At 64.5% G+C, this 109,903-nt stretch carries 115 protein-coding genes, 6 tRNA genes and 1 riboswitch (2 of these 122 running past the window's edge); of the genes, 28 read left to right on the top strand and 93 right to left on the bottom strand.

Going from position 1 to position 109,903, the window contains the following annotated elements:
* Window positions 1-1,402 carry the 3' portion of a TonB-dependent receptor family protein gene (locus tag OOZ63_RS02250; RefSeq protein WP_266003649.1) on the top strand. The gene continues 764 nt to the left of window position 1, outside the view, so the window shows 1,402 of its 2,166 coding nt (coding positions 765-2,166); its start codon lies beyond the left edge, outside the window; its stop codon occupies window positions 1,400-1,402.
* Here OOZ63_RS02250 and OOZ63_RS02245 read toward each other — a convergent pair.
* Window positions 1,320-2,324 carry a LysR substrate-binding domain-containing protein gene (locus tag OOZ63_RS02245; RefSeq protein ID WP_266003648.1) on the bottom strand — a complete coding sequence of 335 codons (1,005 nt, stop codon included), beginning with the start codon at window positions 2,322-2,324 and terminating at the stop codon, window positions 1,320-1,322. The two genes, OOZ63_RS02250 and OOZ63_RS02245, sit on opposite strands and share 83 nt — an antisense overlap.
* A gap of 120 nt (window positions 2,325-2,444) precedes the next feature.
* On the opposite strand from OOZ63_RS02245, the gene OOZ63_RS02240 reads away from it, so the two are divergent.
* From OOZ63_RS02240 to OOZ63_RS02220, 5 genes are read left to right on the top strand one after another with little or no spacing between them, the layout of a single operon-like run.
* Entirely contained in the window at window positions 2,445-3,434 is a 990-nt protein-coding gene (locus OOZ63_RS02240; RefSeq protein WP_266003647.1) for a tripartite tricarboxylate transporter substrate binding protein, read from the top strand.
* A 5-nt stretch (window positions 3,435-3,439) separates the two neighbouring features.
* Window positions 3,440-4,969, top strand: a complete 1,530-nt coding sequence (locus OOZ63_RS02235) for a UxaA family hydrolase (protein ID WP_266003646.1) — start codon at window positions 3,440-3,442, stop codon at window positions 4,967-4,969.
* A 10-nt stretch (window positions 4,970-4,979) separates the two neighbouring features.
* Window positions 4,980-6,461, top strand: coding sequence for an NAD-dependent succinate-semialdehyde dehydrogenase (locus tag OOZ63_RS02230; protein WP_266003645.1), 1,482 nt, complete (start codon window positions 4,980-4,982; stop codon window positions 6,459-6,461).
* A gap of 11 nt (window positions 6,462-6,472) precedes the next feature.
* A complete protein-coding gene (gene hpaI / locus OOZ63_RS02225) occupies window positions 6,473-7,270 on the top strand; it encodes a 4-hydroxy-2-oxoheptanedioate aldolase (RefSeq protein ID WP_266003644.1) in 798 nt (265 codons plus the stop codon).
* 30 nt (window positions 7,271-7,300) lie between these two features.
* Entirely contained in the window at window positions 7,301-8,362 is a 1,062-nt protein-coding gene (locus OOZ63_RS02220; protein WP_266003643.1) for a tartrate dehydrogenase, read from the top strand.
* Window positions 8,363-8,420: 58 nt separating this feature from the next.
* On the opposite strand, the gene OOZ63_RS02215 is transcribed toward OOZ63_RS02220, so the two are convergent.
* The 36 genes from OOZ63_RS02215 to rpsL all read right to left on the bottom strand — a co-directional run bounded on the left by OOZ63_RS02215 (window position 8,421) and on the right by rpsL (window position 28,928).
* Window positions 8,421-8,497 (bottom strand) — tRNA-Met (locus OOZ63_RS02215).
* Window positions 8,498-8,577: 80 nt separating this feature from the next.
* Window positions 8,578-8,654: transfer RNA gene (locus tag OOZ63_RS02210), tRNA-Met, on the bottom strand.
* Window positions 8,655-8,793: 139 nt separating this feature from the next.
* Window positions 8,794-9,183 carry a 50S ribosomal protein L17 gene (rplQ, locus tag OOZ63_RS02205; protein WP_137945218.1) on the bottom strand — a complete coding sequence of 130 codons (390 nt, stop codon included), beginning with the start codon at window positions 9,181-9,183 and terminating at the stop codon, window positions 8,794-8,796.
* Between the two features lie 93 nt (window positions 9,184-9,276).
* Window positions 9,277-10,266, bottom strand: a complete 990-nt coding sequence (locus OOZ63_RS02200) for a DNA-directed RNA polymerase subunit alpha (RefSeq protein ID WP_124448780.1) — start codon at window positions 10,264-10,266, stop codon at window positions 9,277-9,279.
* Window positions 10,267-10,422: 156 nt separating this feature from the next.
* Window positions 10,423-11,046, bottom strand: coding sequence for a 30S ribosomal protein S4 (rpsD, locus tag OOZ63_RS02195; RefSeq protein ID WP_137945219.1), 624 nt, complete (start codon window positions 11,044-11,046; stop codon window positions 10,423-10,425).
* Window positions 11,047-11,255: 209 nt separating this feature from the next.
* The gene (rpsK, locus tag OOZ63_RS02190; protein ID WP_133605042.1) at window positions 11,256-11,660 is read right to left on the bottom strand and encodes a 30S ribosomal protein S11; all 405 of its coding nucleotides are present in this window, start codon (window positions 11,658-11,660) and stop codon (window positions 11,256-11,258) included.
* Window positions 11,661-11,692: 32 nt separating this feature from the next.
* Window positions 11,693-12,058: a 30S ribosomal protein S13 gene (gene rpsM, locus OOZ63_RS02185; protein WP_137945220.1), complete on the bottom strand. Its 366-nt coding sequence runs from the start codon at window positions 12,056-12,058 to the stop codon at window positions 11,693-11,695.
* Between the two features lie 34 nt (window positions 12,059-12,092).
* Window positions 12,093-12,206, bottom strand: coding sequence for a 50S ribosomal protein L36 (gene rpmJ / locus OOZ63_RS02180; RefSeq protein WP_056194202.1), 114 nt, complete (start codon window positions 12,204-12,206; stop codon window positions 12,093-12,095).
* A gap of 59 nt (window positions 12,207-12,265) precedes the next feature.
* Entirely contained in the window at window positions 12,266-12,484 is a 219-nt protein-coding gene (gene infA, locus OOZ63_RS02175) for a translation initiation factor IF-1 (protein ID WP_137945221.1), read from the bottom strand.
* Between the two features lie 43 nt (window positions 12,485-12,527).
* The gene (gene secY, locus OOZ63_RS02170; RefSeq protein ID WP_137945222.1) at window positions 12,528-13,838 is read right to left on the bottom strand and encodes a preprotein translocase subunit SecY; all 1,311 of its coding nucleotides are present in this window, start codon (window positions 13,836-13,838) and stop codon (window positions 12,528-12,530) included.
* 21 nt (window positions 13,839-13,859) lie between these two features.
* Window positions 13,860-14,291, bottom strand: coding sequence for a 50S ribosomal protein L15 (gene rplO / locus OOZ63_RS02165; protein ID WP_137945223.1), 432 nt, complete (start codon window positions 14,289-14,291; stop codon window positions 13,860-13,862).
* Between the two features lie 26 nt (window positions 14,292-14,317).
* Window positions 14,318-14,500, bottom strand: a complete 183-nt coding sequence (rpmD, locus tag OOZ63_RS02160; protein ID WP_137945224.1) for a 50S ribosomal protein L30 — start codon at window positions 14,498-14,500, stop codon at window positions 14,318-14,320.
* A 19-nt stretch (window positions 14,501-14,519) separates the two neighbouring features.
* Entirely contained in the window at window positions 14,520-15,038 is a 519-nt protein-coding gene (rpsE, locus tag OOZ63_RS02155; RefSeq protein WP_137945225.1) for a 30S ribosomal protein S5, read from the bottom strand.
* Between the two features lie 18 nt (window positions 15,039-15,056).
* Entirely contained in the window at window positions 15,057-15,422 is a 366-nt protein-coding gene (gene rplR, locus OOZ63_RS02150) for a 50S ribosomal protein L18 (RefSeq protein WP_262971600.1), read from the bottom strand.
* Window positions 15,423-15,433: 11 nt separating this feature from the next.
* Complete coding sequence (gene rplF / locus OOZ63_RS02145) at window positions 15,434-15,967, bottom strand: 50S ribosomal protein L6 (RefSeq protein WP_266003641.1); 534 nt, start codon at window positions 15,965-15,967, stop codon at window positions 15,434-15,436.
* A 19-nt stretch (window positions 15,968-15,986) separates the two neighbouring features.
* On the bottom strand, window positions 15,987-16,382 hold the full coding sequence (gene rpsH, locus OOZ63_RS02140; RefSeq protein ID WP_137945228.1) for a 30S ribosomal protein S8: 396 nt from the start codon (window positions 16,380-16,382) through the stop codon (window positions 15,987-15,989).
* Window positions 16,383-16,406: 24 nt separating this feature from the next.
* Window positions 16,407-16,712 (bottom strand): 30S ribosomal protein S14, encoded by a 306-nt coding sequence (rpsN, locus tag OOZ63_RS02135; protein ID WP_137945229.1) that lies wholly within the window; start codon window positions 16,710-16,712, stop codon window positions 16,407-16,409.
* Between the two features lie 8 nt (window positions 16,713-16,720).
* A complete protein-coding gene (gene rplE, locus OOZ63_RS02130; protein ID WP_137945230.1) occupies window positions 16,721-17,260 on the bottom strand; it encodes a 50S ribosomal protein L5 in 540 nt (179 codons plus the stop codon).
* A gap of 10 nt (window positions 17,261-17,270) precedes the next feature.
* The gene (gene rplX, locus OOZ63_RS02125; RefSeq protein ID WP_137945231.1) at window positions 17,271-17,588 is read right to left on the bottom strand and encodes a 50S ribosomal protein L24; all 318 of its coding nucleotides are present in this window, start codon (window positions 17,586-17,588) and stop codon (window positions 17,271-17,273) included.
* A gap of 26 nt (window positions 17,589-17,614) precedes the next feature.
* Window positions 17,615-17,983 (bottom strand): 50S ribosomal protein L14, encoded by a 369-nt coding sequence (gene rplN / locus OOZ63_RS02120; RefSeq protein WP_137945232.1) that lies wholly within the window; start codon window positions 17,981-17,983, stop codon window positions 17,615-17,617.
* 280 nt (window positions 17,984-18,263) lie between these two features.
* Complete coding sequence (locus OOZ63_RS02115; protein WP_266003640.1) at window positions 18,264-18,773, bottom strand: peroxiredoxin; 510 nt, start codon at window positions 18,771-18,773, stop codon at window positions 18,264-18,266.
* A gap of 114 nt (window positions 18,774-18,887) precedes the next feature.
* A complete protein-coding gene (gene rpsQ, locus OOZ63_RS02110; RefSeq protein ID WP_137945234.1) occupies window positions 18,888-19,160 on the bottom strand; it encodes a 30S ribosomal protein S17 in 273 nt (90 codons plus the stop codon).
* A complete protein-coding gene (rpmC, locus tag OOZ63_RS02105; RefSeq protein ID WP_137945235.1) occupies window positions 19,157-19,357 on the bottom strand; it encodes a 50S ribosomal protein L29 in 201 nt (66 codons plus the stop codon). The genes rpsQ and rpmC overlap by 4 nt, the downstream gene beginning before the upstream one ends.
* A 14-nt stretch (window positions 19,358-19,371) precedes the next feature.
* On the bottom strand, window positions 19,372-19,788 hold the full coding sequence (gene rplP / locus OOZ63_RS02100; protein ID WP_137945236.1) for a 50S ribosomal protein L16: 417 nt from the start codon (window positions 19,786-19,788) through the stop codon (window positions 19,372-19,374).
* 3 nt (window positions 19,789-19,791) lie between these two features.
* Window positions 19,792-20,646, bottom strand: coding sequence for a 30S ribosomal protein S3 (gene rpsC, locus OOZ63_RS02095; RefSeq protein WP_137945237.1), 855 nt, complete (start codon window positions 20,644-20,646; stop codon window positions 19,792-19,794).
* A 16-nt stretch (window positions 20,647-20,662) separates the two neighbouring features.
* Entirely contained in the window at window positions 20,663-20,992 is a 330-nt protein-coding gene (rplV, locus tag OOZ63_RS02090; protein ID WP_137945238.1) for a 50S ribosomal protein L22, read from the bottom strand.
* A gap of 11 nt (window positions 20,993-21,003) precedes the next feature.
* Window positions 21,004-21,282, bottom strand: coding sequence for a 30S ribosomal protein S19 (gene rpsS, locus OOZ63_RS02085; protein ID WP_133703194.1), 279 nt, complete (start codon window positions 21,280-21,282; stop codon window positions 21,004-21,006).
* A gap of 10 nt (window positions 21,283-21,292) precedes the next feature.
* A complete protein-coding gene (rplB, locus tag OOZ63_RS02080; protein WP_137945239.1) occupies window positions 21,293-22,117 on the bottom strand; it encodes a 50S ribosomal protein L2 in 825 nt (274 codons plus the stop codon).
* On the bottom strand, window positions 22,117-22,434 hold the full coding sequence (rplW, locus tag OOZ63_RS02075; RefSeq protein ID WP_137945240.1) for a 50S ribosomal protein L23: 318 nt from the start codon (window positions 22,432-22,434) through the stop codon (window positions 22,117-22,119). The genes rplB and rplW overlap by 1 nt, the downstream gene beginning before the upstream one ends.
* On the bottom strand, window positions 22,431-23,051 hold the full coding sequence (rplD, locus tag OOZ63_RS02070) for a 50S ribosomal protein L4 (protein ID WP_137945241.1): 621 nt from the start codon (window positions 23,049-23,051) through the stop codon (window positions 22,431-22,433). The genes rplW and rplD overlap by 4 nt, the downstream gene beginning before the upstream one ends.
* The gene (gene rplC, locus OOZ63_RS02065; protein ID WP_262971602.1) at window positions 23,051-23,722 is read right to left on the bottom strand and encodes a 50S ribosomal protein L3; all 672 of its coding nucleotides are present in this window, start codon (window positions 23,720-23,722) and stop codon (window positions 23,051-23,053) included. Before rplC ends, rplD begins: the two co-directional genes overlap by 1 nt.
* 281 nt (window positions 23,723-24,003) lie before the next feature.
* On the bottom strand, window positions 24,004-24,315 hold the full coding sequence (gene rpsJ, locus OOZ63_RS02060) for a 30S ribosomal protein S10 (RefSeq protein WP_056194266.1): 312 nt from the start codon (window positions 24,313-24,315) through the stop codon (window positions 24,004-24,006).
* Window positions 24,316-24,403: 88 nt separating this feature from the next.
* Window positions 24,404-25,594: an elongation factor Tu gene (gene tuf / locus OOZ63_RS02055; RefSeq protein WP_262971603.1), complete on the bottom strand. Its 1,191-nt coding sequence runs from the start codon at window positions 25,592-25,594 to the stop codon at window positions 24,404-24,406.
* Between the two features lie 150 nt (window positions 25,595-25,744).
* On the bottom strand, window positions 25,745-27,847 hold the full coding sequence (gene fusA / locus OOZ63_RS02050; RefSeq protein WP_137945771.1) for an elongation factor G: 2,103 nt from the start codon (window positions 27,845-27,847) through the stop codon (window positions 25,745-25,747).
* Window positions 27,848-27,916: 69 nt separating this feature from the next.
* Window positions 27,917-28,387: a 30S ribosomal protein S7 gene (gene rpsG, locus OOZ63_RS02045; RefSeq protein WP_119046632.1), complete on the bottom strand. Its 471-nt coding sequence runs from the start codon at window positions 28,385-28,387 to the stop codon at window positions 27,917-27,919.
* A 166-nt stretch (window positions 28,388-28,553) separates the two neighbouring features.
* On the bottom strand, window positions 28,554-28,928 hold the full coding sequence (gene rpsL, locus OOZ63_RS02040; protein ID WP_137945770.1) for a 30S ribosomal protein S12: 375 nt from the start codon (window positions 28,926-28,928) through the stop codon (window positions 28,554-28,556).
* A 283-nt stretch (window positions 28,929-29,211) separates the two neighbouring features.
* Here rpsL and OOZ63_RS02035 point away from each other — a divergent pair, with 283 nt between their 5' ends.
* A complete protein-coding gene (locus OOZ63_RS02035; RefSeq protein ID WP_266003636.1) occupies window positions 29,212-29,691 on the top strand; it encodes a putative toxin-antitoxin system toxin component, PIN family in 480 nt (159 codons plus the stop codon).
* 501 nt (window positions 29,692-30,192) lie between these two features.
* Here the strand turns inward: OOZ63_RS02035 and rpoC are convergent.
* From rpoC to OOZ63_RS01970, 13 genes are all read right to left on the bottom strand, one after another.
* On the bottom strand, window positions 30,193-34,413 hold the full coding sequence (gene rpoC, locus OOZ63_RS02030) for a DNA-directed RNA polymerase subunit beta' (protein ID WP_266003635.1): 4,221 nt from the start codon (window positions 34,411-34,413) through the stop codon (window positions 30,193-30,195).
* Window positions 34,414-34,432: 19 nt separating this feature from the next.
* Window positions 34,433-38,554 (bottom strand): DNA-directed RNA polymerase subunit beta, encoded by a 4,122-nt coding sequence (gene rpoB, locus OOZ63_RS02025; protein ID WP_266003634.1) that lies wholly within the window; start codon window positions 38,552-38,554, stop codon window positions 34,433-34,435.
* 335 nt (window positions 38,555-38,889) lie between these two features.
* Window positions 38,890-39,270, bottom strand: coding sequence for a 50S ribosomal protein L7/L12 (rplL, locus tag OOZ63_RS02020; protein WP_266003633.1), 381 nt, complete (start codon window positions 39,268-39,270; stop codon window positions 38,890-38,892).
* Window positions 39,271-39,318: 48 nt separating this feature from the next.
* On the bottom strand, window positions 39,319-39,852 hold the full coding sequence (rplJ, locus tag OOZ63_RS02015) for a 50S ribosomal protein L10 (protein WP_266003631.1): 534 nt from the start codon (window positions 39,850-39,852) through the stop codon (window positions 39,319-39,321).
* A gap of 277 nt (window positions 39,853-40,129) precedes the next feature.
* A complete protein-coding gene (rplA, locus tag OOZ63_RS02010; protein ID WP_137945764.1) occupies window positions 40,130-40,837 on the bottom strand; it encodes a 50S ribosomal protein L1 in 708 nt (235 codons plus the stop codon).
* Window position 40,838: 1 nt separating this feature from the next.
* Window positions 40,839-41,270 (bottom strand): 50S ribosomal protein L11, encoded by a 432-nt coding sequence (gene rplK / locus OOZ63_RS02005; RefSeq protein ID WP_137945763.1) that lies wholly within the window; start codon window positions 41,268-41,270, stop codon window positions 40,839-40,841.
* Between the two features lie 218 nt (window positions 41,271-41,488).
* Window positions 41,489-42,076 carry a transcription termination/antitermination protein NusG gene (gene nusG / locus OOZ63_RS02000; protein ID WP_137945762.1) on the bottom strand — a complete coding sequence of 196 codons (588 nt, stop codon included), beginning with the start codon at window positions 42,074-42,076 and terminating at the stop codon, window positions 41,489-41,491.
* A gap of 17 nt (window positions 42,077-42,093) precedes the next feature.
* The gene (gene secE / locus OOZ63_RS01995) at window positions 42,094-42,477 is read right to left on the bottom strand and encodes a preprotein translocase subunit SecE (RefSeq protein WP_266003630.1); all 384 of its coding nucleotides are present in this window, start codon (window positions 42,475-42,477) and stop codon (window positions 42,094-42,096) included.
* Between the two features lie 150 nt (window positions 42,478-42,627).
* A tRNA-Trp gene (locus OOZ63_RS01990) sits at window positions 42,628-42,703 on the bottom strand.
* 14 nt (window positions 42,704-42,717) lie between these two features.
* Complete coding sequence (gene tuf / locus OOZ63_RS01985; protein WP_262971603.1) at window positions 42,718-43,908, bottom strand: elongation factor Tu; 1,191 nt, start codon at window positions 43,906-43,908, stop codon at window positions 42,718-42,720.
* A gap of 43 nt (window positions 43,909-43,951) precedes the next feature.
* Window positions 43,952-44,026 (bottom strand) — tRNA-Thr (locus tag OOZ63_RS01980).
* An 84-nt stretch (window positions 44,027-44,110) separates the two neighbouring features.
* A tRNA-Gly gene (locus OOZ63_RS01975) sits at window positions 44,111-44,184 on the bottom strand.
* A 93-nt stretch (window positions 44,185-44,277) separates the two neighbouring features.
* A tRNA-Tyr gene (locus OOZ63_RS01970) sits at window positions 44,278-44,363 on the bottom strand.
* 402 nt (window positions 44,364-44,765) lie between these two features.
* Between OOZ63_RS01970 and OOZ63_RS01965 the strand changes: the two genes are divergently transcribed.
* Window positions 44,766-47,411, top strand: a complete 2,646-nt coding sequence (locus OOZ63_RS01965) for a TonB-dependent receptor (protein ID WP_266003629.1) — start codon at window positions 44,766-44,768, stop codon at window positions 47,409-47,411.
* Between the two features lie 128 nt (window positions 47,412-47,539).
* Here the strand turns inward: OOZ63_RS01965 and OOZ63_RS01960 are convergent, their stop codons facing one another.
* The 15 genes from OOZ63_RS01960 to trpE form a co-directional block, all read right to left on the bottom strand.
* Window positions 47,540-48,247 (bottom strand): DUF6445 family protein, encoded by a 708-nt coding sequence (locus OOZ63_RS01960; RefSeq protein WP_266003628.1) that lies wholly within the window; start codon window positions 48,245-48,247, stop codon window positions 47,540-47,542.
* An 81-nt stretch (window positions 48,248-48,328) separates the two neighbouring features.
* Window positions 48,329-49,387, bottom strand: coding sequence for an acyltransferase family protein (locus OOZ63_RS01955; protein ID WP_266003627.1), 1,059 nt, complete (start codon window positions 49,385-49,387; stop codon window positions 48,329-48,331).
* Between the two features lie 19 nt (window positions 49,388-49,406).
* Window positions 49,407-50,330: a glycoside hydrolase family 16 protein gene (locus OOZ63_RS01950; protein ID WP_266003626.1), complete on the bottom strand. Its 924-nt coding sequence runs from the start codon at window positions 50,328-50,330 to the stop codon at window positions 49,407-49,409.
* 15 nt (window positions 50,331-50,345) lie between these two features.
* Window positions 50,346-51,659, bottom strand: coding sequence for an MFS transporter (locus OOZ63_RS01945; RefSeq protein WP_266003625.1), 1,314 nt, complete (start codon window positions 51,657-51,659; stop codon window positions 50,346-50,348).
* Between the two features lie 7 nt (window positions 51,660-51,666).
* On the bottom strand, window positions 51,667-53,142 hold the full coding sequence (nagZ, locus tag OOZ63_RS01940; protein WP_266003624.1) for a beta-N-acetylhexosaminidase: 1,476 nt from the start codon (window positions 53,140-53,142) through the stop codon (window positions 51,667-51,669).
* 10 nt (window positions 53,143-53,152) lie between these two features.
* On the bottom strand, window positions 53,153-54,163 hold the full coding sequence (locus OOZ63_RS01935; protein ID WP_266003623.1) for an SIS domain-containing protein: 1,011 nt from the start codon (window positions 54,161-54,163) through the stop codon (window positions 53,153-53,155).
* The gene (nagA, locus tag OOZ63_RS01930; protein WP_266003622.1) at window positions 54,156-55,289 is read right to left on the bottom strand and encodes an N-acetylglucosamine-6-phosphate deacetylase; all 1,134 of its coding nucleotides are present in this window, start codon (window positions 55,287-55,289) and stop codon (window positions 54,156-54,158) included. Before nagA ends, OOZ63_RS01935 begins: the two co-directional genes overlap by 8 nt.
* 7 nt (window positions 55,290-55,296) lie before the next feature.
* On the bottom strand, window positions 55,297-56,046 hold the full coding sequence (locus tag OOZ63_RS01925) for a GntR family transcriptional regulator (RefSeq protein WP_266003621.1): 750 nt from the start codon (window positions 56,044-56,046) through the stop codon (window positions 55,297-55,299).
* 7 nt (window positions 56,047-56,053) lie between these two features.
* The gene (locus OOZ63_RS01920) at window positions 56,054-56,986 is read right to left on the bottom strand and encodes a BadF/BadG/BcrA/BcrD ATPase family protein (RefSeq protein ID WP_266003620.1); all 933 of its coding nucleotides are present in this window, start codon (window positions 56,984-56,986) and stop codon (window positions 56,054-56,056) included.
* A 120-nt stretch (window positions 56,987-57,106) separates the two neighbouring features.
* On the bottom strand, window positions 57,107-57,799 hold the full coding sequence (locus tag OOZ63_RS01915) for a uracil-DNA glycosylase (RefSeq protein ID WP_266003619.1): 693 nt from the start codon (window positions 57,797-57,799) through the stop codon (window positions 57,107-57,109).
* Complete coding sequence (trpC, locus tag OOZ63_RS01910) at window positions 57,796-58,584, bottom strand: indole-3-glycerol phosphate synthase TrpC (RefSeq protein ID WP_266003618.1); 789 nt, start codon at window positions 58,582-58,584, stop codon at window positions 57,796-57,798. Before trpC ends, OOZ63_RS01915 begins: the two co-directional genes overlap by 4 nt.
* Window positions 58,585-58,603: 19 nt before the next feature.
* Window positions 58,604-59,638, bottom strand: a complete 1,035-nt coding sequence (trpD, locus tag OOZ63_RS01905) for an anthranilate phosphoribosyltransferase (RefSeq protein ID WP_266003617.1) — start codon at window positions 59,636-59,638, stop codon at window positions 58,604-58,606.
* Between the two features lie 20 nt (window positions 59,639-59,658).
* Window positions 59,659-60,741, bottom strand: a complete 1,083-nt coding sequence (gene ltaE / locus OOZ63_RS01900) for a low-specificity L-threonine aldolase (RefSeq protein WP_266003616.1) — start codon at window positions 60,739-60,741, stop codon at window positions 59,659-59,661.
* The gene (locus tag OOZ63_RS01895; protein ID WP_266003615.1) at window positions 60,738-61,322 is read right to left on the bottom strand and encodes an aminodeoxychorismate/anthranilate synthase component II; all 585 of its coding nucleotides are present in this window, start codon (window positions 61,320-61,322) and stop codon (window positions 60,738-60,740) included. Before OOZ63_RS01895 ends, ltaE begins: the two co-directional genes overlap by 4 nt.
* The gene (trpE, locus tag OOZ63_RS01890; protein WP_266003614.1) at window positions 61,323-62,807 is read right to left on the bottom strand and encodes an anthranilate synthase component I; all 1,485 of its coding nucleotides are present in this window, start codon (window positions 62,805-62,807) and stop codon (window positions 61,323-61,325) included.
* Window positions 62,808-63,170: 363 nt separating this feature from the next.
* On the opposite strand from trpE, the gene OOZ63_RS01885 reads away from it, so the two are divergent.
* The gene (locus OOZ63_RS01885; protein ID WP_266003613.1) at window positions 63,171-63,767 is read left to right on the top strand and encodes a chalcone isomerase family protein; all 597 of its coding nucleotides are present in this window, start codon (window positions 63,171-63,173) and stop codon (window positions 63,765-63,767) included.
* Here OOZ63_RS01885 and gph read toward each other — a convergent pair.
* Complete coding sequence (gene gph / locus OOZ63_RS01880) at window positions 63,721-64,413, bottom strand: phosphoglycolate phosphatase (RefSeq protein WP_266003612.1); 693 nt, start codon at window positions 64,411-64,413, stop codon at window positions 63,721-63,723. The genes OOZ63_RS01885 and gph overlap by 47 nt on opposite strands.
* A 105-nt stretch (window positions 64,414-64,518) precedes the next feature.
* Here gph and OOZ63_RS01875 point away from each other — a divergent pair, with 105 nt between their 5' ends.
* Window positions 64,519-65,607 (top strand): carbohydrate kinase, encoded by a 1,089-nt coding sequence (locus OOZ63_RS01875; RefSeq protein ID WP_266003611.1) that lies wholly within the window; start codon window positions 64,519-64,521, stop codon window positions 65,605-65,607.
* Window positions 65,608-65,615: 8 nt separating this feature from the next.
* Window positions 65,616-66,533: a pseudouridine-5'-phosphate glycosidase gene (locus OOZ63_RS01870; RefSeq protein WP_416234673.1), complete on the top strand. Its 918-nt coding sequence runs from the start codon at window positions 65,616-65,618 to the stop codon at window positions 66,531-66,533.
* On the opposite strand, the gene OOZ63_RS01865 is transcribed toward OOZ63_RS01870, so the two are convergent.
* The 7 genes from OOZ63_RS01865 to OOZ63_RS01835 form a co-directional block, all read right to left on the bottom strand.
* A complete protein-coding gene (locus OOZ63_RS01865) occupies window positions 66,534-67,988 on the bottom strand; it encodes a GGDEF domain-containing protein (protein WP_266003610.1) in 1,455 nt (484 codons plus the stop codon).
* 53 nt (window positions 67,989-68,041) lie between these two features.
* The gene (locus OOZ63_RS01860) at window positions 68,042-68,509 is read right to left on the bottom strand and encodes a low molecular weight protein-tyrosine-phosphatase (protein ID WP_266003609.1); all 468 of its coding nucleotides are present in this window, start codon (window positions 68,507-68,509) and stop codon (window positions 68,042-68,044) included.
* Window positions 68,510-68,659: 150 nt separating this feature from the next.
* Window positions 68,660-68,938, bottom strand: coding sequence for a helix-turn-helix domain-containing protein (locus OOZ63_RS01855; RefSeq protein ID WP_266003608.1), 279 nt, complete (start codon window positions 68,936-68,938; stop codon window positions 68,660-68,662).
* Window positions 68,939-69,205: 267 nt separating this feature from the next.
* Window positions 69,206-69,586, bottom strand: a complete 381-nt coding sequence (locus OOZ63_RS01850; protein ID WP_266003607.1) for a hypothetical protein — start codon at window positions 69,584-69,586, stop codon at window positions 69,206-69,208.
* Window positions 69,587-69,617: 31 nt separating this feature from the next.
* On the bottom strand, window positions 69,618-72,818 hold the full coding sequence (locus OOZ63_RS01845) for a winged helix-turn-helix domain-containing protein (RefSeq protein WP_266003606.1): 3,201 nt from the start codon (window positions 72,816-72,818) through the stop codon (window positions 69,618-69,620).
* A gap of 11 nt (window positions 72,819-72,829) precedes the next feature.
* Complete coding sequence (rpe, locus tag OOZ63_RS01840) at window positions 72,830-73,525, bottom strand: ribulose-phosphate 3-epimerase (RefSeq protein ID WP_266003605.1); 696 nt, start codon at window positions 73,523-73,525, stop codon at window positions 72,830-72,832.
* A 33-nt stretch (window positions 73,526-73,558) separates the two neighbouring features.
* Window positions 73,559-74,164: a TetR/AcrR family transcriptional regulator gene (locus OOZ63_RS01835; protein ID WP_266003604.1), complete on the bottom strand. Its 606-nt coding sequence runs from the start codon at window positions 74,162-74,164 to the stop codon at window positions 73,559-73,561.
* A 151-nt stretch (window positions 74,165-74,315) separates the two neighbouring features.
* On the opposite strand from OOZ63_RS01835, the gene OOZ63_RS01830 reads away from it, so the two are divergent.
* From OOZ63_RS01830 to OOZ63_RS01820, 3 genes are read left to right on the top strand one after another with little or no spacing between them, the layout of a single operon-like run.
* Window positions 74,316-75,278, top strand: a complete 963-nt coding sequence (locus OOZ63_RS01830; RefSeq protein ID WP_266003602.1) for a fasciclin domain-containing protein — start codon at window positions 74,316-74,318, stop codon at window positions 75,276-75,278.
* On the top strand, window positions 75,271-76,197 hold the full coding sequence (locus OOZ63_RS01825; protein ID WP_266003601.1) for a fasciclin domain-containing protein: 927 nt from the start codon (window positions 75,271-75,273) through the stop codon (window positions 76,195-76,197). The genes OOZ63_RS01830 and OOZ63_RS01825 overlap by 8 nt, the downstream gene beginning before the upstream one ends.
* Before the next feature lie 46 nt (window positions 76,198-76,243).
* Window positions 76,244-76,696, top strand: a complete 453-nt coding sequence (locus tag OOZ63_RS01820; protein ID WP_266003600.1) for a fasciclin domain-containing protein — start codon at window positions 76,244-76,246, stop codon at window positions 76,694-76,696.
* Window positions 76,697-76,708: 12 nt separating this feature from the next.
* Here OOZ63_RS01820 and OOZ63_RS01815 read toward each other — a convergent pair whose 3' ends face one another.
* Window positions 76,709-77,317 (bottom strand): DNA-3-methyladenine glycosylase I, encoded by a 609-nt coding sequence (locus OOZ63_RS01815; RefSeq protein WP_266003599.1) that lies wholly within the window; start codon window positions 77,315-77,317, stop codon window positions 76,709-76,711.
* Window positions 77,314-78,084: a substrate-binding periplasmic protein gene (locus OOZ63_RS01810; protein WP_266003597.1), complete on the bottom strand. Its 771-nt coding sequence runs from the start codon at window positions 78,082-78,084 to the stop codon at window positions 77,314-77,316. Before OOZ63_RS01810 ends, OOZ63_RS01815 begins: the two co-directional genes overlap by 4 nt.
* A 92-nt stretch (window positions 78,085-78,176) precedes the next feature.
* Here OOZ63_RS01810 and apaG point away from each other — a divergent pair, with 92 nt between their 5' ends.
* The gene (gene apaG / locus OOZ63_RS01805; protein ID WP_266003596.1) at window positions 78,177-78,551 is read left to right on the top strand and encodes a Co2+/Mg2+ efflux protein ApaG; all 375 of its coding nucleotides are present in this window, start codon (window positions 78,177-78,179) and stop codon (window positions 78,549-78,551) included.
* Window positions 78,551-80,563 (top strand): site-specific recombinase, encoded by a 2,013-nt coding sequence (locus OOZ63_RS01800; protein ID WP_266003595.1) that lies wholly within the window; start codon window positions 78,551-78,553, stop codon window positions 80,561-80,563. The genes apaG and OOZ63_RS01800 overlap by 1 nt, the downstream gene beginning before the upstream one ends.
* Here the strand turns inward: OOZ63_RS01800 and OOZ63_RS01795 are convergent.
* Window positions 80,560-80,691 carry a hypothetical protein gene (locus OOZ63_RS01795; protein ID WP_266003594.1) on the bottom strand — a complete coding sequence of 44 codons (132 nt, stop codon included), beginning with the start codon at window positions 80,689-80,691 and terminating at the stop codon, window positions 80,560-80,562. The two genes, OOZ63_RS01800 and OOZ63_RS01795, sit on opposite strands and share 4 nt — an antisense overlap.
* Between OOZ63_RS01795 and OOZ63_RS01790 the strand changes: the two genes are divergently transcribed.
* The 4 genes from OOZ63_RS01790 (at window position 80,690) to OOZ63_RS01775 (ending at window position 82,841) form a co-directional block, all read left to right on the top strand.
* The gene (locus tag OOZ63_RS01790; protein WP_266003593.1) at window positions 80,690-81,850 is read left to right on the top strand and encodes a murein transglycosylase A; all 1,161 of its coding nucleotides are present in this window, start codon (window positions 80,690-80,692) and stop codon (window positions 81,848-81,850) included. The genes OOZ63_RS01795 and OOZ63_RS01790 overlap by 2 nt on opposite strands.
* Window positions 81,851-81,934: 84 nt before the next feature.
* Window positions 81,935-82,177 (top strand): type II toxin-antitoxin system VapB family antitoxin, encoded by a 243-nt coding sequence (locus OOZ63_RS01785; RefSeq protein ID WP_266003592.1) that lies wholly within the window; start codon window positions 81,935-81,937, stop codon window positions 82,175-82,177.
* On the top strand, window positions 82,174-82,575 hold the full coding sequence (locus OOZ63_RS01780; RefSeq protein WP_266003591.1) for a type II toxin-antitoxin system VapC family toxin: 402 nt from the start codon (window positions 82,174-82,176) through the stop codon (window positions 82,573-82,575). Before OOZ63_RS01785 ends, OOZ63_RS01780 begins: the two co-directional genes overlap by 4 nt.
* A gap of 20 nt (window positions 82,576-82,595) precedes the next feature.
* Window positions 82,596-82,841, top strand: a complete 246-nt coding sequence (locus OOZ63_RS01775) for a hypothetical protein (RefSeq protein ID WP_266003590.1) — start codon at window positions 82,596-82,598, stop codon at window positions 82,839-82,841.
* On the opposite strand, the gene OOZ63_RS01770 is transcribed toward OOZ63_RS01775, so the two are convergent.
* The 4 genes from OOZ63_RS01770 to OOZ63_RS01755 all read right to left on the bottom strand — a co-directional run bounded on the left by OOZ63_RS01770 (window position 82,801) and on the right by OOZ63_RS01755 (window position 88,038).
* Window positions 82,801-84,990 (bottom strand): putative bifunctional diguanylate cyclase/phosphodiesterase, encoded by a 2,190-nt coding sequence (locus OOZ63_RS01770; RefSeq protein ID WP_266003589.1) that lies wholly within the window; start codon window positions 84,988-84,990, stop codon window positions 82,801-82,803. The two genes, OOZ63_RS01775 and OOZ63_RS01770, sit on opposite strands and share 41 nt — an antisense overlap.
* Window positions 84,991-85,097: 107 nt before the next feature.
* Window positions 85,098-85,189: riboswitch (cyclic di-GMP riboswitch) on the bottom strand.
* A 45-nt stretch (window positions 85,190-85,234) separates the two neighbouring features.
* Entirely contained in the window at window positions 85,235-86,893 is a 1,659-nt protein-coding gene (locus OOZ63_RS01765) for a GDYXXLXY domain-containing protein (protein ID WP_266003588.1), read from the bottom strand.
* Window positions 86,890-87,858, bottom strand: a complete 969-nt coding sequence (locus tag OOZ63_RS01760; protein WP_266003587.1) for a DUF2157 domain-containing protein — start codon at window positions 87,856-87,858, stop codon at window positions 86,890-86,892. The genes OOZ63_RS01765 and OOZ63_RS01760 overlap by 4 nt, the downstream gene beginning before the upstream one ends.
* A gap of 21 nt (window positions 87,859-87,879) precedes the next feature.
* Entirely contained in the window at window positions 87,880-88,038 is a 159-nt protein-coding gene (locus OOZ63_RS01755; RefSeq protein WP_266003586.1) for a hypothetical protein, read from the bottom strand.
* Window positions 88,039-88,245: 207 nt separating this feature from the next.
* Between OOZ63_RS01755 and sodC the strand changes: the two genes are divergently transcribed.
* The 5 genes from sodC to OOZ63_RS29060 all read left to right on the top strand — a co-directional run bounded on the left by sodC (window position 88,246) and on the right by OOZ63_RS29060 (window position 95,134).
* Window positions 88,246-88,785, top strand: coding sequence for a superoxide dismutase [Cu-Zn] SodC (gene sodC / locus OOZ63_RS01750; protein WP_266003585.1), 540 nt, complete (start codon window positions 88,246-88,248; stop codon window positions 88,783-88,785).
* Window positions 88,786-88,881: 96 nt separating this feature from the next.
* Window positions 88,882-90,936: a M13 family metallopeptidase gene (locus OOZ63_RS01745; RefSeq protein WP_266003584.1), complete on the top strand. Its 2,055-nt coding sequence runs from the start codon at window positions 88,882-88,884 to the stop codon at window positions 90,934-90,936.
* A gap of 60 nt (window positions 90,937-90,996) precedes the next feature.
* Entirely contained in the window at window positions 90,997-92,898 is a 1,902-nt protein-coding gene (locus tag OOZ63_RS01740; RefSeq protein WP_266003583.1) for a B12-binding domain-containing radical SAM protein, read from the top strand.
* Between the two features lie 5 nt (window positions 92,899-92,903).
* Window positions 92,904-93,848, top strand: coding sequence for a class I SAM-dependent methyltransferase (locus OOZ63_RS01735; RefSeq protein WP_266003789.1), 945 nt, complete (start codon window positions 92,904-92,906; stop codon window positions 93,846-93,848).
* A gap of 137 nt (window positions 93,849-93,985) precedes the next feature.
* Window positions 93,986-95,134, top strand: a complete 1,149-nt coding sequence (locus OOZ63_RS29060; protein ID WP_323055717.1) for a DNRLRE domain-containing protein — start codon at window positions 93,986-93,988, stop codon at window positions 95,132-95,134.
* A gap of 14 nt (window positions 95,135-95,148) precedes the next feature.
* Here OOZ63_RS29060 and OOZ63_RS01720 read toward each other — a convergent pair whose 3' ends face one another.
* The 8 genes from OOZ63_RS01720 to OOZ63_RS01685 all read right to left on the bottom strand — a co-directional run bounded on the left by OOZ63_RS01720 (window position 95,149) and on the right by OOZ63_RS01685 (window position 103,007).
* On the bottom strand, window positions 95,149-95,523 hold the full coding sequence (locus tag OOZ63_RS01720; protein ID WP_266003582.1) for a methylglyoxal synthase: 375 nt from the start codon (window positions 95,521-95,523) through the stop codon (window positions 95,149-95,151).
* A gap of 65 nt (window positions 95,524-95,588) precedes the next feature.
* Window positions 95,589-96,257: a glutathione S-transferase family protein gene (locus OOZ63_RS01715; protein WP_266003581.1), complete on the bottom strand. Its 669-nt coding sequence runs from the start codon at window positions 96,255-96,257 to the stop codon at window positions 95,589-95,591.
* Window positions 96,258-96,603: 346 nt separating this feature from the next.
* Entirely contained in the window at window positions 96,604-97,404 is an 801-nt protein-coding gene (locus tag OOZ63_RS01710; RefSeq protein WP_416234672.1) for an ABC transporter ATP-binding protein, read from the bottom strand.
* Complete coding sequence (locus OOZ63_RS01705; protein ID WP_266003579.1) at window positions 97,392-98,249, bottom strand: ABC transporter ATP-binding protein; 858 nt, start codon at window positions 98,247-98,249, stop codon at window positions 97,392-97,394. The genes OOZ63_RS01710 and OOZ63_RS01705 overlap by 13 nt, the downstream gene beginning before the upstream one ends.
* Window positions 98,249-99,163 carry a nickel transporter permease gene (nikC, locus tag OOZ63_RS01700; protein WP_266003578.1) on the bottom strand — a complete coding sequence of 305 codons (915 nt, stop codon included), beginning with the start codon at window positions 99,161-99,163 and terminating at the stop codon, window positions 98,249-98,251. Before nikC ends, OOZ63_RS01705 begins: the two co-directional genes overlap by 1 nt.
* On the bottom strand, window positions 99,160-100,200 hold the full coding sequence (locus tag OOZ63_RS01695) for an ABC transporter permease (RefSeq protein ID WP_266003577.1): 1,041 nt from the start codon (window positions 100,198-100,200) through the stop codon (window positions 99,160-99,162). The genes nikC and OOZ63_RS01695 overlap by 4 nt, the downstream gene beginning before the upstream one ends.
* Window positions 100,200-101,810 (bottom strand): ABC transporter substrate-binding protein, encoded by a 1,611-nt coding sequence (locus OOZ63_RS01690; protein WP_266003576.1) that lies wholly within the window; start codon window positions 101,808-101,810, stop codon window positions 100,200-100,202. Before OOZ63_RS01690 ends, OOZ63_RS01695 begins: the two co-directional genes overlap by 1 nt.
* Window positions 101,811-101,987: 177 nt before the next feature.
* On the bottom strand, window positions 101,988-103,007 hold the full coding sequence (locus tag OOZ63_RS01685) for an NAD(P)/FAD-dependent oxidoreductase (protein WP_266003575.1): 1,020 nt from the start codon (window positions 103,005-103,007) through the stop codon (window positions 101,988-101,990).
* Between the two features lie 66 nt (window positions 103,008-103,073).
* Between OOZ63_RS01685 and OOZ63_RS01680 the strand changes: the two genes are divergently transcribed.
* Both OOZ63_RS01680 and OOZ63_RS01675 read left to right on the top strand, forming a co-directional pair.
* Complete coding sequence (locus OOZ63_RS01680) at window positions 103,074-103,298, top strand: TIGR02450 family Trp-rich protein (protein WP_266003573.1); 225 nt, start codon at window positions 103,074-103,076, stop codon at window positions 103,296-103,298.
* A gap of 5 nt (window positions 103,299-103,303) precedes the next feature.
* Window positions 103,304-103,999 carry an SDR family NAD(P)-dependent oxidoreductase gene (locus OOZ63_RS01675; protein WP_266003787.1) on the top strand — a complete coding sequence of 232 codons (696 nt, stop codon included), beginning with the start codon at window positions 103,304-103,306 and terminating at the stop codon, window positions 103,997-103,999.
* A 9-nt stretch (window positions 104,000-104,008) separates the two neighbouring features.
* Here OOZ63_RS01675 and OOZ63_RS01670 read toward each other — a convergent pair whose 3' ends face one another.
* Window positions 104,009-104,581, bottom strand: a complete 573-nt coding sequence (locus OOZ63_RS01670; RefSeq protein WP_266003572.1) for a cysteine hydrolase family protein — start codon at window positions 104,579-104,581, stop codon at window positions 104,009-104,011.
* Window positions 104,582-104,657: 76 nt separating this feature from the next.
* On the opposite strand from OOZ63_RS01670, the gene OOZ63_RS01665 reads away from it, so the two are divergent.
* Entirely contained in the window at window positions 104,658-106,820 is a 2,163-nt protein-coding gene (locus tag OOZ63_RS01665; protein WP_266003571.1) for a gluconolaconase, read from the top strand.
* Window positions 106,821-106,845: 25 nt separating this feature from the next.
* Here OOZ63_RS01665 and OOZ63_RS01660 read toward each other — a convergent pair whose 3' ends face one another.
* The 4 genes from OOZ63_RS01660 to OOZ63_RS01645 all read right to left on the bottom strand — a co-directional run.
* Complete coding sequence (locus OOZ63_RS01660; RefSeq protein ID WP_266003570.1) at window positions 106,846-107,430, bottom strand: NAD(P)H-dependent oxidoreductase; 585 nt, start codon at window positions 107,428-107,430, stop codon at window positions 106,846-106,848.
* Between the two features lie 45 nt (window positions 107,431-107,475).
* Window positions 107,476-108,723 (bottom strand): glycoside hydrolase family 18 protein, encoded by a 1,248-nt coding sequence (locus OOZ63_RS01655; RefSeq protein ID WP_266003569.1) that lies wholly within the window; start codon window positions 108,721-108,723, stop codon window positions 107,476-107,478.
* Between the two features lie 69 nt (window positions 108,724-108,792).
* Entirely contained in the window at window positions 108,793-109,470 is a 678-nt protein-coding gene (locus OOZ63_RS01650; protein WP_266003567.1) for a hypothetical protein, read from the bottom strand.
* A gap of 18 nt (window positions 109,471-109,488) precedes the next feature.
* Window positions 109,489-109,903, bottom strand: partial view of a Bug family tripartite tricarboxylate transporter substrate binding protein gene (locus OOZ63_RS01645; RefSeq protein WP_266003566.1) — the 3' portion only. Its footprint extends 572 nt past the window's final position; 415 of the gene's 987 nt are visible here — the last part of the coding sequence; its start codon lies beyond the right edge, outside the window; the stop codon is at window positions 109,489-109,491.

Raw genomic sequence — 109,903 nt, 5'->3', positions numbered from 1 at the left:
GCAGCAGACCATAGGCCTGGCCCTGCCACAGGAGGAGGCCGGCGAGCCGGACCGCTACAACACCCGCAAGAGCACCCGCCAGCAACAGCTCGGCGCGAGTTGGCGGCATCGCTTCGTCGATTCCGGTGCACTGCAGCAACTGCTGTTCAGCGCTCATTTCGGGCGCCGCGAAGTAACGCAATGGCAGTCAATACCGGTCGCCACCCAACTGGCCAGCGAGCGCCAGCCCGGTGGCGTGATTGCTTTCGAGCGCGACTACTACGGGGTCGACGGCCGACTGGTCTGGCAATGGACACTGGCCGACGAGCGCCGGGCCCGGCTGGTGTTGGGCGCCAATCTTGACGACAGCAATGAGGACCGGCGCGGTTACGAGAACTTCAGCGCCGGACCGGCCGAGACCCGGCTGCTGGGCGTGACCGGCCGGCTGCGGCGCGACGAACGTAACCGCCTGGGCGGCCGCGATCTCTATGCCCAGGCCGACATCGAGCTGAGCGCGCGCTGGCAGGCCAGCCTGGGCCTGCGCCGCGGCGAAACCGAATTCAAGGCCCGCGACCGCTATGTGCAGGGCGTCAACCCGGACGACTCGGGCAGCCAGCGCTACCGCTACACCAACCCCTTCGCCGCGCTGCAGTGGCGCGCCCTGCCCACGCTCAACACCTATCTGAGCCTGGGCCGCGGGTTCGAGTCGCCGACCCAGGGAGAGCTGGCCTACCGCAACGACGGCCAGGCCGGATTCAACAGCGGCCTGCGGGCCCAAACCAGCCGCCAACTGGAGCTGGGCGCTAAATGGCGGCCGGCGCCCGAGCTGGCTCTGGATGCGGCGCTGTTCCAGGCCAATAGCCGCGACGAAATCGGTGTGGCCAGCAATAGCGGAGGCCGCGCCAGCTTCCGCAATGTCGGCCGCACCCGCCGCGAAGGCGCAGAGCTGGATCTGCGCTGGCAGATCGCACGCGGCTGGCGCAGCCAGTTCGCACTGAGCTGGCTGGACGCGCGCTACCGCGATGGCTTTACGATCTGCGCCGCCGCACCCTGCACCAATCCGACGCTGTACGTCGCGCCGGGCCGGCGCATCGCCGGCACGATTTCGCGCAGTGCCTACGCCGAGCTGGCCTGGGACGCGACGCCCCACACCCAGCTGGCGCTGGAAGGCCGCGCCCAGGGCCGCCAGCAGGTCAACGACATCAACAGCGACGCGGCGGCCGGCTACGGCCTGTTGAACCTGCGCGCCCGCTGGCAGACCAGGCTAGGCCCGGGCCGACTGGAGCTGCTAGGCCGCATCGAGAACCTGGCCGATCGGAACTATGTCGGCAGCGTCATCGTCAACGAGGGGAACGGCCGCTTCTTCGAGCCGGCACCGGGGCGGACCTGGCTGCTGTCGGCACGTTGGTCGCAGAATTGGTAAGCGCAGCTTCGCGCAGGCAGGCCATCAGCTGCTCGCTGGCCGGCGTGCGCAGCCGGCCGCGCATTGTGATGATGCCCACCGGCGGTAGCTCGATGCCGACCGAGATCCTCAGCACCTGCACCAGCCCCTGACGCTCAAAATGCAAGGCCACTGAGCGGGCCCAGAAGCCTAGAGCGCGGCGCTGCTGCATAGAATTCAGCGTAACCAGGAAGGACGCGGACTCGACGATGTCGGCAGGCGGATTCAGGCCGTTCTTGTAGAACTGCTGATTCAGCTTGATGCGCGACGAAGCCCAGGGCGGCGGCATTACCCAGGGCTCGCCAGCCAGGTCCGCCCAGCGGGGTCGGGTCCTACTCGTCAGCCCATGGCCGGCCGGCGCGACGATGCACATTGGCTCCTCATACAGCGCTTCCATTTCCAGGTCTGGCGCCGCATAGCCGGGCTCGAGCCTGCCGACGAAGAGATCCAGCTCGCCGACCCGCAGGCGCGGCAGCAAGCGAGTCAGATCGCCCTCTTCGATCGCCACCGTGGTCTGAGCGGAGCGCTCCTTCAGCAGAGCCACTGCGTGCGCCAGCAGCACCGGCGTGGCCACCACCATCGCACCAACACTGGTGCGTCCCGCCGCGCCGCTGGCCACTGCGGCGATCTCGTCGCGGGTGCGCTCATAGTCCGACAGCACCGAGCGTGCAAAGCGCACCACGGCCAGGCCGTAGGCGGTGGGCTCGGTGCCCCGGGTCGAGCGGACGAACAGGTCCAGCTCGAAAAGGCGCTCGATCTCGGCCAGGGTTTTGGAGACAGCCGGCTGTGTCAGCGCGAGGAATTCTGCTGCCCTGCCCAGATGGCGGAACTGGTCCAACGCGACCAGCAGCTGCAGATGACGCAGCTTCAGGTTGGAGCGCATCACGCGGTCGATCTTGCTCATCACTCAACCCTTACATGCCAAATTAGGCAAGAAGACAGTCTCATTCTTCATTGGATCGCCATGATAAGCGCACCAACAATGGGCCCAAGCCAGATCACAAACCAGTAGGAGACAAGCACCATGACGATGAAGAGATCCAGCCGCCGCCAGTTCGTTCTCGGGGCCGCCGCCGCCGGCCTGGCCCTGTCCGCCGGCCGCGTGCTCGCCAGCGCCTATCCCGAGCGGGCTATCACCTTTGTCTGTCCCTGGCCTGCCGGTGGCACCGCCGACGCGACGATGCGCGCACTCTGCGCCGTGGCCGCCAAGACCTTGGGGCAGACCATCATCGTCGACAACAAGGCCGGCGCCTCCGGCATGCTGGGTCTGCGCACCATGGCTTCGGCCAAGGCCGACGGCTACACCATCGGCCAGATCCCAATCTCGGTGGCGCGCTTCTCGCAGCTGGGCAGCGTGTCGCTGGATCCAATGAAGGACCTCAGCTATATCGCCCGCGTCTCGGGTCAGACTTTCGGCATCGTCTGCCAGGCCTCTGCACCGTGGAAGGATATCAAGGAACTGGTGGCCTATGCCAAGGCCAACCCGGGCAAGCTCACTTATGCCAGCGCCGGTGTCGCCGGCGCCACCCATGTGGGCATGGAAGAGTTCGCGCAGGCCGCCGGCATCGAGATGCTGCACATCCCCTACAAGGGCGGCGCGCCGGCACTGCAGGGGGTGCTGGCCGGCGAGGTGAACCTCTTGATCGACTCGACCTCCTGGGCGCCCCATGTCAAGTCAGGCAAGCTGCGCCTGCTTGGCACCCTAGGCGCCAAGCGCACCAGTGATTTCAAGGAGGTGCCCACGATCAGCGAGCAGGGCTACCCGGTCGTCGTCGATGCGCCCAACGGTATCGGAGGCCCGAAAGGCCTGGACCCGGCCATCCTGGCCAGGCTGCGCGCCGCCTTCAAACAGGCGGCCGCCAGCCCCGAGTTCGCCGACGCCTGCGACAAGATCGACGCGCCGCTGATGTATCTGGACGGCCCGGACTATGAAAAGTACGTGGCCCAGACCGTGATCAAGGAAAAGGTCTTGATCGAGCGGCTGAAGCTACGCGAACTGCTGGCCAAGGGCTGAACACCATGAACGATGCGCCGCTGATACGCCTGCACGCGCGGGACAATGTGCTGATCGCACGCCGCGCGATCGCACTGGGCGAGGCGCTGCCGGGCCTGACGGCACGGGCCCGCGCCCAGGTGCCCGCCGGCCACAAGATCGCCGCCCGGGCCATCGCCGAGGGCGAGCCCGTCCTGAAGTACGACACGGTGATCGGCTTCGCGGCCCGCGCGGTCGAGGCCGGCGAGTACCTGCACACCCACAACATCCGCCACGAAGAGCGGCACGAGGGCTTCGCCTACGAGTTCGGCACCGATCAGAGACCTGTGGCACTACTGCCCGAAGACCAGCGCGCGACGTTCATGGGCATCGTCCGCGCCGACGGCCGAGTCGCGACGCGCAACTACATCGGCCTGATCGCGTCGGTGAACTGCTCGTCGACCGTGATCCACAAGGTGGCCGAATGGTTCACGCTCGAGCGGCTGGCGGCCTATCCAAATGTCGACGGCGTCGTCGCCTTCGCGCAGACCAGCGGCTGCGGCATGTCCTCGCCCAGCGAGCACTTTGACGTGCTGCGCCGCACCTTGGCGGGCTATGCGCGCCACCCGAATCTGGGCGGGGTGATCGTCGTCGGCCTGGGCTGCGAGCGCAACCAGGTGCCGGAACTGATGGCCTCGCAAGGGCTGGCCGAAGGCCAGCAGCTCAAGAGCTTCGTGATGCAGCAAACCGGCGGCACGCGCGCGACGATCGCGGCCGGCATCGCCGCCGTCGAGGCCATGCTGCCGGCGGCCAACGACATCCGGCGCGTGCCAGTGCCGGCCAGCCATCTGAAGATCGGCCTCGAATGCGGCGGCTCGGACGGCTTCTCGGGCATCAGCGCGAACCCGGCGCTGGGCGCGGCGATGGACATCCTGGTCGCCCATGGCGGCACGGCCATCCTGTCGGAGACGCCGGAGATCCACGGTGTCGAGCATCTGCTGACGCGCCGGGCGGTCAGCGAAGACGTCGGTCGCAAGCTGCTGGCCCGGCTGGACTGGTGGAAGCGCTACACGGCCGGCCACAACGGCCAGTTCAACGGCGTGGTCGGCCCGGGCAATCAGGCCGGCGGCCTGGCCAATATCGTCGAGAAGTCGTTGGGCTCGGCGATGAAGGCCGGCACCACGCCGCTGCGCGCGGTCTACGAGTACGCCGAAGCCATCACCGAGAGCGGCTTCGTGTTCATGGACTCACCCGGCTACGACCCGGTGGCCACCACTGGCCAGATCGCCAGCGGCGCCAACTTGATCTGCTTCACCACCGGCCGCGGCTCGATGTTCGGCTCCAAGCCGGCCCCGACGATCAAGCTGGCCTCGAATACGCCGATGTTCGAGCGCCTCAGTGAGGACATGGACATCAACTGCGGCCAGGTTATCGACGGCAGATTGAGCATCGAGCAGATGGGACAGGCCATTTTTGAACACATCCTGCGCACGGCTTCCGGTGAAGCCACCTGCAGCGAGAAACTGGGCCTCGGCGACCATGAGTTCGTTCCATGGCACCTTGGCATTGTGAGTTGAGACCCCTTCGATGAGTCATGACCTAACCCTGCGCAACAGCGAGCTGCTGCGAACCTCTAATTTCATCGCCGGCGCCTGGTGCGCGGCAGCCTCCGCAGCGCGGCTGCCAGTCGTCGATCCAGCTGATCAAACCCTGATCGTGGATGTGCCGGACAGCGCCGGCGCCGATGCACAAGCTGCAGCCGACGCCGCGCACACGGCCTTCCCAGCCTGGCGCGCCACGCCCGCCAAGGCACGCGCGCAGATCCTGAAGCGCTGGCTGGCGCTGATTCTTGAGCACCAGGAAGATCTGGGCCGGCTGATCTCGCGCGAGCAGGGTAAGCCAATCGCCGAGGGCAAGGGCGAGGTGCTGTATGCGGCCAGCTATGTCGAGTGGTTCGCCGAGGAGGCCGTGCGCATCTGCGGTGATGTGATCGCGGCGCCGGTGGCGGGCCGGCAGATGCTGGCGGTGAAGGAGCCTGTCGGCGTGGTCGCGGTGATCACGCCCTGGAACTTCCCGGCCGCGATGATCGCCCGCAAGATCGCGCCGGCGCTGGCGGCCGGCTGCACGGTGGTCGCAAAGCCGGCCGAGGACACACCGCTGACCGCGCTGGCACTGGCGTACCTGGCCGAGCAGGCCGGACTGCCGTCAGGCGTCTTGAACATGGTCTGCGCCTCGCGCGCGCTGACGCCCGTGGTGGTGGACGAGTGGCTCAAGGATGGGCGCGTGCGCAAGATCAGCTTCACCGGCTCGACACCGGTGGGCAAGCATCTGGCGCGCGAGTCGGCCGCCACCTTGAAGAAGCTGTCGCTGGAGCTGGGCGGCAACGCGCCCTTCATCGTCTTCGACGATGCCGATCTGGATGCCGCGGTGGACGGCCTGATGGCCGCCAAGTTCCGCAACGGCGGCCAGACCTGCGTCTGCCCGAACCGAATCTATGTGCACAACGGGGTGTTCGAAGCCTTTGCCGACAAGCTGGTGGCGCGGGTGAGCGCGCTCAAGGTCGGGCCGGCCAGGGAGGCCGATGCGCAGATCGGCCCGATGATCAATGCGCGCGCGGTCGACAAGATCTTGCTACATATTGCCGATGCGGTGGCCCAGGGCGCGCGGCTGCTGACCGGCGGCCGCCGCGTGCGCGAGGAACTGGGCCCCAACTATGTGGCGCCGACCGTACTGGCAGAGCCCTCCGGCGCGGCCCTTGTTTGCGGCGAGGAAACTTTCGGCCCTGTGGCGCCGCTGTTTCGCTTCACAACCGAGCAGGAGGCGATCGCGCTGGCCAATGACACGCCCTTCGGCCTGGCCGCCTATTTCTATTCGCAGGGCGTACAGCGCATTCATCGCGTCGCGGCGGCGCTGGAAGCGGGTATCGTCGGCATCAACGAGGGTGCGGTAGCTGCGGAGGCCGCCCCGTTCGGCGGTGTCAAGGAATCGGGCTACGGCCGCGAGGGTTCGCGCCACGGCCTGGACGACTATATGCATCTCAAATACCTCTGCCAGGGTGGCCTGGCCTGATCGACCACACCATGAGCAATTCTTTCAAGGCCGCGCTGCAGCGCGGCGACGCCCAAATCGGCCTGTGGCTGTCTATGGCCCAGTCGTATAGCGCAGAGATCTGCGCTACGGCCGGCTTCCAATGGCTGCTGATCGATGGCGAGCATGCACCCAACGACGTGCGCTCGACGCTGGCCGCGCTGCAGGCTGTGGCGGCCTATCCGACCTATCCGGTGGTGCGCGCGGTGCAGGGCGAGACGGCGCTGATCAAACAGCTGCTGGACATCGGTGCCCAGACCCTGCTGGTGCCGATGGTGGATACGGCCGAGCAGGCGCAGGCTCTGGTCTCGGCCTGCCGCTATCCGCCCCAGGGTGTGCGAGGTGTCGGGTCTGCCATTGCCAGGGTCTCGCGCTGGAACGCGCGCAAGAACTATCTGGACGAGGCCAATGACGAGGTCTGCCTGCTGGTGCAGGCAGAGACCGTCACGGCGCTGCGCAATCTGTCGGCTATCTGCGCAGTGGACGGTGTCGACGGCGTCTTCATCGGCCCAGCCGACCTCGCCGCCTCGATGGGTCATCGCGGCAGGCCCGGCCACCCGGAGGTACAGGCCGCCATCGAGCAAGCCATCCGAACGATCACGGCTAGCGGCAAGGCGGCCGGCACCTTGACCAGCGATGTGGCCGCGGCACGCCGGTATCTGGCGCTCGGCGCGCGCTTTGTTGCGGTCGGTATCGATGTCAGCCTGTTGGCCCAGGCCAGCCGAGGGCTTGCCGCCGAGTTCGGACTGGGCGAGGCGCCGTCGGCCCTGCCCGGCCCTGCGGCCTACTGAAAAACCTCAAGCAAGAAAGCGAACGAACCCATGAAGACCTACAAGATCGCCGTGATTCCCGGCGACGGCATCGGCAAGGAAGTGATGCCCGAGGGCTTGCGGGCGCTGCAGGCCGCAGCCCAGCGCTTCGGCTTCCAGCTGGCGCTGACCCCTATCGACTGGGCGAGCTGCGACTACTACGCCCAGACCGGCGCGATGATGCCCGACGACTGGAAGGCCCAACTCGAGGGCATGGACGCCATCCTGTTCGGCGCGGTCGGCTGGCCGGCCACGGTCCCCGACCACGTCTCGCTGTGGGGTTCGCTCTTGAAGTTCCGCCGCGAGTTCGACCAGTACATCAATCTGCGCCCGGTGCGCCTGTTCGACGGTGTGCCGTGCCCGTTGGCTGGACGCAAGGCCGGTGAGATCGACTACTTCGTCGTGCGCGAGAACACCGAGGGCGAGTACACCAATCTGGGCGGCATCATGTATGCCGGCACCGAGCGAGAGATCGTGATCCAGGAGTCGGTCTACTCACGCCATGGCACCGACCGGGTACTGAAGTACGCCTTCGAGCTGGCCGACAGCCGTGCGCGCAAGCACCTGACGGTGGCGACAAAGAGCAACGGTATCGCGATCAGCATGCCCTGGTGGGACGGCCGCGCGGATGCGGTGGCCCAGGGCTATCCGTCGGTCACGGTGGATAAGCAGCACATCGACATCCTCAGCGCGCGCTTTGTGCTGCAACCGGGGCGCTTTGATGTGGTGGTGGCCAGCAATCTGTTCGGCGACATCCTGTCGGACCTGGGGCCGGCGACCACCGGCACGATTGGCCTGGCGCCTTCGGCCAATCTGAACCCGGAGCGCAAGTTTCCCTCGCTGTTCGAGCCGGTGCATGGCTCGGCGCCGGACATCTATGGACACAACATTGCCAACCCGGTGGCGATGATCTGGTCGGCCGCGCTGATGCTGGAATTTCTGGGCGAGCGAGCCGCGCATGACGCGATCTTGAAAGCCATTGAGACCGTGCTGGCCCAAGGGCCGCGCACGCGCGATCTGGGGGGACAGGCCTCGACGACCGAGATGGGAGAGGCGCTGGCCGGCATCATCTGACGGATCACAACGCACCAAGCAAAACGCCCTCGCAGCATGCGAGGGCGTTTGTACTTGATGGTTGCGGGGGCAGGATTTGAACCTACGACCTTTGGGTTATGAGCCCAACGAGCTACCAGACTGCTCCACCCCGCGACTGTTCTTGCTTAACGTCGGCCACGCTTATCTCGCCGACAAAAAAGCCGCTCAAAGACAAGCGGCTTTTTCCTGTTCTTTGGTTGCGGGGGCAGGATTTGAACCTACGACCTTTGGGTTATGAGCCCAACGAGCTACCAGACTGCTCCACCCCGCGACTGAAGCTAGCAGTATAGCGCAGTTTGGTGGTTTCGTCACCATCGCTGAAGGTACAGGCGTAAAAAAGGCCAGCATCAAGCTGGCCTCCTTTGGGCGAGCGCTCCGACCGAAATGGCTGAAGCGCAAGTGCTGTCGGTTTACTCGACGGCTTCGCCGGCAGTTTCACCTTCGGCGCGGTCGACCAGCTCCACATAGGCCATCGGCGCATTGTCGCCAACACGGAAGCCCATCTTCAGGATGCGGGTGTAGCCGCCCGGACGCGCCTTGAAACGCGGTCCGAGTTCGTTGAACAGCTTGGTGACGATGTCGCGGTCACGAAGACGGTCGAAAGCCAGGCGGCGATTTGCCAGCGTGGGTTCCTTGGCCAGGGTGATCAGAGGCTCGACGACGCGACGCAGTTCCTTGGCCTTGGGGACCGTAGTCTTGATGGCTTCGTGCTGCAGCAGCGAGACGCACATATTGCGCAGCATTGCCTTGCGGTGTTCGCTGGTGCGGTTGAGCTTACGGAGGCCGTTACGATGACGCATGGTGCTTTTCCTTTCTAGATTGATCCCAGCAGCCGTATCAGGTACTGCCCGGGGGCACCGGGTGGCTTAGCGCCACCCTCTTTCAAAAACTAATTAACGCTTATCCAAACCTTGCGGCGGCCAGTTTTCCAGGCGGGCGCCCAGAGTCAGGCCACGCGAAGCGAGGACTTCCTTGATTTCATTGAGCGACTTGCGACCCAGATTCGGGGTCTTCAGCAGCTCGGTCTCGGTGCGCTGAATCAGATCGCCGATGTAGTAGATGTTCTCGGCCTTCAGGCAGTTGGCCGAACGAACGGTCAACTCGAGCTCATCAACAGGACGCAGCAGGATCGGGTCGAAACTGCTGGAACGCTGAGCCGGCTGGTCGAAGGCATCGACCAGATCGGTGCCTTGCAGCTGCGCGAACACGGCCAACTGCTCAACCAGGATCTTGGCCGAAGCGCGGATCGCCTCCTCAGGCGAGATGGCGCCGTTGGTTTCGATTTCCATGACCAGCTTGTCCAGATCGGTACGCTGCTCGACGCGCGCGTTCTCGACAGCGTAGCTGACGCGGCGCACGGGCGAGAAGGATGCGTCCAGCACGATACGGCCGATGCTCTTGGTCGGCTCGTCGCCATAGCGGCGCATCGTGCCCGGCACATAACCACGGCCCTTTTCGACCTTGATCTGCATGTCCAGCTTGCCGCCTTGCGACAGGTGGGCAATCACGTGCTCGGGATTGATGATCTCGACATCGTGCGGGGTCTGGATGTCGGCAGCCGTGACTGGACCTTCACCTTCCTTGCGCAGGACCAGAGTCACTTCTTCGCGGTTGTGCAGGCGGAACACCACGCCCTTGAGGTTCAACATGATGTGAACCACGTCTTCTTGCACACCGTCGATGGCCGAGTACTCGTGCAGCACGCCGGCAATCGTCACTTCAGTCGGCGCGTAACCCACCATCGAGGACAGCAGCACACGGCGCAGGGCATTGCCCAGAGTGTGGCCATAACCGCGCTCGAACGGCTCCAGCGTCACCTTGGCGCGATGGCCGCCCAGGGGCTCCACATTGATGGATTTGGGTTTCAGCAGGTTTGTTTGCATGAGGTCTTTCTTTCAATACCCTCGGTTCGTTACACCGATAAGGCTGAGGGACCAACCGGGCGCGGCCGGAACGGGCCCGGCCCGGACGAGATAAAGCCGAAGAAAACGGCAAGGCCGAGCGCGCTCCTGACGAGCCGCCCGGCCGGATCACTTCGATTAACGCGAGTACAACTCAACGATCAGCGATTCGTTGATCTCGGCGCCGAACTCGTCGCGGTCGGGAGCCTTCTTGAACACGCCTTCCAGCTTCGTACCATCCACCTGCACCCAGGCAGGCATGCCGATGGACTCGGCCAGCTTGAACGCGTCAACGATGCGCAGCTGCTTCTTGGCCTTCTCACGCACGGCGACTGTGTCACCGGCCTTCACCAGGTAGGAAGCGATGTTGACCACTTCGCCATTGACGGTAATGCCCTTGTGCGAGACCAGCTGACGCGCTTCGGCACGGGTCGAACCGAAGCCCATGCGATAGACGACGTTGTCCAGACGCGACTCCAGCAGTTGCAGCAGGTTCACACCCGTCGAGCCCTTGCGGCGCTCGGCTTCGGCGAAGTAGCGGCGGAACTGACGCTCCAGCACGCCGTACATGCGCTTGACCTTCTGCTTTTCACGCAGCTGCAGACCAAAGTCGGAAGTGCGCTGGCCGGAAGTACGGCCGTGCTGGCCGGGCTTCGAATCAAACTTGGCCTTGTCGCTGATCGAGCGGCGTGCGCTCTTCAGGAACAGGTCGGTGCCTTCGCGGCGGGAGAGTTTGGCCTTGGGGCCGAGGTAACGTGCCACTTTGCGTGTCCTTGTTCAATCTGACGCACAAAGTCCGTCGACTTGTGCGCGAGTCTGGCCAGTGTTTTTATCAGCTCAGACGGTGGGCTTATTGAAGTGTCGGCCGCCGCTCACACGAGGCCTCGACTTCAGCAAAACGGCCGGCTGGCGCTCGCGCGCCAGCCGGCTTGGGAAATCGAATCTGCGATTATCGCACTAAACCGAGAGGTTTAGATACGACGACGCTTTTGAGGGCGGCAGCCGTTGTGCGGCACCGGCGTCACGTCAGAGATCGAGTTGATGCGGATGCCCAATGCAGCCAAAGCACGCACCGAGGATTCGCGACCCGGGCCGGGGCCCTTGATCTTGACGTCCAGATTCTTGATGCCTTGCTCTTGAGCAGCGCGGCCGGCAACTTCGGCAGCCACCTGGGCAGCGAACGGAGTCGACTTGCGCGAGCCCTTGAAGCCTTGACCACCGGAAGAGGCCCAGGACAGAGCGCCACCTTGACGATCGGTGATCGTGATGATGGTGTTGTTGAACGAAGCGTGGACGTGCGCAACGCCGTCGGCAACGTTCTTGCGAACCTTCTTGCGAACGCGCTGGGCAGCCGAGTTATTAGGTGCTTTTGCCATGTGAACCTTCTTTCAATGCTGTGGCAGCGTGATCACTTCTTGCCGGTCGCAGCCGACTTGCGCGGACCCTTGCGGGTACGTGCATTTGTGCGGGTGCGTTGACCGCGCATCGGCAGGCCACGGCGATGACGGAAGCCGCGGTAGCAGCCCAGATCCATCAAGCGCTTGATGTTGATCGACATCTCGCGGCGCAGATCGCCTTCGATGGTCATGCGGCCCACTTCTTCACGGATCTTTTCCAGATCTGCGTCGGTGAGGTCCTTGACCTTCTTGTCGAACGGAATACCGCAAGTCGTGCAGATCTTCTGTGCGGTCGTACGGCCAATGCCGTAGATCGAAGTCAGACCGATCTCAGTGTGCTTTTGCGGCGGAATGTTGATACCAGCAATACGTGCCATGTGCGTCCTCTAATTCGCTCGTGTCGTGCAGCAATCAGCCCTGGCGCTGCTTGTGGCGGGGATCGGTACAGATCACACGCACCACGCCCTTGCGGCGGATGATCTTGCAATTGCGGCACATTTGCTTAACGGATGCCGAAACTTTCATGGTCTGCTCCTTGACCTACTCTAAATCGCTCAAACAGCGCGTCCGGGGAATGAACAAGCTCACTTCGCCCGGAAAACGATGCGAGCACGACTCAAATCGTAGGGCGTGAGTTCCACCGTCACTTTGTCTCCAGGCAGGATACGGATGTAGTGCATCCGCATCTTGCCGGAGATGTGACCGAGGACCACATGCCCGTTCTCCAACTTCACACGAAACGTTGCGTTGGGGAGATTTTCTTGGATCTCACCCTGCATCTGAATGACGTCGTCTTTCGCCATGCCGTTCAGGTTCAGTTGGAACCGTTGGTATTACCTCAGCTTGTCAGCTGGCCTTGAAATTTGCCTTCTTCAGCAGCGATTCGTACTGCTGACTCATCACATAAGACTGCACCTGAGCCCAGAAGTCCATGGTGACCACGACGATGATCAACAAGGAGGTACCGCCAAAATAGAACGGCACGTTGTACTTCAGAACCAAAAACTCAGGCAACAGACAGACGGCGGTGATATAGATGGCGCCGGCCAAGGTCAGTCGCGACAAGATCTTGTCAATATGCTTGGCGGTCTGATCGCCGGGACGGATCCCGGGAATGAACGCACCACTCTTCTTCAGGTTGTCCGCAGTCTCACGGCTGTTAAAAACCAGCGCCGTGTAGAAGAAGCAGAAAAACACGATGGCAGCGGCGTACAGCAGCACATAGATCGGCTGGCCCGGACGCAGCATGTCAGCGAGGTCTTTCAACCAGCGCAGCCCATCACCGGTAGCAAACCAACTCACCACAGTGGTCGGCAGCAGGATGATGGATGACGCGAAGATCGGCGGGATCACGCCCGACATGTTCAGCTTCAGCGGCAGATGCGAGCTCTGACCGCCATAGACCTTGTTGCCGACCTGGCGCTTGGCATAGTTCACCAAGATCTTGCGCTGACCGCGTTCAACAAAGACTACAGCGTAGGTCACACCGATCACCAGCGCCACGATGAAGATCGAAGCAATGATGCTCATTGCGCCGGTCCGCACCAGCTCCAGCAACCCGGCCACCGCACCCGGCAGACCCGCAGCGATACCGCCGAAGATCAGGATCGAGATGCCGTTACCCAGACCGCGCTCGGTGATCTGCTCACCCAGCCACATCAGGAACATTGTGCCAGCCACCAGGCTCGTCACCGCAGTCATGCGGAAACCGAAACCAGGATCAATCACCAGACCCGGCGAACTCTCAAGCGCAAGCGCAATGCTCAGCGATTGGAAAATGGCCAGGCCCAACGTGCCGTAACGGGTGTACTGCGTGATCTTGCGACGCCCTGCTTCGCCTTCCTTCTTCAGCGCTTCCAAGCTCGGCACCACATGCGTCATCAACTGCATGACGATGGAGGCCGAAATGTAGGGCGTTATACCCAGCGCCAAGACAGCGAAACGGGACAGCGCACCGCCCGAGAACATATTGAACAGGCTCAGGATGCCGCCCTGCTGACCCTTGAAGAGCTGCTGCAGTTGGGCCGGGTCGATGCCGGGCACGGGGATATGTGCCCCGATCCGATACACCACCAGCGCCAGCAGCAGGAACACAAGCCGACGACGGAGGTCGCCGAACTTGCCGCTCTTGGCCAGTTGGTTTGCGTTGGTTGCCACTGTGCCTATCCTGTAGCTCTATTAAGCGACCGTGCCGCCAGCGGCTTCGATGGCTGCCTTGGCACCCGCCGTTGCGCCCACGCCCTTGAGCGTGATCTTGCGGCTGATGGCGCCCGACAGGATGACCTTGACGGTCTTTGCCAGTTCGGGAACCAGGCCTACGGCCTTCAGGGTCAGCACGTCGATTTCGTCACCGGCCAGCACCTGCAGATCGCTCAGCGTGATCTCGGCGTTGTACTTCAGCGATTGCGACTTGAAACCGCGCTTGGGCAGGCGACGCTGCAAAGGCATTTGACCGCCTTCGAAGCCCACCTTGTGGTAGCCACCGGCACGCGACTTTTGACCCTTGTGGCCGCGGCCAGCGGTCTTGCCCAGACCGGAGCCAATGCCACGACCCACGCGACGCTTGGCGTGCTTGGCACCAGCGGCAGGCTTGATGGTATTGAGTTGCATCTTCTAGTCCTCAGTTCGTGTGGTGCTTACAGCACCTGCACGAGGTAGGCGATCTTGTTGATCATGCCGCGAACCGCAGGCGTGTCTTCCAACACGCTGGTGCTGTTCAGCTTGCGCAGACCCAGGCCAACCACGGTGGCACGGTGCGACGCACGGGTACCAATGGGGCTGCGGACCAGCTTGACCGTCAAAGTTTTCTTGTCAGACATCAGTCTCTCCAGTGCAGCTTCAGTTGAGGATGTCTTCAACTGTCTTGCCGCGCTTGGCTGCGACTTGCGCGGCCGTGGTGGAACGCTTCAGAGCGTCCAGCGTGGCGCGAACCATGTTGTAAGGGTTGGTCGAACCGTGGCTCTTGGTCACGATGTCGGTCACGCCCATCACTTCGAAGACGGCGCGCATCGGGCCGCCGGCGATCACGCCGGTACCGGCCTTGGCCGGAATCATCATCACGTGGGCAGCGCCGTGGTCACCGTTCACACTGTGGTGAATCGTGCCATTGCGCAGATCGACCTTGACCATATTGCGACGGGCGGCTTCCATTGCCTTTTGCACGGCGACCGGAACTTCTTTCGCCTTGCCCTTGCCCATGCCGATACGGCCATCGCCGTCGCCGACCACCGTCAGTGCTGCGAAGGACAGCGTACGGCCGCCCTTGACCACCTTGGTGACGCGATTGACCGCGATCATCTTTTCCTTCAGGCCGTCGTCATTGCCTTCGGTCTGCGCGCGGGGTTGAAATTTTGCCATTTCGTATTCCTTGTTGCGTCAGAACTGCAGGCCGGCTTCGCGGGCTGCTTCGGCCAGTGCCTTGACTCGGCCATGGTAGGCAAAGCCCGCACGGTCGAAAGCCACCTTCTCGACGCCTGCAGCCTTGGCCTTCTCGGCGACACGCTTGCCCACCAAGACGGCAGCAGCGACGTTGCCGCCCTTGCCATTGCCACCCAGTTCGGCGCGGACTTCCTTCTCGGCAGTCGAAGCGCTGGCCAGCACCTTGGTGCCGCAGTCGGAAATGACGCTGGCGTAAATGTGCAGGTTGGAGCGGAACACCGTCAGGCGTGCCACGCGCTGGATTGCAATCCGGGCGCGGGTTTGACGCGAGCGACGGATGCGCTGTTCTTTTTTGGTCAACATTGCGCTGCTCCTTACTTCTTCTTGGTCTCTTTGAGGGAGACCTTCTCGTCGGAATAGCGGATGCCCTTGCCCTTATAAGGCTCTGGCGGACGGAAGGCGCGCACTTCAGCGGCAATCTGTCCGACCACTTGGCGGTCCGCGCCCTTGATCAGGATTTCGGTCTGGGTGGGGCACTCAACCTTGATACCAGCCGGCATGTCCTTCACCACAGGGTGAGAGAAACCGATCTGCAGGTTCAGCTTCTGGCCCTGAGCCTGGGCACGGAAGCCCACGCCCACCAGATTCAGCTTCTTCTCGAAACCCTTGCTCACACCGTTGACCATATTGGCCACCAGTGCGCGCATCGTGCCGCTCAGCGCATCAGCGTCGGCCGATTCGTTGGCGGGGGCGAAAGTCAGCTTGCCAGCTTCGTTCTTGATGATGACCTGGGGGTTGGCTGCACGCACCAACGTACCCTGGGCACCCTTCACGCTGATTTGCTCAGCGGTGATCGTCACATCCACACCAGCGGGGACGGCGACCGGCATTTTTCCTACGCGGGACATTGTTTAAATCTCCTTGCGCTTAGGCGACGTAGCAGAGCACTTCGCCGCCGATACCGGCTTGACGTGCTTTGCGGTCGGTCATCACACCCTTGGGGGTGGTGACAATCGCCACACCCAGGCCATTCATGACCTGCGGGATGTCGTGGCGGCCCTTGTAAATGCGCAGGCCGGGACGGCTCACGCGCTCGATGCGCTCGATCACCGGGCGACCGGCGTAATACTTCAGCGCAATCTCCAACTCGGGGCGGGCGGCTTCACCGCGCACCGCGAATCCATCGATATAACCCTCGTCCTTCAGGACCTTGGCGATCGCGATCTTCAACTTAGACGAAGGCATCACGACGCTGGCTTTCTCAACGCTTTGGGCGTTGCGAATGCGAGTCAGCATATCGGCGATAGGATCACTCATGCTCATATGAAAATCTCCTAAACCTGCCGATTACCAGCTGGCCTTGACGACACCGGGGATGTCGCCCTTGAAGGCCAGCTCGCGAATTTTGTTACGGCCCAGGCCGAACTTGCGGAACGTGCCGCGGGGACGGCCGGTCAACTCGCAGCGGTTACGCAGGCGGGTCGGGTAGGCGTTACGGGGGAGCTTTTGCAGCTCCAGGCGGGCTGCATAGCGCTCTTCTTCCGACTTCTTGAAGTCGTCGATGATGGCTTTCAGTTCCGCATACTTCTTGGCGTACTTGGCGACCAGTTGTTCGCGCTTCAGCTCACGTTGCTTAATCGAGAGTTTTGCCACAGGTCACCTCAGTTCTTGAACGGGAACTTGAATGCAGCCAACAGGGCCTTGCACTCATCGTCCGACTTGGCCGTGGTGGTGATGCTGATATTCAGACCACGCAGCGCGTCAACCTTGTCGTAATCGATTTCCGGGAAAATGATCTGCTCTTTGACGCCGATGTTGTAGTTACCACGACCATCGAACGAGCGACCCGAGATACCACGGAAGTCACGAACGCGCGGCAGCGCGACCGTCACGAAGCGGTCCAGGAATTCATACATCTGAACACCACGCAGGGTGACCATGCAGCCGATCGGCACTTGCTCGCGGATCTTGAAACCCGCAATTGCCTTCTTGGACTTGGTGACCACGGGCTTTTGGCCGGCGATCTTGGTGAGGTCGCCAACGGCGTGGTCCATCACCTTCTTGTCCGCAACCGCCTCGCTCACACCCATATTGAGCGTGATCTTGGTGATGCGCGGCACTTCCATGACCGACTTGTAGCCAAACTTCTCAACGAGGCCTGGCACAACTTTTTCGCGATAAAACGCTTGCAAACGAGCCATGTCGGACCTCTTAAGCCTTGATCTCTTCGCCGGTCGACTTGTAAACGCGCACCTTCTTGCCATCGGCGAGCAACTTGATGCCCACGCGATCGGCCTTGCCGGATGCAGCGTTAAAAATCGCCACGTTGGATTGATGGATCGGCATCGTCTTATCGACCACACCGCCGGTGGTGCCCTTCATCGGGTTGGGCTTGACGTGCTTCTTGACGACATTGACGCCGTCCACCACGAGGTGGGCGTCGTCGACACGCTGCGACACGGTGCCGCGCTTGCCTTTGTCGCGGCCGGTCAACACGATGACCTGGTCGCCTTTACGAATCTTGTTCATGGCAATACCTTTGTCTATGGCTGTGCTCAGAGCACCTCAGGCGCCAGCGACACGATCTTCATGAAACGCTCGGTACGCAGTTCACGCGTCACCGGGCCGAAGATACGAGTGCCGATGGGCTCCAGCTTGGCGTTCAGCAGCACGGCGGCATTGCCGTCGAACTTGACCAAAGAGCCGTCTTGGCGGCGCACGCCCTTGGCAGTGCGAACCACCACCGCGCTGTAGATCTCGCCTTTTTTGACGCGACCGCGCGGAGCAGCTTCTTTGATGCTGACCTTGATGATGTCGCCAATGCCGGCATAACGACGCTTGGACCCGCCAAGCACCTTGATGCACATGACGGATTTAGCGCCAGTGTTGTCCGCGACGTCGAGCCGCGATTGCATTTGAATCATGTCTGTCCCCAACTTTTCCCTCGTCCAGCGCTGCAACCAATTTGCAGCCACCTTCAGCGGTCAGTCTTGGGCCCGTGGACCGTTCGCTCGGATCCGTTTAGATCCTTGCGCCCGGCAGTTATGGGCGAACCCGAGGCCATAACGCACTAGAAAGTGCGCCTGACGTTCGGCGAAGCTTTAGATTATGCGTCAGGGCCCACGCCAATGTCAAGCGTTAACCCCGAAGAACTTTGCAGGCCGGCATGGCGGACTTCGCGATGCCAGCCCGATCTGCCAAAGTTCAGAGCGCCTGAGCCTGGCTCAGCAAGGTGGCAGCATCGCTGACCTCGAACTTGCCGGGCGCCTCGACATTCAACGACTTCACAATGCCGTCGACGACCAACATCGAGTAGCGCTGCGAACGCAGACCCATGCCACGCGAAATCAGATCCAACGTCAGGCCGGTGGCCTTGGCGAAATCAGCGCTGCCATCGGCCATCATGCGGACCTTGCCAGCCGTCTTCTGCTCGCGGCCCCAGGCACCCATCACGAACGCATCATTGACCGACACGCACCAGATCTCGTCGACACCAGCCGCCTTGAAGGCCTCGGCCTGCTGCACATAGCCCGGCACATGCTGGGCCGAGCAGGTCGGCGTGAATGCGCCAGGCAACGCGAAGATCGCAATCTTCTTGCCGGCGGTCGCCTTATCGATGTCAAAGCTATTGGGGCCTAGCGAGCAGCCATCGCCCTCTACCTCAATGAATTCATTGAGCGTGCCTGCAGGCAGCTTGTCTCCGACTTTCAGCATTGTTGATCTCCTTGTTCACAATGAAAAACGGCCGGACGCCAGTATTCCAGCGTTCCGGCCGTCTGAGCCATTGGGGAGCACAAAACCCCGCAACGGCCTGGACTTCAGCGGCGATTAAACGACTTGCGCCTTCTCGACCAGACGGGTCACAACCCAGCTCTTGGTCTTGGACAGCGGGCGGCCTTCGGCGATCTCGACCACATCACCCATCTTGTACTCGCCCTTTTCGTCATGGGCGTGGTACTTGCGGGAACGGGCCACGATCTTGCCGTAGAGCTCGTGCTTGGCACGGCGCTCGATCAGCACGGTCACAGTCTTGGAGCGCTTGTCGCTGACCACGCGACCGATCAGGGTACGCGTGTTCTTTTCTTGAGCTTGCGTAGTCATTTCGCGGCTCCCTTCTTCTTCTCGGCCAACACGGTCTTGACGCGAGCAATGTCACGGCGCGTATTGCCCAACACGGTGTGGTTGGTCAATTGTTGCGTCGCTTTTTGCATGCGCAGGCCGAAATGGGCCTTCAGCAGGTCAGTCACTTCCTTTTCCAAGGCAGCGACATCCTTGCCACGCAGTTCAGATGCTTTCATGGTGTCTTTCCTCTTCAGCTGCCGACCTGGCGGGTCACGAAGGTGCAGCTCAGCGGCAGCTTTGCAGCAGCCAGCGTGAACGCTTCGCGAGCCAGGGCTTCCGGCACACCGTTGACTTCATAGAGCACCTTGCCAGGCTGAATCTCAGCGACGTAGTACTCAGGGTTGCCCTTACCGTTACCCATACGGACTTCGGCGGGCTTCTGGGAGATCGGCTTGTCCGGGAAGATGCGGATGAAGATACGACCACCGCGCTTGATGTGGCGCGAGATCGCACGACGTGCAGCTTCAATCTGGCGGGCCGTCAGACGACCACGCTCAGTTGCCTTCAGGCCGAAATCGCCAAAAGACACGGCAGCGCCGCGGGTAGCAACACCGGTGTTGCGACCCTTTTGCTCCTTGCGGTATTTGCGACGAGCTGGTTGCAGCATTTTTTATTCTCCTTTGGGCTCGCCGGCCACGGGGGCGGCGGGCTTGCGGACGACGCGCTTGGCGGCGGGCTGGCCGGCGGCGCCTGCGTCAGCTGCCGGGGCGGCGTCACGCGGACCACGATCACCACCGGGACGGCCACGGCCGGTCGGCGCACCCGGGCGGGTGTTGCGACGCGGACGACGGTCGTCTTCGGCACCTGCCGGCGTATTGATCACCGGCGCTTCGCCATTGGCGAGGCGGTCACCACGGTAGACCCAGACCTTGACGCCAATGACGCCGTAGGTGGTCTTCGCTTCAGAGAAGCCGTAGTCGATGTCAGCCTTCAGGGTGTGCAGCGGCACACGGCCTTCGCGATACCACTCGGTACGAGCGATTTCGATGCCATTCAGACGGCCGGCAGACATGATCTTGATACCCTGGGCGCCCAGGCGCATCGCGTTCTGCATCGCACGCTTCATGGCGCGACGGAACATGATGCGCTTCTCGAGCTGCTGGGTGATCGAGTCAGCGATCAGTTGAGCATCGATTTCAGGCTTGCGCACTTCTTCGATGTTGACTGCCACCGGCACGCCCAGACGCTTCGTCAGTTCGGCCTTGAGGTTTTCGATGTCCTCGCCCTTCTTGCCGATCACCACACCCGGACGTGCCGAGTAAATGGTGATGCGGGCGTTCTTGGCGGGGCGTTCGATCAGAATGCGCGACACGGCGGCACTCTTCAGGCGGGCCTTTAGGAACTCGCGAACACGCAGATCTTCGGCCAGCATCGTGGCGAAGTTCTGGTTCGACGCGTACCAGCGCGACGCCCAGTTACGGGTGACGGGCAGGCGGAAGCCGGTTGGGTGGATTTTTTGTCCCATAGTCTTCTTTCAGCCTTCAGTTGCCGACCGACACGAAGATGTGGCAGGTGGGCTTGCTGATGCGATTACCGCGGCCCTTGGCGCGAGCGGAGAAACGCTTCAGAGTGGCACCTTGCTCCACATAGATCGTGGTGACCTTGAGTTCATCAATGTCAGCGCCGTCGTTGTGCTCGGCGTTGGCGATGGCGCTCTCGAGCGCCTTCTTGATGATCACGGCCGCCTTCTTCTGGGTGAATTCCAGGATGTTGAGCGCCTGGTCCACCTTCTTGCCGCGGATCAGGTCAGCCACCAGGCGACCCTTGTCACACGAGAGGCGAACGCCGCGAACGATTGCTTTGGTTTCCATCGTTGGCATCCTTACTTCTTCCCGGCCTTCTTGTCGGCCGGATGGCCTTTGAAGGTGCGGGTCAGTGCGAATTCACCCAGCTTGTGGCCGACCATCTGGTCAGACACATACACCGGCACGTGTTGCTTGCCGTTGTGCACAGCGATCGTCAGACCGATGAACTCGGGCAGGATCGTCGAGCGACGCGACCAGGTCTTGATAGGCTTTTTGTCCTTGTTGGCAACCGCCTTGTCGACCTTGGCCAACAGGTGATGGTCAACGAACGGGCCCTTCTTCAATGAACGAGTCATGGCCTACCCTTTACTTCTTGCGACGCGAAACGATGAACGTCTGCGTGCGCTTGTTGTTACGAGTGCGGTAGCCCTTCGTGAGGGTGTTCCACGGCGACACAGGCGCTTGGCCTTCGCCGGTACGACCTTCACCACCACCGTGCGGGTGATCCACCGGGTTCATTGCCGTACCGCGAACGGTCGGGCGGATACCCTTCCAACGGATCGCACCGGCCTTGCCGTACTGGCGCAGCTGATGCTCTTCGTTGCTGACCTCGCCGATCGTGGCGCGGCAGTCGATGTGGATACGACGCACTTCACCCGAGCGCAAGCGCAGCTGAGCGTAGACACCTTCACGAGCCATCAACACCACGGACACGCCGGCCGAACGCGCGATCTGCGCGCCCTTGCCAGGCAGCATCTCGATGCAGTGGATCGTCGAACCCACCGGAATGTTGCGGATGGGCAGGGTGTTACCGGCCTTGATCGGGGCTTCCGCGCCGCTCAAGATCGTTGCACCAACTTCCAGACCACGCGGAGCGATGATGTAGCGACGCTCACCGTCGGCGTAGCACACCAGAGCGATGTGGGCCGTGCGGTTCGGGTCGTACTCGATGCGCTCAACCTTGGCCGGGATGCCGTCCTTGTTGCGCTTGAAATCGACCACGCGGTAGTGGTGCTTGTGACCACCGCCCTTGTGGCGAATTGTGATGTGACCGTTGTTGTTACGGCCAGAGTTCTGCTTTTGCGGCTCAAGCAGCGACGCCTCGGGCGCGCCCTTGTGCAGGTGCTTGTGCACCACCTTGACCACGGCACGTCGGCCAGGCGAGGTTGGTTTGACTTTAACGACGGCCATTACGCAGCCTCCCCGGAGAAGTTGAGCTCTTGGCCCGCCTTCAGCGACACATACGCCTTCTTGACGTGGTCGCGGCGACCGATGGAACGGCCGAAGCGCTTGACCTTGCCCTTGACGTTGACGACGTTCACAGCCTCGACCTCGACCTTGAACATCAGTTCAACAGCGGCCTTGATCTCGGGCTTGGTGGCGTCACGCAGCACCTTGAACAACACTTGGTTGTGCTTCTCAGCAACCGACGTGGCCTTCTCGGACACGATGGGAGCCAGCAGCACGGAGGCCAGACGGCCTTCGGAATACTTGGTGGGGGCGCTCATGCCAGCATCTCCTTGAGTTGCTCCATCGCAGCCTTGGTCACCAACACCTTCTTGTAGTGAACCAGGGACAGCGGATCGGCGTAGCGCGGCTCGCAAACCAGCACGTTGTGCAGATTGCGCGAGGCCAGCAGCATGTTGTCGGAGACTTCGTTGGCGATCAGCATCACCGACTCCAGACCCATGGCCTTGAACTTGGCAGCCAGCAGCTTGGTCTTCGGGGCTTCGATATCGATAGCCTCGACCACCGACAGGCGGCCTTCACGAGCGAGCTGCGAGAGGATGGCGGCCATACCGGCGCGGTACATCTTCTTGTTCAGCTTGTGCGTGAAGTTCTCGTCCGGCATGTTCGGGAAAATCCGACCACCCCCGCGCCACAGCGGCGAGGACGTCATACCGGCACGTGCGCGGCCAGTTCCCTTTTGACGGAACGGCTTCTTGGTCGAGTGCTTGACCTGTTCGCGATCCTTCTGGGCGCGGGTACCTTGGCGGGCATTGGCCTGAAAGGCCACGACCACTTGGTGCACCAGGGCTTCGTTGTAATCGCGAGCGAAGACGGTGTCAGGAGCATCCACCTTGGCGGTGGCCTGACCTTGCTCATTCAGGAGCTCGAGCTGCATCAGTTGGCTCCTTTCTTGAGCTTGACCTTGACAGCAGGACGCACGACCACGTGGCCGTTCTTGGCGCCCGGCACAGCACCGCGGACCAGCAGCAGCTGACGAGCCTCGTCAACGCGCACGATGTCCAGGTTCTGGGTGGTCACGGTTTCGTCGCCCATATGGCCCGACATCTTCTTGCCAGGGAACACGCGGCCCGGATCCTGCGCCATCGAGATGGAGCCAGGAACGTTGTGCGAGCGGCTGTTACCGTGGGAAGCGCGTTGCGAACCGAAGTTGTGACGCTTGATCGTGCCTTCGAAGCCCTTACCGATGGACGTGCCCTGCACGTCAACGGTCTGGCCGGCAGCGAACAACGAGACCGGCACCTGGGCGCCCGCCTTGTATTCGGCAGCGACGGCGGCGTCGACACGGAATTCCTTCAGGATACGACCGGCTTCAACGCCCGCTTTCGCGAGGTGACCGGCTTCCGGCTTGGTGACGCGCGAAGCTTTGCGCGTGCCGAACGCCACTTGAATGGCGCTGTAGCCGTCGTTTTCTACGGTCTTGATCTGGGTCACGCGGTTGTTGGACACATCCAGCACCGTCACAGGGATGGCGTCGCCATCGTCCGTGAAGATGCGCATCATGCCCACCTTGCGGCCCAGCAATCCGAGACGATTGCTTAGACTCATGGTTATTTCTCCAGCCCTCTAAGGTTTCCCTCAAAGGCTATTGCGAACACCCGACATCGATTGGCCGGGCTGACCAGTGCACCGCAAGCACCCAATAAGGCAGCGTTTGCGATGCGCCAAACCCGCGCAGGCAAAAGCATGCGCGGCAAAAGCTGGCGAGTATAGCGTGAACCCTAGTAAAGGCGCAAGCGCTGTCATGCGCTCGTCAAGAAAAAGGGGCAATCTTACGATCGCCCCTTCTTTGATCGCCGTTTGCCGGGATTCAGCAAACCGCGCCTTGCTTACTGCAGCTTGATCTCGACGTCGACGCCAGCAGGCAGGTCGAGCTTCATCAAGGCGTCGACCGTCTTGTCGGTCGGGTCGACGATGTCCATCAGGCGCTGGTGGGTGCGGATTTCGAACTGGTCGCGCGAGGTCTTGTTGACGTGCGGCGAACGCAGGATGTCAAAACGCTCCATGCGCGTCGGCAGGGGCACAGGACCCTTGACGATGGCACCGGTACGCTTGGCGGTTTCCACGATTTCAAGCGCCGACTGGTCGATCAGCTTGTAGTCGAAGGCCTTCAGGCGGATGCGGATCTTTTGCTTTTGCATGACTATTCCTTCAAAGAGCGAGTGGCCGAGGCCACGAGGTTTGTGAGGCCCGGACTCTGAACAGGTCCGGGCCGGTCACGCAAAAGACTTAGGCGATGATGGTCGCCACGACGCCGGAGCCGACGGTACGACCGCCTTCACGGATGGCGAAGCGCAGGCCGGTTTCCATCGCGATCGGAGCAATCAACTTCACGGTGATGCTGACGTTGTCGCCAGGCATGACCATTTCCTTGTCCGCCGGCAACTCCACGGCACCGGTCACGTCCGTCGTGCGGAAGTAGAACTGGGGGCGGTAGTTGTTGAAGAACGGGGTGTGACGGCCGCCCTCTTCCTTGGACAAGACATAGATCTCGGCCGTGAAGTGAGTGTGCGGCTTGATCGAGCCAGGCTTGGCCAGCACTTGGCCGCGCTCGACGTCTTCACGCTTGGTGCCGCGCAGCAGGATGCCGACGTTATCGCCAGCTTGACCCTGGTCCAGCAGCTTGCGGAACATTTCCACGCCGGTCACGGTGGTCTTCTGCACGTCGCGGATACCGACGATTTCGATTTCCTCGCCAACCTTGATGATGCCGCGCTCAACGCGACCGGTCACCACGGTGCCGCGGCCCGAGATCGAGAACACGTCTTCCACCGGCAGCAAGAAGGTGCCGTCAACGGCGCGGTCCGGCTGGGGGATGTAGGTGTCCAGCGCATCGGCCAGGCGCATGATGGCTTGCTCGCCCAGGTCGCCCGTGTCGCCTTCCAGCGCCAGCTTGGCCGAACCCTTGATGATGGGGGTGTCGTCGCCCGGGAAGTCGTACTTGCTCAGCAGCTCGCGCACTTCCATTTCGACCAGCTCGAGCAGCTCGGCGTCGTCGACCATGTCGCACTTGTTCAGGAAGACGATGATGAACTTCACGCCGACCTGACGCGCCAGCAGGATGTGCTCGCGAGTCTGGGGCATCGGGCCGTCAGCGGCCGAGCACACCAGGATCGCACCGTCCATCTGGGCAGCGCCGGTGATCATGTTCTTCACATAGTCAGCGTGGCCGGGGCAGTCCACGTGAGCGTAGTGGCGGTTGGCCGTTTCGTACTCGACGTGAGCGGTATTGATCGTGATGCCGCGCGCCTTCTCTTCGGGCGCTGCATCGATCTGGTCGTAGGCCTTGGCCTCGCCGCCGAACTTCTTCGACAGCACCGTCGCGATCGCTGCCGTCAGCGTCGTCTTGCCATGGTCAACGTGACCGATGGTGCCGACGTTCACGTGCGGCTTGGTGCGTTCAAATTTACCTTTTGCCATTTTTCAATCTCCAGAAAAGAGCATGCGCCAGTCTGTGGGTTTAGCGTTTCCGCAGAGTTCTTGAACCCCGGCGACTGGCAGCCAGGAGAGCCTCTGCGAAGACGATCTTGTGGGGAGACCAGCGCCCGAGGACGCCGGTCCAGATACTGCTTACTTGCCGCGCGCAGTGATGATGGCGTCAGCAACGTTCTTCGGGGCTTCCGAGTAGTGCTTGAACTCCATCGTGTACGTAGCACGACCTTGCGACATCGAGCGCAGCGTGGTCGAGTAGCCGAACATCTCCGACAACGGCACTTCGGCCTTGATGGACTTGCCGCCGCCGACCATGTCATCCATGCCCTGAACCATGCCGCGACGCGAGGACAGATCGCCCATCACGTTACCAGCATAGTCTTCCGGCGTTTCGACTTCCACAGCCATCATTGGCTCCAGAATCACCGGCGAAGCCTTACGGCAGCCTTCCTTGAAGCCCATCGAAGCGGCCATCTTGAACGCGTTTTCGTTCGAGTCGACTTCGTGGTACGAACCGAAGGTCAGCGTGACCTTGACGTCCACCACCGGGAAGCCGGCCAACACGCCGTTGGGCAGCGAGTCGATGATGCCCTTCTCAACCGCCGGGATGTATTCGCGAGGAACCACACCGCCCTTGATCGCATCGACGAACTCGAAGCCCTTGCCCGGCTCCTGCGGCTCGACGGTCAGCACGACGTGGCCGTACTGGCCCTTGCCGCCCGACTGGCGCACGAACTTGCCTTCGACGTCAGAAGCGGTCTTGCGGATCGTCTCGCGGTAGGCCACCTGCGGCTTGCCGACGTTGGCTTCCACGCCGAACTCGCGCTTCATGCGGTCGACGATGATTTCCAGGTGCAGCTCGCCCATGCCCGAGATGATGGTCTGGCCCGACTCTTCATCGGTGCGCAGACGGAAGGACGGATCTTCCTTGGCCAAGCGGCCCAGGGCGATACCCATCTTTTCCTGATCGGCCTTGGTCTTGGGCTCAACGGCCTGCGAGATCACCGGCTCCGGGAACACCATCTTTTCCAAGGTGATGATCGATTCCGGATCGCACAACGTTTCGCCGGTGGTGACGTCCTTCAGACCCACGCAAGCAGCGATGTCGCCGGCGAGAATTTCCGAGATTTCTTCACGCTGGTTGGCGTGCATCTGCAGAATACGGCCGATACGCTCCTTCTTGCCGCGAATCGGGTTGAACACCGAGTCGCCCGACTTCAGCACGCCCGAATAGACGCGCACGAAAGTCAGCTGACCAACATAGGGGTCGGTCATCAGCTTGAAAGCCAGTGCTGAGAACTTGGCCTCGTCCGAAGCATCCCGCGTTGTCGGCTGGTCGTCTTCGTCGGTGCCCGGCACCGGCGGCACGTCGATCGGCGAAGGCATGAAGTCGATCACGCCGTCCAGCATGCGCTGCACGCCCTTGTTCTTGAAGGCGGTGCCGCAGAACATCGGCTGGATTTCAGCAGCGATGGTACGGGTGCGAATGCCCAGAACAATTTCCTCTTCGGACAGTTCGCCCGACTCGAGGTACTTGTTCATCATGTCTTCGCTGGACTCAGCCGCAGCCTCGACCAGGTTGTCACGCCACTTCTGGGCATCGGCCTGCATTTCGGCCGGGATGTCGCGGTAGTCGAACTTCATGCCTTGAGAAGCATCGTCCCAGTAGATCGCCTTCATCTTGATGAGGTCGATCACACCGAGGAAGTTCTCCTCAGCACCGATAGGCAGCACGACGGGCACGGGGTTGGCCTTCAGGCGAACCTTCATCTGCTCGACGACTTTGTAGAAATTCGCGCCGGTACGGTCCATCTTGTTGACGAAGGCCAGGCGAGGCACCTTGTACTTGTTGGCCTGGCGCCAGACAGTCTCGGACTGCGGCTGCACGCCGCCCACGGCGCAGTAGACCATGCAAGCACCGTCCAGCACGCGCATCGAACGCTCAACTTCAATCGTGAAGTCCACGTGTCCGGGCGTGTCAATGATGTTGATGCGGTGCTCGGGGCGGGCCAGATCCATACCCTTCCAGAAGCAGGTGGTGGCAGCCGAGGTAATCGTGATGCCACGCTCTTGCTCTTGCTCCATCCAGTCCATGGTGGCGGCGCCATCATGCACTTCACCAATCTTGTGGTTCACACCCGTATAAAACAGGATGCGCTCGGTCGTCGTGGTCTTGCCGGCATCGATGTGCGCAGAGATACCGATATTGCGGTAGCGCTCGATGGGGGTCTTGCGGGCCATGGTGTCACTCCAAATGCAGTGAGCCGCCAACGGGTCAGTAGTAACCCGAGGCGGCCGGAACGGGGAAGATTAGAAGCGGAAGTGCGAGAACGCCTTGTTCGCTTCAGCCATGCGGTGAACTTCGTCACGCTTCTTCATGGCGCCGCCGCGGCCTTCAGCGGCCTCCAGCAGCTCATTGGCCAGACGCTGGGCCATGGACTTTTCACCGCGCTTGCGGGCCGACTCTTTGAGCCAGCGCATGGCCAAGGCCATACGACGGACGGGGCGAACTTCCACGGGAACTTGGTAGTTCGCACCGCCGACGCGGCGGGACTTCACTTCGACCATGGGCTTCACGTTGTTCAGGGCGACCATGAACACTTCCAGCGGATCCTTGCCGATCTTCTTCTCGACCTGGTCGAGGGCACCATAAATGATGCGCTCGGCGACGGCCTTCTTGCCCGATTCCATGATGACGTTCATGAACTTGGACAGATCGACGCTACCGAACTTGGGATCCGGCAGGATTTCGCGCTTGGGTACTTCGCGACGACGTGGCATGGGAATCTTCCTCTTGCTTCAGTTGGTGCGGGCATTTGCCCGACGACCTTGGACGACCACCGACATCAGGGGCCATCCACTTACTCGGCTGCTGCATGCCTTGGGCAATGCACAAACCGCAAAAAATCTGGCGACAGCCTGGGGCCGCACCATGACAACCTGTTGATTACTTCTTCGGACGCTTCGCGCCGTACTTGGAACGCGACTGCTTGCGGTCTTTCACGCCCTGCAAGTCCAGCGAACCGCGCACGATGTGATAACGCACACCCGGCAAGTCCTTAACACGACCGCCGCGCACCAGCACAACGCTGTGCTCTTGCAGGTTGTGGCCTTCACCGCCGATGTACGAGATGACCTCGAAACCGTTGGTCAGACGCACCTTGGCGACCTTACGCAGCGCGGAGTTCGGCTTCTTAGGCGTGGTGGTGTACACGCGGGTGCACACGCCACGACGCTGAGGGCAGTCCTGCATCGCCGGCGACTTGGATTTCGTGACCTCGGCCTGACGGCCGTGGCGCACGAGCTGATTGATAGTTGGCATAAGTAACTTGTTCCCGTTTGAAGTCACAGATCTCTCGGCAGCAGCAGCCCCAATGGCTTTCAAAACGCCCCAGACCTCCACCACCGCTAGAAACGAACAAAAGCACCACGCCTGGGCGCGGTGCGTTTTCATTTCAGTCAGAGGTGGCTGTAGACGCAGCTAGACCTGCCGAAGAGCCTGCGATTGTAGCCCAGCTCGGCGCCAGGACACAAGCGAGCCCGTGTGGCCGCCCCAGCGGCAGGCTTCGCCAGGGTATGCTGCGCGCCCGAACCCGAGGGCTGCGATGCTGATTCCGACACCCGACGAGTGCCCGCTGCTCGTCATCGACACACAGGTCGTGATGGACTGGCTGGTCTTCAAGGACCCATCGACTCAGGCCCTGGCTGCCGCGCTTGAGTCCGGCCAGGCCCAATGGATAGGCGCGCCCAGCATGCTGGCCGAGCTCAGGCATGTGCTGGGCCGGGGCGTGGCGGCAAGCTATGCGCCGGACCCCGAACTGATCGAAGCGACCTTCGCACGGCTCTGCCGAACGGTTGACCAAGCGCCTCCGCCGGCCGTTCGCCTGATCTGCCGGGACCCGGATGACCAGGTCTTTATCGACTTGGCGCTGGCCGCGTCGGCGCGCTGGCTGATCTCGCGCGATCGCGCCGTACTGGCCCTGGCCAAACGCGCGCGCAAGCAGGGGCTGGACATTCTGACGCCGCTGACCTGGAACAAGCAGCGGGCAGGATCCAGTCCGATCGGCATAGCCCCCCCCCGTTAGGAGCCCCCCGCTGCCGTATCGGCATGCGAGATCGCACCGGGCGGTTCGATCGCTTGGTGTCGCGAGCGTCTTGGCAGCCCCAAGCCTTCGAAGGGTGCGGTTGGCAGGGTTGTTTTGAGAAGACGGACGCTATTGCCTCACCCTCATGCAGTTGCGCATCGCTTCGTTCGTCGTGCTCAACTTACGACCGGACTTACACCCGATCGGCCCAGGGGACCTCCTCGGGAAGCTCGCGCTTGCCAAACCACCCGGCTTGCGGGTCCGCAGCGGGCGGTTCCAGAGCTTGGGGTGATGAAGGAGAGAGACTGGGTACGCCGAGACGGTCGAAGTAAGCGATGGACGAGACTCGGTTGATCTGACCGGTGCTGTTGCACCACCATCGGCGTGCTACGCCGCTATGTGCTCATATCGTGCACACCAGCAGTGCGCCAATGCTGGGCGCACCATGGAAAAGGGCCACCCGAGGGTGACCCTTTGAGGCTTGGAGAGAAGCGATGAGTCTTACTCGGCGCTGCCTTCCGACGCACTGTCGACGCTGGCCATCTGAGCAGCAGCCAATTCCTCGGCCTCCTGCTGGGCGATGGAGCGGCGCTCGGCGTCGTCCATGCTTTCCTTGGCACGACGGGCGTCGTGGAAGGCCATGCCGGTACCGGCAGGGATCAAGCGGCCGACGATGACGTTTTCCTTCAGACCGCGCAGTTCGTCGCGCTTGCCCATGATGGCAGCCTCGGTCAGCACGCGGGTGGTTTCCTGGAAGGAAGCCGCAGAGATGAAAGAATCCGTCGACAACGAAGCCTTGGTGATACCCAGCAGCACATCGGCGTGGGTAGCAATCATCTTGCCCTCCGCGCGCAGACGGTCGTTGGTATCCAGCAGTTCCGAGCGCTCGACCTGCTCGTTGACGATGTAGTGCGAGTCGCCTGAGTTCGTGATCTGCACGCGACGCAGCATCTGGCGAACGATCACCTCGATGTGCTTGTCGTTGATCTTCACGCCCTGCAAGCGATACACGTCCTGCACTTCGTCAACGATATAGCGAGCCAGCTCTTCGATGCCCAGCAGACGCAGGATGTCTTGCGGGTCGGCAGCGCCGTCCACAATCAACTCGCCGCGATTGACCACCTGGCCTTCGTGCACCAGGATGTTCTTCTCCTTGGGCACCAGCTCTTCGTGCTTGCTGCCATCCGGGTCGGTGATTTCCAGGCGAATTTTGCCCTTGGTCTCCTTACCGAACGAGACCGTACCGGTACGCTCAGCCAGCACGCCTACATCCTTGGGCGAACGGGCTTCGAACAACTCAGCCACACGCGGCAGACCGCCGGTAATGTCGCGAGTCTTCTGGCCTTCGACCGGGATACGCGCCAGCACTTCGCCAGGGAACAGGTCCTGACCGTCGCGGATCTGAATCAGCGAGCCAACCTGGAAGCCGATCGTCACCGAGTGGTCGGTGCCGGGGATCTTCACTTCGTTGCCATTGACGTCGAGCAGTTTGACCTGCGGGCGGATCACCTTGGCAGCGCCGCGGCGCTTGGGATCGATCACCACCAGCGTGGACAGGCCGGTCACTTCGTCGACCTGCTTGGCCACCGTCACGCCTTCTTCCACATTCTCGAAGGTCGCCTTGCCGGCGAACTCGGTAATGATGGGGCGGGTCAGCGGGTCCCAGTTCGCCAAGATCGTGCCAGCCTTGATGGTCTGGTCGGCCTTGATGTTCAGGATCGCGCCGTACGGCACCTTGTGGCGCTCGCGCTCGCGGCCATGCGGGTCGGCAATGATGATTTCGCCGGAACGCGAAATCACCACCAGATCGCCCTTGCCGTTAGTGACGTAGCGCATCGTGGCATTGAAGCCGATGATGCCGTCCGACTTGGCTTCGACGCTCGACGCCACCGCTGCGCGCGACGCCGCACCGCCGATGTGGAAGGTACGCATCGTCAGCTGGGTACCCGGCTCACCGATCGACTGCGCGGCAATCACGCCGACAGCTTCACCCGTGTTGACCAGGCCACCACGGCCCAGGTCGCGACCATAGCACTTGGCGCAGAGGCCAAAGCGCGTGGCGCATGTCAGCGGGGTGCGCACCTTGATCTCGTCGACGCCGGCCTGCTCGAGCATGTCCAGCGTGTCTTCGTCCAGCATATTTCCGGCCGTCAGCAGCACGCCTTGAGTCTCAGGGTGCAGCACATCGATGGCCGCAACACGACCCAACACGCGGTCGCGCAGCGATTCGATGACTTCACCGCCTTCGACCAGGGCACGCATATTCATGCCGTTGTCAGTGCCGCAATCCACTTCGGTGACGACCAGATCCTGGGTCACATCGACCAGACGACGGGTCAGGTAGCCCGAGTTCGCGGTCTTCAGCGCCGTATCCGCCAGGCCCTTACGAGCGCCGTGGGTGGAGATGAAGTACTGCAGAACGTTCAGACCTTCGCGGAAGTTCGCCGTGATGGGTGTCTCGATGATCGAGCCGTCAGGCTTGGCCATCAGACCTCGCATACCGGCCAGCTGGCGGATCTGCGCGGCAGAACCCCGGGCGCCCGAGTCGGCCATCATGTAGATGGAGTTGAAAGACTCCTGATCCACTTCGCGGCCGTTTCGGTCGATGGTCTTCTGCTTGGACAGCTGGGTCATCATGACCTTGCCGACCTCGTCACCGGTCTTGCCCCAGATGTCGACGACCTTGTTGTAGCGTTCGCCGGCGGTCACCAGGCCCGAGACATATTGCTGCTCGATTTCCTTGACTTCCTTCTCGGCACGCTCGATCAGCAGCGGCTTCTCGGGCGGCACCAACATATCGTCCACAGCGATCGAGATACCGGCGCGCGTGGCCAGCTTGAAACCGCTTTGCAGCAGCTTGTCGGCCAGCACGACGGTTTCCTTCAGGCCGCACTTGCGGAACGAGGTGTTGATCAGGCGCGAGATCTCCTTCTTCTTCAGCGCCTTGTTGATGTTGGCGAAAGGCAGGCCCTTCGGCAATATCTCGCTGAGTAGGGCGCGGCCGACGGTGGTGTCCACCAACTTGGTCTCGGCGACCCACTCGCCGGTTTCCTTGTTCTTGGTGTACTCGGTCAGGCGCACGCTGATCTTGGCGGTGATCTCGACCACGCCGTTTTCCAGCGCACGAATCAGCTCGGGGATGTCCGAGAAGATCAAGCCCTCGCCCTTGCCGTTGATGCGCTCACGGGTCGCGTAGTACAGACCCAGCACCACGTCTTGCGAAGGCACGATCGACGGTTCGCCAGAGGCAGGGAACAGCACATTGTTGGAGGCCAGCATCAAGGTGCGGGCTTCCATCTGCGCTTCGATCGACAGCGGCACGTGAACAGCCATCTGGTCACCGTCGAAGTCGGCATTGAAGGCGGCGCAGACCAGCGGATGCAGCTGGATGGCCTTGCCTTCGATCAGCACCGGCTCGAAGGCCTGGATGCCCAGACGGTGCAGCGTGGGAGCGCGGTTCAGCAGAACTGGATGCTCCTTGATGACCTCTTCCAGGATGTCCCAGACCACCGGCGTGCCGGATTCGACTTCCTTCTTGGCAGCCTTGATCGTCGTCGCGATGCCCATGGCTTCGAGGCGCGAGAAGATAAAGGGCTTGAACAGTTCAAGCGCCATCAGCTTTGGCAGACCGCACTGATGCAGCTTCAGAGTCGGGCCCACCACGATGACCGAACGGCCCGAGTAGTCGACGCGCTTGCCCAGCAAGTTCTGACGGAAGCGACCGCTCTTGCCCTTGATCATGTCGGCCAGCGACTTCAGGGCACGCTTGTTCGCGCCGGTCATCGCCTTGCCGCGACGGCCGTTGTCCAGCAGAGAGTCGACGGCTTCCTGCAGCATGCGCTTTTCGTTGCGCACGATGATCTCAGGAGCCTTGAGCTCGAGCAGACGGGCCAGGCGGTTGTTGCGGTTGATGACGCGGCGATACAGATCGTTCAGATCCGAGGTCGCGAAGCGGCCGCCGTCCAGCGGCACCAACGGACGCAGGTCCGGTGGCAGCACAGGCAGCACTTCCAACACCATCCAGTTCGGCTTGATGCCGGACTTCTTGAAGGCTTCCATCACCTTCAGGCGCTTGGAGTTCTTCTTGACCTTGAGCTCCGAGCCAGTCATGTCGTTGCGCAGGCGATCGATCTCGACGTCGAGATCCATCTCCTCCAGCAGCTTCTTGATACCCTCGGCACCCATCAGCGCGATGAACTCGTCACCGAACTCCAGGCGCTTCGCGTCGTAGTCGTCCTCGGTCATGATCGAGAACTTCTTCAGCGGGGTCATGCCCGGGTCGACGACCACATACGCTTCAAAGTACAGCACGCGCTCGATGTCGCGCAGCGTCATGTCGAGCACGAGGCCCAGACGCGAGGGCAGCGACTTCAAGAACCAGATGTGGGCGCAGGGCGCGGCCAGGTCGATATGACCCATGCGATCGCGACGCACCTTGGTCTGGGTGACTTCAACGCCGCACTTCTCGCAGATCACGCCGCGGTGCTTCAGGCGCTTGTACTTGCCGCACAGGCACTCGTAGTCCTTGATCGGGCCGAAGATCTTGGCGCAGAACAGGCCATCACGCTCGGGCTTGAAAGTCCGGTAGTTGATGGTCTCGGGCTTCTTCACCTCACCGAAGGACCACGAGCGGATCTTCTCTGGCGAGGCCAGGCGGATCGCAATCGCGTCGAAGTGCTCGTCGGGCGTGAATTGCTTGAACAGGTCCAGCAAACCTTTCATGTGTCTCTCCTGTTCCTAATTAGTTGCGCTCGAGTTCAATGTCGATGCCAAGGGAACGAATTTCCTTGACCAGGACGTTGAACGATTCCGGCATGCCGGCTTCGATGGCGTGTTCGCCCTTGACGATGGACTCGTACACCTTGGTGCGGCCGTTCACGTCGTCGGACTTCACGGTCAGCATTTCTTGCAGGATGTAGGAGGCGCCATAAGCTTCCAGCGCCCACACTTCCATCTCACCGAAACGCTGGCCGCCGAACTGCGCCTTACCACCCAGCGGCTGCTGCGTGACGAGCGAGTAGGGACCGGTCGAACGGGCGTGCATCTTGTCGTCCACCAGGTGGTGCAGCTTCAGCACGTGCATGTAGCCGACCGTAACGGGGCGCTCAAAAGCCTCGCCGGTGCGGCCGTCATGCAACTGAGCCTGGGTACGCGTGGCGGTCAGGCCCTTCTTGGCGGCGATGTCGTCCGGGTAGGCCAGCTTCAGCATGCCGCGGATTTCTTCTTCCTTGGCACCGTCGAACACCGGCGTCGCAAACGGCACGCCGTGACGCAGGTTCTGCGCCATCTCGATGACTTCGTCGTCGCTCAGATCGTCCAGATGCTCGGTCTTGCCACCCGACTTGTTGTACAGCTCATCGAAGAACTGACGCAGCTCGGACACGCGGGCGTGCTCCTGCAGCATGTCGCCGATGCGCTGACCGATGCCCTTGCCGGCCCAGCCCAGATGCACTTCCAAGACCTGACCCACGTTCATCCGCGAAGGCACGCCCAGAGGGTTCAACACGATGTCCGCAGGCGTGCCGTCAGCCATATAGGGCATGTCTTCGATCGGAGCGATCTTGGACACCACACCCTTGTTGCCGTGACGGCCGGCCATCTTGTCGCCAGGCTGCAGACGGCGCTTGACGGCCAGATAGACCTTGACCATCTTCAGCACACCGGCCGGCAGCTCGTCGCCCTGCGTCAGCTTCTTGCGCTTTTCCTCGAAGGCCAGATCGAATGAATGGCGTGTCTGTTCCAGCGAGTTTTTGATCGACTCGAGCTGGTTGGCGACTTCGTCCTCGGCGGGACGGATGTCGAACCAGTGGAAGCGCTCGACGCTGCTCAGATAAGCCTTGTCGATGACTGTGCCCTTGGCGATCTTCTGCGGGCCGCCGTTGGCGACCTTGCCGTTCAGCAGCTTCTCAATACGGTCGAAGGCATCGCTCTCGACGATGCGCAGCTGATCGTTCAAGTCCAGGCGGAAGCGCTTGAGCTCATCGTCGATGATCTGCTGGGCGCGCTTGTCGCGCTGGATGCCTTCACGGGTGAAGACCTGCACATCGATGACAGTGCCGTTGGTGCCCTGATCGACACGCAGCGACGTGTCCTTCACGTCCGAAGCCTTCTCGCCAAAGATCGCGCGCAGCAGCTTCTCTTCCGGGGTCAGCGTGGTCTCGCCCTTGGGCGTGACCTTGCCAACCAGCACGTCGCCTGGGCCGACTTCGGCGCCGACGTACACAATGCCCGATTCGTCCAGCCGCGAGAGTTGCTGCTCGCTCAGGTTCGGGATGTCGCGGGTGATTTCCTCGCTGCCCAGCTTGGTGTCACGCGCCATCACCACCAGTTCCTCGATATGGATCGAGGTGTAGCGGTCTTCGGCGATCACACGCTCCGAGATCAAGATCGAATCTTCGAAGTTGTAGCCGTTCCAGGGCATGAACGCGACCAGCATGTTCTGACCCAGCGCCAGTTCACCGATGTCGGTCGAGGCGCCATCGGCAATGATGTCCTCGGCCGCCACCTTGTCACCACGGCGCACGATGGGGCGCTGATGGATGTTGGTGTTCTGGTTGGAACGCTGATACTTGATCAGGTTGTAGATGTCCACGCCGACTTCACCGGCCACGGTCTCATTGTCGTTGACGCGGATCACGATGCGGTTGGTGTCGACATAGTCGATCACGCCCCCGCGACGCGCGGCCACCACGGTACCCGAGTCCTTGGCCGCGACGCGCTCGACGCCTGTACCCACCAAGGCCTTCTCGGGGCGCAGCGTCGGCACGGCCTGGCGCTGCATATTGGCGCCCATCAGTGCGCGGTTCGCATCGTCGTGCTCCAGGAAGGGCACCAGCGAGGCCGCGACCGACACGATCTGCGTCGGCGCCACGTCCATGTACTGGATGCGCTCGGGCGACGTCAGCACCGATTCGCCGTTCTCACGGGCCGAGACCAGCTCGTCGGTCAGCTCGCCAGCAGGGTTCAAGGTCGCGTTCGCCTGGGCGATCACGTACTTGCCTTCCTCGATGGCCGAGAGATAGTCGATCTGGGTCGTCACCTTACCGTCGACGACGCGGCGGTAAGGCGTTTCCAAGAAGCCGTATTCGTTGAGCTGTGCATACAGCGCCAACGAGTTGATCAGACCGATGTTCGGGCCTTCCGGCGTTTCGATCGGGCAGACACGGCCATAGTGGGTCGGATGCACGTCGCGGACTTCGAAGCCGGCGCGTTCGCGAGTCAGACCACCCGGGCCCAGGGCGGAAACACGACGCTTGTGCGTGATCTCCGACAGGGGGTTGGTCTGGTCCATGAACTGCGACAGCTGCGAGGCACCGAAGAACTCCTTCAACGCCGCGGAGATCGGCTTGGAGTTGATCAGGTCGTGCGGCATCAGGGCTTCGGTCTCGGCCTGGCCCAGACGCTCCTTGACGGCCTTCTCGATACGCGCCAGGCCCGAGCGGTACTGGTTTTCGGCCAGTTCGCCGACGCAACGCACGCGGCGATTGCCGAGGTGGTCGATGTCGTCGACCTCGCCGCGGCCATTGCGCAGCTCGACCAGAATCTTGACGACGTCGAGGATGTCCTCGTTCGACAAGTTCATATTGCCTTCCGGCGTGTCGCGGCCCACGCGGGCGTTGAACTTCATCCGGCCGACGCGCGACAGATCGTAGGTGTCGGTGCTGTAGAACAGGCGGTTGAACAGGGCCTCGACGGCGTCTTCCGTCGGCGGCTCGCCAGGGCGCATCATGCGATAGATCGCCACGCGCGCGGCCAACTGGTCAGCAGTTTCGTCCGAGGCCAGGGTCTGGCTAATGTAGGCGCCCTCATCCAGCTCGTTCGTGAACAAGCACTGAATGTCCTTGATGCCAGCCTGACGCAGTTTCTTCAGCAGCGCGTCGGTCAGCTCTTCATTGGCCTTGGCAATGATCTCGCCGGTGTCGCCGTCGACCATGTTCTTGGCCAGCACGCGGCCGACCAGGAAGTCTTCCGGCACGGTCACATGCTGGGTGCCGCTTTGCTCGAGCTGGCGCACATGACGGGCAGTGATGCGCTTGTCCTTCTCGACAATGACAGCACCGCTCTTGTCGGTGATGTCAAAGCGGGCCACTTCGCCCTTCAGACGGTCGGCGACAAACTCCATTTGCGCGCCGGCGTCCATCAGACGGAAGTTATCGAAGACGAAGAAGTGCGCCAGGATCTGCTCTGGGTTCAGGCCAATGGCCTTCAGCAGGATCGTGACCGGCATCTTGCGGCGACGGTCGACACGGAAGAACAGGATGTCCTTGGGGTCGAACTCGAAGTCCAGCCAGGAGCCGCGGTAAGGAATGATGCGGGCCGAGAACAGCAGCTTGCCAGACGAGTGGGTCTTGCCCTTGTCGTGTTCGAAGAACACGCCGGGAGAGCGGTGCAGCTGGGAGACGATGACACGCTCCGTGCCATTGACGATGAAGGAACCGTAGTCGGTCATCAGGGGCACTTCGCCCATGTAGACCTCTTGCTCCTTGATCTCCTTGACGGTCTTCGCCTGCGGCGACTCACGGTCATAGATGATCATCTGCAGGCGCGCACGCACGGCCGCCGCATAGGTCAAGCCACGCTGTTGGCACTCGCGGGTGTCGAACGGCGGCTTGGCGATGTTGAATTCGAGGAACTTCATCTCCACGAAACCGTTGTGCGAAACAATCGGAAACGCGGACAGGAAAGCAGCCTGCAGGCCTTCGGGCTTGCGCTTGGCTGGAGGCACTTCTTTTTGCAGGAAGGCGACGTACGACTCCTTCTGCATGGTCAGCAAGTAGGGAACGTTGAGAACGCTCTCGCGCTTACCGAAGCTCTTGCGGATTCGCTTGCGCTCGGTATAGCTATAGGGGGTTGTTTGCGCCATAAACACTCCGTGTCGAGAGCCCACCCCTGGCCGTGGGACGGGCTTCGTCGGCGACTGGCTTGTCGAGCCCGATCCAGAACGGACGGCTCGATGCTTGGTGGTTGGCCACTACCAACCGCTGGCGGACAACCCCGGCATTGCACCTGGGCCCGACCAAACCGGTTCTCTGCAGTCGGATCAGAGAACACTTGAAAGAACCGCGCATCATACCCTGCGCGGGGCTTTCAACTATTCTCAACCGGATAAACCCTTGAAACGGGGAAAGGGGAGGTCTTGCGACCGCCCCTTTCTAGTCAGTGAGGCCAGAGCTGCTGCGCAGGTCTGACCTCAGACAATTACTTCAGCTCAGCCTTGGCGCCGGCTTCTTCCAGCTTCTTCTTGGCTGCTTCAGCGTCAGCCTTGGCAACGCCTTCCTTGACAGCCTTCGGAGCACCGTCGACCAGGTCCTTGGCTTCCTTCAGGCCCAGGCCGGTGATTTCGCGCACAGCCTTAATCACCGAGACCTTGTTGGCGCCGGCTTCCAGCAGCACGACGTTGAACTCGGTCTGCTCTTCAGCAGCAGCAGCAGCGCCGCCAGCAGCGCCACCGGCGGCCGGAGCAGCCATCGAAGCGGCGGACACGCCAAACTTCTCTTCGATTGCCTTGACCAGATCGTTCAGTTCCAGAACGGTCATGCTGTCCAGGGCGGTCAGGAATGCGTCTTTATCGAATGCCATGATGTGTTTCTTCCTATATACAGATTGCTTGCGTTTGACGGGATCGTCTTAGGCTGCAGCGGGGGCTTCGGCAGCAGCTTCCGTAGAAGCAGCGCCAGCACCACGTTGTGCAGCCAGGGCCGCCAGCACGGCCGCGGTGCGTTGCACCGGCGACTTGAGCAGGCCGGCGATTTGCGACAGCAGCACTTCCTTGCTCGGAACAGCCGCCAGCGCTTTCACGCCGTTGACGTCCAGAGCCTTGCCGCCGTAGGCACCACCCTTGATGACGAGCTTGTCGTTGCCCTTGGCAAAGTCAGCGATGACTTTGGCCGCAGCGACCGCGTCTTCCGAAAAGCCGTAGATCAGCGGGCCGACCATGCTCTCCGAGGCAGCTTCGAACTGGGTGCCGGCAACAGCGCGACGGGCCAGGGTGTTCTTCAGCACGTGAAGATAGACACCCTTGGCACGCGCGTCGATGCGCAGCTTGTTCAAGGCTTCCACGGTGAGGCCACGGTACTCGGCCAGCGCCAGGGTCTGCGACTTGGCAGCTTGCGCTGCGACGTCGGAGACAACGGCTGCCTTCTCGTTGCGATTGAGACTCAAGGTCTACTCCTCACATTACGCCTCCAGTCCCATGTATTGAGCACAGGACCTTTGGCACCGGGATTCAGCGACCTTCTGTTCAGGAAAATCCTTTACAGCGGGACCGCCATCTGCGTTGGCAGGGAAGACACGAGGCCATCCCGATTAAGCGTCACCCCCGATACAGCGGGGTTTCACACCAACGGTCTTGGATGACGCGCGAGCAAGAAAACTTACCCACGCCCCACCAATTCATCAGCACGGCGCCAGACTTCGCGCCGCACCTCAACTTCTTTGCTTAGGCGTTGGCCTGCGCATTGATGCTGGCGACATCCACGCGGGCGCCGACGCCCATCGTGGACGACACCGCCACCTTGCGCAGGTAGACACCCTTGCTCGAGGCCGGCTTGGCCTTGTTCAGGGCCTCGATCAGCGCGCGCAGATTGCCTTCCAGCTTGTCGGTGTCGAACGAACGACGGCCGAGGGTGCCATGGATGATGCCGGCCTTGTCAACACGGAACTGAACTTGGCCAGCCTTGGCGTTCTTGACGGCGGTGGCGACATCCGGGGTCACGGTGCCAACCTTGGGGTTAGGCATCAGGCCGCGCGGGCCCAGGATTTGACCCAGGGTACCGACGATGCGCATGGTGTCCGGCGAGGCGATCACCACGTCGAACGGCATGTCACCAGCCTTCACGCGCTCGGCCAGGTCTTCCATGCCGACGATGTCGGCGCCGGCGGCGCGGGCTTCGTCAGCCTTGGCGCCTTGGGCGAACACCGCGACGCGCTTGGTCTTGCCGGTGCCGTTAGGCATCACGACAGCGCCACGCACCACTTGGTCCGACTTCTTGGCATCGATGCCCAGTTGCACGGCCACATCGATCGACTCGTCGAACTTGGCAGTAGCCAGGCTCTTGACGAGGTTCAGGGCTTCACCCAGCGTGTACAGCTTGGTGGTCTCGACCTTGCCTTGCAGGGCCTTTTGGCGCTTAGTCAGCTTTGCCATCTCAAACACCCTCCACCAGCACGCCCATGGAACGGGCGGAACCAGCAATCGTACGAACGGCGGCATCCAGATCAGCGGCGGTCAGATCCTTGACCTTGATCTTGGCGATCTCTTCCAGCTGAGCACGGGTCAGCTTGCCAACCTTCTCGAGGTGAGCCTTTTGCGAGCCCTTCTCGATCTTGGCAGCCTTCTTGATCAGTGCGGTCGCCGGGGGCGACTTGATCACGAAGGTGAAGCTCTTGTCCGCAAACGCGGTAATAACCACCGGCAGCTTCATGCCCGGCTCATGGCCCTGCGTCTGGGCGTTGAACGCCTTGCAGAACTCCATGATGTTCAGGCCACGCTGACCCAGCGCGGGACCAACCGGAGGCGAAGGATTCGCCTTGCCGGCAGCGACTTGCAGCTTGATAAAGCCAACAATTTTCTTTGCCATATTTCTCTCCAATCAGTGGCACGGCATTTACAGCGCCACGCCACCTGAGTGCTAGCGCAAAGGACTGGTTACCTTTGCTCCTCTTGTCCGCATCTCGTCGCGGACTGACTACGGACAGGTTCACCGGGCTATTACAAGTCCGGCCGGCCCTGCCAGGCCCTCAAACCTTTTGCCTGCAGCCCCTCGGGCTTTCGGCGACAAGTCCAAAGACTTCGTCTTTAAACTTTTTCGACCTGCGCGAAGTCCAATTCAACCGGCGTCGCACGACCAAAGATCGTGACCGAAACCCGCACCTTGGACTTGTCGTAGTTGACTTCCTCGATCGCGCCGTTGAAGTCCGTGAACGGACCTTCCTTGACCCGCACCACCTCGCCCACCGTCCACTCGACCTTCGGCCTGGGCTTCTCGATGCCCTCTTGCATCTGATTGACGATCTTCATCACCTCAGCTTCCGAGATCGGAGCCGGGCGGTTCTTCGCGCCACCGACGAAGCCGGTCACCTTGGAGGTGTGCTTGACCAAGTGCCAGGTGTCGTCTTCCATCACCATCTCCACCAGCACATAGCCAGGGAAGAAGCGACGCTCGGTCACGGCCTTTTTGCCATTCTTGAGCTCAACGACCTCTTCGGTCGGCACCAAGATGCGGCCAAACTTGTCCTGCATGCCGGCGCGATCAATGCGCTCGCGCAAATTGCGCTCGACGGCCTTCTCCATGCCCGAGTAGGCATGAACCACATACCAACGCTTGGGCAGACCGGTAGGCACCGCGGCCTCACCGCCGGTAACAACGCCTTGTTCTTCGCTCATTGCAGTCCTTCCGCCTCTCAGCGCTTCCAGCCCAGGATCAGGTCGTACAGCACCCATTCCAATGTCTTGTCGGTCAGCCACAGAAACAAGGCCATCACCAGCACGAAGGCGAACACATAACCCGTCATCTGCGTCGCTTCCTTGCGCGTCGGCCACACGACCTTGCGCACCTCGCGCGCAGAGTCCTGCCCGTAGGCGATCAGCGACTTGCCCGATTCCGAGGTGAAAAACGCAGCAGCGGCGGCTATCAGCAGCACCAGCAACGCGCCCCACTGCGCAATCGGGCCTTGCTTGGCGAGCGCGTAAAAAGCCACCAGCGCACCTACCAGCAAGAGCACGGCAGCAGCCAGCTTCGCCTTATCGGCGCCGGTAGTGACCGTTTCGACTTGAGGATTGGACATAGAACTTTCTTTAGCACCTGCACCCGACGAATAACCGCCCGGCCCAGACATTCAAATCACGGGATACCCAACAGCAGCAAAGCCCGCTGGGAACAGTTCCCGCGGGCTGATGCTTGACCACTTGAACCGGTCGCTTTTATCCGAAGCGACTGGCAGGGGCAGAGGGTCTCGAACCCCCAACCTTCGGTTTTGGAGACCGACGCTCTGCCAATTGAGCTATGCCCCTGTGGCCTTCTAACTTTAAGCGATGATGGTCGCCACGACGCCGGAGCCGACGGTACGACCGCCTTCACGGATGGCGAAGCGCAGGCCGGTTTCCATCGCGATCGGAGCAATCAACTTCACGGTGATGCTGACGTTGTCGCCAGGCATGACCATTTCCTTGTCCGCCGGCAACTCCACGGCACCGGTCACGTCCGTCGTGCGGAAGTAGAACTGGGGGCGGTAGTTGTTGAAGAACGGGGTGTGACGGCCGCCCTCTTCCTTGGACAAGACATAGATCTCGGCCGTGAAGTGAGTGTGCGGCTTGATCGAGCCAGGCTTGGCCAGCACTTGGCCGCGCTCGACGTCTTCACGCTTGGTGCCGCGCAGCAGGATGCCGACGTTATCGCCAGCTTGACCCTGGTCCAGCAGCTTGCGGAACATTTCCACGCCGGTCACGGTGGTCTTCTGCACGTCGCGGATACCGACGATTTCGATTTCCTCGCCAACCTTGATGATGCCGCGCTCAACGCGACCGGTCACCACGGTGCCGCGGCCCGAGATCGAGAACACGTCTTCCACCGGCAGCAAGAAGGTGCCGTCAACGGCGCGGTCCGGCTGGGGGATGTAGGTGTCCAGCGCATCGGCCAGGCGCATGATGGCTTGCTCGCCCAGGTCGCCCGTGTCGCCTTCCAGCGCCAGCTTGGCCGAACCCTTGATGATGGGGGTGTCGTCGCCCGGGAAGTCGTACTTGCTCAGCAGCTCGCGCACTTCCATTTCGACCAGCTCGAGCAGCTCGGCGTCGTCGACCATGTCGCACTTGTTCAGGAAGACGATGATGAACTTCACGCCGACCTGACGCGCCAGCAGGATGTGCTCGCGAGTCTGGGGCATCGGGCCGTCAGCGGCCGAGCACACCAGGATCGCACCGTCCATCTGGGCAGCGCCGGTGATCATGTTCTTCACATAGTCAGCGTGGCCGGGGCAGTCCACGTGAGCGTAGTGGCGGTTGGCCGTTTCGTACTCGACGTGAGCGGTATTGATCGTGATGCCGCGCGCCTTCTCTTCGGGCGCTGCATCGATCTGGTCGTAGGCCTTGGCCTCGCCGCCGAACTTCTTCGACAGCACCGTCGCGATCGCTGCCGTCAGCGTCGTCTTGCCATGGTCAACGTGACCGATGGTGCCGACGTTCACGTGCGGCTTGGTGCGTTCAAACTTGCCTTTTGCCATCTTGCGCTCCTGAATAGGATCAGATCAGACCAGAAGAAATTGGTGGTGCCCATGACGCGGATCGAACGCGTGACCTCTCCCTTACCAAGGGAGTGCTCTACCACTGAGCCACATGGGCATCGACACAGGTTTGACGGCAAAAAAAAACCAGCAAACCGGTATCGACGCTATACCCACCCCGCACAACCAAGCGCCCCAAAGATGGAGCGGGAAACGGGAATCGAACCCGTGTCATTAGCTTGGAAGGCTAAGGTTCTACCATTGAACTACTCCCGCCCGGGAGCCTTGATCAATCCAAATCTTCTTCATCGCCTCGCTGAAATCGAGACCCCGGATCACCGGCATCTCGACCCATCAAAACGTTCGCCCTGGTGGAGGAGGCTGGATTCGAACCAGCGTACGCGTTAGCGGGCAGATTTACAGTCTGCTGCCTTTAACCACTCGGCCACCCCTCCGAGGCGAGCCTGCGACTATAGCACAGCATTTTTGGGTCGCAAAGACTTTTCAAAACCAACAACACCTGACCCACCTCATCCAACAGCGACACACCCTCATCAAGCCGACACGCATCACTTGGCAGCCACAGCCAATACCAGCCAAAACCTAGAAGCAATACCAATTAGCTACCAAGAAACATCGTCACACCCCATTTGCTGTCGCAAAAGCAACGACAAGCAGGGAAAACACGAGTCATGAAGTGGTAGCAAAGTGGCACTACGCGGCCGTATAGTGGCATGGCATTGGTTGCACATTGATGTCCATCTGGGGTGCCAGACGCATGCCACTTCTGTGCGGGTATGCATCGGGCTCCGCGTCTAAACAGGCCGATTCGTTGACGGCCATATCGAGGAGCAGTTATGAAAAAGGTCAATAAGACCCCCATCGCGGCCGCCGTGTCGCTGACATTGCTGGGCGCGGTTTTTAGTGCCCAAGCCCAACAGGCCGGGCCAGCCGCAGCGAAGCCTGATGCTGCTCAGCTCGACCAGGTGGTGATCACCGGCATCCGCGCTTCGCTGGAGACCGCCGCCAATATCAAGAAGAACGCCACGGCCGTGGTGGACGCGGTGTCCGCCGAGGACGTGGGCAAGCTGCCGGACGCGGACGTCGGCCAGGCGTTGGGTCGCATTCCCGGCATTTCGGTGGGCCGCGCCTTCGGTCAAGGTGCTGCGGTGTCAATTCGCGGCACCGATCCGCAGATGACCTACACCACGCTGAACGGCCAGACCGTCGCGTCCACCGGCTGGTATGACCAGAACGACATCGACCGCTCGTTCAATTACTCGCTGCTGCCCGCCGAGTTGATCGGCGGCATGGAGGTCTACAAATCTTCGCAAGCCAACCTGACCGAGGGCGGCATCGGCGGTACCGTAATCGTTAAGACCCGCAAGCCGCTGGACCTGAAGGCCAACACGGCCTTCGGCAGCGTGCGCTACGGCGACGGCACCATCAGCGATCCAGAGAAGGAGTTCTCCGGCCTGTACAGCTGGCGCAATGAATCCCGCAGCTTCGGCGTGCTGGTTGCCGCCGGCCAATCCAAGGGTGACTACATCCGCCGTGGCGTCGAGGCGGACAGCCGCTGGAACAGCGATGTGGCTCCCACAGCCTTCATTCAGGAGCGCAAACGCACCGCCTTCAACGTCGCCCTGCAAGCACGCCCGGTCGAAGGCCTGGAGCTCGGTCTGAATCTGCTGAAGATGGAGTTGAACGCCAACAGCTCCAATGCCAGCGACTACCTGATGCATGACCCGAACTGCGACAAGCGCAACACCGCCGTGAGTTCGGCTTTTAATCCCAACGGCATCTGCCTGCACAGCACGAGCACCGCAACCTCCGGTCCGACCAATAAGTTCTTCCAGGTCTGGGCCCGCGGCGCCAGCATGGACTCGGACAGCGTCGTCGCCGACGCCCACTACACGCTCGGCAACGCCAAGTTCGATCTTGTGATCGGCAGCACCAAGGCCAGCGGCGGCACCTCGATCACCACCAACTACCAGGACAACTCCTGGGACGGCGGCTTCAAGCGCCCAGAGTGGAAAGGCACGATCGACGCCACCGGCAAACAGATCCAGATCAACCCCAGCACCAACCAGTCCTGGGGCCTGAGCGCCCTGCCGGCGCAGCTGGCACCGCAGACCTGGGCGACCTCGGCCGGCCCAAACAAGGACAAGGAGAACTTCGGCCAGCTCGACGCCACCTTCGACCTGGACTGGGGTGTGATCAGCGCCTTCAAGACAGGCGTGCGCCTGGCGGACCACACCTTCGAGAAGCGCAGTTTCCGGCCCATCTGGAACAGCACGATCACAGCAGCGCCCACCAGCTCGCTGTTTGGTGGCTCGGTAGACGTGGGGGGCTGGACGGTCCCGCGCGCCAACATCAACGCCATGCTGGACAACACTCGCAAGAGCATCGGCGGCTGGGTTGAGGACCGCTCGGGCTATGGCGAGCTGAATGAGAAGAACCGTTCGGTCTACGGCATGTTCGAGTTCGACACCCAGGGTCTGCGCGGCAACTTCGGCCTGCGCTACATCTCTACCAAGGCCACCAGCACCGGCTACAAGTTCGACGGCGTGTCCCCGCCTGACCAGTACCCGGGCAACCAGAACTGGGCCAAGACCAAGGTCTCGACAAAGTCGACTTACAACGACGTGTTGCCCAGCGTGAATCTGGCCTTCGACCTGCGCAAGGACCTGGTGCTGCGTGCCACGGCCTCGCAAGCCATCACCCGCCCGAACTTCGCCAACATGTTTGGTGTGACGGTCTCGGGCTACAACGACGATCGCAGGGACAACGAAACCTGGACCGTCGGCAACATCGGCCTCAAGCCCATGAAGTCCAGCCAAGCCGATATCGGCCTGGAGTACTACTACGGCCGCGGCAATATGCTGTCCGCCACCTACTTCGTGAAGGACATCTCGAACTTCGTCGTCGCCAACGTCACACCCAATCAAAAGGTCGGCCTGGTGGATCCCTTGACCGGAGTGGACAACTGGACGGTGCAGAGCTTCCAGAACGCCGGCGGCGGCAAGATTCGCGGCCTGGAGCTGCAGGCCAGTCATGCATTCGGCAACGGCTTCGGCGCGCTGGGCAACTACACGTTCACCGAGGGCAACGCTCCCGCCAGCAGCTACTTGGATCAGCTGGGCGTGTTCACCCAGTCCTCCAAGCACAACGTGAACCTGGTCGGCTACTATGAGAACGAGAGCTACTTCGGTCGCCTGGCCTACAACTGGCGCTCTAAGTACATGATCCGCGAAGGCGCGTTCTGGTACGGCAACCGCATGCACGACGCGTTCGGCACGTTAGATGCCAGCGTGGGCTGGAACATCACCAAAAACCTGAAGCTGTCTTTCGAAGCCATCAATCTGACCAAGGAAGATGACGTTCAGTACGGTGCGGCCGCAGCCTCCAACACAGGCATCAAGGACCCGTTGCGCGCCGGATTCCCGGCCTGGAGTTTCAAGGGTGAGACCACCTTCAAGCTGGGCCTGAGCGCCAAGTTCTGATCGACGCGACTCGTCACAGCAAAGCCCGGCAATTGCCGGGCTTTTTTTATCTGCGCGCCGCGCCGGCGGCGGCGAACAAACGCCCAGCCAAAGGCCGCGCGTTTGCCGATCAGAGTCTGCTGACGGCGCTAGAAGTCGTAGAAGGTATTGATCGTCAACCTGCCCAGGCGCGGGTCGCTGCTGAGGACTTGCTGCGGGTTGACGATGGCCGAGTGCAGCAGGCTGCCTCGATAGATCACCAGGCGATTAAAGCGCGCAGGCATCATGCCCAGCAGTTCGAAACAGTCATTGGAGTCGGTGAAGTAACGCGGTGGCGCCGGGCAGCGCTCGGTCTGCGCGTAAATCATCTCCCCATAGCAATCGCGCGTGTCGGCCGTGATCTGCTGCAGGCCGCTTGCCTTGTGCCGGTAGAAGGCCGTTCCACCCTGCCGCTCATCGCAGAGGTAGAGCAGCACGGCCATGAAGTGCGGCGTGCTGGCATCGAAATGAGGCACCCGCTGCAACGGGCCCAGATCCTGCGGCGCCACCGTGGTGAGCGAGAAGTTGCAAGGCGACTTGCGCAGCGCGAGCTCCGGCGGCACACCGAAGTTCAGCCGGATCAACGGGTCGAGCAACTCAGTCAGGTTTTCGGAATAACCTGCCGGCACCGCAGCTCGCACGCCGGGATAGCCCTTGCGCTCATCTGCGCCCGCACAGGGCTCGAAGCGGGCCTGGGCAGCCGCCTCCACCAAGGCCTCTGGGTGCGCTAGGAAGTCATCGATGAAGACGACCTGGTGCTCGCCTACCCGCACCGAGCGGATGTCGGGCGGCATACGAATCGAGTAAGGATCATTCATGCTCGGGGCTCAGCGGCGCGTACGAGAATTTCGAGAATACCCATTGTCCCAGCCGGCGAAGCTTGCCGGTGGACCCTCCGATCAAACCTTGATATAGATCCGGTGCCGATCCAGCAGTCGCATCAACAGCCACCAGAGGGCGACGAAGGCGAGCGAGAAGGCCAGCGACGCCGCCTGAGCACCCAGCGCCGCGCCGATGGTCGGTAGCAGCCAGTCCTGGTAGATCGCGGTCTGCCAGCCCAGCGCGGCCAGCACCACACTCATCACCCAGGCTCCGGCATACGCCGTGATTGCGTTGACCCCAAAGCTGCGCCCTAGCGCCGGCCAGCCGCGTTGGTCGATCAGGCGCTGGGCCAGCAGCAGGGTTAGCGTCGCAACACCCCCGCTCCACAGCATGAAGCTGGGCGTCCACAACTGCTTGTTCATCGGCTGCCACAGGCTCCACAACCAACCTGCCAAGAGGCAGAAAAGGCCGGCGGCCAGCAGCGCCTTCGTATGGCGCTCGCGCAGCCAGGCGCCGACGCGCAGGCCCAGCATGGTGGTCGCCCAGGCCCCCAAGGTGGACAACAAGCCTTCGGGTTCGTGGGCTCGGCCCTCGCCCCATTCATAGGCCAGCGGCCCCAGCAGCGAGCTGTCAGCTCGAGCGGCAATATTGCTGGCCTTGTCCATGCTTGCGCCGCTCAGCAGCAACAGGCCCCAGCCCAGCAGCAAGGTCAGCAGCAGACCCCATTGGTGGCGCGGCCGCAGAACCAGGGCCGCCAGCCCGGTCAGCGCAAAGCAGATCGCAATTCGCTGCAACACACCCATCAGGCGGAAATGCGGCTTGTCCATCAGCCACCAGGCCAAGGCATGCAGGGCCAGGCCCAGCAGCAGGATGCGCAGGGCCCGGATCAGCACCGCGCGGCGCAGCGGTGCGATGGCATCGCCCGCCTCGACCCGGGGGCCCAGAGCCAGGCTCAGCGAGACGCCGACGATGAATAGGAAGAAGGGAAAGATCAGATCGGTCGGCGTGCAGCCATGCCAGGCGGCATGCTGCAGCGGGGCATAGACATCGCCCCAGTCACCGGGGTTGTTGACAAGCAGCATCGCGGCGACACACAGACCGCGCAGCGCATCAACCGAGGCGTAGCGTTGATTCATCGCCTGTTCTGGACCCGGCTCAGAAATCGCAGCGGCTATCCAGCGGCGGCTGAGCCGGCGGCACATGGTCGACGCGAGCTGAGCCCGCCTGGCGCAGCGCGGCCACCTGAGCCGCCACCTCGGCCGGACTCATCCGCGCGCTGCGCGCATGGAAGACCCAGTCAACATCCTGCTCATAAACCCGCGGCGTCGCGCTTGCCGGCAGCAGGCCGCCGGGCGAGAACCACAGATTGAAATTGATCGACATCGGCACCACAGGGTAGTTGCGGCCGCCATGCCGGGCCACCTGGCGGCCGTCGATGAAGAGCCGCACCTGCCCGTCCAGCACTTGCATCATCAGAACATGCCAGCCGTCGAGCGAGCCGCGCTCCTCGTGCGAGCCATTGAAGGCCTGCCAGGGCTCCAACTTGACGGTCTGCCAGCTGATGCCGTAGATGCGCGTCTCCGGGCTCCCCCAGCCACCGTTGGGCAGGTACTCCCAATCAATCTCGCTGAACTCGGGATCAAAATCGTGCTTCAGCGGGCTGACCACATAGAAGGTCTGAATCACCGGGTCGCCGTCGACGCCGCTACCGGGCGCATCGCGAAAACGCACCCGAGCCGCATACGTGCCTTCCAGGTACTTGCGCGCGTGGCACAGCTGCACCTGCTGCGTGCCAGGCCCGGTGCCATCGGTGGCGGCACGCAAGCGCAGCAGGCGGTTGCCCTTGAAGTCTGGATCGTCAAGCAGGCTCAGCGCGTCGCTGCGCCATTGCGCCCCCGGAATGCCGGGATGGCCGGGCTGGCTGCGCGGGGTCCAACCGCCCAGACCCAACTCGCTGCTGTGGCGATAGCTGAAATCGTCAAAAAAAACCTGCGCAGGCGCTTGTGCCCGCGCAGGTTGACAAAGGCAAACGATGGTCAGGGCGGCGGCCAGCGTCGTCGCGCGCAAAGCACTGGACATTGGGATGTCTTTTCTTCAGTTGGTGGCAACGGGCTCGGGCGCGCCGGGCTCGACTGGCGTCGCCGCGCCCGGGGCCGGGATCTTGACCAAGAACAGCAGCAGCAGCGCCGGCGCGCCACAGACGATGGTCCAGAGGAAGAAGCTCTGGTAGCCCATGGCCAGCTGGATATCGCCACTGATGGTCTTGGAGAAGATGAAGCCCAGCTGCATCACTCCGCTGCCAAGTGCGTAATGCGCGGTCTGGAACTTGCCAGGAGCGACGACCTGCATGATGTAGAGAATCATGCCGACGAAGCCGAAGCCGTAGCCCAGCATCTCCACCGCAATCGCCGCGCCAACATGGAACATGTCCTGCGGTAGGGTCAGACTTAAGTAATAGAAGGTCACATTCGGCACGGCCATCGCGATGATCAGGATGGGCATTGCACGCCTTAGGCTCAGCCAGGAGGTGAAATAGCCGCCCAGAATGCTGCCGACCAGAAAGGCCGCCGTGCCCACCGTGCCATAAACGCCGCCGACCTGCTCGGTGCTCAGCCCCAGGCCGCCCTTGTCGCGCGCCTCGATCAGGAACAGCGGGCCAATGGTCTGCACCTGCCCCTCAGCGAAGCGAAACAGCACGATGAAAAGCACCATCAGCCAGATGCCGGGCTTGCGCAGGAAATCGGCGATCACCTCGCGCAGCGTGCGCAAAACGCTTGCCGCCGTCAGCTCGGCATGGCCGGTATTCAGCGTGCCGGGCAGCGCATAGGCGTTGTAGGCCGCCAGCAGCGCCAACAGCACAGCCAGCAGCGCGAAGATCACCGACCAGGCGTTCATCACACCCATGCTGCGCTCCAACTGGCCGGCTAACACCAGCAGGCCGCCCAGGGTCAGGAACTTGGAGGCATTGAAAAATGCGCCCTGCCAACCGGCGTAGGCGGCCTGCTGCCTGGCATCGAGGCTGGCCATGTACAGGCCGTCGCAGGCGATGTCATGAGTGGCCGAGGCATAGGCCAGGACGAACAGCACTGCGATGCTGGCCGCAAACCACATCGGCAGTTGCAGCGCCAGCGCCATCAGAGCCAGGCCCGCCGAACCGGTGAACTGCATCGCGACGACGATCAGCTTCTTGCTGCGCGCCAGCTCTAGAAACGGACTCCACAGCGGCTTGATGGCCCAAGCCAGGCCCAGCAAGCCTGTCCAACGCGCAATCTGATCATTGGCCACGCCCATGTTCTTGAACATCAGGCCAGCAATCAACATCACGACGAAGAACTGCATGCCCTGCACAAAGTACAGCGTGGGCACCCAGCGAATCGGGGAAGCGACAGGGGAGCGGGGCTGGGTCATGGCGTTCTCAGTTCAGAGTCACGGGCGAGCGTGCCGCCGCCTGGCTATTGCCCTGCAGCCATGCGCGCAGCGCGGCCAGTGCGCCGTCGGCATAGCCCCAAGTGATGACGGTGGGCGCAATCACGTCGAGCGCCTGGAACGGGTTCCACAGCACCAGATGCAGGTCCGGCCGCCACTGACCGGCCTGCTCGCCGTAGCGGGCCCGGTGGGTAGAGGCGATGATGGTGCGACGGCCGTCGGCCGGCACATCGGCCCAGGCCAGGGCAGCGATGTCATCCAGCGCGACGAAGTCCACATCGCCGAAAGCGGCAAACAATGCCCGCACCTGCGCGCCGGTAGGACCCGCCTCGGAGACGCCATCGGTCGGCACGCTGTCCTGCACATAAACGCGCAGCCGCTCGTTCAGCGCCGGCGCCTGCGCGCCGCGCAGCGCCGTCAGCCCGGCCGACCAGGCCTGACGCATCAGTGCGTCGTCGTCGTCTCTCTGCGCGCCGCGGTAGTCGTCATGCACCACCGGGTAGGCACGGGCCAGCGCGTCCAGTCGCGCGGCGGCGCGCTCGCCCTGGGCCAGGGTCAGCTCGCCGCTGGCGAAGGCAGCTTGTAAGGCCGCGATCGACTGGCCCTGCTCCTCCAGCGAGCCCTGGGCCAGGATCATGTCGGCGCCGGCGTCGATCGCCAGTACTGCCGCACGGGCATAGCCATAGCGCTCGGCGATGGCCTTCATCATCAGCGCGTCGGTGATGACCACGCCGTCATAGCCCAGCTCATCGCGCAGGATGCCGCCCAGCACCCTCTTCGAGAGGGTGGCAGGATAGTCGGGATCAATCTGCGGGTAGACGATATGGGCCGTCATCACTGAGGGCGCGGCATCCCGCAAGGCTTTAAACGGCCGCAGCTCCAGCGCGTCTAGCTCGGCGCGGCTCTTGTCCACCGTGGGCAGGTCCAGGTGAGAGTCCACATGGGTGTCGCCGTGACCGGGGAAGTGCTTGATGCAGCAGGCCACGCCGGCGGCCAGCGAGCCGCGCATCCAAGCTCCGGCCAGACGGGTGACCTCGTCGGCGTCCTCGGCAAAGCTGCGCTCGGCGATCACCGGGTTGGCTGGGTTATTGTTGATGTCGGTGACCGGCGCGAAGTTCCAGTTCACGCCGATGCCGCGCAGGCCGCGAGCCACGGCCGCGCCGACCCGCTCGGTCAGCGCCTCATCCCCGGCCGCGCCCAGCGCCATCGCCGAAGGCGGTTGCGGCAAGAAGGTCGCGCGCACCACTGAGCCGCCCTCCTGATCGAGGCCGATCAGGGCGTCGGGCCCCATCACCTCGCGCAGATCACGGGTCAGCTGACGCACTTCCTGTTCGCTGCCCAAATTCTTGCGGAACAGGCAGACGGCGCGGATGTGGTGCTCGCGCAGGAAAGCCGCCGTGGCCGCGTCCAGCGACTTGCCTTGAATGTCCACCATCACCAGACGGCCAGGATGAAATGTCGTCATGACCTGGCTCTCAATGTGTCTTGGTGACCTTGGCCAGATGGCGCGGCTGGTCGGGGTTGAGCCCGCGCGCGCGCGCAAGCGCTTCCACCATCGGATAGAAGCTCTGCACCGCAGCGATCGGGTCAAGGTCCTCGTTGCCGGTGCAGGCCAGTTCCAGCTCTGCGCCGGGCGTGCCGGCCGGGGCTGCCAGCAGCACCCGTGCGCCACGGCCGCGCATCTCCTCGGACAGCGCGATCAAGCCGGCCTGGGCCGGGCCGCGCGGCGCGAACACCAAGAGCGGATAGCCTTCCTCGACCAGAGCCATCGGTCCATGCTTGACCTCGGCGCCAGAGAAGGCCTCGGCCTGGATGCCGCAGGTCTCCTTGAACTTCAGCGCCGCCTCCATCGCGATCGCCAGCCCGGTGCCACGGCCGATCACGAACAGCTTGTCGGCCTCCTTCAGCGCTTCGACCGCCACGTCCCAGCGCAGCGCAGCCGCCTTCTCCAGAGCCTGCGGCAGAGTCTGCAGCGCGGCGGACAGGTCCTCATCACCCTGCCAGGCCGCGACGACGCGGGCCCCGGCAACCAGTTGGGCGATATAGCTCTTGGTCGCGGCGACACTTTGCTCCGGGCCTGCATGCAGGCCGAACACGTGCTGGGCAGCGGCCGCCAGCGGCGAGCCCTCGGCGTTCACAAAGGCCACGGTGCGAGCCCCGCCGGCGCTGAAGAATTTCGTGGGTGCGACCAGGTCCGGGCTCTGACCCGACTGTGAGAAGGCCAACGAGACCAGTCCCTTGCATTCGATCTTGCTCTGATACAGCGTGATCAGCGACATCGGCAGCGAGGTCACCAGCCGGCCTAGCCGCGCCATCATCAGATAGGCCATGTAGTGGGCAGCATGGTCGGAGCTGCCGCGCGCCACCGTTAGCAGGCTGGTCGGCGGGCTGGCGCGCAGCGCCTCGCCAAGCGCCACATAGGCATTTTGGTCGGCGGCCAGCTGCCGCGCCACGGCGGCGGGCGCGCTCAGCGCTTCCTCAAGCATTCGCGATGTCAATCTCTTCCCCTTCAACAAGCACACGCTGCAACTGCAGATCCCGGTCCATCACCACCAAATCGGCCCAGGCGCCGACGGCCAGGCGGCCGCGTTCGTCCAGGCCCATGTAATCGGCCGCATGGGTGGAGACGCGGCGCGAGGCGTCCGCGATCTCCAGGCCCAGCCCCACCAGATTGCGCAGCGCCTGGTCCAGCGTCAGCGTGCTGCCCGCCAGCGTGCCGTCGGGCAGCCGCACGCCGCCCATGCACTTGCGCACCTTGTGGCTGCCCAGGCTGTACTCGCCATCGGGCATGCCGGCCGCAGCGGTCGAATCGCTGACGCAGAACAGGCAGGGGATGGCGCGCAGCGCCACCTTGATCGCGCCCGGATGCACATGCAGCAGGTCGGGAATGATTTCCGAATACTGTGCATGGGCCAGCGCCGCGCCCACCATGCCCGGCTCTCGGTGGTGCAGGCCGGTCATCGCGTTGAACAGATGGGTGAAGCCACCGGCGCCGTGCGCCAAGGCGGCCACACCGTCCTCGTAAGTGCCCAGCGTGTGGCCGATCTGCACCTGGAAACCGGCCGCACGCAGGGCGGTGATCAAGGCCAGATTGCCGGGCAGCTCGGGCGCCAGCGTGATCAGCCGGATCGGGGCCAACGCATGCAGCGCCTGGATCTCCTCGATGCTGGCGGGCTTGGCAAAGTCGGGCTGAGCACCCAGCTTGCCGGGGTTGATGTAAGGACCTTCCAGATGCACACCCAGCACCCGAGCGCTACCGCTCGCGCGCTCGCGGCAGACCGGACCTAACGCGCTCAAGGCGGCGCGAATGTCACCCATCGGAGCGGTCATCGTCGTGGCCAGCAGCGCGGTCGTGCCGTGACGTGCGTGCATGCGGGCAATCGCCAGCGCTGCGTCGCCACCTTCCATCGTGTCGCGCCCGCCACCGCCATGCACGTGCACATCGATGAAACCCGGGAGCACGACGGGCAGCACCAGACCCTGGCGCACCTCGGATTCGCTGACCGGCTCGCCGCTGATGGCTGCGATGCGGCCGCCGCGTTGGGTCAGCGCGCCGCGCACAAAGCCCTGCGGCGTCAGGACATAACCCTCAATGGTCTCGACCAAGCTCATCCCCGCCTCAGCCCTCACGGCGCATCTCGGCGACGAAGTCGTAGTAGTCGCTGCGGCAGTAGGAGTGCGTCAGCTCCACCGCCTGGCCCGACTCCAGAAAGCCCACCCGAGTGATGAACAGCACCGCCTGCCCCACCGGCACTTCCAGCAGGTCGGCCAGCTTGGGCTCGGCATTGATCGCGCGGATATGCTGCAGCGCGCGCACCGGCGCACCGCCATGCTGGGCCAAATGGGCATACAAAGAGGACTCGACCGCCTGCGGATCGGGCAGCACCGCCTCGGGCAGCACGCTGACCTCGTAGGCCATCACCACCGTGTCGGCCAGGCGCAGACGCTCCAGCCGCGAGACCCGCTCGCCGGTCGTCAGGCCCAGGCTCAGCTGCTCATCAGGCGCGGCCAGCGAGAAGCTGCGCGTCAGCCAGCGCGAGCTGGGTTTGAAGCCGCGCTGATGCAATTCCTCCGAAAAGCTGGTCAGGCGCGACAAGGGCTGCTCCAGCTTGGGCGCTATGTAGTTGCCCGAGCCGCGCTTGCGGATGATCAGCCCCTGCTCGACGAGACGGTCGATGGCCTTGCGAGCTGTGACCCGCGAGAGATCCAGCGACTCGGATAGCACCCGCTCGGAAGGCAAGGCCTCGTCGGCGTGGTACTGGCCGTCGCGGATCGCCTGGGCCAGCTTCTGGGCCAGTTGCATATACAGCGGGGAGGCGGCCTGCGGGTCGGGCTTGAACTGAAAGGGCAGCTTGGCAGCGCTTGACATGATTTTCTTAGGACCCCATTTCGGTTAAGGCGCCGCGAATCAGCAGCAGCGCGCCCGCAGCCGAATCGCCCTGGGGCGCGACGCAGCGAGCTCGTATCGATTCGGAAAAATGCGGCGCCAGGCGCAGCGCCACGCTTCCGCAAAGCGCCAGCGGCAACTGCCCTTGCGGGTCGAGCGCCAAGGCCAGCCGCTCCAACTCGGCCACGGCTTCGCCAACAAAGCCCTGGGCGACCGGATCATGCGCAGCGTTCTCGAACACCAGCGGTGCCAGCCGCGCATGGCCGTGCTGGGCGGCGCTGGCGCACCATGCGAGCAAAGTTTCGCGGTCGCTGCCAGCAAAAGCCCAGACCGCGCGGGCCAGCAGCCCGGCCGGCACTCGGCCATCCAGCGCCTGCTGGGCATGGCGCATCGCCTTCAGCCCCAGCCAAGCGCCGCTGCCCTCATCACCATTGATCCAGCCCCAACCGCTGCTCATCACTCGTGAGCCATCGGCACGCAAGGCCTCGCCCACCGAGCCGGTGCCAGCTGCAACCACCGCTCCTGGCGCCCCACCATGGGCACCCAGCACTGTGGTGTAGCCATCGTTGTCCAGCACCACATGGGCATAGCCGGGCTGGATGCGCATGAAGGCCTGGGCCTGCGCGGCCACGGTCGCCCCCGACAAGCCCAGGCCGATGGCGCACTCGGCCAGATTCAGCGAGTCCAGACCCGCCTGCCGGCAAGCCGCTTGCAAGGCTTGCTGGATATGATGCCAAGCCTGCTCGACCCCCTGACCCAAGGCCGAGGGTCCGGCTTCCCCCTGACCCAGTAGGTTGCCGTCCAGATCAGCCAGCCGCAAGCGGGTGCCCGTGCCTCCGCCATCGACGCCAATCAGGTAGCGTATGGTTTTGATGTGGCTGGGAGTGAGCGCATCGAGCGCGCGTTCGAGGACCGTTCTCATGTTAATACCAGTCTAGTACCAGAGATACCGGTACGTCAATTGGTATTCCACTGATTTACCCTCAGTGACGCTGCCTCTACCTTAATTTCGGGTTAATACCAATAAGGCACCAAATCAGGGTTACTCCGGCAAACGCCAATCCAGAGTCCGCCCCTGTTCGGCCAGCCAATGGGCGGCCCGGGAGAAATGGCCACAGCCAATGAAAGGCAGTGGCGGTCGCGTCGCCGACAGCGGCGAGGGATGGTTGGACTGCAAAATCAGGTGCTGCAACCCGGCCGCCGCGATCAGCGCCGCCTTGGCCTGGGCGTGCGCGCCCCAGAGCATGAAGACCTTGGGTGCCGCATCGGCGGCGGCCGCCCGAATCAACGCATCGGTCAGCGACTCCCAGCCGCCATCCTTCTGGAAACGGGCATGGCTGGCCGGCGCACCGTCCTCCACTGTTAGGCAGGTATTGAGCAGCAGCACGCCGCGCTCGGCCCAGGCACCCAGATGGCCATGAGACGGCGGTGCCAGGCCCAGATCGCGCTGCAACTCTTTGTAGATGTTGCGCAAGCTAGGCGGCAGTTTTCTGACATCGCGCGGCACCGAGAAGGCAAGGCCCTCGGCTTGGCCCGGGCCGTGATAGGGGTCCTGACCCAAAATTACGACCTTGACGCTCTCCAGCGGCGTCAGTTGCAGGGCGCGATAAGGTTCGATCGGATAGATGGCGGCACCGGCCGCGCGGCGCCGGGCCAGATGGGCCTCCAGATCGCGCCCGGCTGGGCTTGCGCGCCAGGCCTCGACGATTGGCGCCCAGCCACCTGCCGCGCTCACGCGAACAACTCAGCCAGCGCCACGCCAGGGTCGGGCGCTCGCATAAAGGCCTCGCCGACCAGGAATGCATGCACCTGGGCCGCCCGCATGGTCTGCACATCGGCCGGGGCGAGAATGCCGCTCTCGGTGATCAACAGGCGATCGGCCGGCACATGCTTCAGTAGGCCCAGCGTCGTATCCAGCGTGACCTCGAAGCTGCGCAGATTGCGGTTGTTAATACCAACCAGCGGCGTCTTCAGCCGCAGTGACCGGTCCAACTCGGCGCGGTCATGCACCTCGACCAGCACAGCCAGGCCCAGGCTCAGCGCACAAGCCTCCAGATCGGCCATCTGACCGTCTTCCAGACAGGCGGCGATCAGCAAGATGCAATCGGCCCCCATCGCGCGCGCCTCATAGACCTGATACTCGTCGACCATGAAGTCCTTGCGCAGCACCGGCAGCGCGCAGGCCGCCCGTGCCTGCTGCAGATAGGCCGGCGCGCCTTGGAAGAACTGAGCATCGGTCAGCACGCTCAGACAGGCTGCTCCATGACTCGCGTAGCTGGCAGCGATCTCATCGGGCCGGAAGTCGGCGCGGATCACGCCCTTGCTCGGGCTGGCCTTCTTGATCTCGGCGATTACAGCATCGTGGCTCGCAGCGATCTTGGCGCGCAGCGCGGCCTCGAAATCACGCTGGCCGCCAAGCTGCTCGGCCTCACGCCGCACGTCGGCCAGAGGCTGCGCAGCACGTGCGGCCTTGATCTCCTCGCGCTTGACCGCAACGATGCGCTTCAGGATGTCGTCCATCTCGATCTTTCTTTCTCTATCAAGCTTTGCCCAGCGACTGTGTCGCCGCGACAAACTGATCCAACTTGGCCTTGGCTGCGCCGGACGCGATCACGGCACGGGCCTTGGCAATGCCCTCGGCAATCGACTCGACCACATTGGCCGCATACAGCGTCGCGCCGGCATTCAGGATCACGATGTCGCGCGCCGGCCCTTCGACATTCTCCAGCGCTCCCATCAGCATCACGCGCGATTCCTCGGGGCCGGCAACCTTGAGGCTGCGATTGCTCACCATCGCGAGGCCGAAGTCCTCTGGATGGATCTCGTACTCGCGCACCTCGCCGTTCTTCAACTCGCCCACCAGCGTGGCAGCTCCCAGCGAGATTTCGTCCATGCCGTCCTTGCCGTAAACCACCACCGCATGCTCAGCGCCCAGGCGCTGCATCACGCGCACCTGGATGCCGACCAGGTCGGGATGAAACACGCCCATCAAGATATTCTTGGCATCGGCAGGATTGGTCAGCGGTCCCAGAATGTTGAAGATCGTGCGCACGCCCAGTTCGCGCCGCACCGGCGCGATGTTCCTCATCGCCGGATGGTGATTCGGTGCAAACATGAAGCCGATGCCGGTCTGCTTGACGCTCTCGGCCACCTGGGCAGGGCTCAGCATGATGTTGGCGCCCAGTGCCTCCAGCACATCGGCGCTGCCGGTCTTGCTGGAGACGCTGCGATTGCCGTGCTTGGCGATTTGTGCGCCGGCGGCGGCCGCGACGAACATTGAGCAGGTGCTGATATTGAAAGTGTGGGCGCCGTCGCCGCCGGTGCCGACGACATCGACCAGATGAGGGCTCGGCGGCACCGGCACCTTGTTCGACAACTCGCGCATCACCTGCGCGGCCGCGGTGATCTCGCCGATGGTTTCCTTCTTTACACGAAGGCCGATCAAGATGGCCGAGGCCATCACCGGCGACATCTCGCCGGCCATGATGCGGCGCATAAGGGTCAGCATCTCGTCATGGAATATCTCGCGGTGCTCGATGACGCGGGTCAGGGCTTCGTTCTCGGTAATGGGCATGCTTGTCGCTCCTGCAAATCTCAATACGGGCCGGTCGCAGCGCGGGCTGCAGCGGCCGGCGCCTTGACGCCGGCAGCGAAGAACTCGCGCACGGCAGTCACGGTGCGGCGGATGCCATCGGCATCGACATCCAGATGGGTCACGAAGCGCAGGCCGATCAGGCCCGTGGCCAGGATGCCCCGCGCCTTCAGATGGGCCAGCAGATCGGCGCCGCGCCCGTCCGCCACATCGGCAAACACGATATTGGTATCCACCGGGCGCACGCTCAACCCCTCGATGCCAGCGAGCCCTTCTGCCAGGCTGGCGGCCAGCGCATGGTCCTCACGCAGGCGCAGCACATGGTGATCTAGCGCATGGTTGGCCGCGGCCGCCAGCAGGCCGACCTGACGCATGCCGCCACCGACCATCTTGCGAACCCGTATCGCCCGTGCAATCAACTCGGCCGAGCCGCACAGCATCGAGCCCACCGGCGCACCAAGGCCCTTGCTGAAGCAGACCGAGACGCTGTCGAAATGCGCGGTGATGCGGGCGAATGCGGCGAAGACGTCGCCGCGCTCTCCCGCATCGGCGACCGCCGCATTGAAGACTCGTGCCCCGTCCAAATGGCAGCTCAAACCGTGACGGCGCGCCAGGGCCGTAGCCTCGGCCAGATAGGCGTGCGGCATGATCTGGCCGTTCCACGTATTCTCCAGGCACAGCAGGCGACTGCGCGCAAAGTGCGGGTCATTCGGTTTGATGGCCGCCGCAATGTCAGCCAGGGCCATCTGACCGCGCGCATCCTGGCTCAGTGGCTGGGGCTGGATGCTGCCCAATACCGCCGCGCCACCGCCTTCGTAGCGGTAGGTGTGGGCCAGTTGGCCGACGATGTACTCGTCGCCGCGCCCACAATGAGCAAGCATCGCGCACAGATTGCTCTGCGTGCCCGAAGGCATGAACAGGGCCGCCTCCATGCCGGCCAGCGCAGCCATGCGTGTCTGCAGGGCCTGCACCGTCGGATCGTCGCCGAAGACGTCATCGCCCACATCGGCGCGCGCGATCGCCTCCCGCATGGCGGCCGTGGGCCGGGTGACGGTGTCACTTCTCAGGTCAACGATGGCGCTCATAGGGCTCGCTCCAGGAAATTCTTCAGCATGGCATGACCGTGCTCGGACAAGATCGACTCGGGATGGAACTGCACGCCTTCGAGCGGCGTGGCCGTGCCGGCCAGCTCGCGGTGGCGCACGCCCATGATCTCGCCGTCCTCACTGCGTGCGCTGATCTCCAGAACCGACGGCATGGTGGCCTCTTCGATCACCAACGAGTGATAGCGGATCACCGAGAAGTCCTGCGGCAGACCCTTGAAGACGCCCTTGCGGTCGGTGCTGATCGTGCTGGCCTTTCCATGCATCTGGGTCCTGGCGCGGATGATCTTGCCGCCCAGCGCCGCACCAATGCTTTGATGGCCCAGGCAGACGCCCATGATGGGCAGCTTGCCGCAGAAGTGCTGGATCGCTTCCACACAGACGCCAGCCTCTGCCGGCGAGCAGGGGCCTGGCGAGAACACCAGCTGCTCGGGCTTCAGGGCCGCGATCTCGGAGACACTGATCTCGTCGTTTCGCACGACCTTCACATCAGCGCCGAGTTCGCCGAAATACTGCACCAGGTTGAAGGTGAAGCTGTCGTAGTTGTCGATCATCAGAAGCATTTAAAAGCCCTCCTCAACCAGTTCAGCCGCGCGAATCAGCGCGCGCGCCTTCGCCTCGGTCTCCTTCCATTCCAGCTCGGGCACCGAGTCGGCCACGATGCCGGCGGCGGCGGCCACATACAGGGTCTGGTCCTGCACGATGCCGGTGCGGATCGCAATTGCCAGATCCATATCGCCGGCAAAGCTCAGATAGCCACAGGCGCCACCATAGATGCCGCGCTTGACCGGCTCAAGCTCGTCGATGATCTGCATCGCACGGATCTTGGGGGCGCCGCTCAAGGTGCCGGCCGGGAAGGCGGCTCGGAACACATCCATATTGCTCAAACCCTCTCGCAGCGTACCTTCGACATTCGAGACGATGTGCATCACATGCGAGTAGCGCTCCACTGCGAAGGCGTCGGTCAGCTTGACCGAGCCGATCTTGGCGATACGGCCGACATCGTTGCGTGCCAGGTCGATCAGCATCAGGTGTTCTGCGCGCTCCTTGGGGTCGGCCTTCAGCTCCACTTCCAACGCCGTATCAAGCTCTGGAGTCGCGCCGCGCGGGCGAGTGCCGGCCAAGGGGCGAATCGTGATCTGCTGGCCATCGGGTGTGCGCTCGTGTCGCACCAAAATCTCCGGAGAGGCGCCGACGATCTGGAAGTCACCCATGTCATAGAAGTACATGTAGGGGCTGGGGTTCAGAGAACGCAACGCGCGGTACAGGCTCAGCGGTGACTCGGTATAGCGCTTGCGCAGTCGCTGGCCGAACACGATCTGCATGCAGTCGCCGGCGGCGATATAGTCCTTTGCCCGCAGCACGCCAGCCTCGAAATCGGCTCGGGAGAACTCACGCTCGACCGGGTGCGACTGGCCGCGCTTGACCTGCGGCGCCGAGACGCTATAAGTGAGCTTGTCGCGCAGATCGCTCAGGCGCTTCTTAGCGCGGAAGTAGGCCTCGGGCTGAGCGGGGTCGGCGTAGACGATCAGATAGAGCCGGCCCGACAGATTGTCGATCACGGCCAGCTCCTCGCACTGCAAGAGCATCACATCGGGCGTATCCAAGCCACCGCCCTTCAGCGTCTTGGCGAGTTTGGGCTCGATATAACGCACCGCGTCGTAGCCGAAGTAGCCGGCCAGGCCACCGCAAAAGCGCGGCATGCCAGGCCGCAACGCGACCTTGAAACGCTGTTGATAGGCCTCAATGAAGTCCAACGGATTGCCCTCGTGCGCCTCGATCACCGCGCCATCGCGCAGCACCTCTGTACGCAGGCCATGACTCTTCAGCACAGTGCGGGCCGGCAGGCCGATGAAGGAGTAGCGGCCAAAGCGCTCACCGCCGACGACGGACTCCAGCAAAAAGCTATGACGACCATTGCCTGCGCCAGCGCACAGCTTCAAGTACAGGGATAGCGGAGTTTCGAGATCAGCAAACGCCTCGCTGAGCAGCGGGATGCGGTTAAAGCCCTGAGCGGCCAGGCTTTGAAATTCGAGTTCGGTAATCATCACGTCTCAAACCTTGATGCAGGGCGGCCCCGCGCTCGAAGGCGACGCAGGCACGCCGGATGTCAGGTCGCTTGACTGCGCCCATCCCACAGGGAAGTTTCAGGCTGAGCTTGTGCGGCTCCGTAAACCAGGAGCCGGCACGCGGTCAATCAATCAAGCGGCTTCAGGCGAAGTCGAACGGGCGACGCCAGGGCCAGGCTCCCCGGTCGTTCGACCCCTTGATTTGCTTGCGCGTGATGAACATGATGCGAAGCAGTTTAGCAGTGCTTGTGTGACGACTGCGTTCAGGGTTTGTGCGTGATGCACAACACGGACAGGCGGGCGAGCTTCGCGCCATACTTCGCCGACAAGACGGAGCGAGACATGTCGAGACAAATCCTTACGGCCCTGCTGCTGGCCGTGGCCCTGCCTATCCAGGCCCAGACGATCGAGGTGGCCGGCGTCAAATATGAGCCCATGACCGAAGTGGCCGGCCAGAAGCTGCAACTCAACGGCGCCGGCATTCGCTACAAGGCCGTCTTCAAGGTTTACACAGCAGGCCTGTATCTGGGCGCCAAGGCCGGTACGCCAGAGGCTGCGCTGGCCGCGCCGGGTCCAAAACGCCTGCACATCCAGATGCTGCGCGAGATCGACGGCAACGAACTCGGCAAGCTCTTCACCAAGGGCATGGAGCAGAACGCCTCGCGTGAAGAGTTCGCCAAGGCCATCAACGGCGTGCTGCGCATCGCCGATATCTTTGCGACCAAGAAGAAGCTCACGACCGGCGAGAACTTCAGCGTCGAGTGGATCCCTGGCACCGGCACCGTGGTCTATGTCAACGGTGCCAAGGTCGCCAGCGAGCCGATCAAGGAGCCTGAGTTCTTCGGCGTGCTGCTGAAGATCTGGCTGGGCAAGTCGCCGGCCGACGACCAGCTCAAGGACGCGCTGCTAGGGATTCAGCGCAGCCGCTCGGGACAGTAATCTGGTCTAGCCGGTCCAGGTGTTGCAGCGCCGGCACCGCGTCGATGGGCTCGCCGTGGTTGTAGCCGTAGCGCATCAGCACCACCGGGCAACCCGCGCCGCGCGCTGCGCGGGCATCGTTGCTGGAGTCGCCAATCATCCAGGTGGTGCTAGGTGCCGTGCCCATTGCCTCGCAGGTCTTGATCAGCGGTAGCGGATCGGGCTTCTTGCGCTCGAAGCTGTCGCCACCAAACACCAGGCCGAAAAAGCCGTCCAGGGCCTTGCGCGCCAGTAGCTCGCGGGCAAAGGCCACTGGCTTGTTAGTCACACAAGCCATCGGCAGGCCCAACGCCGCCAACTTCTCCAGCCCCTCAACCACACCCGGAAACACAGCCGAGAACTGGCCGTTCAGCGCCAAATAGTGCTGCTGGTAGCGCGCCCAGGCGGTTTCGTAGAGCTCGGGCGCACCGCCCACCTCGGCCAGCGTGCTGCGGATCAAGTGCTCGCTGCCCTGGCCTACCGTCAGCTCGACGAACTCGCGGCTCACCGCCGGCAGTGCCAGCTCCTGCAGCACCAGATTCAGCACTGCGACAAAGTCACCGAGCGTGTCGACCAGTGTGCCGTCGAGGTCAAGGATGAAGGCTTGAGGATCGATCTGAGGGCTCACGGCTGGCTTGGCGGACTGAGGAGCCACTAGTTTAGCTGGCACGCTGCGTACACACCTCAGAAGAAAACAATTGTTTTACAATACAAACAATTGTTTTTATACACCATGGACAGCAAAAAAGAACAGCTGCTCGCGCTGATTCGCGACAACCCCTTCATTGGCCAGCAAGACCTGGCTGAGCGCCTGGGCCTGTCGCGGTCGGCGGTGGCCGGTCATATCGCCAGCCTCACGCGCGAGCGCCGGCTGCTGGGCCGGGCCTATGTGTTGCCGCAGCGTGCGCCCATCGTGTGCATCGGCGGCAGCAATCTGGACCGCAAGCTGCGCACTTTGGCGCCGCTGCAGATGGGCACTTCTAACCCGGTAAGCCAGCGCGAGACGCCGGGCGGCGTGGCCCGCAATGTGGCTGAAAACCTGGCACGGCTGGGCCTGCCTGTGCATCTGCTAAGCGCGGTCGGCGACGACCCGGCCGGCCGCGAGCTCCTGGCTCATGCGGCGCGGCTGGGCATCGCGACCAGCGGCTCGCTGCAGGCGAGCGACGCCGCCACCGGCAGCTACACCGCGGTGCTCGACGCCGAGGGCGCGATGCTGCTGGCCCTGGCGCAAATGGCGTTAACCGAGAGACTGACGCCCGACTTCCTGCGCCTCACCTCGGCGCAGCGCGCCAACGCAAGCCTCACCGTGATCGACCTGAACCTGCCGGCCGACAGCGTGGCCCAGCTGATCAGCGAAGCCGCCGCCGACACGCGGCCGCTGGTCATCGTCGCAGTTTCGGTGCCAAAGATGGCGCGGCTGCCGCAAGACCTGAGCGGCGTGCACTGCCTGCTGCTCAATGAGGGCGAGCTGGCCGCGCTGTGCGGGAGCAGGCCGCTCTGCAGCCCTCGAGCGCTCCAGCGCGCACATCGTCAGCTGCGCGAGCGTGGCCTGCATCAGCTGGTCATCACCCAGGGTGCGGCTGGCGTGCTCTTCAGCGACGGCGACAAACTGCTGGCAATGCAGGCGCCGAGCGTGCCAGTGCTCGATGTCACCGGCGCCGGCGACGCATTCTCCGCCGGGGTCTGTGCCTCCCTGTACCGGGACCCGCAAGACCTGGCCCTGGCCTGCCGCCGCGGCCTCGCCATGTCGGCGCTGACCCTGCAGACCGAAGCCACCGTCCATCCCGATCTCGGCCCCGAACTGCTGCAATCCATTAACTGAGAACCCCCATGAGCACTCTGCACACCTTCATCGAATACTCGGCCGAAGTAGCCGCCGCCCGCGCCGCCGGCACCCCCATCGTTGCGCTGGAGTCCACCATCATTTCGCACGGCATGCCCTACCCGCAGAATGTGCAGACGGCCCGCGATGTTGAGCAGATCATTCGCAACGGTGGTGCCGTGCCGGCCACCATCGCAGTCCTCGACGGCAAGATCCGCATCGGCCTGTCCGAGGCGGAGCTGGAGTTACTGGGCCAATCGCCTGAGGCACTGAAGGTCAGCCGACGTGACCTGCCCTATGTGCTTGCCAGTGGCAAGATAGGCGCGACGACCGTGGCCGCGACGATGATCTGCGCGGCGCTGGCCGGCATCCAGGTCTTCGTGACCGGCGGCATCGGCGGCGTGCACCGGGGCGCCGAGATCTCCTTCGACATCTCGGCCGACCTGCAGGAGCTGGCCCAGACCTCGGTGGCCGTGGTCTGCGCCGGTGCCAAGTCCATCCTCGACATCGGCTTGACGCTGGAGTACCTAGAAACCCATGGCGTGCCGGTGATCGCGATAGGCCAGGACAATTTCGCAGCCTTCTACACGCCCGACAGCGGTTTCAAGGCCGACTTCCGCATCGACGCGGCGGCCGACCAAGCGCGTTTCCTGCGGACGAAATGGGCTCTGGGCCTGGCCGGCGGCGTCGTGATCGCCAACCCGGTGCCGGCCGAGCAGGCGATGGAGCGCGCAGAGATCGAGCGCATCACCGCGCAGGCCCTAGCCGAGGCGGCCGCGCAAGGCATTGCAGGCAAGGCCGTAACCCCCTATCTGCTGGCCCGCATCAAGGCGCTGACCGAAGGCCGCAGCCTGGCCACCAATATCGCGCTGGTCAAGCACAACGCCGTGGCCGGTGCACGCCTTGCAGTGGCCCTGGTAGCCTGATCAACCCACCTTGATCGGCGGGGCCGGTGGCGGGCGCCCCGCCCCGCTGGCGGCCTTGTGCTTGTACATGTCCTCGTCGGCCAGGCGCAGCAAACTGGCGGAATCCTTGGCCATGTCGGGAAAACAGGCGATGCCGATGGCTGCCGAGATCTGAACCACCAGCTTGTGGGTCGGCAGATAGATGGGCTGGCGCAGCAGAGCGTCTAGCTTGTCGCGCACCTGGGCGGCGGCCTCATGGTTGCCGACATCGGGCAGGATGACCAGGAACTCATCACCGCCGATGCGGCCCACCGTGTCGGCATCGCGCACCGCTCCGACCAGGCGCTGGCCGACCACCTTCAGCACCATATCGCCCGACTCATGGCCATACTGGTCATTGACCGGCTTGAAGCCGTTCAGATCGATGAACAGCACCGCCACACCCTCATCTTCGCGCTGGGCCCGTGCCAGCGCCCGCTCCAGCCGGTCGTGCAGCAGGCGCAGCGATGGCAGACCGGTCAGCGCGTCATGGTTGGCCAGATGCTGAACAACCTCCTCGGCGCGGGTACGGCGCTGCACCTCCTCGCGCAGTTCGGCCAGGCTGTGCTCCACCGCATCGGCCATCTCGTCGATCACGGCCGAAAGTTCGCCGAACTCGGTGTCCACCGGCAACCGCGTGCGGCTGCCATGGCGGCCCGAGCGCACCGACTGGGCCCAGGCTCGCAATGCCGCTAGTGGCTGGCGCACCGAGCGGTCGAACCGGTGCGCCGACCACAGCGCGTGCAGGGTCAGCACCATCAGGATGGCGGCGGCCATATAGGAGGCCTGTTGGACACTGCGCTGCGCCTGCCCCCGCTCGTGTTCCAGCCGCTGGGCCAGGCTCTGGGTCAGGCGCCGCAGCGGCGCCGCGACCTCGGCCTTGGCGCGCAGATAGGCCTCACCGTGCAGCAGATCCAGGGCCTGGCGCCAGTCCTCTGGTCGCGGCGCGAAGCCCGGGCGCTTCTCGACCAGACCCATGGCCTGACGCTCCAGTGTCATCAGTGCCTCGGAGCGTTGCCGGGCCTCTTCGAGCAAGCCCAGTTCGCTCGAGGTGAAACCGGCTGCGAGCAGGCGCTCCGGCGCCGAGGCCATCCGGCCGGGGCCGTCGGCGGCTTGTGCATCGGCCAGACGCAGATCCCAGAACGCCGCGTCATAGTCCAGCGGGCGAGGTACCTGACCCTCGCGCATGCGCACAATGTCGGCGTAGAACTGGGCATAGCGCGGCCGCTGCTGCAGTACGAACAGACGCGCCATCAGGCTCAGCTCGTTGGAGTTCTGATACAGCTCGGCGGCCAGTTGATGGCCCTCGAAGCGCCGCGACTGGGCCTGTTCAAGCGCCCGGTAGGCCGAGGCCAGATGCAGCAGTGCCGCCACCATCAGCGCCACCAGGACAACCTGCACCACCAGATGAAGGGCGAGCTTGGTGCGTATCTGCATAGCCGCAGCTTAGCGCTGCAGCGCACAATTGAGTAGCGCGCCGACCCGGTCTGTCACAGCGCCGAGACACGCCCGCTCTGCAGAGCTTCGCGCAATCCCGACGCACCCAACTCCACCAGGCTCAACACATGCTCAAAGCCCTGGATGCTGCCGAAATAGGGGTCGGGCACCTCACGCCCGGCATGGCCGGGCACAAAATCCATGAACAGATGCAGCTTGTCCTGCTGCTGGGCTGGGCAGAGCAGCCGCAGATCACGCAGATTGTCGTGGTCCATCGCCAGCACAAGATCGAAGCGGGCAAAGTCCTCGGCCTGGACACGCCGCGAGCGCCATTTCTTGCCCAGTTCGTAGCCGCGCTGCAAGAGCACGCGGGCGGCGCGGGCATCGACCGGCTCGCCTCGCGGCCCTGCGCGCATACCGGCCGATTGCACCAGCGCATAAAGGCCGTGCGCCTTCAAGACAGCCTCGGCCATTGGCGAGCGGCAAATATTGGCGGTACACACCAGCAGGATGTTGTTCATCACCGCCATGATAGGAGACGCCGCTGCGGCCCGGCGTACCGGCCTTGTCACCTGTTCAAGGCCAATGCTTGGTCGATTTTCCGCAGTCCCTGAGCGAAGCCAAGTTTGGTGGGTTGCGACCGGCCTGCCAGTATCACCTTGGTATCAGTATCAGGCGGTGCCACTGCGCTCAACGCGTATCAGTTTCTGGACCGGCACATCAAAATACCGCGCCAGCTCGCGGGCCACCCGGTAAATCACCGGCTTACCGGTTTCAGCACGCTTGATCGAAGCGATCGAGACCCGTATTTTCCGGTCGCTGCAGGAAAATGCCATTTCCTCCTGGCTCTGCAATTTCTCGCTGCGCAGATCCTTGAGTATTTCTGAGACCAAGAATACTCGTCCGGTGGTCGGCACCGGACGACCGGCGCGTTCTGTGTCTTGCTGCATGCTCGGACCCTCTTGTGATGATGAGGGCGGGTCGATCGGACGTCCCGCCGCTGCGCCGCAGATCTCCACGACGCCGCGGACTCTAGGCAGCCCGGGCTCGAACAAGCTTCCGGAAACCTTCCGGGACCCCTCAAACAAAGAAACGAAGGAAAAGTCCCTTGCTTTTGAGAGGCTTGCGGCGACACAAGTCCGTGAATTGTCGGCGTGTCCAGCCGCGGCGGCAGTCTCAGCTTGGTCTCAGGTCGGTCTCAGATGTGCAGCGCCGGCTCACTGGTCGTCATTCTTGACCTCGGGGTCGCTGCTGGGATACAGGCAGGTGACCTCACCGGGGCTGGAGAACATCAGCACCACGCCCTTGGTGACGATCTCGCTGGTAGGCATGCCCACCGCGACAATGTGCTCGTCATTGGCCGGCGTGAAGTTATGGCTGTTGAGCGTCGGTGCATGACCCAGGGTCTTGAAGACCGAGCCGACCAGCACCAGCGGCGAGGCGGCTGCCTGCACAAAATTGCAAACCCCGGCGCTTTGTGGGATGCGCAAAGGCTGCGCAGCCACTTGGGTACAGGCCGGGTCGGTGAAATAACTGCACTCGGCGTAGTTACCGCTGGCGTCTATCGAGGCTTTGACATAGTAAGTACTGGTGGACATGGCTATCCCTTTTCAACTGGCTTTGAATGAATCAGGAGCGGGGATCGCGACGCTCGTTCAACCATTGCTGCTCGGCGCCGACCTGGCTTTTCCGCTCCAGGCAGGAATATGCCTGGACCCAGGTTTCCGTAATATCGAAATGAACCCGCAGCAAGGGCCGCAATCGGTCCAGTTCGGCCAGCACTGTTTCACATTGCGCGCGCGCAGCCGTCGCGGCGCGCGCTCGTAAATGCAGATCCGCAACGGCCATACGAACCTTGGCGCGTTCGGCATGCAAGCGCAGGTCATCGGGCTGTGTCCGCAGCGCATCGCTCAGGTTGGGCAGCAGGCCCGTCAGCAGCTCAAGGGCCTCGGCGTCTTCGCCCTGGGCGCGCAGTTCGCGGCCCAGCACCAGCGTGGTCTGGGCGCGCTGGGGCAGGCGGCGCAGCGTCGCGGCCGCGCTGGCGCCGCTGTTGAACCGCTGCAGCTGCGCCAGCAGCTCGCGCAGTCGCGCCACGCTGCGCCCGGGTACCTGCGTCTCAATCTCCAACACCTCGACACGGGCCAGTCCCAGCCGCCATTTACGGTTATCGCTCTCCTGAGCCAGCAATTGGTCAAACGAGGCCTTGGCCCGGCCGAAGGCCGCCGCCGCCCGATCACGCTGCCCGAGCTTTTGCCAGGCTTGACCGATCCAGGTTTGAGCCACCGCTTCACTGTCCAACCACTCCAGATCCGACGGGGCCTGCGCACGCGCCTGTGCAATGCCCTGCAGCCCCTGCTCGAACAGGCGCCTCGCTGCCTCGAACTCGCCCTGCCACAGCAAGGTCGTGCCCAGCCAGGTCAAGCTGTTGGCCCACCAGGCCTTCAGGCCCAGGTCATCGGGGCGCAGTCGCATCGCCTGCTGCTTGAGCTCGATCGAGGCGCGGAACTGCCGCGCCGCGCCGGGCAGATCGCCGCTGTCCAGCATCACCGAGCCCAGGCTGTTCTCGGCATAAGACAGCTCGATCAGGGGTTCGGCGTGGCCGGGCGCCTCGGCCAACCATTGGGCGCTGTGCTCTCGATAGGCCTGCCAGGCGACCCGGGCGGCGTCAAACTGGCGCTGCACATAGAAAGCATGGCCCAGCCAGAAATCGGCCGCGCCCTGGGCCTTGCGCCACTGCGGCAGCAGCGCGGCATCGGGCGTGGCCGCATCGAGCAGCCGGCGCGCCTGCTGCAGCGGTTCTATCGCCGCTTCGAGCTCGCGCTTGGAGACCCGCACCTCGCCGATCACGGTCAGCGCCTTGGCGCGCTGCAGCAGGGCCTGCGGTTCGGTCGGACGGTCGCCTTCGGCCAGGTGCTTCAGGGCCTGCGCGCCGACGCTGTCGAGCAGTTCAAGCCGGCCAACCGGGCGGAGCTTGTCGGCGAATTCACCGAGCATATAGCCCAGCAAGTCATCGGCTTGCTCGCTGCGCTGGCGCGCCAGCTGCTCGGCGCGATCGGCCCGCCAGGCCAGCGTGCCGCTGAGCAGAGTCAGCAAGACCAGACCCAGCACAGCCGCCAGGCGAAGATGCTCGCCGCGCGCGGCACGGCGGCGCGAGGCCTGCACATAGTCGCGCTCGGACGGGCTGATCGCGAACTCGCGGTGCCCCAGCAGCGCCAGCGCATCGGTCAGCTGCTTGCCCTTGGGCAGCAGGTACTCGGCGGCCCGTCCCTCGGCCTGCCAGCGCGCCACCAGCTGTCGAAGCCGGCTGCGCAGCTGCAGGGCCTGCTGGTGCTCGGCTATCCATTCGGTGACCCGCGGCCAGCGTCGCAGGATGGCCTCATGTGCGACGCGAAAACCGGCTCGCTGCTCGATCAGATCGCTGACCAGCAGCCGCGCATCGACCAGTGCCTGGACCAGCTCGCGCTCGGCAGCGCCACCCAACTCGTCCCACAGCGCGCGCCGGCTGGTTGCACGAGCCTCCTCGGCCGACAGGCTGATCTGCAGCGCCAGCACCTGAGGCAGGGCCTGTTGCTGAATAGGCAGCAGGCTCTTGATCACGGCCTCGGCGCGCAGGCCGATCGCGCCCTCCAGCCCGCCGAGCTCGCGGTAGGCGGCGAAGCTCAGCTCGCCATGCGGGCTGCGCAGCCGGTACAGCTCCTCCAGCGTGTACTGGAGCAACGGCAGCGCGTCCGGGCTGTGAGCCGCGTCGTCGCAGAGCTGATCGTCGAGACGCGCCCGGGTGCCTGGATCGATGCCGAAGCTCAGCGCGGCGGCGCGTGCCGGCAGGCGGATCATCTGGGCGATCTCGGCCCGGCTGGGCGGGCCCAAGTCGAAATGCGCGCCCAGCTGCTTATCCCGCATCAGCAGGCTGTACTCTGACAGGCGCGGATAGAAATCGTTGCGGCAGGCCGCGATCACGATGACATCGCCGCAGTCGGCCAGGGCCTGCAGGGCGGCCAGCAATTCGCCAACACGGGCGGCATCGAGTTGGTGCGCGACGAACAGCGCCTCCAACCGGTCGACGAAGAGCAAGAGCGCCGCGTCGCGCCCGCCGCGCGCCGCGGCAATTTCGGCAAGCACGGCCTGTGGCGTCTGGGCCAAGCTCAGTGCCAGGCTGTCGGCACTGGCGCCGGGGAAGACGCCGCGCCCATCGACCTCCCAGTCCAGCAGTGCGGCCGCCAGCGCGGCAAGCGGCGCATGCCCGCCGATATCGCCGAGGTCCAGCCCCGTGCTGGACAGGCCCTGCAACGCCGGGAACAGGCCGGCCTGCACCAGCGAGGTCTTGCCCGAGCCGCTAGGCCCCAGCAGCAGCGTGAAGGCACGCTTCCCGCGCCAGCGGGCGCTCACGCTGAGCAACAATTCTTGCAGGACGCGCTCGCGGCCGAAGAAGACCTCGGCATGGGGCGCATCAAAAGCCTGCAGGCCGCGAAACGGGGAGCCGTCGCGCCAGCCGCCCTCCCGGGCCTGGAGCGCGGGGCCATGGCGGGCCACTACCGCGGCCAGCACGCGGTAGCCACGCTTGCGCAGCGTCTCGATATAGCGCGGCTCGGTGGCGCTGTCATCCAGCGCACGGCGCAACTGGGCCACGGTCTTGTGCACCGGGTTGTCGCCCAGGGGCTGCTCGGGCCAGCATTGTTGCAGCAGTTGCTCGGCGCTGAACACACGGCCGGGCTGCTCGCACAGCGCCACCAGCACCTGCATCGCCCGCGGCTCGATCTGGCGCCGCTCTGCGCCCCGGCTCAGGCCATTGCTGGCCGGATCGATCGCCCAGTCGCCGAGGACGAAGCGCATTGCGCCGCTGGTCAGCGCGCCAGTTCTGCGCGCATCGCGTCGATAACCGCCTTGTAATCGGGCTTGCCGAAGATCGCAGAGCCGGCCACAAAGGTGTCGGCGCCGGCATCGGCAATCTGGCGGATGTTGTCAACCTTGACGCCGCCGTCGATCTCCAGCCGGATGTCTCGGCCGCTGTGCTCAATGATCCTGCGGGCCGCCTCAAGCTTCTTCAGCGCGCTTGGGATGAAGCTCTGTCCGCCGAAACCCGGGTTGACGCTCATGATCAGCACCAGATCGACCTTGTCAATCACCCACTCCAGCACATCAAGCGGAGTGCCCGGATTGAACACCAGGCCAGCCTGAGCACCCTCAGCCTTGATCAGCTGCAGGGTGCGATCCACATGGGCGCTGGCCTCGGGGTGAAAACTCACCAGATCGGCGCCGGCGCGCACAAATGCCTGAGCCAGGCTGTCGACCGGCTGTACCATCAGGTGCACATCGATGGGCGCGGGCGTGCCATCGGGCTTGACGGCATGCTTTTTGAGCGCCTCGCAGACCATGGGCCCGAAGGTCAGATTGGGCACGTAATGGTTGTCCATCACGTCGAAATGGATCCAGTCGGCACCGGCTGCCAGCACCGCACGCACCTCATCGCCCAGGCGGGCAAAATCGGCAGAGAGGATGCTGGGGGAAATCAGCGGAGAGGGGCGGCGTGAGGTGCTCATGATCGGGCGCGAAGCTGGAAGTGAGCCCCGATTTTAGGAGCCCGCCAGCCCGCCAAAGCAGGTGGTCAGCAGCATCTCGATGATTTGCGCGTCACTGTGCTGACCGCCGGCCTTCAGCAGGGCGAGCACCGGATCGCAGGCACGGGCAAACAAAGTGTAGAGCACAATCTCGGGCGGCAGATCCGGGCGCAAGCTGCCATCGGCCTGGGCTGCACCAATCCACTCGCCGAGCTCGTCGCTCAGGGTCAGCAGCCGGTCCATATAAAGCTTGTGCCCCGTCAGCGCCGCGCGCAGGCTGGAGTTCTGCGCCGGCAGCGAGGGCATTTCGCCCGCCAACTGCACCTGCATGGTCCATCGAGCCACGGCCTTGAGCTTGTCCAGCGCCGAGCCCGGCTGCTCGCGCAATCGCGCCAACTCGGCCAGCGCCCGCTCCAGCACCCGCACCATCGCGGCAGCCGCCAGCTCCTCCTTGGAACTGAAATGCTTGTAGAGGCTAGCTTTGGCGATGCCCACATCGGCCACCACCTCGTCCACCGTCATCAGGTCGAAGCCCTTCTCGGCCAGCAAGCGGTTGACCGCATCGACGATGGCGTCCTCACGAGCCTGCAGGACCTGTTCGCGGAATGAAACTTTTGCCATATCCCGATTCTAGGGCCCGTCGTAACATTTGAGAACCGATCGATCAAATAGATACCGCTCGGTATCATTAAAAACCATACAGTTGACAATATGAACTGATCAGTTCAAATTCCGTACCTCGTCATACCCAGCTCAAGGAAGCGAGGACCCGATGCTCAACTGGCTTTGCCCTGCCTTGCACCAGCCCGGCCTGATGCCTGCCAATAGTGCGTCCGCCGATACGAGAAACGCACTACCGGCGCACTTGGGCTGGCTGCAGCCGGCCATGCAGAGCGCCGGGCTGGACAGCCTGCTAAGCCATGGGCAAGGCCTAACCCTGCTGGCGCCCGACCACGCCGCTGTGCAGCAGCATCTGACCGAGCAAGGTCTGACGATGGGTGCGCTGATGGCGCAGCCTAAGCGGCTGCGCGCCCTGCTGCTGGAGCACCTGCTACCACTATCGCTGAGCGGCGACGCGCTGCTTCAGACCCGCCCGCTACCCAGCCTGGGCGGCGGTGCACTTCGTCTGCAGGCCGACGCTCTGGGCCCGTGCCTGATCGATGCCCAGGGCCATCGCGCGCGGCTGCTGGCCGGCGATCTGCGCTGGGGGGCGCTGCGCTTGCACCTCATCGACCGCGTACTGCTGCCGCCAACGCAGAGCCTGCTGGCGCTGCTGCAGCAAATTCCGTCACGCGGTGAGCTGGCCGAGGCCCTGCATCGCTGCGGGCTGGATGCGGTACTGCGCGCCAACGGACCTTTCACACTGCTGGCACCCAGCGATCAGGGCTTCAAGTTACTGGCGGGTCGCCTAGGTCTGCGCCGACGCGCTTTCATGAAAGACACCGAGCGACTTGGCCATCTGCTGCGCAACCACTTGCTTGGCGGGCGCTGGCTCAGCCACGAGCTGCCCTGGGGCGGGCAGTTGAACAGCGCTCAGGGACTGAACATCGAGTTCAGCCCGCTGGGCTTGGTGGGCAGCGGCGACACCGCCCAGCCGCTGCTGCCGGGCAGCGATCGCCAGGCCAGCAACGGGGTGCTGCATCTGCTGGCCGCGCCGCTGCTGCCGGCCGCGCCAGGCGTCCCCGCCCGCCGAACCTCATTCATCAACCACCACCACGAAGACTCCCATGCTTGACTGGTTCAAACGCCTGGCCCTGCTGGCCTCGGTCGGCCTGCTCGCCGCCTGCGGCGGCGGTGATGACCACCCGCCGACGGTCGTCGACATCGCCCGCAGCGACGCCCGCTTCAGCATCCTCAGCGAGGCAGTGGTCGCGGCGGATCTGGGCACCACGTTGTCCGCGCCGGGCTCCCTCACCGTGTTCGCGCCGACCAATGACGCCTTCGCCGCGCTGCTGACTGAACTGGGTGTCAGCAAGGCCCAGCTGCTGGCCGACAAAGCCCTGCTGACCGCAGTACTGACCTACCATGTGCTGCCGGCCAAGGTCGAGCGCGCGGCCATTCCGGCCGGCAAGCCCATCACCACGCTGCAAGGCGGCATCTTCAAGATCGAGGTCAACGGCGGTACCACCCGGGTAACCGATGGACGCAACCGCGTCTCGACCATCACAGCCACCGACATCCAGGCCAGCAACGGCGTGGTCCATGTGTTGGATCGAGTGCTGCTGCCGGCTGACAAGACCATCGTCCAGACCGCTAGCGCACTGCCCGATTTCAGCATTTTGGTCGAGGCCGTGGTCGCCGCCGACCTGGTCGGCACGCTGAGCGGTACCGGCCCCTTCACCGTGTTCGCCCCGACCAACGCGGCCTTCGCCGCGCTGCTGACCGAGCTAGGCATCAGCAAGGATGCCTTGTTGGCGGACAAAGCTCTCCTCACCAAAGTGCTGACCTACCACGTGCTGCCGGCCCGAGTGCTGAAGTCCGATGTGCCGGTCGGCCCGGCCATCACGACGGTGCAGGGCAACACTTTCACGGTCGATGCCAATCTAGACATCACCGATCGCAACGGCCGCAAGGCCAGGATCACAGCTACAGATGTGCTGGCCAGCAATGGCGTGATTCATGTGATCGACAAGGTCATCCTGCCAACGCTGTGAGCGTCGGTCGTCCCATTTCCCTCAACCCCAAAGAAAGCAGTACCCGATGAAAAAGTTCATTGCAATCAGTGCCCTGTCCCTGCTCGCGCTGTCGGCGCAGGCCAAGGACATCGTCGACACCGCCGTGGCGGCAGGCAACTTCAAGACTCTCGCCACGGCGCTGCAGGCCGCCGGCCTCGTCGACACACTCAAGGGCCCCGGCCCCTTCACCGTGTTCGCGCCGACCGATGCGGCCTTTGCCAAGGTGCCCAAGGCAGACCTCGACGCCTTGCTGAAGGACAAGGCCAAGCTGACCGCTGTGCTTACCTACCACGTCGTGCCCGGCAAGGTGATGGCCAAGGACGTCAAGGCCGGCAAGGTCAAGACGGTGCAAGGCAGCGAGCTGACCATCGCCACGATGGGAGGCGTCACGGTCGATGGCGCCAAGGTCACCGCCACCGACATCGCCGCCGACAACGGCGTGATCCATGTGATCGACAGCGTCGTCATGCCCAAGTAAGCCCAGTGGGGATCAGCGCGGCGGCTTGAAACGCTGCCGCGCTGCCACAACCTCGGCATGCGTCACGCATTGCGGGGCATGGTCGTTAATCAGGCCCATCGACTGCATGAAGGCATGCATGGTGGTGGGGCCGACGAACTTCCAGCCGCGCTTCTTCAGGTCTTTGGACAGAGCCTTAGATGCAGGCGACTCCGTCAGGTTCTCATGACCACCTGCCGGCTCGAAGCGCCAGATATAAGCGCCCAGCGAGCCCTGCTCGGCGATCAGTTCGATGACGCGCTGCGCATTGTTGATGACCGCCTCGATCTTGCCGCGATGACGAACAATGCCGGCATCCTGCAGCAATCGCTCGACGTCGGCGGCATCGAAGGCCGCCACTCGCTCGGCGTCGAAGCCTGAGAATGCGGCGCGGAAGGCCTCGCGTTTGGCAAGGATGGTGCGCCAGGACAGGCCCGACTGGAAACCTTCCAGACACAGTTTCTCGAACAGGCGCCGATCATCGGAGACAGGGAAACCCCATTCGGTGTCGTGATAGTGCAGATAGGGCGGCCAGTCGGCAGCGGCGGCACACCAGCGGCAGCGGGGCCGGCCATCAGCGGGAACATGCAGATTTGAATTCATGGGTGTCGATAACGTTCGGCCAAGTCGCGCAGAAAGCCCTCGCGCTCCAGAGTTTGCAAGGCCTGCAGCAGGCGCCGCGTGAGGGCCGGCGGCAGGTGCTTGGCCACCACCGCAAACTGTGTTTCTTCATGAAATGCGACCGGCGCCGCCCGCAGCCGCCCCGCAAACTCGGGCAGACTCAGCAGCGGCAGCAGGGTCATGTCTTGCCCGTAGACAACGTCCGAACGTCCTAGCATCAGCATGCGCAGCGCATCCTGGTCGGAGCGCGCAGCGTCGCTAAAGGGTACCCGGGCCTGCGTCAGTGTCTGCGCAAGCACCGAGCCCTGGGCCACCAGCACCGGCTTATCGATACCCGCGCCCCTGAGCTCGGCAATGCCGCGCAAGGTGGTCGGATCGTTTTGGCGCTGCACCGCCACATGCCTCACACGGTACAGCGGCACCGGCAGATAGTCCCATTGGCGGGCGCGCTCGGCCGTATTGAGCAGGCAGAAGAACACATCGATTTCGCCCTGGGCCAGCATGCGCTCGATGCGCCGCAGCGGCGTCAGCCGCCGCTGCCCCTCAAAGCGCAGGCCGGTATCCAGGCGCTCAACCGCGCCCACCACCTCGGCACAGATACCGGGCCGCGAACTGTCGCCGGGCGCATACTTGACGGGCGCGCCGCTTTGCGCCACGGTGCGCAGCACCGCGGGCTGTGCAAGGGCGGCCCAAGGCGCAAGGCCCAGCGCCGCCAGCCATGCCCGTCGTGTGATCGCGGGGTGTCTCATCCCTGTTTATGACTCTGCTTCCAATGTCGGCCAGGGCTTCAGCATAGCCGCCCGGCATCATGATGCAGCGCAGCAACCATAGAATAGTCACCATGGCTCAAGCTCAATTCACCTGCAGCGTTGTCGTGCAAGTCCTGCCCGAGCAGACTGAGGCCGAACAAGGCCAGTACGCCTTCAGCTACACGATCAGCATCGAGAACACCGGCGATGTCACGGCTCAGTTGGTGGCTCGCCACTGGCACATCAGCGATGCCGCCGGCCATGTGCAGGAGGTCAGCGGCCTGGCCGTGGTCGGGCACCAGCCGCTGCTGGCCCCAGGGCAGAAGTTCCAGTACAGCTCCTGGGCCCAGATCGCCACGCCGCAAGGCAGCATGCGAGGCCGCTTTCTATGCGTCACTGAGGACGCCGAGGTGTTCTACACCGAGGTGCCCGAATTCATGCTGGCCGACACCAGCACGCTGCATTGATGCGATTCAAGCGAGCGAACCGGGCCTGGGACCTGACGGCCCTGCTGAACGCGGCCGACCCTCGGGCCGAGCTGGCGGCGCGAAATCTCTGGCTGGTGCGTCTGATGGAGTGGCTGCGCCATCCGGTCAAGCGCAACGGCGAGGCGGGCCTGGAGGGCGGCAGCGAGCGCCCCTTGCCGCTGCTGCGCCTGAAGCATCTGCTCAATATGCTGGAGCGCAACCCGGCCCACGCCGAGGCTTTCGCTGGCGTGCTTGGAAGCGTCTGGCGCGACATCCAGGCTCTGGGCCTGTTCGCCGACGTCGGCTTTGCGTCGCGCATGGCCTTGTGGAGCGAGTTGCTGCACCGGCTGCGCCAGCGCGTGCTGCCCGACACGGTGGACACCCGAGAGCTCGGCGAGCTGTTCGGCCTGCTGTTCCCCGAGCCCGAAGATGCGCTGTGGTTGGCCGAGCTTGACGACGAACTGCTAGGCCGACTGGCGGCGCTATTCGGCCGGGCCGTGCCGGCTGGCGATGTTTGGCGCGAGCCAATGTTGGGCGGGTTGACCGTGCTGATCAGCGGCGTTGCAGCAGCCGGCCTGTCGGGCCCTCTGCGCCAGCGCATGGATCCCGAACTACTGAGCCACAAGCCTTTCACGCAACTCGGCCGCGCCACCGAGCAGTTCAGCGACGCACTGCAGCGCGCCGACCGCGCCGCGATGATGCCCGCGCTCCAATACCTTCGCGTGTTGCTGGACAGCTGCCGGCTGGCAGCCGAGAGCATTCCGCGCCATCTCGAAGGCTATGGCGTCTCGGTGGACATCATCTTCGAGGTCGAGCAGATGCTGGAGCGGCTGCGCCGCATCGAGACACTGCTGGACTGTCTCGTCTCGCCCGAGCCGCAGCGCGAGCTGGCGCGGCTGGTCGCCAACCTGGTGCGCGTAACCCATGCGCGGCGCAGCGTGCGGACCCTGTTCGCGCGGCACTATTCGATGCTGGCCCGCAAGGTGGCCGAGCGCAGCGCCGAGACCGGCGAGCATTACATCACTCGCAACGCCGCCGAGTACCGCGACATGCTGCGCCGTGCCGCCGGTGGCGGCCTAGTGATCGCCGGTACCACCTTCATCAAGTTTGCGGTCGGGGCACTATCGCTGTCAGCCTTCTGGGCCGGCTTCTGGGCCGGTGCCAACTATGCCGCCAGCTTCGTCGCAATCCATCTGATGCACTGGACAGTCGCCACCAAGCAACCGGCGATGACCGCGCCGGCAATGGCGCAAAAGCTCAGAGATATCGACCAGGACGAGGGCCTAGCGCGTTTTGTCGACGAGGTCGCCCATCTGCTGCGCTCGCAGATCGCCGGCATCGTTGGCAATCTGGCGCTGGTCGTGCCCATGGTGCTGGGCGTGCAACTGCTGAGTTGGCTCAGCTTCGGCGCGCCGCTGGTCGGTGTCAAGGACGCCGAGCATGTGCTGCACAACCTGACCTTGCTGGGACCCACGCTGTTGTTCGCTGCGCTGACCGGCACCCTGCTATTTGCCAGCAGCCTGATCGCTGGCTGGGTGGAGAATTGGTTTGTTTTCTACCGCCTCGACGCCGCGATTGCCTGGAATCCACGCATCGTCGCCCGCCTCGGTCAGGCGCGTGCAAAGCGCTGGGCAGACTGGTGGCGCAGCAATATCTCAGGCCTGACGGCCAATGTCTCTCTGGGCATGATGCTCGGTCTGGTGCCGGCGCTGCTGGGCTTTTTCGCGCTCCCCATCGAGGTGCGCCACGTCACGCTGTCGGCCGGCCAGATTGCAGCTGCCGCCGGCGCTCTGGGGCTGGAGGTGCTGCACCGGGCCGACTTCTGGTGGTGCGTGGCCGCCGTGCCGCTGACCGGCGCGCTCAATGTCAGCGTCAGCTTTTATCTGGCCTTCAAGGTGGCACTGCGCTCGCGCGGCATCATGCTGGCTGACAGGGCCCGCGTCAGCGGCGCGATATGGCGGCGCTTCAAGGCACAGCCGCGAAGCTTCTTCCTGCCGCCCAAGGCCAACTAGGGCTTGGGGTCGCGGTCCTGATCGGCGTCGCGTCGCTCGCCGCCCTTGCGACCGGAGAACATGGTCCACCAGACAATGAATATCAGCAGGGCCAGCGCGCCCAGGGCCTCCAGCAACAGCAATCCCATGTCTTTATCCACTCTCTCCTGGCGTGCCGGACTGGCGGCGGCGATTCTAGGCGCGCTGGCAGCCTGCTCCACGACACCCCTGCCGCCCATGCCGCCCGCGCCTGCGTCCGCAGCCGCGCCGAGCCCCACCACGCCCGCTGCGGCGCCGGAGCGGGAGCGCGCAACGCTCATGCGCGAACGCTCGCGCTGGCTGGCGAGCGGCTGGTCCGAGCTGCCCGGCTGGGGCGAGGACCGGGCCAGCGAGCTCTGGCCGGCCCTGCTGCGCGGCTGCGTAAGACCTGCCCCCGGCTGGACCAGCTTGTGTGCGCGCGCGCTGCGCGACCGGCCGGCCGACGATGTCGAGGCCCATCTGTGGTTGATGAAGCATCTGCAGCCCTACCGAGTCGAGAGCCTGGACGGCCAAGCCCAGGGCCTGGCGACCGGCTATTACGAGCCGCTGCTCGAAGCCACGCGCCGGCCGCAAGGCAGCTTCCGGGTGCCGCTGCATGCGGCGCCGCCCGATCTGCAGCAGCGCCGCCCCTACTTCAGCCGCCAGCAGATCGCCAACGAGCAGCGCGAGCGCCTGCGAGCGCAGGAGCTGCTCTATATCGAGGACCCTCTCGATGCGCTGGTGCTGCAGATCCAGGGCTCGGGCAGGGTACGGGTGCAAGAGAGCGACGGTCGCCTTCGCATGGCGCGGCTGGCCTTTGCCGGCCACAACGACCTGCCCTACCAGTCGCTTGGCAAGCTGCTGATCGAGCGCGGCGAGCTGCGCGCCGAGCAGGCCTCCTGGCCGGCGATCAAGGATTGGGCACGCCGCAATCCGGCCCGCCTGAACGAGCTGCTGTGGCAGAACCCGCGCTATGTATTCTTCCGCGAGGAGGCCCTGCCCGACCCCGAGCTTGGGCCGCGCGGCGCCCAGGGCGTACCGCTGACGCCAGGCCGCTCGATCGCGGTGGACCGCGCCAGCATCCCCTACGGCACCCCCGTCTGGCTGGACAGTAGCGAGCCGCTGTCCGACACGCCGCTGCGCCGCCTCGTGATGGCGCAGGACACCGGCAGCGCCATCGTCGGTGCGGTACGGGCCGACTATTTTTGGGGCTGGGGCGAGCAGGCCGAGGCCCAGGCCGGGCGCATGAAGCAGGCGCTGCGGTTGTGGGCACTGTGGCCGCGGGATTGATGCGCGACAGCATGGCCGCAGCACATTGCTCTTGCGCTCTCGATGTATATTGATGATGTTGATATCAACAATCAGGAGTACAGTATGGCAGTTCAGATCGCCAATCCCGTGGTGGTGGACAAGGTGGAACGCCTTGCCAAGGCCACCGGCCTGACCAAGACGGCGGTGGTGGAGCAGGCGCTGGACCGGCTGCTGATGGAACGCAGCGCCCCCCTTGCCTCGCCCGCCAGCCGCATGGCGGCCCTGCTGGCCCAGATGGACCGCATCCCCGATCGAGCGGATGCCTTTGACGCGCTCGAGTGGGATGCGCAGGGTCTGCCCAGGTGATCGTCGTCGACACCTCGGCCTTGGTGGCCATCGTTTTCGGCGAGCCCGAGCGCGAGACCTTCGTCAACGTCATCCAGCAGGCCGACAAAGCCTTGATCAGCACCGTCTCGGTGGTGGAAGCGCGACTAGTGGTGCAGGGCCGCAGGGGGCAACGTGCGGTGCTGTTGCTGGACGACCTCCTGCGCCTGCCGATGTTCGAATGGGTGGCGCCCGACGCCGCCGAGGCAGACACGGCCTATGCCGCCTTCGTGACCTTTGGCAAGGGCAGCGGTCACTCGGCCGGCCTGAACTTCGGCGACCTCTTCAGCTACGCCTTGGCCAAACGGCGCGGCCTGCCCCTGCTCTACAAGGGCGAGGATTTCGCCCAAACCGATATCGCCAGCGCCCTGGCCGCTTAGCCCCAACCCCGGCCACACCCTTGAAACGCTACCACTGCCATCTCGGCCGCGACATCTTCGTCACCGCCGGCACCGCCCGCGATCTGGCGCCCGGCGCCTTTGGCATCTGCGCGATCGGCGGCGGGGCCGAGGGCTGGGCGGTCGTGCATATCGGTCCAAACGGCGATGCCGCCGACTTGGGCGGCGAGTACTACTTCGCGGCGCCTGAGGAGGCGCTGGAATTCCTCAAGGAGCTGATTGAGCTGATGGGTGCGGCGCCCGAGTAAGCTGCTCGAATTCGCACAGAGGCACCGGTCGGCTAAACAGATAGCCCTGGTGGGCCTGACAGCCCTGGGCCAGCAGGAAGTCGCGCTGCGCCTCGGTCTCGACGCCTTCGGCCAGCACCTGCAGCCCCAGGCTCTGCGCAAGTGCGACGATAGTGCTGACGATCGCCGCATCCTGCTTCTCGGTTAGCACATTGCGCACAAAGCTCTGGTCGATCTTCAGCTGGTCAAGCGGCAGGCGCTTTAGATAGCTCAGCGAGGAATAGCCGACGCCGAAGTCGTCCAGCGAGATACCGACGCCGCAGGCCTGCAACGCGTTCATCTTCGCGATCATGCCTTCGACATCGTCCATCAGTAGGCTCTCGGTCAGCTCCAGCTTCAGCAGCTGTGAGCGCGCACCGCTGCGCGCCAGCGCGCGCTGCACCTGGGTGACGAAGTCGGGCTGCTGGAACTGCCGGGCGCTGACATTGATGGCCAGGCTCATACGCGCTAGCGCAGGGTCGGCCGCCCAGGCCACCAACTGCCGGCAGGCGCTGTCCAGTACCCACTGCCCCAGCGGCACGATCAACCCGCTCTGCTCGGCCGCTGGCACGAAGTCCAGCGGCGCCACCAGGCCTCGCCTGGGGTGCTGCCAGCGCAGCAATGCCTCGGCGCCAATCACCGCGCCAGCGCCGTCGACCTGGGCCTGGTAGAAAAGCTCGAACTCGCCGCGCTGCAGGCCTTTGCGCATATCGGCATCGAGCTCGGCGCGGGCGCTGGCCGCGCTCTGCATCGTCGGGTCGAAGAAGCGGATCGCATTGCGGCCGGCCGCCTTGCTCTGGTACATGGCCAGATCGGCCTGCTTCATCACGTCCTCGCTGCCCTGCGCCAGCGCATCGAACAGCGCGATGCCTATGCTGGCGGTGCAATGGTGTTCATGCAGGCCGAGCTCGTAAGGCTCAGTCAGCGCTTCCATCAGCTTGCCGGCCACGACCTCGGCCTCAGCCGCCGCCAGGGGCTTCTCGCCATTGAGCTCGGCAAGAATCACGACGAACTCGTCACCACCCAGCCGTGCCACCGTGTCGCTCTTGCGCAGGCAGGGCGCCAGACGCAGCGCCACCTGCTGGAGCAGCAGATCGCCACAGTCATGGCCGCGGGTGTCGTTGAGGGTCTTGAAATTGTCCAGATCGAGCAGCAGCAACGCGCCGCAGCGGCCGCTGCGCTGGGCCGCGACCAGGGCCTGCTGCAGCCGGTCCAGCAGCAGACGGCGGTTCGGCAGCGCGGTAAGCGGATCGTAGAACGCCAGTCGCTCGATCTCGGCGGCCGCCGCCTTGCGCTCGCTGATATCGCTGAACAGGCCCACGCAATGGGTGACCTCGCCCTGGGCATCGCGCACTGCGGTCAGGGTCAGGCCCATCGGAAAAGTACTGCCGTCCTTGCGCCGGCTGATCAGCTCGCCGCGCCAGCGGCCGCTACGCAGCAGCAGGGTACGGATCTCCGCGACGAAGGTACCATCGTGGCGGCCAGCGCCCAGCATCAGCGGCGTCTGGCCCAGCGCCTCGGCAGCGCTATAACCGGTGATCTCGGTGAACGCCGGGTTGACGCGCAGCATCTCATCCGAGGCGCCGGTGACGAACATGCCGTCCTGCGTCTCGAAGGCGATGGCCGCCAGGCGCAGCTCCAACTCATTGTGCTTGCGCGCGGTGATGTTATTGCCGGTGCCGCGATAGCCGCAGAAGGCGCCATCCGCATCGAAGACCGGCAGTCCGCTGATTTTGATCCAGCGCAACGAACCATCGGCCTGTGGCAGCTGGAACTCGAACTGATGGATGGGCCGGTGCTGCTCCAGATCCGACAGGTGCTGGTCCCAGGCCGGCTGCTCCTCGGAGGCCAGCGCCTGCACCAACTCGCGCGAGGTCCGGCCCAGCAGCGACTCGATGGCCCGGCCGGTCACATGGGCGCTGTTCGGCGAGACATAGGTAAAGCGCAGCTGCGCGTCGAGCTCCCAGAACCACCAGTCGGACGCGGCGGTCGCGAAGTCCTGGAAGCGCTGATCCTGGTGGCGCTGCAGCCCGTGCTCGCGCCGCAGCCGCCGCACCACCTGGCGCATGCGTAGCCAGTGCGCACCGGCCAGCAAGGCCAGCGCGGCCGCGCCGCCGCTGACCAGCATCATGGCCGGCTCCTGAGGAGCCTGGAGGGGACGAGCGAGGGGAAGTACTGCAACATGCGCGGGCCGGGTGAGCGAGATCGAACCAGGCACGCAGCGCGGTAACGCTGCCGGGCGGCGACCCCGCTGCCCTGGACCGCGGAAGCGGACGGTAGGCCGGAGGCTTTGCGACCCCGCTTTTCAGACGGGTGTGCCTTTGTCGAATGTGGGTAGATGCTAAGGCTTCAGGGCGACCGGGGCGCGCGCTTATTTAACGCTTGGGCCCCGCTTGAGCGGAAATAGAGTGCAGATTCTGATCCGCCATGCCCACCAGCAGGGCGCGGCCGTCCGGCAGCACCCGGAACTCGCCGAAGCGCGCCGCCTCGAAGGCCGCCGCCCGGCCCTCTTCGAAGAACCAGGCATCGCTGACCAGCACCCAGCGGCCGTCCTTGGGCGTCAGCTCCAGCAAGAGCTCGCCCTCGGCCAGCGCTGCGTCGCTGGCGTGCAGACGCAGCAGTTGGGCCACGCCGCTTGCGTCCTGCCGCGCTACCAGCCGTGGCCGCTGGCTGCCGAGATCCTGCAGCAGCGGTGTGTCCACGGCTGCAGGCAGCGCGAAGTTCAGCCGCATGAAGTCGCCCTGCATCAGCGAGCGCGGATCGACCGGCGCAAGCGCCACAAAGACTGGCCGACCCTCGCGGATCAGGCGCTCTTTCTGCCAAATCGCGCCGTTGGCGACCAGCAGCACCGCTGCCGCTCCGCCGAGCAGCACCCAGCGGCTGCGGCCGGCTGCGGCCGCCAGCCTTGATGGCGCGGGCGCCGGGGCCGAAGCCCGGCGCTGTGCCAGCCAACTCAACAGCCCCAGCAGCGCGCCCAGGCCCAGCAGCATCAAGGCCTTCTGGCCCAACGGCCAATGCAGCTGGTAGTAGAAACTACCGATAATCCAGGCCGCCGCCACGGCCGCAGCGCCGGCCAGGCGCCAGCGCTGACTGGCCGCCAGCTGGGCAAGCACGAACAGCGCACCACCCAGGCTGGGCAGCAGCCAGGCCAGCGCCGCCAGCACCGCCGCCAGCACGAGGAACAATGGCCGGCGGCAGCACGGCCAGCACCGCGCCAGCAGCAGCGCCCCGGCCAGCGCAAAGCCTAGCGAGCCGGCGCGCATCAGCAGCGGCAACCAGCGCTGCGACGGCGACAGCGCCCGCCCAACCTCAAGCGCCAACTCGCCCGCAGACGACGTGCCCAGCACACCGCCCACCAGAAACGTCATGCCAGCCAGCCAGCACAGCCCGGCAAGCGCCACCAGCACCCAGCCACTGGCCAGCGACTCGATCAGCCCAGCCCAGCGCACGCGAGCGCCGTCCAGCACATGGCGCTGCTGAATCCAGAGCGCGCCGGCCCAGACAAGCAGCAGCAGATGCGGCGCCAGCCATAACGACAGCGTGCCGCCGAGCAGATCGAACCAGCGCGAGGGCAGCAGCTGAACGCTTAGCAGTGCCGCCGCCGCCGCGCCCAGCAGCACCCGCAGCCAGGGCCGCTGCAGCCAGATCGCCAGGGCCAGCACCAGGCCCAGCAGCAGCAGGGCCGCGATCCTCATCGGCAAATCACGAAACAGAGCAAAGCCCAGCAGGCCGGCCCCCACCATCAGGGCCGGCAGCGCCAGCTGCTCGACAAACAGTGGCAAGCCCGGCCGACGCATCAGCGACAAGGCGCCCGCCAGCATGGCCGCGCCGACCAGATAGCTACCGGCCCCGCTGTCGAGCAAGCCGCCCACCAGCGCGAACACCATGCCCATCAGCGGGATCGCGGCGATCCAAGCGCCCAGCGCGGTCAGCAGCACGACCGGCCAGGGCCGGTGCTCGGTGCTGGGGGCCCGGGCGTCGTCGGGCAGCAGGCCTTCGGCGATGGCCGCCTTCAGCAGCATGTCGTCCCTCATGCCCGCTCCTCGTTGTAGTGGCGGGACAAGCGCAGGATGCCGCTAACGCTCGCGGCCAGCAGGCCCGAAGCCAGCAGCGCCACCAGCAGAAAGCTCCCCACATGGTCGCCCGCCCCGGAGAACAGCAGCCGCGCTAGGCCGAGCACCAGCAAGGCGTTCAGGCCCAGCGCCACCGCGCTGAGCGCGAACACATCGAAACCGCGTCGCGTCGCCAGCAGGCCGGCCGCCAGGCCCAGGATGAACAGGCCCAGACCGTATTGCGGTGCGATGCGCTCATAGAACAGGCCCACGCCGGCACTCAGACTCAGCGCAATCACCGCGAAAAAGGCCACCATCCGCAGCGACCACAGCCCCGCGCCGGTGAAGCGGCGCAGCGGCGGGCCCAGCCAGCCGCCGAGCGCCAGCATCGCGCCAAAGCCCAGCAGATGCACGCCCAGATCCTCGGGCCGGACCCGCCAGCTGCGCCCGGTATGGGTCTGGGTCCACAGCGAAATGCCGGTCAGCACCACCAGGGCCCAGGGCGCCCACAGCAGATCCGAGCGCACCGCAGCAGCCAGCGGCAGGCCCAGCACGGCCCACAGCGCAAACAGCTGCCAGGCATCGGCGCCGGTCTGGTAAGTCTGGCCGAAGAAGGCGAACAGTGCGCCGGTCGCCACAAAAGCCAGCAGAGCCAGCGGCGCGCGCGCGGCCGGTCGCAGCGCCGCGCCCACGCACAGCAGCAGTATCAGCCCCTGCAGCAGCGCGAAGCGCTCGAAACGGCCCAGGCCGGCCCAGTTTGCCGCCACCCACATCACCAGGCCAAGCCCGCCCAGCGCGGCCGCCAGCGCCGCGATGATGCGGGGCAGCCAGCGCTGCAGCAGGGCGGGCTCGTCGAAGAGGCCCGCCAGACGATGCAGACGCAGGGCCTGGGTGGAGGAAAGCCCGTGCAGGGCAGTCAGTTCAAAAATCCGGGCTCGCACATCCATGCCGCGCATCATGCCCGGCAATCAGATCAACGCGAAGGCAAAACCGAGCAAGGCGGTGCACAGAGGCAGCAGACCCAGCACCGCCTCGATGCGGCGGTCCAGGCGGGTCGGTGCCGGCTCAATCAGGTCTTCGGCAAAAGCCTCGCTGCGGTAGCTCGGAAAAGGCGTGGACTCGGACATGGCGTGCTCCTTATGCCGGGATCCGGCACAGCTGCACTGTCGAGGCGGCAGGTCTCAAGCAGATTGCTGCATTGTTGAGAGATTGTTTCGTTTGTAGCCGGCTTGTCCCCTGATTCGTCCTCTCGATGCGGGGTAGAAGTCGCTCACAGATCCGAATCTGAGGGCCAGAATCCAAGCCACCGCCTACGCAAACCAAGGAGCCTCTCCATGCCCCAACACCTTCGCCCAACCCTCGCGCTACTCGGCGCGTTTCTGCTTGCCGCAGCCCCAGCCCTGGCGGCCGAGCGCAGCGTCACCCTGAATGTTGCCGGCGCTGGCGGCGACGGCGCCGCGGTCGGCACCGTGCGCATCCTCGAGTCGCCCTATGGTCTGGTCTTCCATCCAGCGCTGAGCGGCCTGCCGCCCGGCCTGCACGGTTTTCATGTGCATGAAAAACCGTCCTGCGCGGCGGCCGCCAACGAGGAGGGCGTGATGGTTCCAGCACTGGCGGCCGGCGGCCATCTGGACCCGGCCGGCAGCGGCAAGCACGGCGAGCCCTGGGGCAGCGGCCATCTGGGCGACCTGCCGCCGCTGTTTGTTGCAGCAGATGGCACCGCCAGCCAGCCGGTTCTGGGGCCGCGGCTGAAACTGGCAGATGTGCTGAACCGTTCGCTAATGGTGCATGCCGGCGGCGACAACCATGCCGACCATCCTGCTCCACTGGGCGGCGGAGGAGCGCGCGTGGCCTGCGGGGTGATCGGGAGCTGAGCGCGACATGGTAGAAATTGCGTGGCCCACTTCGGAGTCGCGTTGGCGACGGTTTATCAACATAGACGAGGTGATGAAAACATGCCTGATCTCTTGATGACTCTTCTGCCAAGCCTGCGGGCGCACGGCGCGTGCTGGCTCACAGCGGCCGTACTGGCCGCCCCTGCCGTATCGGCTTTGGCCAGCTCGCAGACGCCCGTGCTCGGCTATTCGCCGGCGAATATGGACAAGCGGGTAAGCCCGCGCCAGGACTTCACCGGCTATGCGGCCGGCAACTGGCTGCGGCATACCGAGATCCCCGCCAGCGAGGCCGAGGTGGGCGGATTCACCCAGCTCGCCGCCAATCTGGATCGCCAGTTGCTGACCCTGATCAAGAACGCCGCCAATGCCACGGGCGCGCCGGGTAGCCCGCAGCAGCAGATCGGCGACTACTGGCGCGCTGCGATGGACCTGCAGCGCATGGATCAGCTCGGGCTCAAACCCCTGCAAGCCGATCTGGACCTGATCGACACGCTGCCCCTGCCAGCAGCGGCGCTGGGCCAGCTCTCGGCCCGGCTTGAGCTCGGCTACGGCGTGTCGCCCCTGCTCAACGCCTTCCCGACCATCGATGCCAAGGACAGCAAATCCTATCTGCTGCTGCTCGTGGCCGGCCAGCAATCACTGTCCCAAGAGGAGTACGCCAAGCCCGAGAACCAATCGGTGCGCGAGCTCTATCTGGGCCATATCAGCGCCATGCTTAAGGCGGCGGGCGAGTCCGATCCCGAGGCCAAGGCACGCACGGTGCTTGCCATCGAGACCGAGATCTCAGCCGCGCAGCTGACCCCCATTCAGGCCCGCGATCCGGGCATGACCTATAACAAGATGACGCTGGCCGAGGCGCAGGCCCTGATCCCGGCCATAGACCTTGGCGCCAAGCTGAGGGCCCTGGGCCTGCAGCCGCCGGCGCTGGTGCAAGTGCGCGACCTGGCGGCCATCAAGGCGGTGCAGCAGGTGCTGAGCAGCCGGCAGGCCCATGAGTTGCGCAGCCTGCTGCGCTGGCATGTACTGACCGGCCGGGCCTCGTCCCTGGGACGGCCCTGGCGCGACCTGGCCCAGGAGTTTGATCGCAAGCGCCAGGGCCTGCAGACCCTGCCCGAGCGCGAACGCCAGATCACTCAGGCCATCAACAGCCAGCTCTTTCACCCGCTGTCCAAACTGTATGTCGAGGCCTACTTCCCTGCCAGCACGCGCAGCGAGATCACGCAGATGGTGGCCCACATCAAGGATGAGTTCGAGCAGCGCCTGCGAACGAATCCCTGGCTCGACGCGCCGACCCGCAGCGCCGCGCTGGAAAAACTGTCCAAGGTCGACATCCAGGTGGGCTATCCCCAGCAATGGATAGACTTCAGCGGCCTGCAGATCCGGCCCGATGACCACTTCGGCAACACCCAGCGGGCCGATGAGTTCTCGCTGCGGCGCCAACTGGCCCGGCTGGGCCAGCCGGTGATCAACGAGCGTTTTGCCGACCCACCGTACACCACCCCCACCTCGGTGAACGCCGCATACGACCCACAGACCAACAGCATCGACATCACAGCGGCCATCGTGCAGCCGCCCTTCTACAGGCCCGGGGCCGATGCCGCCGTCAACTACTGCACCATCGGTGCGGTGATCGGCCATGAGCTGACCCATGGCTTCGACAGCAACGGTCGCCGCTACGGGCCAGCCGGCAATCTGCGCGACTGGTGGACGCCTCAGGCCTCGGCCGAGTTCGAGAAACGCACCGCGCTGCTTGTCCAGCAGTTCGGTGAGTTCATCCTGCTGCCGGGGCTCAAGCACAACGGCGTATTGACACTGACGGAGAACACCGCCGACCTGGGCGGAATCACACTGGCGCATGCGGCCCTGCACCGCCACCTGGGCGGCAAGGCCCAGCCCCACGTCGACGGACTGAGCACCGACCAACGCTGCTTCGTCGCCTGGGCTCAGATGTGGGCTTACAAAGCGCGGCCTGAGCGCATCCGGCAGTTGGCCGCGATCGACTACCACGCCAACAGCTCGCTGCGCGGCTTCGCGCCGCTGCTGCATCTGGACGCTTTCCACAAGGCCTTCGGGACCCGGCCGGGCGATCCGATGTGGCGAGCCCCCAAGGAGCGCGCGCGCATCTGGTGAGCGCGGCAGTGGCGGCGGACACCCTGGCAAAATGCCGGCTTGTCAGCCGCCGCCGCTCCCATGCTCTCCCTTGCTCCCCGTGTACTAGCCGTCATCCCACCGATGACACAGCTGAACACGCCCTACCCTTCGACCGCCTATCTGACCGGGTTTCTGCGCTCGCGCAATATCCCGGCGGTGCAGGAGGACCTGGCGCTGGCCCTGATGCTGGCGCTGTTCTCCCGCGAGGGGTTGGCTGGCTTGCATGAGACCGCGCAAGCGACGCCCGAGGCACAACGCTCGGCCCAGGTGCGCAGCTTCGCTGCCCAGTACGAGCGCTATGCCGCGACGATCACGCCTGTCATCCGCTTTCTCCAGGGCGGTGACGCGACGCTAGCTCACCGCATCAACACCCGAGCCTTCCTGCCCGAGGGCAGCCGCTTCGAAACGCTGGATGCCTATCTCGATGAGGACGGCGGCGATCCGCTGGCGTGGGCCTTTGGCGCCCTGGGCCTACAGGATCGAGCCCGCCATCTGGCCACGCTGTACCTCAACGATCTGGCCGATGTGCTTCGCGACGCGGTGGACGAGCGCTTCGAGTTTGTCCGCTATGCCGAGAAACTGGCCACCGCCCAGCCTACGTTCGAGCCGCTGGCCCAGGCCCTGGCCGCACCGCCGAATCTGGTGGACCGGCTGCTGCAAGATCTGACCCTGGCAGCCATCGAGCGCCACCGGCCCGAGGTCGTACTGCTGTCGGTGCCTTTCCCCGGCGCCGTCTATGCGGCGCTGCGTATCGCGCAGACCATCAAGGCACATCACCCAGCGGTGAAAATCGTGTTGGGCGGCGGCTTCGTCAACACCGAGCTGCGCGAGCTCAGCGAGCCGCGTCTGTTCGACTTCGTCGACTTCATCACGCTGGACGCTGGCGAGCGCCCGCTGCTGGCCTTGCTGGAGCACATCGATGGCAGGCGCTCGCAACAGCGCCTGGTACGGACCTTTGTGCGTGAATCAGGCGAGGTGAAATACATCAACTTTGTCGAGCCCGACATACCTTTTGAAGAGGTGGGCACGCCCACCTGGGACGGCTTGCCGCTGGACAAGTACCTGTCGCTGCTGGATATGCTGAACCCGATGAATCGGCTGTGGAGCGATGGACGCTGGAACAAGCTGACCGTGGCGCACGGCTGCTACTGGAAGAAGTGCAGCTTCTGCGATGTCTCGCTGGACTACATCTCGCGCTATGACGCGGCCTCGGCCGAGACGCTGGTGGACCGCATCGAAGCGATCGTCGCCGAGACCGGCCAGACCGGCTTTCATCTTGTCGATGAGGCGGCGCCTCCGAAGTCGCTCAAGGCACTGGCGCTGGAGTTGGAGAAGCGCGGCACGGCGATCAGCTGGTGGGGCAATATCCGCTTCGAGAAGACCTTCACGCCCGAGCTCTGCCAGCAGTTGGCCGACAGCGGCTGCATCGCGATTTCGGGTGGGCTGGAGGTGGCCTCGGACCGGCTCTTGCAGCTGATGAAGAAGGGGGTCTCGGTCGAGCAGGTGGCGCGAGTCACCAAGGGATTCGCCGATGCCGGCGTGCTGGTTCATGCCTATCTGATGTATGGCTTTCCGACCCAGACCGTGCAGGACACAGTAGATGCGCTGGAATACGTACGCCAGCTTTTCGAGAACGGCTGCATCCACAGCGGTTTCTTCCACCGCTTTGCCTGCACCGTGCATTCGCCGGTGGGCATGAACCCCGCAGACTACGGCGTGCAGCTGCTGCCCTTGCCCGCCAGCCCCTTCGCGAAGAACGATGTCGGCTTCATCGATCCCACCGGCGTCGACCATGACCGGCTGGGCCGCGCGCTGAAGAAAGCCATCTACAACTTCATGCACGGCATCGGGGTCGAGGAGGATGTGCGCAGCTGGTTCGACATGAAGGTGCCCAAGACTACGGTGCCCCGGCACAAGATCGCGAAGGCGCTGGCTACATGACGAGCTTGCAGCCGCTGCTCGATGCCATTGCCACCATCGCCCCGCAGCCCGCCGACGCCCATCGCGTCTTCCACGGGCGCGGCGGCCTGCACCCGGGCTGTGAGCATCTGGCGCTGGATGCTTTTCCTCCGGTCTGGCTGCTGACGAGTTTTTCTCAGCCGCTGAGCGAAGCCGATCTGGCCAAGATTCATAGTGCCTTGAGCGAGCGCTGTGGCGCCACGCTCAGCTGGGCCTACCAGTTCCGCCACGAGGGCCGCAGCGAGACCCGACTGATGGCCGGCAGCCTGCCCGAGCCTCAGCACATCATCAGCGAGCAGGGCGCGCGCTATCTGGTCCATCTGCTGCGCGGCCAGAATCACGGCCTTTTTCTCGACATGGCCGAGGGCCGGCGCTGGGTGCGAGAGTTTGTGGCCGGCTGGCCCGACAAGCGCCGGCTCAAGGTGCTGAACCTGTTCTCCTACACCTGCGCCTTCTCGGTCGTGGCCCTGCAGGCCGGCGCGAGCCATGTGGTCAATCTGGACATGAGCGACGGTGCGCTGGCCATTGGCAAGAAGAACCATCGGCTCAACGGTCTGCCCGCCGCACCCGGCATGGGCACGGCCAGCTTCCTGCCCCACGACATCTTCACCAGTTGGGGCAAGATTGGCCGTGCCGGACCCTACGAGCTGATCATCGTCGACCCGCCAAGCTTTCAGAAGGGCAGCTTCGTCGCCACCAAGGACTACGCCCGCCTGATGCGCCGTCTGCCCGAGCTGATGGTGCCCGGCGGCCATGCGATGCTGAGCCTGAACACGCCCAAGCTGGATCTGGCCTTTGTGCAAGGTCAGATGCGCGAGCTGGCACCCGCGTTGCGCTTTGTCGAACGGGTCGCGAACCCGGCGGCCTTTGCCGATGTGGACGCGCAGCGCTCACTGAAGGTGCTGATCTATCAAGCACCAAAGCTGAGCTGAAGCAACGCGCCAAGACGACAAACAGGCACCGGCTGCGACAGGGCCGGCCTCGCCGGTTTCGGGGACGAGCGGCCATGGTCAAGAGCCGCGCGGGGGGATAGGCTGACGCAGCCCATTTCAGCGGCCGGGAGTTAGTCATGCATTCCTCCTCCTCTTCTTCCTATTCCTACGCCTCTCGGTGCGTGACCATGGCCTTGCTGTGGAGCTTGCCAGCCTGCATAGCCTGGGCCGTCGAAGCGGTGCCAGCGGCCGACACCCATATCAGCGCTAGCCTGCCGGCCAGCAATTTCGGCGCGCTGCCCACGCTCAATGTCGGTGGCGGCTCGCAAGCCCTGCTGCGCTTCGATCTGGGCACGCTGCCGGCCGGGTTGACTGCAACCAAGCTGCAGAAGGCGAGCCTGGTGCTGTATGTCAACCGAGTCGGCACGCCCGGTGCGATCGAGGCGCAGACGGTCTACAGCCCCTGGACCGAGCTGGGCGCCACCGCCGCCAGCCCGCCGACCACCTCGGGAGCCGGCAGCGTGCCGGCCGTGCCGGTCAGCGCAGCCGGCCAGTTTCTGGCCATCGATGTGACGGCCCAGGTGCGGCAATGGATCACCAGCCCCGGCAGCAACCATGGCTTCGCGCTGGTGCCGGCCGTCTCGGCGCCGGCCACCATGGTGTTCTTCGACAGCAAGGAGAACACCGCCACCGGCCATGTGGCGCGGCTGGATCTGAGCCTGATGGACCAGGGGCCCAAGGGCGACACCGGTCCGGCCGGCCCGCCCGGCCCAAAGGGCGATACCGGCGCGCCCGGGGCCCCCGGCCTGGCCGGCGCACCAGGCGCGCCCGGCGCAAAGGGCGATACCGGTGCGCAGGGGCCGGCGGGCCCGCAGGGACCTAGCGGCGTAAACCAGATCCGATCCTGGAGCGGCCAGGTCACGACCGTGCCAGTCGTGAATACCACCTATGTCTACCTCGGCCCCACTGCCAGCCTCACGCTGAGCGCCAACCAGCGCCTCAGCAACACAGCCTCACTGACATTCACCGCATCGACCAACACCAGCCTGCGGATCGATATCTGCTACAGCAGCGGTGTCGGCGGCACCCTGTTCTCGCCCAACAGCGGCTACAAAATCATGCCTACCACGGCCAATGTGCGCCAGTTGGTCAGCCTGAGTAACAGCTTCGTGCTGGGCCCGGGCAGCTATGTGCTGGGCCCCTGCGCACGCAGCACCGCGGCAGCTGTCACCCTGACCGGCAACTCCGACGACTGGAGCACCGGTTGGAGCATGGTGACCAACTAGCGGGCTCAGCCCGTTCAGCCCGGATAGGCCCAGGCCATCAGCATCACTCGTGCGCCGGCCACATTGGTCGCGCATGGAATGTTGTGCACATCGCAGGCCCGAACCAACGCGTTGATGTCGGGTTCATGCGGCTGCGGCGTCATCGGATCGCGCAGAAAGATCACGCCGTCCACCTCGCCCATCGCCAGCCGTGCCCCGATCTGAAGATCGCCACCCAGCGGCCCGCTGAGCAGGCATTCGACATGGGCCAGACCCACCTCGTCACGCAGCCGGCCGCCGGTGGTGCCTGTGGCGATCAGCGAGCAGCTGTTGAGGAAGCTAGCGAACTCGGTGGCCAGGGCCACCATATCGTTCTTCTTGTGGTCGTGGGCGATCAGGGCGAGTCTCATCGCCACATCTTAGAGGCCGGACAGTTACAGCGCAGCGTCAAACGGCGAATCCACCAACCAACCAATCAATCACGGTCCGGTGCGCCAAGCGGGAAGTAGTGGCGATAAGGCCTGGCCTCGTCGACGGCGCGCGCAAACGAGGACCGCGCCAGCAGACGGCGGCGGTAGGCCTGCAGATGGGAGTGAGCCTTGTCAATGGGATGGGTCCAGTCGGCATAGAACAGAAAGGGCGCCGCGGCGCAGTCAGCCAGGCTGAACTGCTCGCCTGCCACCCACTCGCGCCCTGTAGCCATGCGCACATCGAGCCAGGCATAAGCGGTATCCAGCACTGCCCGCGCGTCGGCCACGCCATGAGGATCACGCTTATCGAACGGACGCAGCGCGTCGAAGACAATCTTCTGCTGCGGCGTCGAGACATAGTTATCGAAGAAGCGGTCCAGCATCCGCACCTCCAGCGCCGCCTGCGCATCCTCGGGCAGCAGACGCACCGGACTCGGCCGGTGCAGGCCCAGGTACTCGATGATGCAGCTCGCCTCCATGATGGTAGCGCCGCGCTCCTCATCAACCAGCAGCGGAAAGCGCTTGATTGGCCACAACTCGGCCAGCGCCTTCGTCGCTGGACAGTCCGGCCCCTCCAACAGCTGCGGCTCAAACGGAATCGCGTTCTCGTAGAACGCGATCAGCGCCTTCTGGCAGTAAGACGAAAAGGGATGGTAGTAGAGCTGCAGGGGCATAAGAGTGTCTCCTTTGGTGGCGAGGCTGCCAGCTATGCGCGACGGATGAGGCGGGCGGGATTCGACACGCTGCTCAGTCTGCTGTCCGATACAGCCATCTCGCCGTACTGTCGGGCCAACAGCCTATCCCGATGGAAGTCAATGAGTTCCCGAAGAAGCAGGGTTGGCCGAAAAGGCTAACCCTGCGTGAATCTGGCAGCCTCGATGACTAAGTTCGCTAAGGCAGTCACGCCAAAGCAAAGAGAGCAACTTGCTGCGACCACTACGACGGCGCGTACTTCATCCTGGGCAAAAGACGTTGCTCCAAGAAGAAATATGCGCGCCCTTTGCTGAAGGACCGTCTCCACTATCTGGCGGAAATCTCCGGGCTCAAGGCTTCAGCTGCCCCCCTCCTAAACCCCACCGCCGCCCGCATCAACTGCTTGGTGTAGTCTTGCTCTACTCGGCTGTGCGCCAGCGCCACCGCATCCACCTGCTCGACCATGCGCCCCTGTTGCATCACCAGCAGGCGCTCGCACAGATGCGTGACGACGCCGAGGTCGTGGCTGACCATCACAAATGTGAGGCCGCGTTCGCGGCGTAGTGATTCCAGCAGGTTCAGGACCTCGGCCTGCACCGACGCGTCGAGGGCCGAGGTGGGTTCGTCGAGCAGCAGGATCTGCGGCTGCAGAATCAGTGCGCGGGCGATGGCGATGCGTTGGCGCTGGCCGCCGCTGAGCTGGTGCGGATAGCGGAACCGGAAGCCCTGGCCAAGACCGACTTCGTCGAGCGCGCGGCGGATGCGGGCTTCGGCATCGGACCGCATGCCATGAATGGCCAGGGGCTCGGCCAGGATGCGGTCAATGGTCTGACGCGGATGCAGCGATCCGTAAGGGTCTTGAAACACCATCTGCACCAGGCGGCGGAAGGGTTTGCTGCCGGGTTCCGGCTGTGAACCGGCACCAATCAGCCTGACCGTGCCGGCCGTGCGCGGCGCCAGGCCGCAGATCGCGCGCAGGATGGTGGACTTGCCTGAGCCCGATTCGCCAACCAGGCCGAAGCTCTCGCCGGGCGCAACGCTGAAACAGGCTTCGTGCACGGCGGTGAACTCGCCATAGCGAACCCGAAGGCCCTGTACTTCAATACCGAGCAAGCTCAAAGCTTCCACTCCTCTTGTCGATTCAGCGTCGGCAGCGGATGGCGCGAGGCGCCGAGGCGCGGCAGACAGTTCAGCAGGCCTTGGGTGTAGGGGTGCTTGGCCGCCTGCAGCTCGGTGGCGCGAACCTCTTCGACCACCTTGCCGGCATACATCACCAGCACACGGTCGCAGAAGCTGGCCACCAAGCGCAGATCGTGCGAGACAAAGATCAGACCCATGCCGCGGTCTTTGACCAATCGATCCAGGATACCCAAGACCTGCAGCTGCACGGTGACGTCAAGCGCCGAGGTCGGCTCGTCAGCGATGAGCAGCTGCGGCTCGGCGATCAGCATCATCGCGATCATCGCGCGCTGGCCCATTCCGCCTGAGACCTCGTGCGGGTAGAGCTTGTAGACGCGCGCGGGGTCATCGATCGCGACATCGGCCAGCGCCTGCAGCACCCGCCTCCTGGCCTCGGACGAGGACAGTCCGCCTTGGTGGGCCTGCAGGCTCTCGCGGATTTGCTCGCCGATCTTCATCACCGGGTTCAGCGAGTACTTCGGGTCCTGCAGAACCATCGCGATGCTGCCGCCGCGCATCGCGCGGCGCTGGGCTGGTGTGGCGCCAAGCAAGTCCTGACCCTTGAAGGCCAGGCGCTTGGCGGTGATCAGGGCTTCGGGCGCGGTCAGGCCCAGGATGGCGCGGCCGGTCTGGGACTTGCCAGAGCCGGATTCGCCGACGATGCCCAGCCGCTCACGGCCCAAGGTGAAGCTGACGCCGCGCACCGCCTCGAACAGACTGCCGTCGCGAGTGGGAAATGAGACACGCAGGTCGTCGACTTCGAGCAGCAGAGTGTTATTGCTGTCGCTCTTCATCACTTGTTGCTCTTCGGGTCGAGGGTGTCGCGCAGGCCGTCACCGAGCAAATTGAATGCCAGGCTCACGATGAAGATGGCAAGACCTGGCCCTGCCGCCACCCACCATTGGTCCAGCACATACTGCCGGCCGGCCGCGATCATCGCGCCCCATTCGGGCATGGGCGGCTGCGCGCCCAGGCCCAGGAAACCCAGGCCGGCGGCAGTCAGAATGATGCCGGCCATGTCCAGCGTGACGCGAACGATCACCGAGGGCAAACACAACGGCATGATGTGACGCAGAACGATGCGGCTATGCGAGGCGCCCACCAGCTGCACCGCGGCGATGTAGTCGGCCTGGCGAATCGTCAACGTCTCGGCCCGCGCCATGCGCGCGTAAGGCGGCCAAGAGGTCAGCGCAATGGCCAGCACCGCGTTCTCGATGCCGGGGCCCAGCGCCGCGACAAAGGCCAACGCCAGGATGAGGCGCGGAAACGCCAGAAAAATGTCGGTGACGCGCATCAGTACCGCGTCGATCATGCCGCCACGGTAGCCGGCCACCGTGCCGACCAAGAGGCCAATCGGCGCCGCCAGCACGGCAACCAGCACAACGACAAAGAGCGTGATGCGCGAGCCATGGATGATGCGAGAGAGGATGTCGCGGCCCTGGTCATCGGTGCCCATCCAATGCGCGCTCGAGGGCTCCAGCAGTCGGGTCGTGCGCAGGTCACCGACGCTGGGGTCGTAGGGCGCCAGCTGGTTGGCGAACAGGGCCATCAGCACCAGCAGAGCAACTATGGCCAGACCCACCAGGGCAAGCCGGTTGCGCGCAAAAGTGCGCCAGCCGGCGTAGGCCCGGCCCAGCGCGGCCTGGCGGCGCGACTCAGGCCGCTCGCTCATCAGCCACTGATGCAGGTTTTTCAGATCGGTGCTCATCGGACTCGCGTCCTCGGGTCCAGCATTCGGTACAGCAGGTCAGACAGCAGATTCAGGGCCACGAAGATCGAGCCCACCACCAGGGTGCCGCCCAGCACCGCGTTCATGTCTGCGTTCTGCAGCGAGTTGGTGATGTAAAGGCCCAGGCCCGGCCAGGCAAACACGGTCTCGGTCAGCACCGAGCCCTCCAGCAAGCCGGCATAGGACAGCGCGATCACCGTGACCAGCGGCACCATCGCATTGCGCAGCGCATGACGCCAGATGATGCGGGCCTCGCTGAGCCCTTTGGCGCGGGCCGCGATTACGTACTCCTGGCTGAGTTCGTTGAGCATGAAGGAGCGCGTCATGCGGCTGATATAGGCTAGCGAGAAGTAGCCCAGCAGCGCGCCAGGCAGGATCAGGTGCGAGAGCGCATTGCGAAAGGCCTCCCACTCGCCGGCCATCGCCGTGTCCACCAGCATCAGCCCTGTGACCGGAGTGACGCTGTACTCGAACGCCACATCGATGCGCCCCGGCCCCGCCACCCAATCGAGCTTGGCGTAGAACAGCACCAGGGCCATCAGGCCCAGCCAGAAGATCGGAACCGAGTAGCCCACCAGGGCCATCACCCGCACGGCCTGGTCGACCAGGCCGCCGCGCCGCACAGCTGCCCAGACGCCCAGCGGCACGCCAAGGCCGGCGCCGATGATGATGCCCACGGTGGCGAGCTCAAAGGTGGCCGGAAACACCCGTTTGATGTCCTGCAGCACCGGGTTAGATGTCAGCACCGAGGTACCCAGGTCGCCCTGGGCGACCTTTTGCAGGTAGAGCCAGAACTGATGCCACAGCGGCTTGTTCAGCCCCATCTCCTCGCGCACCCGGGCGATCACATGTTCGGGCGCGCGGTCCCCGACCACGGCCAGCACCGGATCCACCGGGATCACCCGCCCGATAAAGAAGGTCACGGCCAGCAGGCCGAGATAGGTCAGCGCAATGACCACCAGGAATCCGCCCAGGGCGCGCGCCCTGGGCTTCAGCGCCCGAGCAAATCCCGTCATCAGCGCTTGGAGACCTTGAACATGTAGTTCGTGCTGAAGGTCGGGCCCAGCTTCAGGCCGCTGAGGTTGCTGCGGTAGGCGGCCACCTCGGTCTGCTGGAACAAGATCACGAAGGGGCTGGTCTTGCGAAACTCGGCCTGGATGTCCTGGTACATCTTGGCGCGCTTGGCACCGTCACGCTCCAGAGCTGCGGCGTCGCTCTTCTTGGTCAGCTCGGGGATGTCCCAGGCATTGCGCCACGACAGCGGCTTGGCAGCCGCGCCGTCGCTGTTGTCGGCATTGCGCGCGAAAGTGTCGGCATTGGTGTGCGGGTCCCAGTAGTCGGCGCCCCACTGGCCGATATAGATGTCGTGGCTGCGGGCGCGGTACTTGGTCAGCGTCTGTTTGCCGTCGCCGGGGATGATCTCGATGTCGATGCCGGCGCGCTTGGCGGTCTGCTGGAAGCTCTCGGCAATGCCCTGCACCGGCTGCACGGTGCGCATATCGATGGTGACTTTGAAGCCGTCCGGGTAACCGGCCTTGGCCAAGAGCGCCTTGGCCTTGGCCACATCGAACTTGAAGGGTTTGTCGGTACTGGCACCCAGCAGGCCCACCGGGAGGAAGTTCTGATGGATCTGGCCGATGTGCTTGACCAGGGTCTCGCCGATGCCGTCATAGTCCACCAGCAGCTTCATCGCCTCGCGCACCTCGGGCTTGGCTAGCGCCGAGTTCTTCATATTGAAACTCATATAGACCACGGTGCCCTTGGGCGCGGCAGTGGTCTTAATGTCCTTGCTGGCGGCCAGTGCCGTGATGTCCTGCGGCGCCAGATTGCGGGCGATGTCGATGTCACCCTTTTCCAGCAGCAGGCGCTGGGTCGCGGCCTCCTTGACATGGCGATAGATCACGCGGGCCAACGGCGCCTTCGCACCCAGGCTGTAATTGTCATTGCGCTCAAGCGCGACAATCTCGTTGGCACGCCACTCGCGCAGCTTGTAGGGGCCCGAGCCGGCGTAGTTGGTCTTCAACCAGGCATAGCCCATATCGCCGTTAGCTTCCTTGCTCAGCACCAGTTTCTTGTCCAGCACCGAGGCCACATCGGCGGTCAGGCAGTTCAGCACCAGCGTGGTCGCATATGGCTTGTCGGTCTCGATGGTCAGCGTCAGCGGGCCGGTCTGCTTGATGCGGTCCTTGACCACGTCCTTCTTCAGGCCGAACTGGGTCAGGATAAAGGCCGGCGTCTTGTCCAGCAGCACTGCGCGCTGCAGCGACCAGACCACGTCCTCGGCGGTCAGCGCATTGCCGGAGGCGAACTTCACCCCGGGCTTGAGTTCGAAGGTGAAGGTCTTGCCGTCAGCCGAAACGGCCCAGCTCCTGGCCAGATCGCCGATCACCTTAGACGGGTCGTTGACGTCCAGGCGCAGCAGACGGTCATAGGTGTTGCCAAGGATCTCGCCGGCCGAGAGCTCAAAGGATTCGGCCGGGTCCATCGAGATGATGTCGTCGAAGGCGAAGGCCTGGACCAAGGTGTCCTTGGGCGTGGCGGCCGGCGCGAGCCCGTAGGCCAGGGCCAGGCTGCAGGCCAGCAGGCCGTGGACGGTGCGGCGGGAGATCTTGGGGCTCGTGAGCATCGGGTTTCCTCGACTGATGGCTGCGTTATTGGGTAGGCGAACAACGCATTCTTGCCCGTGCTCCGTGCTATCCCGGGTGGTGTAAACCAGTAGCGCCGGCGCCCGAGGCGATAGCTGTTGAAAAGCCTGGCATAGCCGCAGTGCATGGGCCGTGCGCAGCGCGCACAGCTAGGCGACTCAGCCTGCCAGTTGCCGGGCCAGCGCGCGGCCGCTGAGCCAAGCGCCCTCGACCTTGCCCCCGTTGAGCCAGTCGCCGCACAGGCCCAGGCCGGTCTCGGCCCGCCAGACGCTGCCCAGGCTCAGGGCCGCCTGCGTGTCGGCATAGCGCCAGCGGTGCGCGGTCCAGGTGACTGGCGCCGGCGCACCCAGCGCAGCAAAGGCCCGCAGCAGCTCGGCTGCCACCGCGTCGGCGGGCCAGGCCAGCCGGGCCTCGCTCCACTCGGCCTCGGCGTGCAAGAGCCAGGTCTCAGACCCACCCTCGCTGCCGATGCGGCGGCCAGGCTTGCTGCTGTCGCGAGCGACCCAGCGCAGCGGCCCGCTGTTGACGAAGGCGGCATCGAAAGGCAGCGCCAGTGCCGCCGGGTATCGCAGCATCAAAGCCCAGCAGCCGCGCATGCGGACACTGTCCGTCAGCTGAGCCAGCGCCGCAAGCTCCTCCTCGGCGGCAGTCCGCAGCAGCGCGCCGGCCTGGGGCGCCGGCAGGGCCAGCAGCACCGCATCGAAGCGCGGCGCCAGCAGGCCCTTTTCGGCGCTGTGCAGCCGCCAGCCCCCGGGCTCGCGCTGCAGCGCGGTGATGGTGCAGCCGGTGCTCAGCGCCAGCTCGGCGGCCAGCAGCCGGGCCGGCGCCGTCATGCGCGGTAGGCCGACAAAACGCTCCAACCCGGCCTCGCGGCGGTGCCGATCGGCCTCGCCGATGACGCTCAGCCGCGGCGTCCACAGCGCGGCGGCGTCGGCCGCCAGCCAGCGCTGCAGCTCGGCACGGAAGTCGGGGTCGCGGGCAGTAAGGTACTGCGCGCCGTGGTCGCATTGCCAGCCTGCCGCCTCGTCGCGCCGAGTGCTCATGCGTCCGCCGGGCCCGCGGCTCTTCTCGAACAGCTGCACCCGGTGGCCGGCTTGCTGCAGGGCGCCGGCACAGGCCAGGCCGGCGATGCCGGCGCCAACGACGGCCAGTTCAAGGCGCGCAGAGGAGAAGGTCATGGCAACGCATTGTGCCGGCTTGTCCCAGCCGCTGCAGGGCCAGGCCATCTGGGCTAGGCTGGCGCCATGACAAATCCTCTGCACCCCAAGAAGCTGCTGCTGAGCAAGTGGACGGCAGTCACGCCGCAGCACAAGGAGAAGCACTTCTTGGTGGTCAGGCTGGTCTTGCCAGAGACGCCGGACGCACCAGTCCTGGAGATCGAACTCGAGGCCGTGCACTCCGGGCGCAGCCGTCGCGTCGCCTGGCGTGAGCTGCGCGACGCGAGCGAATGGAGACAGGGATGGGTATGAACACGATGAAAGCGCTGCCGGACGCCTACCGCGCCTTGGTCATCGGTGGATCCGGCGCCATCGGCGCCGCTTTTGTGCAGGCCTTGCGGGACGACCCGCGCTGCGCGCTGTGCGTTGCACTGCACCGCCGCTCGTCACCGCTGGCCATCGACTTCGCGCGGCCCGACAGCATCGCCGAGACGGCCGCCGCGCTGACCGACCAGGGCCCCTTCCAGCTCATCATCAACGCGGCCGGCCTGCTGCACGGCGAGGGCTTCATGCCCGAGAAGCGCCTGGCTGATCTGGACCCGGCCCAGATGCTCGCCACCTTCAGCGCCAACACGGTCGGCCCGGCCATGCTGCTGCGCCATTTCACGCCGCTGCTGGACGGCCGGCAGCGCAGCCTGATGGTGATGCTCTCGGCCAAGGTCGGCAGCATCGGTGACAACCGGCTGGGCGGCTGGTACAGCTACCGCGCCTCGAAGGCGGCGCTGAACATGCTGGTCAAGACCGCAGCGATCGAGCTGCGCCGCAGCAAGCCCGGCGCCCTGATCCTGGCGCTGCATCCGGGCACGGTCAGCTCAGCCCTGTCCGCACCTTTTCGCGGCGCCGAGATCGGCCGGCCGGCGGCGCTGGCGGTTACCCAGATGTTGGCCGCGCTGGAAAGCGCCGAGGACAGCGGGGCCTTCCTCAGCTACGACGGCAGCACGCTGCCCTGGTGAGCGGCGCCTTCAGACGTCCAGGTCCGGCACAGGCGGCTGGCCCTGATCCGCAAAGCAGATCTCGGCCGCCGCAACGGACGTCACCCGAAGCCCGAAGCTGCTGATATGGGCCAGGGTCAGGTTGTGATGGGCGCTGATCTGGGCGGCGGACAACAGACCGTTATCCAGCGTCGAATGGCCGTCGGCCACCAGCGTCACCGGATAACCCAGACCCAGTGCGCGGCGCACCGTGGTGTCGACGCAGAACTCGCTCTGGAAACCGCAGACCACCAGACGCTCGACACCCAGGCGCTGCAGCAGGGCCTGCAGCTCGGTCTTGTGGAAGGCGTCGGCTGCGGTCTTGCCCAGCCGGATATCACCGGGCTGCACTTCCAGGCCGGCGGCCAGTTGCCAGCCCTCGCTTCCCTGGTCCAGCGCGCCGCCGACCGACTGATGCTGGATCAGCATCACCGGCACGCCGGCAGCCCGGGCCTTGGCGCAGACCGCGTTGATGCGCTCGATCACACGGTCGGCGTCAAAGCAGGGGTAGACGCCATGGCTGAGGGCGTGTTGGACATCGATGACGAGGACGGCTTGATTCATGAGAACCTGCAGGGTTGAGAAACGAAACGCGGCGAACGATAGACGATGTTTCGGCTCGTGACGACACAAGGCTACGATGCGCGCCCTACCCTATGCCATGCCGATGATGCGCCGTCCAGTTCTGTTGAGTGCCTTGTTACTTGGCGCTGCCGTTATCGCCCTGCTGGTCACCCGTCCGGGATTGCAGCTGATCGCCCCGCCGACCGCAGGCGCCCCGCAGGGCCCCACCCCCACCGTCATTGGCTGGCGCGGTCAACTGCAGCCATGTGCCGGCGACGGTGTCGAGGGCTGGCGCGACGGCCCGGCGATCGAGTCCCGCTTTGCCGACCCTTACGGTCTGGCTGTCGATGCGCAAGGCCGGATCTATGTGGCCGACGGCGGCACCAGCAACCGCATCCGAGTGCTGACGGCCGAGGGCCAGGTCTTGACCCTGGCAGGCAGCGGCGCCGAAGGCTGGCGCGACGGCTCGGCCGCCGAAGCGGCGTTTCACACGCCCTCGGGCCTGGCGCTGGACGCCGCCGGCAATCTCTACGTGGCCGACACAGGCAACCATCGCATCCGCAAGATCACGCCCGAGGGTCAGGTCTCGACACTGGCCGGCGACGGTCAGCCGGGCCATCGCGACGGGCCGGCTGACCAGGCCCGCTTCAACGGGCCGCTGGGTCTAGCCGTCGATGGCCAGGGCCGGGTCTTGGTGGCCGACAGCTACAACGACCGCATCCGCCTGATCAGCGCCGAGGGCCAGGTCTTGACCCTGGCTGGCGGCGAGCTGCCCGGCGAACGCGACGGTGTCGGCGCCGAGGCCCGCTTCGACACGCCAACCGCGCTGGTGATCAATTCCGACGGTCATGCCCTGGTGGCCGATGCCGGAAATCACGCGATCCGCCGTGTCGCATTGGACGGGACGGTCACGACCGTGGCGCGCGCCGCGCCCGACGATGAGCAGGCCTTGCTGCGCCGCCCGCTGAGCCTGGCGCTGAGCCATGACGGTCATCTCTATATCGGCGTGCAGGCGCGCGGGCGAGTGCTGCAGCTGACACCGGACGGCCAGCTTCACCAGATCACTGCCGGCGACCGGCTGGCCCGGCCGACCGGGCTTGCGCTGGCGGCCGACGGCAGCCTGAAGGTGGCCGACGCCGCCAGCTACCGGCTGCACCGCCTGGCCGCCGTCGCGCCCGGCCAGAGCCAGAAGGCGCTGGGCGAGCTCGGGCCATCGGCGCAGCAGCCGCTGCCGCAGACGGCCGGGCGCTGGCCGCTCAGGCCGCAACAAGGTCCGCACGAGGTGGTCGGGGTGCTGGGCGAGGTGCGCGGTGGCAGAAACAACAAGGGCGCGGGCACGATGGAGCCGCGTCACCATCTGCATGGCGGGCTGGACATCGCCGGCCCGGTCGGCGCCGAGGTGCTGGCGATGGCCGATGCCAAGGTCACGAGCCCTCTGGCCAGCTGGGGCTATGGCGAGCTGAGCGAGGGCCTGGCGCTGGGGCCCTTGGCCTATATCCATCTGCGGGTCGGCCGCCGCGCCGACGGCCGGCCGCTGGATCCACAGCGCTTCGTGCCGCTGCGCGACGAGCAGGGCCGGCCCGAGCGCATGCGGCTGCGGCGCGGCACCCGCTTTGAGGCCGGCGAGGTGCTGGGCACGCTCAATGGCATGGCCCATGTGCATCTGAGCCTGGGCGCGCCCGGCCACCAGGGCAATGCACTGGCTCTGCGCTTCAAGGACTTCAGTGACCTTCGGCCGCCGCACATCGCGTCGGTCGAGCTCTTTGATGCGGCCGGCAGCCCGCTGAGCGCGCGCGCGAAAGCCGATCTGCTGCTGCCGTCAGGACCGCCCGGCGTCAGCGTGGTGGTCGAGGCCTGGGACCAGGTCGATGGCAACAAGCCGAGTCGCCGCTTGGGTCTGCATAGCCTGGCCTATCAACTGCTCGACGAGGCGGGCCGGCCGCTGCCGGGCTTTGAGCAGCCGCGCCGGCAGATCGGTTTCGAGCAGATACCCGGCGGCGATGTCGACGAGGACCGCATGACCCAGATCGCCTATGCCGCAGGCAGCGGCGTCACCGTCCACGGCCAGGCCAGCACCCGCTTTCGCTACCAGCTGATGAACCAAGTCGACCTGGGGCGCGTGGCCGAGGGCCGGCTGACCCTGCCGGCGCCGGGCCGCTACCGGCTGAGGGTGCTGGCGCGGGACTGGGCGGGCAATGAGGCCGTTAGTGAGCTCAGGCTACAGCAGCAGGCCCACTGAGACCAGGGCGGGGCACCAGAACCGGCTACGCCGCCTCCGAACCCAGCTTGCGCAACCGCGCCAGCCATTTCTTGCGCGCGGCCTCGCTGAGGCCCTCGACGCCGCCGACCAGGGTCTCGTGCACCGGCGCGATGCCGACAAAGCCGAGGATGTTGCGCTCCAGCGATTTGAGGCTATGGGCGCGGAAGTAATAGCGGTATAGCGCGGCCGGCATTCCCATGGTCACGAGCACGCGGGCGGATCGGCCGGCGAGGCCCTTCTTGGCGAGCATATTGTTGCCCTCGCTGTGGAAGGCAAAGCCCGGTCGCGCCACCTGTTCCAGAAAGCCCTTCAGCAGCGCCGGCATATCGCCCAGCCAGAGTGGAAACACGATCAGCAAATGCTGGCACCAGGCGATCGCGTCCTGTGCCTCTTGCAGGCCGACCGGCAGCGTGCCCTGCTGCCATTCGGTCTGGCTGCGTAGCAGCGGGAAGTCCAGCTGCGCCACCTCGACCCGGCGCAGTTCATGGCCGGCATCGAGCGCACCGGACGCATAGGCATCGGCCAGTGCATGGCACAGATGCGGGGCGCTGCTATCGGGATGGCCCTGGATGATCAGGAGGCGGCTCATGCCACGCATCCTGAGCTTTCCGGCCCCAGCAGGGCTTGATTTTGGTCAGGGTTTGGCGTGGAGCACCAGCCGGTGGCCGACCCCGGCGTTCATCGCATTGAGGATGTCGCCATTGTCTTGGCTCAGTTCCCAGGCGAACAGGCCCGCCAAGCCGGCCTTGAGCGCATAGCGGCCCTTGGCCCGCACCGCGCGCGGGTCGTCATAGCCGATGAAGAGCTGCTGCTCGGGATCGTGCAGGTTCCAGGCCTCGGTCACCGGGTCGAGGCCTGCCTTGAAACCGCGCAGGCCCTGCCCCTTGGGGCCGAGGTAGCGCTGGGCGATCTCGCGGTAGACCACAGCACCGTCGGCGCCAGGGAAGGCTGCCTTCTTGGCCGCACCAGTCAGAGGCTTTGCCACGCCACTGAAGCCGCGCCCATACATGGCCACGCCGGCCACCAGCTTGGACGCCGGCACGCCGGCCGCGACCATATTGCTCACCGAGCGCTGCAGGCTGTCGTCGGCCTCCGGGGCGCTGCTGCGCAGCGTGGTGTGGTTGCCGGCCACGGCCGACCAGGCACCGTAGAAGTCATAAGTCATCATGAAGACCAGGTCCAGCGAGGTGTGGGCCTGCTTGAAATTGATGCGATCGACGATGGCGCTGGTGGTGTTGATGGCGGTCGTCAGCAAATAGGGCTGGCCGGTCTCGGCCGTCAGCGCATCGAGCGCGCGGCGCAGATCGCTCATCAGATCGGCATAGCCCTGGCCGTCGGCAGGGCTGCCGAGCTGCACCCCGTTGACCGCGCCATTGCCGCCGGGGTGCTCCCAGTCAATGTCGATGCCGTCAAAGCCCGGATGCGCGCGCAGGAAGGCGACGGCCGAGGCGGCGAACACCGCACGCCGCGCCGCCTCATTGGCCAGATGGAAGAAGGGGTCGGAGCCGCCCCAGCCGCCAACCGAAGCAACGACTTTGATATGGGGCTGGCGGGCTTTCAGGCGCAGGAAGGCTGCATCAAACTCGCTGTCGACCTTCCCGGTAGCCAGCTCGAAGTCCTGCTTGCCCTCGCACTTGGGCGCGTCCTGCGTCAACTGACCCGGGCCGCAGATGCGCAGAAAGGCATAGAGCAGATGGCTCAGGCTGCCGGTCTTGATGGCGTCGACGACGGCCACAGACTCCCAGTTCGGCACATAGGCGCCGACCACCTTGGTGCTGCTGCCGCGTTCCACCGCCAGCGGTCCGGCGCCGAACAGCGGCGGCTCGGCGTGGGACAGTGTGGTGCTCAGTAACAGGCCGGCGGCCAGCAGCAGGGAACGCATCGCTCGGTGTCTCCATCAAGGGCTCGAAGCCCCAAGACTAACACCAATATGATGCCAATTTAATACCAATCAAGGTGCCAGCGTGACACGCAACTGCAGCTCACGGTTGCTCTGGCCCTCGGCATCGCTGCTGCTGATCACGCCGGCCTGGGGCTGGCGCGTCGCAGCGCCGCTGCGCGCAACCGTCAGCCAGTCACCCATCGCTACCAGCACGGTAGACAGCAGTTCGCTCTGCGCCCCCGTCTGCTGGGCCGTGCCCAGCGCACGCAGCTCGACTCGCACCGGCTGGCGCCCGCCCGGCCAAGACGGGGTCAGCACAAAACCGCGCTGGCGCTCAACCGGCAGGCTGTGCGTCAGAGCATGGACGCGCGGGCGCTCCCTCCCACCATCCATTTGCCCGCCGCGCAGCTCAACGCCGTAGTCCAGCCATTGCAGCAGCTCGGTCTCGCTGAGCAGCACGCTGGCCTGATAGCCATTGAGCACCAGCACGCGCTGGATCTGGCTGCCTTGGGCCTCTTGGCGACGGGTCGACAGCGTCAGCCCCGGCCGCGGCGAGACCGAGCCGGCCGTGCCCACCACCACGCCGCCTTGGCGCACCCCGGCCACCGCCGCGCCGCTGACACTGGACTCGGTCCAGCGCAGCTCGACCAGCAGGTTCTGCCGCGGGCCGGCCGGCTCCGCGGCCCAGGCCGTGGCCGTGGCCGTCAGCAGCAGACCCAGCAGAACGATATGGCGTCGCGTTGTCATGGCGCCAGCATACGGGCTTCAGTCCACGCTGGCACCGGAATCGCGTACGACACGGCCCAGTCGGACCGACTCAGTTCGGATTAGCTGGCCGAACTGTTCGGGCGTCCCGGCCACCACCGGTGTGCCCAGGTCTTCCCATTTCTTGCGGAAGACAGGGTCCTTGAAGGTCGCCAGCACCGCGCCATTGAGCTTCCTGATGATCTCCGGCGGCGTCCCGGCGCGCATCGCGATGCCGTGCCAGGCCGTCACCTCGAACGAGGCAAGGCCGGACTCGGCCAGCGTCGGCACATTCGGCAGCGAAGGGCTGCGCTTGGCCGAGGTAACGGCCAGCGGCGTCAGCTTGCCGGCGCTGATATGGGGCAACGAGCTGCCCAGCACATCGAACATCACCTTGACCTGGCCGCCAAGCAGGTCGTTGAGCGCCGGGCCGGCG

Source organism: Paucibacter sp. PLA-PC-4 (assembly GCF_026241155.1).
Classification (GTDB): domain Bacteria; phylum Pseudomonadota; class Gammaproteobacteria; order Burkholderiales; family Burkholderiaceae_C; genus Roseateles_E.
The sequence above is the reverse complement of the archived record's forward strand: the minus strand, read 5'-3'. Positions and strand labels throughout refer to the sequence as shown.

Bases quoted from the DNA above. Each gene is read 5' to 3' on its own strand.
- OOZ63_RS02245 (WP_266003648.1), bottom strand. From the start codon at position 2,324: ATGAGCAAGATCGACCGCGTGATGCGCTCCAACCTGAAGCTGCGTCAT.
- OOZ63_RS02240 (WP_266003647.1), top strand. From the start codon at position 2,445: ATGACGATGAAGAGATCCAGCCGCCGCCAGTTCGTTCTCGGGGCCGCC.
- OOZ63_RS02235 (WP_266003646.1), top strand. From the start codon at position 3,440: ATGAACGATGCGCCGCTGATACGCCTGCACGCGCGGGACAATGTGCTG.
- OOZ63_RS02230 (WP_266003645.1), top strand. From the start codon at position 4,980: ATGAGTCATGACCTAACCCTGCGCAACAGCGAGCTGCTGCGAACCTCT.
- hpaI (WP_266003644.1), top strand. From the start codon at position 6,473: ATGAGCAATTCTTTCAAGGCCGCGCTGCAGCGCGGCGACGCCCAAATC.
- OOZ63_RS02220 (WP_266003643.1), top strand. From the start codon at position 7,301: ATGAAGACCTACAAGATCGCCGTGATTCCCGGCGACGGCATCGGCAAG.
- rplQ (WP_137945218.1), bottom strand. From the start codon at position 9,183: ATGCGTCATCGTAACGGCCTCCGTAAGCTCAACCGCACCAGCGAACAC.
- OOZ63_RS02200 (WP_124448780.1), bottom strand. From the start codon at position 10,266: ATGCAAACAAACCTGCTGAAACCCAAATCCATCAATGTGGAGCCCCTG.
- rpsK (WP_133605042.1), bottom strand. From the start codon at position 11,660: ATGGCAAAAGCACCTAATAACTCGGCTGCCCAGCGCGTTCGCAAGAAG.
- rpsM (WP_137945220.1), bottom strand. From the start codon at position 12,058: ATGGCACGTATTGCTGGTATCAACATTCCGCCGCAAAAGCACACTGAG.
- rpmJ (WP_056194202.1), bottom strand. From the start codon at position 12,206: ATGAAAGTTTCGGCATCCGTTAAGCAAATGTGCCGCAATTGCAAGATC.
- infA (WP_137945221.1), bottom strand. From the start codon at position 12,484: ATGGCGAAAGACGACGTCATTCAGATGCAGGGTGAGATCCAAGAAAAT.
- rplO (WP_137945223.1), bottom strand. From the start codon at position 14,291: ATGCAACTCAATACCATCAAGCCTGCCGCTGGTGCCAAGCACGCCAAG.
- rpmD (WP_137945224.1), bottom strand. From the start codon at position 14,500: ATGTCTGACAAGAAAACTTTGACGGTCAAGCTGGTCCGCAGCCCCATT.
- rpsE (WP_137945225.1), bottom strand. From the start codon at position 15,038: ATGGCAAAATTTCAACCCCGCGCGCAGACCGAAGGCAATGACGACGGC.
- rplR (WP_262971600.1), bottom strand. From the start codon at position 15,422: ATGTTGACCAAAAAAGAACAGCGCATCCGTCGCTCGCGTCAAACCCGC.
- rplF (WP_266003641.1), bottom strand. From the start codon at position 15,967: ATGTCCCGCGTAGGAAAAATGCCGGTCGCCGTCCCCGCTGGTGTGGAT.
- rpsH (WP_137945228.1), bottom strand. From the start codon at position 16,382: ATGAGCATGAGTGATCCTATCGCCGATATGCTGACTCGCATTCGCAAC.
- rplE (WP_137945230.1), bottom strand. From the start codon at position 17,260: ATGGCTCGTTTGCAAGCGTTTTATCGCGAAAAAGTTGTGCCAGGCCTC.
- rplX (WP_137945231.1), bottom strand. From the start codon at position 17,588: ATGAACAAGATTCGTAAAGGCGACCAGGTCATCGTGTTGACCGGCCGC.
- rplN (WP_137945232.1), bottom strand. From the start codon at position 17,983: ATGATTCAAATGCAATCGCGGCTCGACGTCGCGGACAACACTGGCGCT.
- OOZ63_RS02115 (WP_266003640.1), bottom strand. From the start codon at position 18,773: ATGCTGAAAGTCGGAGACAAGCTGCCTGCAGGCACGCTCAATGAATTC.
- rpsQ (WP_137945234.1), bottom strand. From the start codon at position 19,160: ATGACTACGCAAGCTCAAGAAAAGAACACGCGTACCCTGATCGGTCGC.
- rpmC (WP_137945235.1), bottom strand. From the start codon at position 19,357: ATGAAAGCATCTGAACTGCGTGGCAAGGATGTCGCTGCCTTGGAAAAG.
- rplP (WP_137945236.1), bottom strand. From the start codon at position 19,788: ATGCTGCAACCAGCTCGTCGCAAATACCGCAAGGAGCAAAAGGGTCGC.
- rpsC (WP_137945237.1), bottom strand. From the start codon at position 20,646: ATGGGACAAAAAATCCACCCAACCGGCTTCCGCCTGCCCGTCACCCGT.
- rplV (WP_137945238.1), bottom strand. From the start codon at position 20,992: ATGGAAACCAAAGCAATCGTTCGCGGCGTTCGCCTCTCGTGTGACAAG.
- rpsS (WP_133703194.1), bottom strand. From the start codon at position 21,282: ATGACTCGTTCATTGAAGAAGGGCCCGTTCGTTGACCATCACCTGTTG.
- rplB (WP_137945239.1), bottom strand. From the start codon at position 22,117: ATGGCCGTCGTTAAAGTCAAACCAACCTCGCCTGGCCGACGTGCCGTG.
- rplW (WP_137945240.1), bottom strand. From the start codon at position 22,434: ATGAGCGCCCCCACCAAGTATTCCGAAGGCCGTCTGGCCTCCGTGCTG.
- rplD (WP_137945241.1), bottom strand. From the start codon at position 23,051: ATGCAGCTCGAGCTCCTGAATGAGCAAGGTCAGGCCACCGCCAAGGTG.
- rplC (WP_262971602.1), bottom strand. From the start codon at position 23,722: ATGAGTCTAAGCAATCGTCTCGGATTGCTGGGCCGCAAGGTGGGCATG.
- rpsJ (WP_056194266.1), bottom strand. From the start codon at position 24,315: ATGCAAAAGCAAAAGATCCGCATCCGCCTGAAGGCCTTCGACTACAAG.
- tuf (WP_262971603.1), bottom strand. From the start codon at position 25,594: ATGGCAAAAGGTAAATTTGAACGCACCAAGCCGCACGTGAACGTCGGC.
- fusA (WP_137945771.1), bottom strand. From the start codon at position 27,847: ATGGCCCGCAAGACCCCCATCGAGCGCTACCGCAATATCGGTATCTCT.
- rpsG (WP_119046632.1), bottom strand. From the start codon at position 28,387: ATGCCACGTCGTCGCGAAGTACCCAAGCGCGAAATCCTGCCGGATCCC.
- rpsL (WP_137945770.1), bottom strand. From the start codon at position 28,928: ATGCCAACTATCAATCAGCTCGTGCGCCACGGCCGTCAGGCCGAGGTC.
- OOZ63_RS02035 (WP_266003636.1), top strand. From the start codon at position 29,212: ATGCTGATTCCGACACCCGACGAGTGCCCGCTGCTCGTCATCGACACA.
- rpoC (WP_266003635.1), bottom strand. From the start codon at position 34,413: ATGAAAGGTTTGCTGGACCTGTTCAAGCAATTCACGCCCGACGAGCAC.
- rpoB (WP_266003634.1), bottom strand. From the start codon at position 38,554: ATGGCGCAAACAACCCCCTATAGCTATACCGAGCGCAAGCGAATCCGC.
- rplL (WP_266003633.1), bottom strand. From the start codon at position 39,270: ATGGCATTCGATAAAGACGCATTCCTGACCGCCCTGGACAGCATGACC.
- rplA (WP_137945764.1), bottom strand. From the start codon at position 40,837: ATGGCAAAGCTGACTAAGCGCCAAAAGGCCCTGCAAGGCAAGGTCGAG.
- rplK (WP_137945763.1), bottom strand. From the start codon at position 41,270: ATGGCAAAGAAAATTGTTGGCTTTATCAAGCTGCAAGTCGCTGCCGGC.
- nusG (WP_137945762.1), bottom strand. From the start codon at position 42,076: ATGAGCGAAGAACAAGGCGTTGTTACCGGCGGTGAGGCCGCGGTGCCT.
- secE (WP_266003630.1), bottom strand. From the start codon at position 42,477: ATGTCCAATCCTCAAGTCGAAACGGTCACTACCGGCGCCGATAAGGCG.
- tuf (WP_262971603.1), bottom strand. From the start codon at position 43,908: ATGGCAAAAGGCAAGTTTGAACGCACCAAGCCGCACGTGAACGTCGGC.
- OOZ63_RS01965 (WP_266003629.1), top strand. From the start codon at position 44,766: ATGAAAAAGGTCAATAAGACCCCCATCGCGGCCGCCGTGTCGCTGACA.
- OOZ63_RS01960 (WP_266003628.1), bottom strand. From the start codon at position 48,247: ATGAATGATCCTTACTCGATTCGTATGCCGCCCGACATCCGCTCGGTG.
- OOZ63_RS01955 (WP_266003627.1), bottom strand. From the start codon at position 49,387: ATGAATCAACGCTACGCCTCGGTTGATGCGCTGCGCGGTCTGTGTGTC.
- OOZ63_RS01950 (WP_266003626.1), bottom strand. From the start codon at position 50,330: ATGTCCAGTGCTTTGCGCGCGACGACGCTGGCCGCCGCCCTGACCATC.
- OOZ63_RS01945 (WP_266003625.1), bottom strand. From the start codon at position 51,659: ATGACCCAGCCCCGCTCCCCTGTCGCTTCCCCGATTCGCTGGGTGCCC.
- nagZ (WP_266003624.1), bottom strand. From the start codon at position 53,142: ATGACGACATTTCATCCTGGCCGTCTGGTGATGGTGGACATTCAAGGC.
- OOZ63_RS01935 (WP_266003623.1), bottom strand. From the start codon at position 54,163: ATGCTTGAGGAAGCGCTGAGCGCGCCCGCCGCCGTGGCGCGGCAGCTG.
- nagA (WP_266003622.1), bottom strand. From the start codon at position 55,289: ATGAGCTTGGTCGAGACCATTGAGGGTTATGTCCTGACGCCGCAGGGC.
- OOZ63_RS01925 (WP_266003621.1), bottom strand. From the start codon at position 56,046: ATGTCAAGCGCTGCCAAGCTGCCCTTTCAGTTCAAGCCCGACCCGCAG.
- OOZ63_RS01920 (WP_266003620.1), bottom strand. From the start codon at position 56,986: ATGAGAACGGTCCTCGAACGCGCGCTCGATGCGCTCACTCCCAGCCAC.
- trpC (WP_266003618.1), bottom strand. From the start codon at position 58,584: ATGGACGACATCCTGAAGCGCATCGTTGCGGTCAAGCGCGAGGAGATC.
- trpD (WP_266003617.1), bottom strand. From the start codon at position 59,638: ATGCCCATTACCGAGAACGAAGCCCTGACCCGCGTCATCGAGCACCGC.
- ltaE (WP_266003616.1), bottom strand. From the start codon at position 60,741: ATGAGCGCCATCGTTGACCTGAGAAGTGACACCGTCACCCGGCCCACG.
- OOZ63_RS01895 (WP_266003615.1), bottom strand. From the start codon at position 61,322: ATGCTTCTGATGATCGACAACTACGACAGCTTCACCTTCAACCTGGTG.
- trpE (WP_266003614.1), bottom strand. From the start codon at position 62,807: ATGATTACCGAACTCGAATTTCAAAGCCTGGCCGCTCAGGGCTTTAAC.
- OOZ63_RS01885 (WP_266003613.1), top strand. From the start codon at position 63,171: ATGTCGAGACAAATCCTTACGGCCCTGCTGCTGGCCGTGGCCCTGCCT.
- OOZ63_RS01875 (WP_266003611.1), top strand. From the start codon at position 64,519: ATGGACAGCAAAAAAGAACAGCTGCTCGCGCTGATTCGCGACAACCCC.
- OOZ63_RS01870 (WP_416234673.1), top strand. From the start codon at position 65,616: ATGAGCACTCTGCACACCTTCATCGAATACTCGGCCGAAGTAGCCGCC.
- OOZ63_RS01865 (WP_266003610.1), bottom strand. From the start codon at position 67,988: ATGCAGATACGCACCAAGCTCGCCCTTCATCTGGTGGTGCAGGTTGTC.
- OOZ63_RS01860 (WP_266003609.1), bottom strand. From the start codon at position 68,509: ATGAACAACATCCTGCTGGTGTGTACCGCCAATATTTGCCGCTCGCCA.
- OOZ63_RS01855 (WP_266003608.1), bottom strand. From the start codon at position 68,938: ATGCAGCAAGACACAGAACGCGCCGGTCGTCCGGTGCCGACCACCGGA.
- OOZ63_RS01850 (WP_266003607.1), bottom strand. From the start codon at position 69,586: ATGTCCACCAGTACTTACTATGTCAAAGCCTCGATAGACGCCAGCGGT.
- OOZ63_RS01845 (WP_266003606.1), bottom strand. From the start codon at position 72,818: ATGCGCTTCGTCCTCGGCGACTGGGCGATCGATCCGGCCAGCAATGGC.
- rpe (WP_266003605.1), bottom strand. From the start codon at position 73,525: ATGAGCACCTCACGCCGCCCCTCTCCGCTGATTTCCCCCAGCATCCTC.
- OOZ63_RS01835 (WP_266003604.1), bottom strand. From the start codon at position 74,164: ATGGCAAAAGTTTCATTCCGCGAACAGGTCCTGCAGGCTCGTGAGGAC.
- OOZ63_RS01830 (WP_266003602.1), top strand. From the start codon at position 74,316: ATGCTCAACTGGCTTTGCCCTGCCTTGCACCAGCCCGGCCTGATGCCT.
- OOZ63_RS01825 (WP_266003601.1), top strand. From the start codon at position 75,271: ATGCTTGACTGGTTCAAACGCCTGGCCCTGCTGGCCTCGGTCGGCCTG.
- OOZ63_RS01820 (WP_266003600.1), top strand. From the start codon at position 76,244: ATGAAAAAGTTCATTGCAATCAGTGCCCTGTCCCTGCTCGCGCTGTCG.
- OOZ63_RS01815 (WP_266003599.1), bottom strand. From the start codon at position 77,317: ATGAATTCAAATCTGCATGTTCCCGCTGATGGCCGGCCCCGCTGCCGC.
- OOZ63_RS01810 (WP_266003597.1), bottom strand. From the start codon at position 78,084: ATGAGACACCCCGCGATCACACGACGGGCATGGCTGGCGGCGCTGGGC.
- apaG (WP_266003596.1), top strand. From the start codon at position 78,177: ATGGCTCAAGCTCAATTCACCTGCAGCGTTGTCGTGCAAGTCCTGCCC.
- OOZ63_RS01800 (WP_266003595.1), top strand. From the start codon at position 78,551: ATGCGATTCAAGCGAGCGAACCGGGCCTGGGACCTGACGGCCCTGCTG.
- OOZ63_RS01790 (WP_266003593.1), top strand. From the start codon at position 80,690: ATGTCTTTATCCACTCTCTCCTGGCGTGCCGGACTGGCGGCGGCGATT.
- OOZ63_RS01795 (WP_266003594.1), bottom strand. From the start codon at position 80,691: ATGGGATTGCTGTTGCTGGAGGCCCTGGGCGCGCTGGCCCTGCTGATA.
- OOZ63_RS01785 (WP_266003592.1), top strand. From the start codon at position 81,935: ATGGCAGTTCAGATCGCCAATCCCGTGGTGGTGGACAAGGTGGAACGC.
- OOZ63_RS01770 (WP_266003589.1), bottom strand. From the start codon at position 84,990: ATGATGCTGGTCAGCGGCGGCGCGGCCGCGCTGGCCTTGCTGGCCGGT.
- OOZ63_RS01765 (WP_266003588.1), bottom strand. From the start codon at position 86,893: ATGAGGGACGACATGCTGCTGAAGGCGGCCATCGCCGAAGGCCTGCTG.
- OOZ63_RS01760 (WP_266003587.1), bottom strand. From the start codon at position 87,858: ATGGATGTGCGAGCCCGGATTTTTGAACTGACTGCCCTGCACGGGCTT.
- OOZ63_RS01755 (WP_266003586.1), bottom strand. From the start codon at position 88,038: ATGTCCGAGTCCACGCCTTTTCCGAGCTACCGCAGCGAGGCTTTTGCC.
- sodC (WP_266003585.1), top strand. From the start codon at position 88,246: ATGCCCCAACACCTTCGCCCAACCCTCGCGCTACTCGGCGCGTTTCTG.
- OOZ63_RS01745 (WP_266003584.1), top strand. From the start codon at position 88,882: ATGACTCTTCTGCCAAGCCTGCGGGCGCACGGCGCGTGCTGGCTCACA.
- OOZ63_RS01740 (WP_266003583.1), top strand. From the start codon at position 90,997: ATGCTCTCCCTTGCTCCCCGTGTACTAGCCGTCATCCCACCGATGACA.
- OOZ63_RS29060 (WP_323055717.1), top strand. From the start codon at position 93,986: ATGCATTCCTCCTCCTCTTCTTCCTATTCCTACGCCTCTCGGTGCGTG.
- OOZ63_RS01720 (WP_266003582.1), bottom strand. From the start codon at position 95,523: ATGAGACTCGCCCTGATCGCCCACGACCACAAGAAGAACGATATGGTG.
- OOZ63_RS01715 (WP_266003581.1), bottom strand. From the start codon at position 96,257: ATGCCCCTGCAGCTCTACTACCATCCCTTTTCGTCTTACTGCCAGAAG.
- OOZ63_RS01705 (WP_266003579.1), bottom strand. From the start codon at position 98,249: ATGAAGAGCGACAGCAATAACACTCTGCTGCTCGAAGTCGACGACCTG.
- nikC (WP_266003578.1), bottom strand. From the start codon at position 99,163: ATGAGCACCGATCTGAAAAACCTGCATCAGTGGCTGATGAGCGAGCGG.
- OOZ63_RS01695 (WP_266003577.1), bottom strand. From the start codon at position 100,200: ATGACGGGATTTGCTCGGGCGCTGAAGCCCAGGGCGCGCGCCCTGGGC.
- OOZ63_RS01690 (WP_266003576.1), bottom strand. From the start codon at position 101,810: ATGCTCACGAGCCCCAAGATCTCCCGCCGCACCGTCCACGGCCTGCTG.
- OOZ63_RS01685 (WP_266003575.1), bottom strand. From the start codon at position 103,007: ATGACCTTCTCCTCTGCGCGCCTTGAACTGGCCGTCGTTGGCGCCGGC.
- OOZ63_RS01680 (WP_266003573.1), top strand. From the start codon at position 103,074: ATGACAAATCCTCTGCACCCCAAGAAGCTGCTGCTGAGCAAGTGGACG.
- OOZ63_RS01675 (WP_266003787.1), top strand. From the start codon at position 103,304: ATGAAAGCGCTGCCGGACGCCTACCGCGCCTTGGTCATCGGTGGATCC.
- OOZ63_RS01670 (WP_266003572.1), bottom strand. From the start codon at position 104,581: ATGAATCAAGCCGTCCTCGTCATCGATGTCCAACACGCCCTCAGCCAT.
- OOZ63_RS01665 (WP_266003571.1), top strand. From the start codon at position 104,658: ATGCGCGCCCTACCCTATGCCATGCCGATGATGCGCCGTCCAGTTCTG.
- OOZ63_RS01660 (WP_266003570.1), bottom strand. From the start codon at position 107,430: ATGAGCCGCCTCCTGATCATCCAGGGCCATCCCGATAGCAGCGCCCCG.
- OOZ63_RS01655 (WP_266003569.1), bottom strand. From the start codon at position 108,723: ATGCGTTCCCTGCTGCTGGCCGCCGGCCTGTTACTGAGCACCACACTG.
- OOZ63_RS01650 (WP_266003567.1), bottom strand. From the start codon at position 109,470: ATGACAACGCGACGCCATATCGTTCTGCTGGGTCTGCTGCTGACGGCC.